97 protein-coding genes and 3 pseudogenes are annotated in these 114256 nt (G+C 72.2%); 57 read left to right on the forward strand and 43 right to left on the reverse strand.

Annotation, left to right across the window (positions count from 1 at the left end; translation table 11 throughout):
- Nucleotides 1–304: 304 nt before the first annotated feature.
- Nucleotides 305–1927 (reverse strand): MFS transporter, encoded by a 1623-nt coding sequence (locus ACFVYF_RS03525; RefSeq protein WP_389450072.1) that lies wholly within the window; start codon nt 1925–1927, stop codon nt 305–307.
- Nucleotides 1928–2038: 111 nt separating this feature from the next.
- Between ACFVYF_RS03525 and ACFVYF_RS03530 the strand changes: the two genes are divergently transcribed.
- The 3 genes from ACFVYF_RS03530 to ACFVYF_RS03540 all read left to right on the forward strand — a co-directional run bounded on the left by ACFVYF_RS03530 (nt 2039) and on the right by ACFVYF_RS03540 (nt 5076).
- The gene (locus ACFVYF_RS03530; RefSeq protein WP_389450075.1) at nt 2039–2683 is read left to right on the forward strand and encodes a TetR family transcriptional regulator; all 645 of its coding nucleotides are present in this window, start codon (nt 2039–2041) and stop codon (nt 2681–2683) included.
- 253 nt (nt 2684–2936) lie between these two features.
- Nucleotides 2937–4154: an alpha/beta hydrolase gene (locus ACFVYF_RS03535; RefSeq protein ID WP_389450078.1), complete on the forward strand. Its 1218-nt coding sequence runs from the start codon at nt 2937–2939 to the stop codon at nt 4152–4154.
- A 67-nt stretch (nt 4155–4221) separates the two neighbouring features.
- A complete protein-coding gene (locus tag ACFVYF_RS03540) occupies nt 4222–5076 on the forward strand; it encodes a DUF4429 domain-containing protein (protein WP_389450081.1) in 855 nt (284 codons plus the stop codon).
- 118 nt (nt 5077–5194) lie between these two features.
- Here ACFVYF_RS03540 and ACFVYF_RS03545 read toward each other — a convergent pair whose 3' ends face one another.
- The gene (locus tag ACFVYF_RS03545) at nt 5195–6211 is read right to left on the reverse strand and encodes an aldo/keto reductase (protein ID WP_389450084.1); all 1017 of its coding nucleotides are present in this window, start codon (nt 6209–6211) and stop codon (nt 5195–5197) included.
- Nucleotides 6208–6690 carry a MerR family transcriptional regulator gene (locus tag ACFVYF_RS03550; RefSeq protein ID WP_389450087.1) on the reverse strand — a complete coding sequence of 161 codons (483 nt, stop codon included), beginning with the start codon at nt 6688–6690 and terminating at the stop codon, nt 6208–6210. The genes ACFVYF_RS03545 and ACFVYF_RS03550 overlap by 4 nt, the downstream gene beginning before the upstream one ends.
- Before the next feature lie 96 nt (nt 6691–6786).
- On the opposite strand from ACFVYF_RS03550, the gene ACFVYF_RS03555 reads away from it, so the two are divergent.
- Together ACFVYF_RS03555 and ACFVYF_RS03560 are read left to right on the forward strand one after the other, a co-directional pair.
- Complete coding sequence (locus ACFVYF_RS03555) at nt 6787–7266, forward strand: GNAT family N-acetyltransferase (RefSeq protein ID WP_389450090.1); 480 nt, start codon at nt 6787–6789, stop codon at nt 7264–7266.
- A 10-nt stretch (nt 7267–7276) separates the two neighbouring features.
- Nucleotides 7277–8113, forward strand: coding sequence for a serine hydrolase domain-containing protein (locus tag ACFVYF_RS03560; protein ID WP_389450093.1), 837 nt, complete (start codon nt 7277–7279; stop codon nt 8111–8113).
- Nucleotides 8114–8159: 46 nt separating this feature from the next.
- Here the strand turns inward: ACFVYF_RS03560 and ACFVYF_RS03565 are convergent, their stop codons facing one another.
- A complete protein-coding gene (locus ACFVYF_RS03565) occupies nt 8160–8819 on the reverse strand; it encodes a pirin family protein (RefSeq protein ID WP_389450641.1) in 660 nt (219 codons plus the stop codon).
- 83 nt (nt 8820–8902) lie between these two features.
- On the opposite strand from ACFVYF_RS03565, the gene ACFVYF_RS03570 reads away from it, so the two are divergent.
- From ACFVYF_RS03570 to fabF, 5 genes are all read left to right on the forward strand, one after another.
- Nucleotides 8903–10108, forward strand: coding sequence for a PucR family transcriptional regulator (locus ACFVYF_RS03570; protein WP_389450096.1), 1206 nt, complete (start codon nt 8903–8905; stop codon nt 10106–10108).
- A gap of 89 nt (nt 10109–10197) precedes the next feature.
- Nucleotides 10198–11115 (forward strand): ACP S-malonyltransferase, encoded by a 918-nt coding sequence (locus ACFVYF_RS03575; protein ID WP_389450099.1) that lies wholly within the window; start codon nt 10198–10200, stop codon nt 11113–11115.
- A 14-nt stretch (nt 11116–11129) separates the two neighbouring features.
- On the forward strand, nt 11130–12161 hold the full coding sequence (locus ACFVYF_RS03580) for a ketoacyl-ACP synthase III (RefSeq protein ID WP_389450101.1): 1032 nt from the start codon (nt 11130–11132) through the stop codon (nt 12159–12161).
- 72 nt (nt 12162–12233) lie between these two features.
- A complete protein-coding gene (locus ACFVYF_RS03585; protein ID WP_355788632.1) occupies nt 12234–12482 on the forward strand; it encodes an acyl carrier protein in 249 nt (82 codons plus the stop codon).
- An 83-nt stretch (nt 12483–12565) separates the two neighbouring features.
- Nucleotides 12566–13837 carry a beta-ketoacyl-ACP synthase II gene (gene fabF, locus ACFVYF_RS03590; RefSeq protein ID WP_389450104.1) on the forward strand — a complete coding sequence of 424 codons (1272 nt, stop codon included), beginning with the start codon at nt 12566–12568 and terminating at the stop codon, nt 13835–13837.
- A gap of 99 nt (nt 13838–13936) precedes the next feature.
- On the opposite strand, the gene ACFVYF_RS03595 is transcribed toward fabF, so the two are convergent.
- On the reverse strand, nt 13937–14431 hold the full coding sequence (locus ACFVYF_RS03595; RefSeq protein ID WP_389450107.1) for a DUF3145 domain-containing protein: 495 nt from the start codon (nt 14429–14431) through the stop codon (nt 13937–13939).
- 250 nt (nt 14432–14681) lie between these two features.
- On the opposite strand from ACFVYF_RS03595, the gene ACFVYF_RS03600 reads away from it, so the two are divergent.
- Together ACFVYF_RS03600 and ACFVYF_RS03605 are read left to right on the forward strand one after the other, a co-directional pair.
- Entirely contained in the window at nt 14682–15584 is a 903-nt protein-coding gene (locus tag ACFVYF_RS03600) for an SGNH/GDSL hydrolase family protein (RefSeq protein ID WP_389450110.1), read from the forward strand.
- 54 nt (nt 15585–15638) lie between these two features.
- Complete coding sequence (locus tag ACFVYF_RS03605) at nt 15639–16661, forward strand: aldose epimerase family protein (protein WP_389450113.1); 1023 nt, start codon at nt 15639–15641, stop codon at nt 16659–16661.
- Between the two features lie 138 nt (nt 16662–16799).
- Here the strand turns inward: ACFVYF_RS03605 and ACFVYF_RS03610 are convergent, their stop codons facing one another.
- The 3 genes and pseudogenes from ACFVYF_RS03610 to ACFVYF_RS03620 all read right to left on the reverse strand — a co-directional run.
- A complete protein-coding gene (locus tag ACFVYF_RS03610) occupies nt 16800–17207 on the reverse strand; it encodes a fibronectin type III-like domain-contianing protein (RefSeq protein ID WP_389450644.1) in 408 nt (135 codons plus the stop codon).
- A pseudogene (locus ACFVYF_RS03615) lies at nt 17193–18404 on the reverse strand (glycoside hydrolase family 3 C-terminal domain-containing protein); the annotation flags it as partial. The pseudogene ACFVYF_RS03615 and the gene ACFVYF_RS03610, both read right to left, overlap by 15 nt.
- Nucleotides 18405–18428: 24 nt before the next feature.
- Nucleotides 18429–19337: pseudogene (locus ACFVYF_RS03620) on the reverse strand (glycoside hydrolase family 3 protein); the annotation flags it as partial.
- Between the two features lie 65 nt (nt 19338–19402).
- Here ACFVYF_RS03620 and ACFVYF_RS03625 point away from each other — a divergent pair.
- Nucleotides 19403–19996, forward strand: a complete 594-nt coding sequence (locus tag ACFVYF_RS03625) for a TetR/AcrR family transcriptional regulator (RefSeq protein WP_389450116.1) — start codon at nt 19403–19405, stop codon at nt 19994–19996.
- Nucleotides 19997–20313: 317 nt separating this feature from the next.
- Here the strand turns inward: ACFVYF_RS03625 and ACFVYF_RS03630 are convergent, their stop codons facing one another.
- On the reverse strand, nt 20314–21165 hold the full coding sequence (locus ACFVYF_RS03630) for an NAD(P)-dependent oxidoreductase (protein ID WP_389450118.1): 852 nt from the start codon (nt 21163–21165) through the stop codon (nt 20314–20316).
- A 190-nt stretch (nt 21166–21355) separates the two neighbouring features.
- On the opposite strand from ACFVYF_RS03630, the gene ACFVYF_RS03635 reads away from it, so the two are divergent.
- Together ACFVYF_RS03635 and ACFVYF_RS03640 are read left to right on the forward strand one after the other, a co-directional pair.
- Entirely contained in the window at nt 21356–22288 is a 933-nt protein-coding gene (locus tag ACFVYF_RS03635; RefSeq protein ID WP_389450121.1) for a LysR family transcriptional regulator, read from the forward strand.
- Between the two features lie 182 nt (nt 22289–22470).
- Nucleotides 22471–23742: a pyroglutamyl peptidase gene (locus ACFVYF_RS03640; protein WP_389450124.1), complete on the forward strand. Its 1272-nt coding sequence runs from the start codon at nt 22471–22473 to the stop codon at nt 23740–23742.
- A 19-nt stretch (nt 23743–23761) separates the two neighbouring features.
- On the opposite strand, the gene ACFVYF_RS03645 is transcribed toward ACFVYF_RS03640, so the two are convergent.
- Nucleotides 23762–24568 carry an EI24 domain-containing protein gene (locus ACFVYF_RS03645; protein WP_389450127.1) on the reverse strand — a complete coding sequence of 269 codons (807 nt, stop codon included), beginning with the start codon at nt 24566–24568 and terminating at the stop codon, nt 23762–23764.
- A gap of 238 nt (nt 24569–24806) precedes the next feature.
- Here ACFVYF_RS03645 and ACFVYF_RS03650 point away from each other — a divergent pair, with 238 nt between their 5' ends.
- Nucleotides 24807–27332 carry a M14 family zinc carboxypeptidase gene (locus ACFVYF_RS03650; RefSeq protein ID WP_389450130.1) on the forward strand — a complete coding sequence of 842 codons (2526 nt, stop codon included), beginning with the start codon at nt 24807–24809 and terminating at the stop codon, nt 27330–27332.
- 101 nt (nt 27333–27433) lie between these two features.
- Here ACFVYF_RS03650 and ACFVYF_RS03655 read toward each other — a convergent pair whose 3' ends face one another.
- Nucleotides 27434–27853 carry an organic hydroperoxide resistance protein gene (locus ACFVYF_RS03655; RefSeq protein WP_389450133.1) on the reverse strand — a complete coding sequence of 140 codons (420 nt, stop codon included), beginning with the start codon at nt 27851–27853 and terminating at the stop codon, nt 27434–27436.
- 105 nt (nt 27854–27958) lie between these two features.
- A complete protein-coding gene (locus ACFVYF_RS03660) occupies nt 27959–28981 on the reverse strand; it encodes an NADP-dependent oxidoreductase (RefSeq protein WP_389450136.1) in 1023 nt (340 codons plus the stop codon).
- A 126-nt stretch (nt 28982–29107) separates the two neighbouring features.
- Here ACFVYF_RS03660 and ACFVYF_RS03665 point away from each other — a divergent pair, with 126 nt between their 5' ends.
- On the forward strand, nt 29108–29539 hold the full coding sequence (locus tag ACFVYF_RS03665) for a MarR family winged helix-turn-helix transcriptional regulator (RefSeq protein WP_389450139.1): 432 nt from the start codon (nt 29108–29110) through the stop codon (nt 29537–29539).
- A gap of 108 nt (nt 29540–29647) precedes the next feature.
- Nucleotides 29648–30439, forward strand: a complete 792-nt coding sequence (locus tag ACFVYF_RS03670; RefSeq protein ID WP_389450142.1) for a hypothetical protein — start codon at nt 29648–29650, stop codon at nt 30437–30439.
- Between the two features lie 68 nt (nt 30440–30507).
- Here ACFVYF_RS03670 and ACFVYF_RS03675 read toward each other — a convergent pair whose 3' ends face one another.
- The gene (locus tag ACFVYF_RS03675; protein ID WP_389450145.1) at nt 30508–31221 is read right to left on the reverse strand and encodes a hypothetical protein; all 714 of its coding nucleotides are present in this window, start codon (nt 31219–31221) and stop codon (nt 30508–30510) included.
- Nucleotides 31222–31484: 263 nt separating this feature from the next.
- Here ACFVYF_RS03675 and ACFVYF_RS03680 point away from each other — a divergent pair, with 263 nt between their 5' ends.
- The 10 genes from ACFVYF_RS03680 (at nt 31485) to ACFVYF_RS03725 (ending at nt 46185) form a co-directional block, all read left to right on the forward strand.
- Nucleotides 31485–32642 carry a mandelate racemase/muconate lactonizing enzyme family protein gene (locus ACFVYF_RS03680; RefSeq protein WP_389450148.1) on the forward strand — a complete coding sequence of 386 codons (1158 nt, stop codon included), beginning with the start codon at nt 31485–31487 and terminating at the stop codon, nt 32640–32642.
- Nucleotides 32639–33646 (forward strand): zinc-binding dehydrogenase, encoded by a 1008-nt coding sequence (locus tag ACFVYF_RS03685; protein WP_389450151.1) that lies wholly within the window; start codon nt 32639–32641, stop codon nt 33644–33646. Before ACFVYF_RS03680 ends, ACFVYF_RS03685 begins: the two co-directional genes overlap by 4 nt.
- 333 nt (nt 33647–33979) lie before the next feature.
- A complete protein-coding gene (locus ACFVYF_RS03690; RefSeq protein WP_389450154.1) occupies nt 33980–35014 on the forward strand; it encodes a hypothetical protein in 1035 nt (344 codons plus the stop codon).
- A gap of 5 nt (nt 35015–35019) precedes the next feature.
- Nucleotides 35020–36132 (forward strand): multiple monosaccharide ABC transporter substrate-binding protein, encoded by a 1113-nt coding sequence (chvE, locus tag ACFVYF_RS03695; protein ID WP_389450157.1) that lies wholly within the window; start codon nt 35020–35022, stop codon nt 36130–36132.
- A gap of 32 nt (nt 36133–36164) precedes the next feature.
- Nucleotides 36165–37706, forward strand: coding sequence for a multiple monosaccharide ABC transporter ATP-binding protein (gene mmsA / locus ACFVYF_RS03700; protein ID WP_389450160.1), 1542 nt, complete (start codon nt 36165–36167; stop codon nt 37704–37706).
- A gap of 5 nt (nt 37707–37711) precedes the next feature.
- A complete protein-coding gene (gene mmsB, locus ACFVYF_RS03705; protein ID WP_389450162.1) occupies nt 37712–38956 on the forward strand; it encodes a multiple monosaccharide ABC transporter permease in 1245 nt (414 codons plus the stop codon).
- A 52-nt stretch (nt 38957–39008) separates the two neighbouring features.
- Complete coding sequence (locus tag ACFVYF_RS03710) at nt 39009–40154, forward strand: aldose epimerase family protein (protein WP_389450165.1); 1146 nt, start codon at nt 39009–39011, stop codon at nt 40152–40154.
- A 173-nt stretch (nt 40155–40327) separates the two neighbouring features.
- Nucleotides 40328–41923 (forward strand): pyridoxal phosphate-dependent aminotransferase, encoded by a 1596-nt coding sequence (locus tag ACFVYF_RS03715; RefSeq protein ID WP_389450168.1) that lies wholly within the window; start codon nt 40328–40330, stop codon nt 41921–41923.
- A gap of 296 nt (nt 41924–42219) precedes the next feature.
- The gene (locus ACFVYF_RS03720) at nt 42220–43014 is read left to right on the forward strand and encodes an alpha/beta fold hydrolase (protein WP_389450171.1); all 795 of its coding nucleotides are present in this window, start codon (nt 42220–42222) and stop codon (nt 43012–43014) included.
- A gap of 147 nt (nt 43015–43161) precedes the next feature.
- The gene (locus tag ACFVYF_RS03725; protein ID WP_389450647.1) at nt 43162–46185 is read left to right on the forward strand and encodes a beta-galactosidase; all 3024 of its coding nucleotides are present in this window, start codon (nt 43162–43164) and stop codon (nt 46183–46185) included.
- Nucleotides 46186–46256: 71 nt separating this feature from the next.
- Here the strand turns inward: ACFVYF_RS03725 and ACFVYF_RS03730 are convergent, their stop codons facing one another.
- The 4 genes from ACFVYF_RS03730 to ACFVYF_RS03745 form a co-directional block, all read right to left on the reverse strand.
- The gene (locus ACFVYF_RS03730) at nt 46257–47105 is read right to left on the reverse strand and encodes an SMP-30/gluconolactonase/LRE family protein (protein WP_389450174.1); all 849 of its coding nucleotides are present in this window, start codon (nt 47103–47105) and stop codon (nt 46257–46259) included.
- The gene (locus ACFVYF_RS03735; RefSeq protein WP_389450177.1) at nt 47102–47875 is read right to left on the reverse strand and encodes an IclR family transcriptional regulator; all 774 of its coding nucleotides are present in this window, start codon (nt 47873–47875) and stop codon (nt 47102–47104) included. Before ACFVYF_RS03735 ends, ACFVYF_RS03730 begins: the two co-directional genes overlap by 4 nt.
- 233 nt (nt 47876–48108) lie before the next feature.
- Nucleotides 48109–49329, reverse strand: coding sequence for a helix-turn-helix domain-containing protein (locus tag ACFVYF_RS03740; RefSeq protein ID WP_389450650.1), 1221 nt, complete (start codon nt 49327–49329; stop codon nt 48109–48111).
- Between the two features lie 20 nt (nt 49330–49349).
- Nucleotides 49350–49502 (reverse strand): hypothetical protein, encoded by a 153-nt coding sequence (locus ACFVYF_RS03745; RefSeq protein WP_389450180.1) that lies wholly within the window; start codon nt 49500–49502, stop codon nt 49350–49352.
- A 261-nt stretch (nt 49503–49763) separates the two neighbouring features.
- Here ACFVYF_RS03745 and ACFVYF_RS03750 point away from each other — a divergent pair, with 261 nt between their 5' ends.
- The 10 genes from ACFVYF_RS03750 (at nt 49764) to ACFVYF_RS03795 (ending at nt 62134) form a co-directional block, all read left to right on the forward strand.
- Nucleotides 49764–50741 carry a DUF3068 domain-containing protein gene (locus ACFVYF_RS03750; RefSeq protein WP_389450183.1) on the forward strand — a complete coding sequence of 326 codons (978 nt, stop codon included), beginning with the start codon at nt 49764–49766 and terminating at the stop codon, nt 50739–50741.
- Between the two features lie 241 nt (nt 50742–50982).
- Nucleotides 50983–52134: a glycosyltransferase family 4 protein gene (locus ACFVYF_RS03755; RefSeq protein ID WP_389450186.1), complete on the forward strand. Its 1152-nt coding sequence runs from the start codon at nt 50983–50985 to the stop codon at nt 52132–52134.
- On the forward strand, nt 52131–52931 hold the full coding sequence (locus ACFVYF_RS03760) for a class I SAM-dependent methyltransferase (RefSeq protein WP_389450189.1): 801 nt from the start codon (nt 52131–52133) through the stop codon (nt 52929–52931). Before ACFVYF_RS03755 ends, ACFVYF_RS03760 begins: the two co-directional genes overlap by 4 nt.
- Nucleotides 52928–57538: an alpha-(1->3)-arabinofuranosyltransferase family protein gene (locus tag ACFVYF_RS03765; protein WP_389450653.1), complete on the forward strand. Its 4611-nt coding sequence runs from the start codon at nt 52928–52930 to the stop codon at nt 57536–57538. The genes ACFVYF_RS03760 and ACFVYF_RS03765 overlap by 4 nt, the downstream gene beginning before the upstream one ends.
- A complete protein-coding gene (locus tag ACFVYF_RS03770; protein WP_389450192.1) occupies nt 57535–58851 on the forward strand; it encodes a condensation protein in 1317 nt (438 codons plus the stop codon). Before ACFVYF_RS03765 ends, ACFVYF_RS03770 begins: the two co-directional genes overlap by 4 nt.
- Entirely contained in the window at nt 58848–59585 is a 738-nt protein-coding gene (locus ACFVYF_RS03775) for a class I SAM-dependent methyltransferase (protein WP_389450195.1), read from the forward strand. The genes ACFVYF_RS03770 and ACFVYF_RS03775 overlap by 4 nt, the downstream gene beginning before the upstream one ends.
- Before the next feature lie 15 nt (nt 59586–59600).
- Entirely contained in the window at nt 59601–60506 is a 906-nt protein-coding gene (locus ACFVYF_RS03780; protein ID WP_389450656.1) for a hypothetical protein, read from the forward strand.
- Nucleotides 60503–60736 carry a Trm112 family protein gene (locus ACFVYF_RS03785; protein WP_383283135.1) on the forward strand — a complete coding sequence of 78 codons (234 nt, stop codon included), beginning with the start codon at nt 60503–60505 and terminating at the stop codon, nt 60734–60736. The genes ACFVYF_RS03780 and ACFVYF_RS03785 overlap by 4 nt, the downstream gene beginning before the upstream one ends.
- Entirely contained in the window at nt 60733–61611 is an 879-nt protein-coding gene (locus ACFVYF_RS03790) for an FkbM family methyltransferase (RefSeq protein ID WP_389450198.1), read from the forward strand. The genes ACFVYF_RS03785 and ACFVYF_RS03790 overlap by 4 nt, the downstream gene beginning before the upstream one ends.
- Complete coding sequence (locus tag ACFVYF_RS03795; RefSeq protein ID WP_389450200.1) at nt 61517–62134, forward strand: hypothetical protein; 618 nt, start codon at nt 61517–61519, stop codon at nt 62132–62134. The genes ACFVYF_RS03790 and ACFVYF_RS03795 overlap by 95 nt, the downstream gene beginning before the upstream one ends.
- On the opposite strand, the gene ACFVYF_RS03800 is transcribed toward ACFVYF_RS03795, so the two are convergent.
- Nucleotides 62103–62987: a RimK family alpha-L-glutamate ligase gene (locus tag ACFVYF_RS03800; protein WP_389450659.1), complete on the reverse strand. Its 885-nt coding sequence runs from the start codon at nt 62985–62987 to the stop codon at nt 62103–62105. The genes ACFVYF_RS03795 and ACFVYF_RS03800 overlap by 32 nt on opposite strands.
- 149 nt (nt 62988–63136) lie before the next feature.
- Here ACFVYF_RS03800 and ACFVYF_RS03805 point away from each other — a divergent pair, with 149 nt between their 5' ends.
- Complete coding sequence (locus ACFVYF_RS03805; RefSeq protein WP_389450202.1) at nt 63137–64213, forward strand: MerR family transcriptional regulator; 1077 nt, start codon at nt 63137–63139, stop codon at nt 64211–64213.
- Nucleotides 64214–64261: 48 nt separating this feature from the next.
- Here ACFVYF_RS03805 and ACFVYF_RS03810 read toward each other — a convergent pair whose 3' ends face one another.
- Nucleotides 64262–65506: an MAB_1171c family putative transporter gene (locus tag ACFVYF_RS03810; RefSeq protein ID WP_389450204.1), complete on the reverse strand. Its 1245-nt coding sequence runs from the start codon at nt 65504–65506 to the stop codon at nt 64262–64264.
- Nucleotides 65503–66651 (reverse strand): hypothetical protein, encoded by a 1149-nt coding sequence (locus ACFVYF_RS03815; protein ID WP_389450206.1) that lies wholly within the window; start codon nt 66649–66651, stop codon nt 65503–65505. The genes ACFVYF_RS03810 and ACFVYF_RS03815 overlap by 4 nt, the downstream gene beginning before the upstream one ends.
- Nucleotides 66652–66955: 304 nt before the next feature.
- On the opposite strand from ACFVYF_RS03815, the gene ACFVYF_RS03820 reads away from it, so the two are divergent.
- The 3 genes from ACFVYF_RS03820 to ACFVYF_RS03830 all read left to right on the forward strand — a co-directional run bounded on the left by ACFVYF_RS03820 (nt 66956) and on the right by ACFVYF_RS03830 (nt 71413).
- Complete coding sequence (locus ACFVYF_RS03820; protein WP_389450208.1) at nt 66956–68041, forward strand: S1 RNA-binding domain-containing protein; 1086 nt, start codon at nt 66956–66958, stop codon at nt 68039–68041.
- A gap of 146 nt (nt 68042–68187) precedes the next feature.
- On the forward strand, nt 68188–69669 hold the full coding sequence (locus ACFVYF_RS03825) for an acyl-CoA synthetase (RefSeq protein WP_389450211.1): 1482 nt from the start codon (nt 68188–68190) through the stop codon (nt 69667–69669).
- Nucleotides 69662–71413: a carboxyl transferase domain-containing protein gene (locus ACFVYF_RS03830; protein ID WP_389450214.1), complete on the forward strand. Its 1752-nt coding sequence runs from the start codon at nt 69662–69664 to the stop codon at nt 71411–71413. Before ACFVYF_RS03825 ends, ACFVYF_RS03830 begins: the two co-directional genes overlap by 8 nt.
- On the opposite strand, the gene ACFVYF_RS03835 is transcribed toward ACFVYF_RS03830, so the two are convergent.
- Nucleotides 71388–75038, reverse strand: a complete 3651-nt coding sequence (locus ACFVYF_RS03835) for a S8 family serine peptidase (RefSeq protein WP_389450217.1) — start codon at nt 75036–75038, stop codon at nt 71388–71390. The two genes, ACFVYF_RS03830 and ACFVYF_RS03835, sit on opposite strands and share 26 nt — an antisense overlap.
- A gap of 288 nt (nt 75039–75326) precedes the next feature.
- On the opposite strand from ACFVYF_RS03835, the gene ACFVYF_RS03840 reads away from it, so the two are divergent.
- The 3 genes from ACFVYF_RS03840 to ACFVYF_RS03850 all read left to right on the forward strand — a co-directional run bounded on the left by ACFVYF_RS03840 (nt 75327) and on the right by ACFVYF_RS03850 (nt 78756).
- A complete protein-coding gene (locus tag ACFVYF_RS03840) occupies nt 75327–76364 on the forward strand; it encodes a rod shape-determining protein (RefSeq protein ID WP_389450220.1) in 1038 nt (345 codons plus the stop codon).
- Nucleotides 76365–76390: 26 nt separating this feature from the next.
- A complete protein-coding gene (locus tag ACFVYF_RS03845; RefSeq protein WP_389450223.1) occupies nt 76391–77821 on the forward strand; it encodes a GAF domain-containing protein in 1431 nt (476 codons plus the stop codon).
- A 185-nt stretch (nt 77822–78006) separates the two neighbouring features.
- Entirely contained in the window at nt 78007–78756 is a 750-nt protein-coding gene (locus tag ACFVYF_RS03850; protein WP_389450226.1) for an SDR family NAD(P)-dependent oxidoreductase, read from the forward strand.
- A 10-nt stretch (nt 78757–78766) separates the two neighbouring features.
- Here the strand turns inward: ACFVYF_RS03850 and ACFVYF_RS03855 are convergent, their stop codons facing one another.
- The 3 genes from ACFVYF_RS03855 to ACFVYF_RS03865 all read right to left on the reverse strand — a co-directional run bounded on the left by ACFVYF_RS03855 (nt 78767) and on the right by ACFVYF_RS03865 (nt 82056).
- Nucleotides 78767–79885 carry an HTTM domain-containing protein gene (locus tag ACFVYF_RS03855; protein ID WP_389450229.1) on the reverse strand — a complete coding sequence of 373 codons (1119 nt, stop codon included), beginning with the start codon at nt 79883–79885 and terminating at the stop codon, nt 78767–78769.
- On the reverse strand, nt 79875–80468 hold the full coding sequence (locus ACFVYF_RS03860; RefSeq protein WP_389450232.1) for a DUF5819 family protein: 594 nt from the start codon (nt 80466–80468) through the stop codon (nt 79875–79877). The genes ACFVYF_RS03855 and ACFVYF_RS03860 overlap by 11 nt, the downstream gene beginning before the upstream one ends.
- A gap of 277 nt (nt 80469–80745) precedes the next feature.
- Nucleotides 80746–82056, reverse strand: a complete 1311-nt coding sequence (locus ACFVYF_RS03865) for an ice-binding family protein (RefSeq protein WP_389450235.1) — start codon at nt 82054–82056, stop codon at nt 80746–80748.
- A gap of 868 nt (nt 82057–82924) precedes the next feature.
- On the opposite strand from ACFVYF_RS03865, the gene ACFVYF_RS03870 reads away from it, so the two are divergent.
- Nucleotides 82925–83824, forward strand: a complete 900-nt coding sequence (locus tag ACFVYF_RS03870; protein ID WP_389450238.1) for a helix-turn-helix domain-containing protein — start codon at nt 82925–82927, stop codon at nt 83822–83824.
- A 12-nt stretch (nt 83825–83836) separates the two neighbouring features.
- Here ACFVYF_RS03870 and ACFVYF_RS03875 read toward each other — a convergent pair whose 3' ends face one another.
- Both ACFVYF_RS03875 and ACFVYF_RS03880 read right to left on the reverse strand, forming a co-directional pair.
- Entirely contained in the window at nt 83837–84037 is a 201-nt protein-coding gene (locus tag ACFVYF_RS03875; protein ID WP_389450241.1) for a hypothetical protein, read from the reverse strand.
- A gap of 194 nt (nt 84038–84231) precedes the next feature.
- Nucleotides 84232–84753, reverse strand: a complete 522-nt coding sequence (locus ACFVYF_RS03880; RefSeq protein ID WP_389450244.1) for an Asp23/Gls24 family envelope stress response protein — start codon at nt 84751–84753, stop codon at nt 84232–84234.
- 611 nt (nt 84754–85364) lie between these two features.
- On the opposite strand from ACFVYF_RS03880, the gene ACFVYF_RS03885 reads away from it, so the two are divergent.
- From ACFVYF_RS03885 to ACFVYF_RS03895, 3 genes are all read left to right on the forward strand, one after another.
- Nucleotides 85365–86030, forward strand: a complete 666-nt coding sequence (locus ACFVYF_RS03885; protein ID WP_389450247.1) for a hypothetical protein — start codon at nt 85365–85367, stop codon at nt 86028–86030.
- Nucleotides 86027–86788, forward strand: coding sequence for an ANTAR domain-containing protein (locus ACFVYF_RS03890; protein ID WP_389450250.1), 762 nt, complete (start codon nt 86027–86029; stop codon nt 86786–86788). The genes ACFVYF_RS03885 and ACFVYF_RS03890 overlap by 4 nt, the downstream gene beginning before the upstream one ends.
- A 77-nt stretch (nt 86789–86865) precedes the next feature.
- Nucleotides 86866–87582, forward strand: a complete 717-nt coding sequence (locus tag ACFVYF_RS03895; RefSeq protein WP_389450253.1) for a GAF and ANTAR domain-containing protein — start codon at nt 86866–86868, stop codon at nt 87580–87582.
- Between the two features lie 331 nt (nt 87583–87913).
- Here the strand turns inward: ACFVYF_RS03895 and ACFVYF_RS03900 are convergent, their stop codons facing one another.
- Nucleotides 87914–88783 (reverse strand): UbiA family prenyltransferase, encoded by an 870-nt coding sequence (locus tag ACFVYF_RS03900; protein WP_389450256.1) that lies wholly within the window; start codon nt 88781–88783, stop codon nt 87914–87916.
- Between the two features lie 150 nt (nt 88784–88933).
- On the opposite strand from ACFVYF_RS03900, the gene ACFVYF_RS03905 reads away from it, so the two are divergent.
- The 4 genes from ACFVYF_RS03905 to ACFVYF_RS03920 all read left to right on the forward strand — a co-directional run bounded on the left by ACFVYF_RS03905 (nt 88934) and on the right by ACFVYF_RS03920 (nt 94991).
- Complete coding sequence (locus ACFVYF_RS03905; protein ID WP_389450259.1) at nt 88934–90001, forward strand: type III polyketide synthase; 1068 nt, start codon at nt 88934–88936, stop codon at nt 89999–90001.
- 44 nt (nt 90002–90045) lie between these two features.
- Nucleotides 90046–90576 (forward strand): isoprenylcysteine carboxyl methyltransferase family protein, encoded by a 531-nt coding sequence (locus ACFVYF_RS03910; protein WP_389450262.1) that lies wholly within the window; start codon nt 90046–90048, stop codon nt 90574–90576.
- Nucleotides 90573–91586 (forward strand): NAD(P)/FAD-dependent oxidoreductase, encoded by a 1014-nt coding sequence (locus ACFVYF_RS03915; protein ID WP_389450265.1) that lies wholly within the window; start codon nt 90573–90575, stop codon nt 91584–91586. The genes ACFVYF_RS03910 and ACFVYF_RS03915 overlap by 4 nt, the downstream gene beginning before the upstream one ends.
- A gap of 357 nt (nt 91587–91943) precedes the next feature.
- Nucleotides 91944–94991, forward strand: coding sequence for a BTAD domain-containing putative transcriptional regulator (locus ACFVYF_RS03920; RefSeq protein WP_389450268.1), 3048 nt, complete (start codon nt 91944–91946; stop codon nt 94989–94991).
- A gap of 402 nt (nt 94992–95393) precedes the next feature.
- Here the strand turns inward: ACFVYF_RS03920 and ACFVYF_RS03925 are convergent, their stop codons facing one another.
- The 12 genes and pseudogenes from ACFVYF_RS03925 to ACFVYF_RS03980 all read right to left on the reverse strand — a co-directional run bounded on the left by ACFVYF_RS03925 (nt 95394) and on the right by ACFVYF_RS03980 (nt 107212).
- The gene (locus ACFVYF_RS03925; protein WP_389450271.1) at nt 95394–96056 is read right to left on the reverse strand and encodes a thioesterase domain-containing protein; all 663 of its coding nucleotides are present in this window, start codon (nt 96054–96056) and stop codon (nt 95394–95396) included.
- A gap of 40 nt (nt 96057–96096) precedes the next feature.
- Nucleotides 96097–96243, reverse strand: a complete 147-nt coding sequence (locus ACFVYF_RS03930; protein WP_389450274.1) for a hypothetical protein — start codon at nt 96241–96243, stop codon at nt 96097–96099.
- A 122-nt stretch (nt 96244–96365) separates the two neighbouring features.
- A complete protein-coding gene (locus tag ACFVYF_RS03935; RefSeq protein ID WP_389450277.1) occupies nt 96366–96821 on the reverse strand; it encodes a luciferase family protein in 456 nt (151 codons plus the stop codon).
- 6 nt (nt 96822–96827) lie between these two features.
- Entirely contained in the window at nt 96828–97319 is a 492-nt protein-coding gene (locus tag ACFVYF_RS03940; RefSeq protein ID WP_389450280.1) for a dCMP deaminase, read from the reverse strand.
- 52 nt (nt 97320–97371) lie between these two features.
- Nucleotides 97372–98397 (reverse strand): formylglycine-generating enzyme family protein, encoded by a 1026-nt coding sequence (locus ACFVYF_RS03945; RefSeq protein ID WP_389450283.1) that lies wholly within the window; start codon nt 98395–98397, stop codon nt 97372–97374.
- Nucleotides 98394–100103 (reverse strand): WD40 repeat domain-containing protein, encoded by a 1710-nt coding sequence (locus ACFVYF_RS03950; RefSeq protein ID WP_389450285.1) that lies wholly within the window; start codon nt 100101–100103, stop codon nt 98394–98396. The genes ACFVYF_RS03945 and ACFVYF_RS03950 overlap by 4 nt, the downstream gene beginning before the upstream one ends.
- The gene (gene ribA, locus ACFVYF_RS03955) at nt 100100–100804 is read right to left on the reverse strand and encodes a GTP cyclohydrolase II (RefSeq protein WP_389450287.1); all 705 of its coding nucleotides are present in this window, start codon (nt 100802–100804) and stop codon (nt 100100–100102) included. The genes ACFVYF_RS03950 and ribA overlap by 4 nt, the downstream gene beginning before the upstream one ends.
- Before the next feature lie 11 nt (nt 100805–100815).
- The gene (locus ACFVYF_RS03960; protein WP_389450289.1) at nt 100816–102090 is read right to left on the reverse strand and encodes an MFS transporter; all 1275 of its coding nucleotides are present in this window, start codon (nt 102088–102090) and stop codon (nt 100816–100818) included.
- The gene (locus tag ACFVYF_RS03965) at nt 102087–103997 is read right to left on the reverse strand and encodes a WD40 repeat domain-containing protein (RefSeq protein ID WP_389450292.1); all 1911 of its coding nucleotides are present in this window, start codon (nt 103995–103997) and stop codon (nt 102087–102089) included. The genes ACFVYF_RS03960 and ACFVYF_RS03965 overlap by 4 nt, the downstream gene beginning before the upstream one ends.
- A 637-nt stretch (nt 103998–104634) precedes the next feature.
- Complete coding sequence (locus ACFVYF_RS03970) at nt 104635–105249, reverse strand: NADPH-dependent FMN reductase (RefSeq protein ID WP_389450295.1); 615 nt, start codon at nt 105247–105249, stop codon at nt 104635–104637.
- Between the two features lie 245 nt (nt 105250–105494).
- Nucleotides 105495–106037, reverse strand: a pseudogene (locus ACFVYF_RS03975) (carbohydrate binding domain-containing protein); the annotation flags it as partial.
- 767 nt (nt 106038–106804) lie between these two features.
- The gene (locus ACFVYF_RS03980) at nt 106805–107212 is read right to left on the reverse strand and encodes a hypothetical protein (RefSeq protein ID WP_389450298.1); all 408 of its coding nucleotides are present in this window, start codon (nt 107210–107212) and stop codon (nt 106805–106807) included.
- Between the two features lie 389 nt (nt 107213–107601).
- Here ACFVYF_RS03980 and ACFVYF_RS03985 point away from each other — a divergent pair, with 389 nt between their 5' ends.
- On the forward strand, nt 107602–108159 hold the full coding sequence (locus tag ACFVYF_RS03985; RefSeq protein WP_389450301.1) for a DUF3291 domain-containing protein: 558 nt from the start codon (nt 107602–107604) through the stop codon (nt 108157–108159).
- 43 nt (nt 108160–108202) lie between these two features.
- On the opposite strand, the gene ACFVYF_RS03990 is transcribed toward ACFVYF_RS03985, so the two are convergent.
- The 4 genes from ACFVYF_RS03990 to ACFVYF_RS04005 form a co-directional block, all read right to left on the reverse strand.
- The gene (locus ACFVYF_RS03990; RefSeq protein WP_389450304.1) at nt 108203–108523 is read right to left on the reverse strand and encodes a hypothetical protein; all 321 of its coding nucleotides are present in this window, start codon (nt 108521–108523) and stop codon (nt 108203–108205) included.
- 21 nt (nt 108524–108544) lie between these two features.
- Nucleotides 108545–108979 (reverse strand): hypothetical protein, encoded by a 435-nt coding sequence (locus tag ACFVYF_RS03995; RefSeq protein ID WP_389450307.1) that lies wholly within the window; start codon nt 108977–108979, stop codon nt 108545–108547.
- A gap of 527 nt (nt 108980–109506) precedes the next feature.
- Nucleotides 109507–109845: a thioredoxin family protein gene (locus ACFVYF_RS04000; protein WP_389450310.1), complete on the reverse strand. Its 339-nt coding sequence runs from the start codon at nt 109843–109845 to the stop codon at nt 109507–109509.
- A 559-nt stretch (nt 109846–110404) separates the two neighbouring features.
- Complete coding sequence (locus ACFVYF_RS04005) at nt 110405–111544, reverse strand: helix-turn-helix domain-containing protein (RefSeq protein ID WP_389450313.1); 1140 nt, start codon at nt 111542–111544, stop codon at nt 110405–110407.
- Between the two features lie 86 nt (nt 111545–111630).
- Between ACFVYF_RS04005 and ACFVYF_RS04010 the strand changes: the two genes are divergently transcribed.
- From ACFVYF_RS04010 to ACFVYF_RS04020, 3 genes are all read left to right on the forward strand, one after another.
- A complete protein-coding gene (locus ACFVYF_RS04010; protein ID WP_389450316.1) occupies nt 111631–112686 on the forward strand; it encodes a ferredoxin reductase in 1056 nt (351 codons plus the stop codon).
- 7 nt (nt 112687–112693) lie between these two features.
- Nucleotides 112694–113812 carry a fatty acid desaturase family protein gene (locus tag ACFVYF_RS04015; protein ID WP_389450319.1) on the forward strand — a complete coding sequence of 373 codons (1119 nt, stop codon included), beginning with the start codon at nt 112694–112696 and terminating at the stop codon, nt 113810–113812.
- Between the two features lie 213 nt (nt 113813–114025).
- Nucleotides 114026–114226 (forward strand): hypothetical protein, encoded by a 201-nt coding sequence (locus ACFVYF_RS04020; protein ID WP_389450322.1) that lies wholly within the window; start codon nt 114026–114028, stop codon nt 114224–114226.
- Nucleotides 114227–114256 lie beyond the last annotated feature (30 nt).

Genomic DNA, 114256 nt, shown 5'->3' on the forward strand with positions numbered 1-114256 from the left:
CAGCCCTCTGGGTTTTTTTCTTTGGGTTTTTGTGGGGGGTCCCCCCCCCACCCCCCCCACCCTCCGGGGCGCGGCGCGGCCCCCCTCCGGCAGCCCCCCGACATGTCCGGCGTCCTCCATGTCGTGCGGAGGACTTGACCCACTGTGACCTGTGCCGCCGACTCCACGGGAGGGATCTTCGGCGTTGTCACCCTGATAGGCGAAACGGGGCGCCGGAACGGCCCGGAAGCCGTCCCGATCGCCCCTGAATCGCCTCTGAACCGCGCCTTGTTCGGGCTTGTCGCGCCCGCGCGGCGGACAGGTCCTAGATGTGTCCGGCACCCGCCCCCGCGGCGTCCGCGTTGACACCGCGCTTGGTGAGCAGCGCGACGAACACGGCCACCACGGCGACCCCGGCGGCCACGAGGCACGCCAGGCTCATCCCGGAGATGAACGTGTCGTGGGCGACGCCCGTGATCCTCTCGGCGATCGCGGCCGGCGTGCCCTTCGGCACCGGTGCCACACCGCCCTGCACCGCCTCCGAGGCCTGGTCGAGCTGGGCCGGGGTGAGCGGCGGGAGCTTGGCGTCGGCCCAGTTGCCCGCGAGGTCGTTGTCGACCTTGGAGGCCATCACGGCGCCGAGCACCGCCGTACCGAGGCTGCCGCCGATCTGCATGGCCGCCTGCTGGAGGCCGCCGGCGACTCCGGAGAGCTCCATCGGCGCGTTGCCCACGATGACCTCGGTGGCGCCGACCATGACCGGCGCGAGGCCGAGGCCGAGGCCCGCGAACCAGATCGACATGACCAGGCTGCTGGTGCCGGTGTCCAGCGTGGACATCCCGAACATGGAGACCGCGGTGAGCGCCATGCCGCCGGCCAGCGGGATGCGCGGGCCCACCTTGGTGATGAGGGCGCCGGCCAGCGGCGAGCCCACGATCATCATTCCGGTCAGCGGCAGCAGGTGCAGGCCCGCGTCGACGGGGCTCATGCCGTGCACGTTCTGGAGATAGAAGGTGACGAAGAACAGTCCGCCGAGGAAGGCGATGGCCATCAGGACCATCAGCACCACACCGGCCGACAGCGGCAGGGAGCGGAAGAGCGCGAGCGGGATGAGCGGCTCCTTGACCTTCGTCTCCCATACGGCGAAGAGCGCGAAGGCGAGCACCGACGCGGCCAGGAACGTCCACGTCAGTCCGTCGCCCCAGCCCCAGGCCGGGGCCTTGATGAGCGCCCAGACCAGACAGAACATGGCGGCGGACAGCAGCGCGATGCCGAGGAGGTCGAAGGAGCGCGGGGCGTTGGCGGCGCGGTGGTCGGTGAGGATGAGCACGCCCATCACCAGCGCCAGGACGCCGACCGGGATGTTGATGAAGAAGACGGACTGCCAGCTGACGTGCTGGACCAGCAGGCCGCCGAGGATCGGGCCGCCCGCGGTGGAGGCGCCGATGACCATGCCCCAGATGCCGATCGCCATGTTGAGCTTCTCGGCGGGGAAGGTGGCCCGCAGCAGACCGAGCGCGGCCGGCATCAGGAGCGCGCCGAACAGACCCTGGAACACCCGGAAGGTGACCACCAGGGCGATGCTGTCGGACAGTCCGATGGCCCCCGAGGCCGCGGCGAAGCCGGTCACGCCGATGAGGAACGTCTGGCGGTGTCCGAACCGGTCACCGATCTTGCCCGCGGTGATCAGGGTGACCGCGAGGGCGAGGAAGTACCCGTTGGTGATCCACTGGACGTCGCCGAAGCTCGCGCCCAGGTCCGCCTTGATGGTCGGGTTGGCGATCGCCACGATGGTGCCGTCGAGGGCGACCATCATCACGCCGACCGCGACGGTTATCAGGGTGAACCACGGATGGCCGCGCAGTCCCTTGGCCGGGGCCGGCCCCGGGGTGGCGGCCGGGGCCTTGTCGGCCGGGCCCGTCGCGTCGACGGTGGTCTGACTAGTCATGCTTTCGAGGCTAGTGACAGTCGCTGACAGTTGACAATTGAAATCACAAGTCGGTAACTGTCACGTTACTCGGCCGTACGCTGAGCTCGGCGGAAGGCGGAAGAGGTCCCCATGAACACAGCGTCACGACCGGGGCTGCGCGAGCGCAAGAAGCAGCGCACCCGGGATGCGCTGCTTCGCGCCGCCCTGGAACTCTTCACGACCAAGGGGTACGAGCAGACGACCGTCGACGAGATCGCCGAGGCCGTCGACGTCTCGCAGCGCACGTTCTTCCGCTATTTCGCGGGCAAGGAGGAGGCGGCCTTCGCCGTCCAGGACATGACGGAGGCGCACTTCGTCCAGGCCCTGCGCGAACGCCCACCGCACGAGGCACCGCTCGAGGCCCTGCGCCGGGCCGTACTGGAGGGCTGGGACACCATCGGCGAGGCGATCGAGGAGGTCGTCCCGATCGAGCTGTACATGCGCGCCTTCCAGATGATCGAGTCGACGCCCGTGCTGCTCGCCGCGTATCTGCGCCGTTCCGCCGATGTGGAGGGCGAGCTCGCCCGGCTGATCGCGGCGCGGGAGGGGCTCGACGTGGACACGGACCCGCGCCCGCGCGTCGCGGTGGCCGCGTTCGGCGGGGTGATGCGGGTGACGGGCCGGCAGTGGGGCGCCGGGGAGGATTTCAGCGTCGAGGCGATCCGCGAGCTGACCGCCGCCTACCTCGACCATCTGGGGCCGGCACTGGCCGAGAAGTGGCGCCCGGAGGGCTGAACCGGGCCGGCCCGTCCCCGGCAACACGGGATACGGAGAGTGAGATTCGCAGCGTCGGGCGAAGCCACCCCACACGGTGACTTCCGCCTCACGCACCGTCACGCATCCCGCACAGCAAGGGTGGGTTTATGGGTATAGAGCGTTACCATTTACCTTAAATTGAGCCCCCTGTGACCCAATTACCCCAACAGAAACGTGATCCGCCTCACTCGGTTAACGCGAGACACTTTCGTTCTTCTAGTGTGTCCTCTCAGTGACTTCCTTCGACTCCTCCCCCCCACTGAACGTCTGGCGCGCACTGCTCGCGCTGGCCGTGGTGTTCGTGATGCTGGCGACCACCGGCTGGACCGCCCTGCACAGCCACGGGGAGGACACGCCCCTCGATGCCTCCCTCTCGAAGTGGGAGCACGGGACCATGGGCGGACACCGGCTGCCGGACCCCGACTCCGCGCCGTCTCGTCTCGCCCGCTTCTTCGCCACGCTCGACGCCCACCAGCGCTCGAGTCTCGTCCACCGCTATCCGCTCGCGGTCGGCAACATGAACGGCGCCCCGCTGAAGCTGCGCTACCAGGCGAACCGCATCGCGCTCGGCGAGCAGCGCAAGGTCGAGCTCGCACGCATGCACGACAACGGCCTCTCGTCCGCCGGACAGGCCCAGGCGGGCCGCCGTATGCACCGCTACGAAGCCCTGATGCGCACCAAGCGGCAGATCCTGGCCTTCGACCCCGAGGGCTCGGGCCGGGTCGCGGAGGTCTACGGCGATCTGAGCAAGGCCGAGCGGGTCTCGGTGGTCGTACCGGGCGTCGACAGCGACCTGTTGACCTTTCAGCGCACCTACCGCGCGTACTCGGCGCCGGTCGGCATGGCGCGTGCCCTGTACAAGGCCGAGCGGACGGCGAGTCCGGGGACCCGTACCGCCGTGATCGCCTGGGCCGACTACACGGCGCCCAGCGGGCTCGGCATCGACTCGGCCACGGCCATGCGCGCCGTGGACGGCGCGGTCCGGCTGAACGCGCTGGTGCGCGCGCTGCCGGGCCGGGCACCGATCGCGCTGTACTGCCACAGCTACGGCTCCGTGGTGTGCGGGGTCGCCGCTGACGACCTGCCGGAGCGGGTCTCCGACATCGCGGTCGCGGGCAGCCCCGGCATGCGGGCCGCCAACGCCGCGCATCTGCACACCTCGGCCCGGGTCTGGGCCATGCGGGACGCCACCGACTGGATCCAGGACGTACCGCATCTGGAGGTCGGCGGGCTCGGGCACGGCGCCGACCCGGTGTCCTCCGGGTTCGGGGCACGGGTCCTGTCGGCGGACGGTGCGAGCGGACACGCGGGATATTTCGAACCGGGCACCGAGAGCCTGCTCAACTTCGCCGAGATCGGAGTTGGCGCATACCGCGCGGTGCACTGCGCCCACAAGGACGACACATGCCGGAAGGGTTTGTCCGCCGGCACGGCGGCCGGACGCGCGTAGAGAACGAAAGAACCGCGGTCTGCTCAGGGAGGCGACGGAGGGACGCGTGCCGCATACGATGAGCCGCATGGGTGACGTACTGGCCGGATTTCATGCCGCCTGGGAGTTCGAGTCCGACTCCGTGCTCATCCGCTTCGAGCGGGGGATCCGCACGCCCAAGCTCTTCCAGGCGCTCGGCGAACGCCGGGTTCCCCTGGAGGCGATCGCGGCGGTGACCCTGACTCAGGGGAAGCGGGGGACGGTCGTGCTGCACGCGCTGCCGCGACCGGGCGCCGATCCGCTGATGGAGGCGGCAGCGGGACAGCTCAAGGAAGGGTGCGACCCCTACCGGCTGGTGCTGCCGGCCGAGCGCGAGACCCTCGCCGAGTACTACGCGGACGAGCTGCGCAGCCGGCTCTCCGCGGACGGCTCGCCCGCCGAGCGGTATCTCGTGGCGCCGCCCGAGGCGCCCCAGCAGTTCAAGGCGTACGACGCGAAGGCGTCCTTCGACGGCAAGCGGGTGTCCTTCCGCTGGTTCTGGACCGGGGCCTCCTCCGCCAAGTGGAAGGCCGGCGACCAGAGTTTCCCGGTCGCCGGACTCAGCGGGGTCGAGTGGCGCTCCCCCGAGGTCTTCGAGGGCCATCTGCGGCTGCTGCACCGCGAGCCGGCCGCGCCGCAGCCCGCCCAGGCCGACCAGGATCCCGCGGCCGTCGTCTTCGGGCTCGGCTACGGCCCGGTCCACGAGTCGCTGCCGTTCGCCGCGTCGGTGCTGGCCGCCGTCCGCGCCGCCGGCCCGCCGGCCGTGGTCTCCGCATCCGCACCGCGCCGCGACCCCGCCGACATCGCCGACCGCATCCGCCACCTCGGCGAGCTGCACAAGGCGGGCCTGGTGACGGACGACGAGTTCGCGATGAAGAAGGCGGAGCTGCTGGCGGAGCTCTGAGGCTCCGCCGGCAACTCCCCCGGCAACCGGGCCGAGCGCTCAAGCCGCGGCGCGAGGCGTCGGGGGCCGCGCACCGGCCGGGCGGCGCGGCTCCTGGTGCCCCTGCCCGACGGTGGGGCTACTCCCGGCCCGCCGAGGAGAACCTCATGTCCGCGTACCGGTCGCCCGCCACCTGGCCGGCGATGGGCTCAAGGAGCGCCAGCTCGTCGTCGGTGAGGACGATGCGGGTGGCCGCGGTGTTCTCCTCGGCGCGGGTGCGCTTGCGGGTGCCCGGGATCGGGACGACGGCGAGACCGTGCACGGCGGCCCGCTGCTGCACCCAGGCCAGCGCGATCTGCCCGAGCGAGGCGCCGTGGGCGGCGGCGACGGTGCGCACCGGCTCCAGGAGCGCCGCGTTGACGGCCGCGTTGTCACCTGTGAAGCGCGGCTGCTGGCGCCGGAAGTCGTCCGCCGTCAGGTCCTTGTCGGCGTTCGCGAAGGAGCCCGTGAGGAAGCCCCGGCCGAGCGGCGAGTACGGGACGAGGCCCACCCCGAGCTCCTTGGCCGCCGGCACCACACCGGTCTCGATGTCCCGGCTGAAGAGCGACCACTCCGACTGCAGGGCCGCGATCGGGTGCACGGCCTGTGCGGCCCGCAGCTCGCCCGCGGTGACCTCGCTGAGCCCCAGGTGCTTGACCTTGCCCTCGCGCACCAGGTCCGCCATGACGCCGACGGTGTCCTCGATCGGGATGTTCACATCGCGCCGGTGCATGTAGTAGAGGTCGATCACGTCGACGTCCAGGCGCTTGAGGCTCGCCTCGACGGCCTGGCGGATGTACGGCGCGTCGTTGCGGATGACCCGCTTCGTCGGGTCCTCCGGCGGGATCGACAGGGCGAACTTCGTGGCGATGACGAGCTCGTCGCGGTGCGCCTTGAAGAACGGCGACAGGAACTCCTCGTTGTCGCCGTTGCCGTAGGCGTCCGCGGTGTCGTACAGCGTGACGCCGAGCTCCAGCGCGCGCTCCAGGGTGGCCCGGGCCTCGCCGGCGTCCGTCGGGCCGTACGCGAAGCTCATGCCCATGCAGCCGAGGCCCTGTACGCCGACCTCCGGGCCTCCGGTGCCGAGCTCCGCCGTCGCGATCCTGCTGTCCGTCATCGGGACCCCTCCGACGCCGGGGCACGCCCGGCGTCCGCATAGAAAGTGATCTTGTGGTCGAGCACGGCGAGCGTGTCCTGGAGCTCGGCGATCCGGGCCCGGACGTCCCGGCGGGTCGCCTCCAGCAGCTCGAACCGCTCGCCGTAGGTGTGATCGCCCTCGCGCACCAGCTCCGCGTACCGCACCATGTCGGCGACCGGCATGCCGGTGAGCCGCAGCTTGCCGACGAGGTTGAGCCAGTCCAGGTCGCGGTTGCTGTAGCGGCGCTGGCCGGTGTGCGAGCGGTCGATGTGGGACATCAGCCCGATCCGCTCGTACCAGCGCAGGGTGTGCGCGGTCAGGCCGGTGAAGGCGACGACCTCGCTGATCGTGTAGTTGTCCCGGCCGTCCGGGCGCGGATGCCGCTGTGGCGCCGCGGCGCAGACGTCCGTCCTGGTGCCGGTCTCGGCGTCCGTGGCCGTGGTCTCCATCACCGTCATGACCACCACGCTAAAACCTTGGAGTGCACTCCAAGCAAGCGGAATCGGCCGAAATTCCGACGACATCACGAGGTCGGGGTGGTTACGGTGCGGATCATGAGCCTCGTACGCCGTGCCGTGCCCGCCGACGCGGGGGAATTGCTGCGCCTGCGCCAGGTGATGATCGACTCGATGTCCGGGCAGGACACCTCCGCCGAATGGCACACGCAGTCCTTGCCGACGGTACGCCGCAGACTCGCCGATCCGGACGGCGGCTTCGTCGCGTTCGTCGTCGACCATCCGCAGCGGCCGGGCGCGCTCGCGGCCCTGGTCGCCGGGACGGTCGAGTACCGGATCGGACGCGCGGGCAACCCGCACGGCGCGGTCGGGTACGTGTTCAGCGTCGCCACCGATCCGGACGCGCGGCGCCGCGGCTACGCCCGCGCGTGCATGGAGGAACTGCTCGGCTGGTTCCGCGAGCAGGGCGTCGCACAGGTCGACCTGAACGCGTCCGCCGAGGCCGAGCCGCTGTATGCCTCGCTCGGCTTCGTCCGCAAGCCGGACCCCTCGATGCGGCTGAGCCTGCGTGCCACTTAGGCTCATACGCATGTCCCTGCAGAGCCTGGCGTTGATCGACAACTGGCCCGTACCCACGGCCGCCGCGGCCGTCGTCCGCGCGGACGGCACCGTGCTGGGGGCCCACGGCCCCGGCGGGCAGCGGTTCCCGCTCGCCTCCGTCACCAAGCCGCTCGCCGCGTACGCCGTCCTCGTCGCGTACGAGGAGGGGGCGGTGGAGCTCGACGAGCCGGCCGGGCCCACCGGTTCGACCGTCCGTCATCTCCTCGCGCACACCTCCGGGCTCGCCTTCGACGAGCACCGGGTGACGTCCGCGCCCGGGGAACGGCGGCTGTACTCCAACGCCGGGTTCGAGGTCCTCGGGGACCATGTCGCCAAGGCGACGGAGATCCCCTTCGGGGAGTATCTGCGGCAGGCGGTGCTCGAACCGCTGGGCATGTCCTCGACCGTCCTCGACGGGTCGCCCGCCAGGGACGGGGTGTCCAGCGTGGACGACCTCGTGCGGTTCGCGGCGGAGGTGCAGGCGCCTCGGCTGCTCGATCCGCGGACGGTCGCCGAGGCCATGACCGTCCAGTTCCCCGGTACGAAGGGGGTGCTGCCGGGGTACGGCCACCAGAACCCCAACGACTGGGGGCTCGGCTTCGAGATCCGCGACTCCAAGTCGCCGCACTGGACCGGGGGTTCGTCCTCGCCGCGGACCTTCGGGCACTTCGGTCAGTCGGGTACGTTCCTGTGGGTCGACCCCGTGGCCGGCGTCGCGTGCGTCGCCCTCACGGACCGGGCGTTCGGGCCCTGGGCCGCGGAGGCGTGGCCCGTTCTCACGGACTCGGTGCTGGCGGAGCTGAGAAATAGCCCCTCCGGCGTTTGAGGAGCGGGGTCCGGGGCGGAGCCCCAGGTCGGGACGGGCAGGGGCGTCACGTCTCGGTCGTCATCTCCCACAGGAGGAGTTCGGCCGGGGAACCCGCTATGGCTTCGAGGTCCTTCGCCTCGGTGATGCGGGCCGCGTCGCCGGTCTCCAGTTCCTCGCCGTCGAGGCGGACCTCACCGCGCACGACGTGGACGTACACGAAGGCCGCGTCGGGGATCGCGGTGCGTTCGCCCGCGGTCAGCCGGCGCACGTGGAGCATCGCGCCGGCCTCCGGGACGGCGTACGGCGTGGAGTCCGCGATGCCGTGCACGACCTCGTGGAGGGGATCGCCGCCGGGCTCCAGCGGGGCGAGCCACATCTGCACGAACACGAGCGGCTCCACGCCGTCGTTCCGCTCGACGTGGCGGACCCCGGACGCGGCGCTGAGGCGCTGGACGTCACCGGCACGGACCAGCGTCTCGTGGCCCGTGGAGTCACGGTGGGTGAGCTCGCCCTCGATGACCCAGGTGACGATCTCGGTGTGGCTGTGCGGGTGTTCGTCGAAACCGGCGCCGGGCGCGAGCCGTTCCTCGTTGCACGCGATGACCGCGCCGAAGCGGAGGTTGTCGGGGTCGTAGTGCGGGCCGAAGGAGAAGGCGTGCAGGGATTCGATCCCGGCCGCCGGGTCCCCTCCGCGGTAGCGCTCGTCGGCGCGCCGTACGTCCATCACGGACCCACCGTAGCCCCGTGGGCGCGGGGCTCCGGGACCCGGCGCGGCACGGTCCCGTCCGGATAAGGCAGTCTTGTCCCGTGCCCGAACCCGAAGCCAGCAACACCGCATCCCACGCGCACGACCTCCACGCGCACTCCGCGACCCTGAAGCGACTGGAGAAGTCGGCCGGAAGCCTCTCCGCGCAGGCCATCACGCGCATGGACGAGACGCTGCCGTGGTACCGGGCCATGCCACCGGAGAACCGGTCGTGGATCGGGCTGGTGGCCCAGGCGGGCATCGCCGCGTTCACCGAGTGGTTCCGGCACCCCGACGCGCCCCAGGCGATCTCCACCGATGTCTTCGGCACCGCTCCCCGCGAGCTGACCCGGGCGATCACCCTGCGGCAGACCGTCGAGATGGTGCGGACGACCATCGAGGTCATGGAGAGCGCGATCGACGAGGTCGCGGCACCGGGAGACGAATCCGTTCTGCGCGAGGCCCTGCTCGTGTACGCCCGCGAGATCGCCTTCGCCACCGCCCAGGTGTATGCCCAGGCGGCGGAGGCACGGGGTGCCTGGGACGCCCGGCTGGAGTCGCTCGTGGTGAACGCCGTGCTCTCCGGCGAGGCCGACGAGGGCGCCGTCAGCCGGGCCGCGGCCCTCGGCTGGAATGCGCCGGAGCATGTCTGCGTGGTGCTCGGTACGGCCCCCGACGGGGACAGCGAGCTGACGGTGGAGGCGATCCGCCGGGCCGCCCGGCACGCCAAGCTCCAGGTCCTCACCGGCGTACTCGGTGACCGGCTCGTCGTCATCGCCGGCGGCAGCGACAATCCGCTCGCCGTCGCCAAGTCGCTGATCGGGCCGTATGCCGCCGGAGCGGTCGTCGCCGGGCCGATCGTGCCCGATCTGCTCGCCGCGACCCGGTCCGCGCAGGCCGCCGCGGCCGGCCTGAAGGCGTGTTTCGCCTGGCAGGACGCTCCCCGCCCGGTTCTGGCGGACGATCTGCTGCCGGAGCGCGCGATCGCCGGAGACCCGTCCGCGCGCGAGCAGTTGGTGGAGGAGATCTACAGACCGCTGGAGGAGGCCGGGTCCGCGCTCCTGGAGACCCTGAGCGTGTATCTGGAACAGGCGAGCAGTCTCGAAGGCGCGGCCCGGATGCTCTTCGTCCACCCGAACACCGTGCGCTACCGGCTCCGACGTGTGACAGACGTCACCGGCTGGTCACCCTCGGATGTACGCTCCGCCTTCACGCTGCGGATCGCGCTGATCCTGGGGCGTCTGGCCGATGGGGATCCCCAGGCCTAGGCTTTTGTCGGGGGTCTACAATTCCCCCTCCTGTTCTTCGTCCCTGTCCCCACGGGCGGTCGTGGCCGTCCACAAGAGAGAGTGTGAGAGTGCTCGTACTCGTCGCTCCCGGCCAGGGCGCTCAGACGCCCGGCTTCCTGACTCCTTGGCTCGACCTCCCCGGTGCCGCCGACCGCGTCGCCGCGTGGTCGGACGCCATCGGGCTCGACCTTGCCCACTACGGCACGCAGGCCGACGCGGACGCGATCCGCGACACGGCGGTCGCCCAGCCCCTCCTGGTCGCGGCCGGACTGCTGTCCGCGACCGCGCTCGGCGAGGTGGCACCCGGTGCCGTCGCCGGCCACAGCGTCGGTGAGATCACCGCCGCCACGTTCGCCGGTGTGCTCGCCGAGACGGACGCGCTGCGTCTGGTGCGCGGGCGGGGCCTGGCGATGGCCGAGGCCGCCGCCGTCACGCAGACCGGTATGTCGGCGCTGCTCGGCGGGGACCCCGCGACGACCGTGCCGCACCTGGAGAAGCTCGGCCTGACCCCGGCGAACGTCAACGGCGCGGGCCAGATCGTGGCCGCCGGTACCCTGGAGGAGCTGGCCGCCCTGGAGGCGGACAAGCCCGAGGGCGTACGCCGTGTCGTGCCCCTGAAGGTCGCCGGCGCGTTCCACACCCGGCACATGGCTCCCGCCGTCGAGGCGCTGGCCAAGGCAGCCGAGGAGCTGACGCCCGGTGACCCGAGGGTCACGTACGTCTCGAACAAGGATGGACAGGCCGTCGCCACCGGTGCCGATGTCCTGGCGCGTCTCGTGGGCCAGGTCGCCAACCCGGTCCGCTGGGACCTGTGCATGGAGACCTTCAAGGAGCTCGGCGTGACCGCGCTGGTCGAGGTGTGCCCCGGCGGCACCCTGACCGGTCTGGCCAAGCGGGCGCTGCCCGGCGTCAAGACGCTGGCGCTGAAGACCCCCGACGACCTCGGCGCGGCTCGCGAGCTCATCGCCGAGCACAGCGCGGCATAAGGAGCTCGGACAGCATGTCGAAGATCAAGGCAAGGAAGGGCGCCCCGTACGCGCGCATCCTGGGCGTGGGCGGCTACCGCCCGGTCCGGGTCGTGCCGAACGAGGTGATCCTCGAGCGGATCGACTCGTCCGACGAGTGGATCCGCTCGCGCTCCGGCATCGAGACCCGCCACTGGGCGAACGACGAGGAGACCGTCGCCGCGATGTCCATCGAGGCGTCCGGAAAGGCCATCGCGGACGCCGGGATCTCCGCCGAGCAGATCGGCGCCGTGGTGGTCTCCACCGTGTCGCACTTCAGCCAGACCCCGGCCATCGCCACCGAGATCGCCGGCAAGCTCGGCACCAACAAGGCCGCGGCCTTCGACATCTCGGCGGGCTGCGCGGGCTTCGGCTACGGCCTCACCCTCGCCAAGGGCATCATCGTCGAGGGTTCGGCCGAGTACGTGCTGGTCATCGGCGTGGAGCGGCTGTCCGACCTGACCGACCTGGAGGACCGCGCGACGGCCTTCCTGTTCGGTGACGGCGCGGGCGCGGTCGTGGTGGGCCCGTCCGACGAGCCGCACATCGGCCCGACCGTCTGGGGTTCCGAGGGCGACAAGGCCGGCACCATCAAGCAGACCGTCCCCTGGGACCGTTTCCGGATCGGCGACGTCTCCCAGCTGCCCCTGGACTCCAAGGGCGAGATCAAGTTTCCCGCCATCACGCAGGAGGGCCAGGCGGTGTTCCGCTGGGCCGTCTTCGAGATGGCGAAGGTCGCGAAGGAGGCGCTGGACGCCGCCGGACTGACCGCGAACGACTTGGACGTCTTCATTCCCCACCAGGCCAACGAGCGGATCATCGACTCGATGGTGAAGACTCTGAAACTGCCGGAGCACGTCACGGTCGCCCGTGACGTGCGCACCACCGGCAACACCTCGGCCGCCTCGATTCCGCTCGCTATGGAGCGGCTTCTGGCGACCGGTGAGGCGAAGAGCGGCGACACCGCGCTCGTCATCGGCTTCGGGGCGGGTCTCGTGTACGCCGCCACGGTCGTTACCCTCCCCTAGGCACACCGTCCGGATCATCTCCGGCCGGAGTACCGCCACACCCTCTGGATACATACCGAAGGAGCGCCTGACATGGCCGCCACTCAGGAAGAGATCGTCGAAGGTCTCGCCGAGATCGTGAACGAGATCGCCGGGATCCCCACCGAGGACGTCCAGCTGGACAAGTCCTTCACCGACGACCTGGACGTCGACTCGCTGTCCATGGTCGAGGTCGTCGTCGCCGCCGAAGAGCGCTTCGACGTCAAGATCCCCGACGACGACGTCAAGAACCTCAAGACCGTCGGCGACGCGACCTCCTACATCCTCAAGCACCAGGCCTGATCGCCCCCGATCACCTGGGCTGACTGCCCCGCCACCCGGCGGTGGCGCCGCTGAATCCTCGTATCGTTGGAGAAAGAATTCCCGTGAGCCCGACCAATCGCACCGTGGTCGTCACCGGTATCGGCGCAACCACACCGCTGGGTGGCGACGCAGCCTCGACCTGGGAGGGCCTGGTCGCCGGTCGTTCCGGCGTCGGTCCCCTGGAGCAGGAGTGGGCCGCCGACCAGGCGGTCCGTATCGCTGCGCAGATCGCCGTGGAACCGGGCGAGGTCATCCCCCGCCCCCAGGCCCGCCGCCTCGACCGCTCGGCGCAGTTCGCGCTGATCGCGGCCAAGGAGGCCTGGGCCGACGCAGGCTTCACCGACAAGGCCGGTGAGGACCCGAGCATCGACCCCGACCGGCTCGGCGCGGTCATCGCCTCCGGCATCGGCGGCGTGACCACCCTGCTCGACCAGTACGACGTACTCAAGGAGAAGGGCGTACGCCGCGTCTCCCCGCACACCGTGCCGATGCTGATGCCCAACGGCCCGTCCGCCAATGTGGGCCTCGCCGTGGGCGCCCGCGCCGGTGTGCACACCCCGGTCTCCGCCTGCGCGTCGGGCGCCGAGGCCATCGGCTATGCGATCGAGATGATCCGTACCGGCCGCGCCGACGTCGTCGTCGCCGGTGGCACCGAGGCGGCCATCCACCCGCTGCCCATCGCCGCGTTCGGCAACATGATGGCGATGTCCAAGAACAACGACGACCCGCAGGGTGCCTCGCGCCCCTACGACGTCGCACGCGACGGCTTCGTCCTCGGCGAGGGCGCCGGCGTGATCGTCCTGGAATCCGCCGAGCACGCCGCCAAGCGTGGCGCGCGGGTGTATGCCGAGGCGGTCGGCCAGGGCATCTCCGCCGACAGTCACGACATCGTGCAGCCGGAGCCCGAGGGCCGCGGCATCTCGCACGCCCTGCAGAACCTGCTCGACAACACCGATCTGAACCCGGCCGAGATCGTGCACGTCAATGCGCACGCCACCTCGACCCCGGCCGGTGACGTGGCCGAACTGAAGGCGCTGCGCAAGGTGTTCGGCGACGACGCCGACCACATGGCGGTCTCCGCGACCAAGTCGATGACCGGCCACCTGCTCGGCGGCGCCGGCGGTATCGAGTCCGTCGCGTGCGTCCTCGCCCTGTACCACCGGGTCGCGCCGCCGACCATCAACGTGGACAACCTCGACCCCGAGGCCGAGGCGGCTGCCGACATCGTGCGCGGCGAGGCGCGGAAGCTTCCTGTCGAGGGCCGCATCGCCGCGCTGAACGACTCGTTCGGCTTCGGCGGCCACAACGTGGTGCTGGCGTTCCGGAGCGTCTAGATCCGGACGTACGCGGTCGAGTTCCGGCCGTAACCGCGATACGCGCACGAAGGGCCCCCGCCATCAGGCGGGGGCCCTTCGGCTGTCTTTGACGGCGTGTCAGACGACCTGGTGGAGCCAGCGGACGGGGGCGCCCTCGCCGGCGTAGCGGAAGGGCTCCAGCTCGTCGTCCCAGGGCTTGCCCAGCAGTTTGGCGAGTTCGGCTTCCAGGTCGGTCTCACCGTGCTGGGAGCGGACCAGCGCGGCGCGCAGCCGGTCCTCGGGGATCAGGATGTCGCCGTGAATGCCGGTGACGGCGTGGAAGATGCCCAGGTCAGGAGTGCAGCTGTAGCGCTCGCCCTCGGCGGTGGGGCAGGGCTCGGCGGTGACTTCGAAGCGCAGCAGATGCCAGCCGCGCAGCGCCGAGGCGAGCTGGGAGGCGGTGCCCGCCTCGCCCTTGAAGGAGAACTCGGAGCGCCAGGTGCCCGGCGCGGCCGGCTGCCGGATCCAGTCGAGGCTGACGCGCGTACCGAGTACGCCCGCGACTGCCCACTCGACGTGCGGGCACAGCGCGCGCGGCGCGGAGTGCACGTACAGAACTCCACGTGTCGTCACCGGGACCTCCGGGCAGAGCGGGACATCTTGTAACTTAGCGGAACGGCAGTGGCAGGGCAGCCACGGGGCGAGGCTACCGTGCGGCGGCGCAAGGAGTGTGACGTACCGTCGGTCCCAGCGCGGAGAAACACCGAGGTTTCACCCGGCGGGACGCGTGCAGGACCCCCGGCCGGGGTCCTGCGGGGCGACCCGGCCACTCATGGGGACGCGGTGATGACCGAGCGTGTACGACGAACGAGGGGAACTGGGGATGCGGAAGCGGAGCCACCGTTCACGGACCGTCCTCGCCATCGCGGCGGCGACCGTCCTGGGCCTCGCGGGGTGCGATGCCTCCGGTGGCAACGCTGCGGCCCCCCGGGACGCCGCCGCCAAGGCGCGCCCGTCCCCGAAGCCGACGCCCGCCTGGGACCGCAGCCCGCAGTCACTGGTCGCGGTGGGCGACTCCATCACCCGCGGGTTCGACGCGTGCGCGGTGCTGTCCGACTGCCCGGAGGTCTCGTGGGCGACCGGCAGCGACGCGCAGGTCGACAGCCTCGCGGTGCGGCTGCTCGGGGCGAGCGGGGCCGCCGAGCGCAGTTGGAACTACGCGGTGACCGGCGCGCGGATGGCGGACCTGCCGGCCCAGATGACACAGGCGGTGAGCCGGGAGCCGGATCTGGTGACGGTGATGGTGGGCGCCAACGACGCCTGCCGCTCCACCGTTTCGGCGATGACCTCCGTGACGGCCTTCCGCACCGGGTTCGAGGAGGCGATGGACACGCTGCGCGAGTCCCTGCCCAAGACCCAGGTGTATGTGTCGAGCGTGCCGGATCTGAAGCGGCTGTGGTCGCAGGGCCGCACCAACGCCCTGGGCAAGCAGGTGTGGAAGCTGGGCATCTGCCCCTCGATGCTGGGTGACCCGGACGTCCTGACCTCGGCGGCGACGCTGCGGCGCGCCAAGGTGCAGAACCGCGTGGAGGCGTACAACAAGGTCCTGGAGGAGGTCTGCGCCAAGGACCGTCGGTGCCGCTTCGACGGGGGCGCGGTCTTCGACTACCGCTTCGGTACGGAGCAGTTGAGTCACTGGGACTGGTTCCACCCGAGCCGCAACGGCCAGGCTCGGCTCGCCGAGATCGCGTACCGGATGGTGACGGCCAAGAAGCCGGCCGCGTGAACGGCGGCGTGCGCGCGCGGCTCCCGGGCCGGTGCGCCGCGTAGGGTCTCGATCATGCGCAGCGAACTCTTCGGCAGCCTCCCCGACGGCACCCCGGTCCACCGCTGGACGCTGGAACGTTCCGGCGTACGGGTGCGGGTGCTGACGTACGGCGGGATCGTGCAGTCGGTCGAGATCCCGCAGCGATGGGGGTCCGCGGGTCCGAGCGACACCGTGGACGCGGGCACCGTGGGCGTGGTGCTGGGCTGCCCGGACCTGGCGGGCTATCTCGCGCATCCGGAGCCGTACTTCGGCGCGCTGGTCGGGCGGTACGCGAACCGGATCGGGGGCGGCCGCTTCCCGCTGGACGGCCGCACGTACCACCTGGCGCAGAACAACGGGGCCAACTCCCTGCACGGTGGCGAGCGCGGCTTCGACAAGCGGGTGTGGGACGCGGAGCCGGTCGAGCACGGGGTGCGCCTGACCCGGGTGAGCCCGCACGGCGAGGAGGGCTTCCCGGGCCGCCTCCGGGTCACCGCGACCTACACGCTGGACGCGGGCGGCGCGCTGCGGATCGCGTACGAGGCGGTGACGGACGCGCCGACGGTGGTGAACCTGACGAACCACACGTACTGGAACCTCGGCGGTTCCGGGAACGCGGGCGGGCACGAACTGCGGATCGCCGCGGCGCGGCTGACCCCGGTGGACGTGGAGCAGATCCCGACCGGGGGGTTCGACGAGGTGGCGGGCACGCGCTTCGACTTCCGGACGGCGCGCAAGGTCGGTGCCGGCTACGACCACAACTTCGTGCTCGACAAGGGGGTGACGGCGAGCCCCGTCGAGGTCGCCGAGCTGTCCGACCCCGCGTCCGGGCGGGTGCTGTCCGTGGCGACCACCGAGCCCGGCCTCCAGCTGTACACCGCCGATCACCTCGACGAGACGGGCCCCTTCGCCCCCGGCGACGGCATCGCGCTGGAGACGCAGCACTTCCCCGACTCCCCGAACCGGCCGGAGTTCCCGAGCACGGAGCTGCGGCCGGGCGCGGTGTACAGGTCGCAGACGGTGTACGCCCTCTCCGTACGGGGCTTCGCGGTCTAGGAACTCCCCGGTGCGGCCCGGGACTTGCGTCAGGCGTCCTCGCGCCGCGCGGCCCAGGACGGACGTGGCTCCCGGGAAACCGAGCCCCGGCCCGGTTGTCAGGTTCCGGGCCGGGGCTGTCACGAGAGCGTGTGCCGGTTACGCCTCGATGATCGTGCGCAGCCTGCCGTCGGCAAGGGAACGGCCTGCCTGAACCTCGTACGAACCCTTCACATACGTCCACGACTTGGCCGTCTCGTCCCAGACCTCGAAGGCGCGGCGCGGCAGTTCGACGACGGCCTCGACGCTCTCGCCCGGAGCGGCCTCGACGCCCGCGAAGCCGGCGAGACCACGGGCCGGGCGTTCGGTGCCGGCCTCGGTGGGCGCCAGATAGACCTGGACGACCTCGCGTCCGGCGCGCGCACCGGAGTTGCGCAGGCGGACCGTGACCGTCGTACCGCTGACCTCGATGGACTCGTACGTCCAGTCGGTGTAGCCGAGGCCGTGCCCGAAGGGGTACGAGGGAGTCCTGCCCTGCTGCTGCCAGGCGCGGTAGCCGATGAACACGCCTTCCGTGTAGGCGAGTTCGCCGTCGGTCGGGGCTACTTCGGTGACCGGGGCGTCCGCCAGGGAGCCCCAGGTCGTGGGCAGGCGGCCGCCCGGCTCGTGGGCGCCGGTGAGGACGTCGGCGAGAGCCGCGCCGCCCTCCTGGCCGGGGAACCAGCTCAGCAGGACCGCGGCGACCTCGTCGCGCCACGGGAGTTCCACCGGGGAGCCGGAGTTGACGACCACCAAGGTCCTGGGGTTCGCGGCGGCGACCGCGCGGACCAAGTCGTCCTGACGGCCGGGGAGTTCGAGGCCGCGGCGGTCGAAGCCCTCGGACTCGACGCGGTCGGTGGTGGCGACCACGACGACGGCGGTGTCGGCCGCGCGGGCGGCCTCGACGGCCTCGGCGATCAGTTCGTCGGGGTCGCGCCGCGGCTCCTGGTGGGCGAGCGAAAAGCCGACGACCTTCAGCGGAGCACCCGCGGGGAACTCGACCAGGTGGCGCAGCGACACCTCGTACGTCTCACCGGCCGTGAGGTCCACCCGGGCGCGCTCGACGGGGGCGCCGAAGAACGAGACGAACGGGTCGTCCTTCTCGACGCGTTCCACGTCGTCGTAGCGGACCTCGCCGTCGACCGAGAGCGTGAACGCGCCGAGGCCCTTGATGCCGAAGGTGTGCGGGCCGCTCTCGCGCGGGGTGAAGGTGCCGGTCAGTTCGACGCTGTGCAGGGTGTCGTGGGTGACGCCAGCGGGGAGGTCGGAGCCCATCCACTGGATCTGGCCGTTGGGCGCGGTGGTGGTTCCGATGACCGTGCCGCGCGCGTCGCGGCAGACCGCGCGCAGCTCGAACCCCTTGTCGGCGACGGCGAGTTCCTCGTTCGGGTCGGCTCCCACGGCGTACGTCAACCGGCCCTCGGGGAGGGCGGCGGTGAGGCCGTCGAGGGGCGAGACGACCCGGGCGGGGAAGACGGTGGCGGAGCCGCCGCCGAGGACGCGGGCGTCGCGGGCGGCGGCGCCGATGAGGGCGACCGTGTGCCCCTCGGGCAGGGGCAGCGCGCCCTCGTTGCGCACGAGGACGAAGGAGCGGCGGGCGATCTCGCGGGCCAGCGCCTCGCCGTCGACGGGGGCGGGCGGGTCGGTGACGACCGGCTCGGCGCCCTCCAGGATGCCGACGCGGGCGGCGAGGCGCAGGACCCGGCGTACGGCGTCGTCGACCACGGACTCCTCGACCCGGCCGTCCCGTACGGCCTGCGCGAGCGGCTCGCCGTAGACGGTCCGGGGGCCGGGCATCGCGACGTCCAGGCCGCCCTCGATCGCGGCGGTGGTGGAGCGGGCGGCCATCCAGTCGGAGACGTTGAAGCCGTCGAAGCCCCATTCGCCGCGCAGGACCTCGTTCACGAGGTGGTGGTGCTCGGTCATCGTGGTGCCGTTGACCGTGTTGTACGCGGTCATGATGCCCCAGGGGCGGGCGCCTTCGACGATGGCCTCGAAGGGGGCCAGGTAGAGCTCGCGCAGGGCGCGTGCGGAGACCAGGTTGTTCACGGTGAAGCGGTCGGTCTCGGCGTCGTTGGCGACGAAGTGCTTGACGGTGGTGCCGACGCCACCGGACTGGACCCCGTCGACGTAGCCCGTGCCGATCCGGCCGGTCAGGAACGGGTCCTCGCTGTACGCCTCGAAGTGCCGGCCGCCGAGCGGGGAGCGGTGCAGGTTGACGGTGGGCGCGAGGAGGACGTGGACTCCCTTGCGGCGGGCCTCCTGGGCGAGGAGGACGCCGGCGCGGCGGGCGAGGGCCGGGTCCCAGGTGGCGGCGAGCGCGGTCGGGGACGGCAGGGCGACCGAGGGGTCGTCGGAGGTCCAGCGGACGCCACGGACGCCGATCGGGCCGTCGGACATGACCAGGGACTCCAGTCCGATCCCGGGGAGCGCGGGCAGGGTCCACATGTCCTGCCCGGACAGCAGGCGCGCCTTGTCGTCCAGGCCGAGCCGGCCGAGGGCCGCCTCGACGACCGCCTCGCGGGCCCGGTCCGCGGCGCCGGTACCGCCGGCCGCGTTTCCGGTCGCGCTCCCGGCCTGCGTCTCCGCTGTCTCCGCTGTCTCCGCTGTCTCCGCCACGGCGGCACCTCCTCGTTGAAGTCCAGGGACGGCATCCATCCTGCACCCGTTCACCTGTTGAGCGGTAGGTTTTGTTATCCCGGCGTTACATTTGGGAGGGGCGGGTGTCGTACGGTGACGCCATGACGATCAGGACCAGGAGCGAGGAGCGGCGCGCGGAGATCGTGCGGGCGGCCCTGGAGGTGATCGCCGAGCGCGGCTACCGGGGCGCGAGTCTGGCGGCGGTCGCCGAGCGGGTGGGCCTGACCCAGCAGGGGCTGCTGCACCACTTCCCGACCAAGGAAGCGCTGCTGGTCGCCGTCCTCAAGGAACGCGACCAGTGGGACGCGGTGCCGGGCAGCCGCTGGCGGCTCGATCTGCTGGGCTCACTCGTGGAGTACAACGCCATGCGGCCCGGGATCGTGCAGACCTTCTCCGCGCTGCTCGGGGAGAGCGTCACGGAGGGCCACCCGGCGCGTGAGTTCTTCACGCGGCGCTATGGCTCGGTACGCGCGAGCATGGCGGCCGTACTGCGGGCCGAGTACGGGGAGCGGCTGCCGAGCGGGCTCTCGCCGGAGCGTGCCGCTCCGCTGCTCGTGGCGGTGATGGACGGGCTCCAGTACCAGTGGCTGCTGGATCCCGAGTCGGTGGACATGCCCGGCGCGTTCCGGGACTTCCTCACGCTGCTGGGCGAACAGCCGGGCCCGGACGAGGACTGAACTTCCCCCGCCCGGGCCCGGAAGAGGCTCGGATGAGGCCGGGGATCAGGGGCGGGGATCAGGCCGGGGATCAGGCCGGGGATCAGGCCGGGGATCAGGCCGGGGATCAGGCCTGAGGTGCCGGCGCAGTCGGAGGCCACGACCTCGATCTCGACTCCTCGGGCCCGGATCTCCGCCGGGCTCGGATCTCCGGCGGGATCGGTTGTCCGGCGGGCATGCTTGCCCGCGGTCCCGGATCTCCGCCGGGCTCGGTTGTCCGCGGTCCCGGATCTCTGCGGTCCCCGATCTCCGCCGGGCTCGGTTGTCGTGGGCCGGGGTCAGGCCGAGCGGCGGATGTGGGCGGCGGCCTTCGCGATGTCCTCGTGGGCCACGGCCGGGTCGGCGGCGGCGCTCCGGTACTGCTCCCGTACCGCCTCCATGACCGGGAGCCGGGCGGACCGGGTCGCCAGGTCGGCGTCCTTCACGGCGAGCGAGGTGTCGAAGTGCACGCCCTCCGCGAAGGCGCGGTGGACGGCGCCACCGAGCGGGCCGTTCGCCAGCGTGGTGCGCGCGGTGTCCTCGTCGATGCCGAGGGCGTCCGCGAGGGCCATCGCCTCCGCGACGAGGGCGACCCCACCGACCACGGCGGTGTTGACGACGACCTTGAGCGCGGCGCCGGAGCCGAGCGGGCCGGTGCGGGTGACCTTGCCGAAGCGGGCCAGCACATGTTCGACGCCGGCCACGTCACCGCCCGCCAGGATGCCGAGCTCGCCGGCCGCGGCCTTGTCCGTGCTGCCCGCCACGGGCGCGTCCACGAGTGTCACGCCGTCCTTGAGCCGGGTGGCGAGCTCCTTGACCGCGTCCGGGCCGACGGTCGACATCTCCACCCAGGTGGTGCCCGGGCGCAGCTCCCCGACGATGGCGTCCGCGACTGCGGCGACGGCGGCCGGGTCGGCCAGCATCGTGATCACCACGTCCGCGTCCCGCACCGCCTCGGCCGGGGAGGCGGCGAGCGTGGCGCCCTCGGCGACCAGCTGTTCCGCCTTCGCGGGCGTACGGTTCCAGACCGTCAACGGATGCGCTGTGCCGATGAGTTGGCGGGCCATCGCAGCACCCATGTGTCCGAGTCCGAGGAAGGCGATCTTCTCTGTACCGGGCTTGCCCGACCGTGCCGCGTCGATCTTTTCCATACCGTCGACGCTAAGTCCGCCGTGGGAATGCGGCAAGCGAATGTCTAGCATCGGAGCCATGCAGGGTTCGCATGACAATCCGACGAACGGCACGACAGCACCTCCGGACGGCGCGGCTGCGCTCCTGGGTCGCGCGGCTGGGGCAGCGGGCGCTGGGGGTGGCGCGACACGGGGTGCGCGTGGCGGAGGGGTGGCCGGGGGCTCGGCCGCCGGGGGCGTGCCCGACCTCGCGACCGCGTGGCTGCGGGTGTTCCTGGACGTCGCCCGGCACGGCTCGTTCACCGTGGCCGCGCGGACGCTCGGCTGGACCCAGTCGGCGGTGTCGCGGCAGATCGCCTCGCTGGAGTCGGCCCTCGGCGGGGCCCCGCTCTTCGACCGGCTGCCCCGGGGCGTACGGCTGACGGAGGCGGGCCGGGTTCTCGTGCCGCACGCCGAGGCGGTCGTCGAGCGGCTGAGCGGCGCGCACCGGGAACTGGCCGCCCTGCGCCAGGCGACGGGCGGCCAGTTGCGCGTCGGGGCCTTCGCGACCGCCGACGCGGCCCTCGTACCGCGGGCGATCTCCGCGTTCCGCGACCGTCATCCCGGCGTCCGGCTCACCCGCGAGGAGGGGCTCACCCCGGCCCTCCTGAAGCGGCTGGCCGCCGACCACCTCGATCTGGCGATCGTCTCGACGACGAGCGGCGCACCGCTGGACGACTGCACCCTGCACCACCTGCTCGACGAATCCCTGTACGTGGCCGTACCGCTCGGCCATCCGCTGGCCGCCGAACCCTTCGTCCGGTTCCCCCAACTCGCCGACGCCGACTGGATATCCGGCGGCCTCCGCCCCGAGGGCACGCTGCTCGACGCGGTGCTGCGGCACGGTCTGCGGCCGCGCGTCGCGCATGTCGTCGCCGAGTGGACCGCCAAGCAGGGGTACGTCGCCGCCGGGCTCGGGGTGACCCTGGTCCCGACGCTCGCCGCCGACTCCGTACGACCGGACATCGCGCTGGTCCGGGTACTCGACGAGGGAGCGCCGGCGCGGGCGGTGTACGCGGCGACGCTGCGCGGGCGTGGCCTGACGCCGACGGCCCGGGCGTTCCTGGGGGCGCTGCGGGAGGCCGCCGCCAGGATCCCCACGTAGGGGCCCGTCACCGGTCCCGCGCAAGGAAGACGCGTTCCCCGCGCAAGGAAGACGCGTTCGCCGCGCAAGGAACACGTCCCCCGTCCGCACCACAGGTCACGCACCATGGCGTGTGTCCCGTCCGTCACGCGATACTTCGGCCGTCCGGCAGCACCCCACGGCGACGGAAGGCCCGAACTCCCTTGACTCACCTACGTGCTCGCATCGGCGTCCTCGGACTGGCCCTGGTGGCGGGCCTCGCGACCGCGCCCGCGGCGTCGGCGCGGCCGGCCGCCCCGGTCGCCGGGACCGCCACCGTGGAGGAACAGCGACTCGACAAGGCGGCGCCCCAGGAGATCCTGCGGCGCTCCGGATTCGACACCGTGGCACCCGAGTTCGCGCGGGCGCTCGGCTCGGCGCACTCGTACGCGCAGGCCGAGCGCGTCGTCGTACGCCAGGGTGCGCAGCTGTGGCGCCGGGCGGTGGACAGGGCGCAGGGCCGCGGCCCCGCGGGCGGTGACCTGAGCCGCGACGACGACCGTCCGCTGTACTGGGCGCGGCTCGGGATGACGCGGGAAGTACGCGCGTGGGAGCCGCGGTTCGGCCTCACGGACGGGCAGCGGAAGGCCCTGCTGACCGCACTGGAGGCGAACTCCCGCGGGCAGAACGCCATCGATTATCCGCACGACAAGAGCGTGAAGCGGATCCTGGTCACCGGCTTCGATCCCTTCACGCTGGACCGCGACGTGCGCATATCGAACCCGTCGGGGGCCACCGCGCTCGCCCTCGACGGCACGACGATCCGGACCGCGGACGGTCCCGCCCGCATCGAGACCGCGGTCTTCCCGGTCCGCTGGCAGGACTTCGCCGAGGGCACGGTGGAGCGGACGCTGCGTCCGCAGCTGGGGCGCGTGGACCTGTTCACGACGGTCAGCCAGGGCCGGGTCGGCCGGTTCGACGTGGAGCGGACCAACGGAGCCTGGCGGGGCGGCTTCCCCGACAACGAGAACCTGTCACGCACGGAGACCGTCCCGGTCGCCGATCCGGCCTCGCAGCCGCAGTGGACGTCGACAACCCTCCCGTACCAGGCGATCGTCGCCGCGCAGACGGGCCGCTTCCCGGTGTACGACCACACCTCCGTGACCGAGATCCCGGCGGGCGGCACGACCGCGGTGGTCCGCCCCGACGGCCCGACACCCGGGTCGACCGCGCGGGCCGGAGGCGGCGGGGACTACCTCTCCAACGAGATCGCCTACCGGGCCACGCTGCTGCGCGACCGGCTCGGTCTGCAGTCCTCGCTGCCGGGCGGGCATGTCCACACGCCGGTGCTGGAGTTCGGCACCGGCAACACGGATCCGGCGACCGGAGCGGTCACCGACCCGCAGTTCGTGCGGAACCGGCTGGACATCATCGCCCAGGTCCGGTCGATCCTGACGGTGGCGGTGAACGCCGCACTCGGGTCCGGTCGATCCTGACGGTGGCGGTGAACGCCGGTCAGTCGGCGGGCACTTCCTCCTGATCGTCCGCGCCGGCCCGCTCCCCGTCGGGTTCCCCCGTCTCCTCGCCGAGCAGGTCGCGGGCCATCAGCGTGGCGCCCGCGACCGCGCCGGGCATCAGGAAGACGGCGACGAACGGCACCAGGAAGGCGACGGCCAGCGGGGTGCCGAAACCCCAGACGAGGGTCTTGCGGGAGCGCAACAGGGTGAGGCGGTCGCGGAGTTCGACGCGGCGGCGTTGCAGCGCCACCGCCGTCAGCTCCTCCGTGAGGAAGAAGCCGGTGACGAAGAAGCCGATCACCGGTACGGCGGTCTGGCCGGCCACCGGGACGAAGCCGAGGGCGAAGAGCAGGACGCCCCACAGGGCGGCCCGGACGAGGACGCGGAGGCTGTCCCGCGCCGAGATCCACAGCTCCCGCCAGAGGGGGAGGCCCGATTCGGGGGCCGTGCCGTCCGGGGAGACGTCCCGGTCGACCTTCTCCGAGAGGGACTCGTAGAAGGGCTGGCCGACGAGGAGGGTGACCGCGGTGAAGGTGACCACGGAGAGGAGGAGGGCGAGGGCGAAGAGGACGACGGTCAGCAGGCCGCGGAAGAGGCCCTGCCAGGGGCTGGTCCAGTGGTCGGCGAAGGGGGTCGCCCAGGCTGTGAAGTCCTGGCCGTAGAGGGCCAGGGCGACGAGTGCCGCCGCGTACAGGACCAGGGTGATCAGGCCCGGGAGCAGGCCGAAGCCGTACTGCTTTCCGTGGCGGACCACCCATCGCTGGCCCTGCATCAAGTAGCCGAAGCCCGCCCCAAGATCGCGCATGGGCTGCACTTTACCGGGGTGTCCGGGGGCGGGGTCCTACGGGGTTTTCGCCCCCGCCGCCCCTGCCCTTCCCGTACCTGGGGGCTTCGCCCCCCAGACCCCTTTTCGCGCTTCGCCCTCGTCCTCAAACGCCGGACCGGCTGAAACTGCCCCGCAGGGGCTGGGACGCCCCCTTGTTGCGGGAGTGGTGAACCGGTACACCTCGCGTACCGCTCCAGGAATCTCAGAGGAGGTACGGGTGCGTTTGTCGAGACCTGTCCTGGTCGCCACCGTCACTGCCGCCGTGGCGGGTTCGCTTCTGCTCGCCCCGCACAGCGCCACCGCCGACCGCAAGCCACCGGTCCGTGAAGGTTCGGCGACCCCGGACCGGGCCGCGAAGACCCCCGCGAGCGCCGCCGCGCGGGCCCTGGCGGCTCCTGTCACGGATCTCGCCGACGACACCCGCGGCTATCCCCGCGAACAGGTCCTCGAACCGGATCCGGTGAACGCCGCCGACAAGTCCATCAAGCTGGGCCTGACCCCGTACCACGGCATCGCGCCGAAGCTGAACTCCCTGCAGAAGCTGGGGAATCGCGTCAGTGTGGAGATCGCGGGGCGCTCGGCCGGCGGTCACCGGCTCTATCTGGTCACCGTCACCGCACCCGAGTCGGCCCGGCAGGCGCGCGCCCAGGAGCGGATGCGCGAGCTGATCGAGAACGCGCCCCGGTCGGCGGCCAAGGACCCGGCGATCAGGAAGACGTACAAGGTCCCCGTCTTCTTCAACAACAACATCCACGGCAACGAGTGGGAGGGAACGGACGCCTCCCTCGAGCTCATCGAGCACCTCGCCACCGCCGGGGACGCGAAGACCGCCGATCTGCTCGCCCACCACCGCGTCTACTTCAACATCACGGCGAACCCGGACGGCCGGATCGCCGGCACCCGCGCCAACGCCAACGGCTTCGACCTCAACCGGGACATCGTCACCGCCTCGCAGCCCGAGACCCGCGCCATCCGCCAGATCGCCATCGACAAACAGCCCGCGGTCATGCTCGACCTGCACGGCTACGTCAACGGCACCCTGATCGAGCCCACCACTCCCCCGCACGGCGAGAACTACGAGTACGACCTCTTCCTCAAGCACACCTACGCCAACGCCCTCGGCATGGAGGCCGCCGTCAACGGCCTCGGCTACACGCCGGAGAAGGACCAGGTCGACCCGGCGGTCATCCCGTTCCGGGACCAGGAGGAGGGCTGGGACGACTGGCCGCCGATCTTCGCGCCCCAGTACCTGCCCTTCCACGGCACGGTCGCCGCGCACACGATCGAGATCCCGCTGCGGGTGAACAACGACGCCTACGAGGAGTTCCCGCAGAGCGAGCTCAGGCGCCGCTCCGCCATCAACGTCGACGTCGCGGGCGCGGCGATGAGCGCGACGCTCGACTACGCGCGGGAGCACCGGGCGTCGCTGGTCGCCGACCAGATCGAGGTCTTCCGGCGGGGCGCGGCGGGCGCCGCCCAGGTTCCCGTCTCCGCCGAGACCGTGCCGGGTGTGCCGGGCATCGGTCCCGAGGACGTCTACACGACCGACTTCCCGCGTGCGTACGTCATTCCGGCGGGCGGCGCGCAGCGCTCCGCCACGGCCGCCGCGCGCCTGGTCGACCATCTGCTCGCCAATGACGTACGGGTGACCCGCGCGACCCACGGCTTCCGGCTCGGGGGCCGGTCGTACGAGAAGGGCTCTTACGTCGTCGACATGCACCAGTCCAAGCGCGGTCTCGCCAACGTGCTGCTGGCGGACGGCAGGGACATCAGCGGCAAGGTGTCGACGATGTACGACATCTCCGGCTGGAGTCTCGGGCGGCTGTGGGGTGCGAGTGTCTCGCCGGTGCGCGACGGCCGGCTGTCCGGTGTGCAGGTGCGTACGGTGCACGCGGCCACGCGGGTCGGGTACGTCGCCCCGCGCGGTGATCTGCGGCTGCGCCTGGACGACCCGCGGGAGCTCGCGGCCCTCAACTCCCTGCTGACGGACGGGGTGGCGGTGCGCCGGGCGGACGACGGCGGCGCGATCGTGCCGTCGTCGGCGCGGAAGCGGGCGGCGGCGCTCGCCGAGGAGTACGACGTGGCCTTCGACGCCACCAGGGCCACCGGCGGTGCGGTGCTGCACCGGGTGCGGGTCGCGGCGGCCGTGACGCCCGGGGAGCTGTTCGCCCTGCGGGAGATGAACTTCGACGTGGTCCCGGTGTCCACGGACATCCTCAACGCGGGCTTCGACTGGTCCGGGGCGGACGTCCTGTTCGTGTCGGCCGGTCTCGACCGCCAGGACCTGACGGGGGCCGCCTGGGCGGCCCTCGACCGGTTCCTGGGCACCCACGGTCTCGTCGGCCGCGGTATCGCGGGAGCCACGCTCAACGCGGCGGCGGGGCAGCTCGCCGTGAAGCCCGTCGAGGGCAACTGGGACGCCAACGGTGTGGTGCGGGTGGTGAACGCGGGCGGCCCGGTCACCGGCGGCGCCCCCGACCACGGCTTCGTGTACGCCCCCGTCTGGTTCACCGATCTCGGCCCCGGGGTCCGCGTCGAGCAGTCGTACGCGGCCGGCAATCCGCTGGTCTCCGGGCACTGGCGGCCGTTCGAGGACGGTTCCGGCGGGCCGACGGCGGCCGGCGGCCAGGCCTCCGTGGTGAGCGGACCGCGCACGGTCCTGTTCGGCACCGAGCCCCTCTTCCGCGATCACCCGAAGGGTGAATTCCCGCAGCTGGGAAGGGCGTTGCTGCAGGTGTCCTGAGCCGCGTACGGGAGCGGGAGCCGCACGAGAGGACACGTAGACGGAAGGAGGCCGCACCCCACGTCCAAGGGTGCGGCCTCCGCCGTACGCAACGAGCGTCGTCAGACGAGCGTCACGGTGATGTTGCCCCGGGTCGCCTTCGAGTAGGGGCACACCTGGTGGGCCTGTTCGAGGAGGGCCTTCGCCGTGACCGCGTCGACGTTCGGGATGTCGGCGGAGATCTCGACGATGATGCCGAACCCGTCCTCGTTCTTGCCTATGCCGACCTTCGCGGTGACGGTCGAGCCGGTGATGTCGGCCTTCTGCTGACGGGCCACGACACCGAGAGCACCCTGGAAGCAGGCGCTGTAGCCGGCGGCGAAGAGCTGCTCCGGGTTGGTGCCGGCGCCGCTGCCGCCCATCTCCTTGGGCGGATTCACCACGACGTCGAGCTGGCCGTCATCGGTGGCGACCCGGCCGTCGCGCCCGCCCTCGGCGGTGGCGGCGGCGGTGTACAGGACCTCGGACTGCTGGATGGACATACGGTGCGTTCCTCCTTGGTCCGTCGCGACTCGCGCCCACGATCGCGACGACTTCGGAAAGAAGTTACCGCATGCCGGAAGTCCAGCGACAGCCTCCCCGTAGGGTCAGAGCTTGACGATCATCTTTCCGGTGTTGTCGCCGCGCAGCACACCGAGGAAGGCCTCCAGGTTGTTCTCGATGCCCTCGACGACCGTCTCGCGGTACTTGAGCTCACCGGAGCGGACCCAGGCGCCGACCTCTTCCACGAACTGCGACTGCATGTCGTAGTGGTCGGCGACGAGGAAGCCCTCGATCCGGCCACGGGTCTGGATGAGCCGGGCGAGGTTGCGCGGGCCCGGCGTCGGCTCGGTGTCGTTGTAGACGGAGATCATGCCGCAGACCGCGATCCGGCCGCCCTGGTTGAGGGACCCGATCGCGGCCTCGAGGTGGTCCCCGCCGACGTTGTCGAAGTAGACGTCGACGCCGTCCGGAGCGGCCTCACGCAGCTGGCGGCTCACCGGGCCGTTCTTGTAGTTGAAGGCGGCGTCGAAGCCGTACTCCTCCACGAGCAGCTTGACCTTCTCGTCGGAGCCGGCCGAGCCGATGACGCGCGAGGCGCCCTTGAGCCTGGCGATCTGGCCGACCTGGCTGCCGACGGCACCCGCGGCGCCCGAGACGAAGACGGAGTCGCCCTCCTTGAAGGACGCGGTCCGCAGGAGTCCGGCGTAGGCGGTCAGGCCGGTCATGCCGAGCACACCGAGGTACGTGCTCAGCGGCGCCGCGTCCGGGTCCACCTTGACGGCCTGCTTGGCGTCGACGACGGCGAACTCGCGCCAGCCGAAGAAGTGCAGCACGTGGTCACCGACGGCGATGCCCTCGGCGTTCGAGGCGACGACCTCGCCGACCGCACCGCCCTGCATGACCTTGCCCAGCTCGAAGGGGGCGGCGTACGACTTGGCGTCGCTCATGCGGCCGCGCATGTACGGGTCCACGGAGACGAACTTGTTCCGCACGAGGACCTGCCCGTCCGCCGGCTGCCGGATCTCGGCCTCGACCAGGGCGAAGTCCTCGGGCTTGGGCCATCCCACCGGGCGGCTGGCCAGGTGCCATTCGCGGCTGACGGCGGGGAGCTGGGGCGTGACGGACATGGGGGTCGCCTCTCTGGGGACGGGAGCTCGGGCACCGGCTCGACGACCGGCTCAATACTTCACTAACTGAAACAACAATGCTCCTGAATATTTCATCATGTCAAGTAACCGGGTAACCTGGAGCGCATGTCCCCGCAGAAGCCCCGCCCCGACTCCCTGACCCTCGAGGTCGTCGAACTCATCGGCAGCGTGGTGGCCCGCTATCACGAGGAGTACGAGGAGGCGGCCGCCGAACACGCGCTCACGGGCGCGCAGGCGCGCCTGCTCAGCCTTCTCTCCCTGGAGCCGCTTCCCATGCGGCGGCTCGCCCAGCAGCTGAAGTGCGAGCCGTCGAACGTGACGGGGATCGTGGACCGGCTGGAGGCCCGGGGCCTGGTCGAGCGGCGCCCCGACCCCGCCGACCGCCGGGTCAAGCTCGCCGCCCCCACCCAGGAGGGCCGCCGCATCGCCCACGGGCTGCGCGACTCGCTGAACTTCGCCCGCGAGCCGCTGGCCGGCCTCTCCCGGGAGGAGCGGCTGTCCTTGCGGGACCTCTTGCAGCGGATGCTCGACGCGTAGCGGGGCACGGCTGGGGACGGCGCCGGAGCCCTCCGTCGGCGGCGAGGGTGCGCACGGGACGCCCGGGCCGCGAGGGAACGCGATCCAGGGCTCAGGCGTCACAGGTGTGTGAACGACTCCACAGGAATCCGTCCGGTCCGCGCGGCCGCCGTCCTGGCCGCCCTCGCCCTGGCCGCGACAGCCTGCGGCACCTCGACGAGCGGACCGTCGGCCGGTACGTCCGCCACGCCCACTCCGTCCGCGTCGAAGGACGCCGAGCCGGTGCTCCAGATCCGCGACGGAGGCGGTCTCCTCCCCGCGTCCCCGGCGAGGACCCCGCGCCTCTCGCTCTACGAGGACGGCACCTTGATCACCTCGGAGGGGCAGTCCCAGCTGCCCGCACCCCGGGTCGCCCACCTCTCCCGCGCCGAGGTGCGCAGCGTCGTACAGGCGGCCCGTGACGCGGAGCTCACGCGCGGCGGCACCCTGGGCCCGAACCCGCCGCCGGACGGGCCGACCACGTCGTACGTGTTCGACGGGACGCTCACGACGACGCGGGCGCCGGAACTGCGCGACTGTTCGTCACTGCGGAAGCTGTGCGCTCTGGACACGCGTCTCGACGCGCTCGCCGAGCCCTCCGAGCCGTACGCGTACACGGTCCTCGCGGCCGTCTTCCGCGAGAGCGCCCCGGGCCGGTCCTCCGACGCCGCCGACTGGCCGCTGGGGAAGCTCTCCGGCGCGGGTGACTCGACCCGGGCCGGCCGGTGCCTGCTGACGCGCGGCAAGGACAGGGAACGGGTCGAGGAGGCGGCCCGTACGGCGAAGTCGGGCGCCTGGACCGACGGCACGGCGACCTACCAGGTGACGCTGCGCCCGCTGCTGCCCGGCGAGCGGGACTGCGCGGACGTCGTGACGTCGTAGCCGGCGGCGCCCCGCGCCCGGTGCGCAACCGCCCTCAGGTGCACCGCCACAGAAGTGGGCGCACGACCTCAGGAGCACCACCACAGAAAGCGGTCGCAGGACCTGGTGGACGACGGGGTGGGGGTGGGGTCCGCCGAGGTCGGTTCCGCGGTCGGGGGCTGGGACGTCTGGGGCGGCGGCGCAGTGGCGACGGGCGCCGAGGTCGCGGCGCCGGGAGTCGTGCCCGGGGACGCCGACTGCTCGTCGGTGTCCTTCTTCTTGCCGTCCTTCTTCTTGCCCTTGCCGGACTTGGAGGCCGAGGGGGACGCGGAGGCGTCCGGCGACGCGGAGGCCGAGGACCCGTCGGCGCCCGCCGTACCACCACCCGGCGAGGACGTCCTGTCCGCGGAGTCCGCGCCGCCGTCGGCCGACTCGTTGTCGGCCGTGGCCGCGTTGGGCGTGAAGCCGGGCGCGTCGATACCCAGCTCGGCGAGGCTCAGCCCGCCGGCCGCGAGCAGCAGCCCGGCACCGACCAGCAGGACCCGGCGACGGCGGCGCCGGTGCGCGGCCGCCTTGCGGTCGCGCCGGCTCGACCTCCCGCCGCGTCCGCCCCGGCCGTTCCTGCGGGCCGCGGCGCGTCCCGGGCGCTCGTCCTCGTCCTCGTACGGCTCCTCGGCCGCGTCCGGCGGCGGACGCGTCGCGGGGTCGTCGGAGTGCGCTCGGCTCTCGTCGGCCGGCGCACCGCACCCTGGGCAGGCGAGGGCGCCATTGAGGTGCCTGCGGCACGGGTGGCAGTAGTCCATGACGCGGGAAGACTAGGTTCAGCACAGGTCACGTTCCTAGTCACAGCTGTGAAAGTTGTGTGGGGAAGCACGCGTTCCGGCCCGCTCCCCCGCGCTGTCACTCGCCTGTGAGCATGACGAGCACGGCATACCGCCGAAATCCGTCGCCCGTCATCGTGTGCGGCCCATTGACACCCCCGGGGCCACCTCCTTACTGTCACGCCAAGATTTCGAACGAGTGACGAAATTTCGAACAGAACCGAAGAGCACAGGGGGCAACTGCCGTGCGCATCACGGGAATCAGCACGTATGTGGTCGGAACGCCGTGGCGGAATCTGACGTACGTCCAGGTGCACACCGACGAAGGGGTCACGGGAGTCGGCGAGACCCGGATGCTGGGGCACACCGACGCACTGCTCGGCTACCTGCGCGAGGCCGAGGCCAACCACATCCTCGGCTCCGACCCCTTCGCCGTCGAGGACCTCGTGCGGCGCATGAAGTACGGCGACTACGGGCGGGCCGGCGAGATCGTGATGTCCGGGATCGCCGTGATCGAAATGGCGTGCTGGGACATCAAGGGCAAGGCGCTGGGCGTGCCGGTGTGGCAACTGCTGGGCGGCAAGGTCACCGACCGGGTCAAGGCGTATGCCAACGGCTGGTACACCACCGAGCGCACCCCGGAGGCGTACCACAAGGCCGCTCAGGAGGTCGTCGCCCGCGGTTACCGGGCACTGAAGATCGACCCCTTCGGGACCGGCCACTTCGAACTCGACCACGAGCAGAGCCGGTACGCGGTCTCGCTCATCGAGGCCGTGCGCGACGCCATCGGCCCCGGGACCGAGCTGATGCTGGAGATGCACGGCCGCTTCTCGCCCGCCACCGCCGTCCGCCTCGCCCGTGAGCTGGCGCCCTTCGAGCCGGCCTGGCTGGAGGAGCCGGTCCCGCCGGAGAACCTGAAGGCGCTGGAGAAGGTGGCCGCCAAGGTCGACATCCCGCTCGCGACCGGTGAACGCATCCACGACCGCATCGAGTTCCGCGAGCTGTTCGAGAACCAGGCCGTCGACATCATCCAGCCCGACGTGGGCCACATCGGCGGCATCTGGGAGACCCGGAAGCTGGCGGCGACCGCCGAGACCCACTACATGCTGGTCGCCCCGCACAACGTGGGCGGCCCGGTGCTGACCGCCGCCTCCCTCCAAGTGGGCTTCACCGCACCGAACTTCAAGATCCTGGAGCACTTCAACGACTTCGCGGACGCGGAGATCAAGAAGGTCGTGAAGGGTGCGCCCGAGGTCGTCGACGGCTACTTCCACTTGTCGGACGCACCCGGTCTCGGCGTCGAGCTGGACGTCGACGCGGCGGCCGAATTCCCGCAGCAGCAGGCCCGGTTCGACCTGTGGGCGGACGGCTGGGAGCGGCGCAGGCCCAAGGGGGCGCGGTGAGCACGGCGGTCGTCGTCGAGGCGCCCGGCGAGCATCGGATCGTCCCGCACACGCCGGTCCCGCCGGCCGCCGGTGAGGCACTGGTCCGGGTCCACGCGGCCGGCATCTGCGGCAGCGACCGCGAGGTCTACCAGGGCAACCGGCCCGAGGGGTACGTCCGTTACCCCCTCATCCCCGGCCACGAGTGGTCCGGGACCGTCGAGGCCCTCGGCACGGGCGTCCCCGCCCAGCTCCTCGGCCGCAAGGTCGTCGGCGAGGGCTTCCGCAACTGCCAGGTCTGCGACCGCTGCCACGCGGGCGAGACCACGCTGTGCACCGCGGGGTACGAGGAGACGGGGTTCACCCGGCCGGGCGCGATGGCCGCGACCCTGACGCTGCCGGCCCGGCTGCTCCATGTCCTGCCGGACGACGCCGACCTGACGGCCGCGGCCCTGCTCGAACCCGCCGCGTGCGTCGCGGCCGCCGCGCTCAAGGCGAACGCCCGCCCCGGTGAGCGGGTGGCCGTGGTGGGCACGGGGACGCTCGGGATGTTCGCGGTGCAGTTCTTCGCGGCGGGCTCCCCGGCCGAGCTGCTCGTGGTCGGCACCCGACCTGAACGCGCCGCTCTGGCAAGGGAGTTCGGCGCCACCGGCTTCCACACCCTCTCCTCCCCCGGCCTCCCCGCCGACTTCGACGTGGTCGTCGAGGCCGCCGGCTCCGTGTCCGCCGCGCGCACCGGCGCCGCCCTGCTCCGGCGCGGCGGGCGGCTGGTCCTCACGGGCATCCCGGCGCCGGGCGCCGAGGGTCTCGACCCCACTGGTCTCGTCGTACGGCAGCTGGAGGTGCACACCGTGTTCGGGGCGCCGCCGGACGCCTGGGCGCACACGGTGCGGATGTTCGGCGCCGGGCTGCTCGATCCGCTGCCGCTGGTCACGCACGAGCTGCCGCTCGACGGGTTCGCGGCGGCCATCGAGCTGGTCGGATCCGGTGACCCGAAGGTCGGGAAGGTTCTGCTGCGCCCCTAGCGGTACGCCGGTACGCGGCGCCCGACGCCTCGGTCCCCGGCGGTACGCCGGTACGCGGCGCCTGATGCCTCGGCCCCTGGCGGTACGCCGGTACGCGGCTCCTGACCCCTCGTACCGGCGTACACCCAAACACCCGAACTCGGTTCGAGATACCGAACCCACCGAACCCATCGAACCCGCCGAACTCACCGAGCCAACCGAGCCCGCCGAACTCACCGAGCCAACCGAGCCAACCGAGCTACTCGAACCTCGTTCGGTATATCGAACGAACCTCACCGCTCGTACCCCTCGAACCGATCCGACCGCACCACCGACGAACGCGAAGGACAGCTCGTGACCGACGCCTCCCCTACGGCGCCCCGTCGACCCGGTGAGCAGGCGCTCGCCGCGCTCGGCCTGGGCGCGCCCGCTCTCTCCCCCGCCGACGCCTCGCCGCACACCTTCCCGGGAGGCGGCCGCTGGCGCACCGAGGTGCCGTCCGTCGAAGGCCCCGAAGCCCTTGCCGTGGTCCTCAAGGAGTCCGCACGGCTCGATGTACCGATCCACCGGATCAGCCAGGGCAGCGGCGTCTGGATGCTGACCGACGCCGAGATCACCGAGATGGTCGAGGCCACCGGTGAACGCGGCATCGAGCTGTGCCTGTTCACCGGTCCGCGCGGCACCTGGGACATCGGCGCCTCCGTGCGCACCGACTCGCGCGGCGGCGGACTGCGCGCCCGGGGCCACGACGCGGTCGCCGGCTGTGTCGAAGACGCCGTGCGCGCCACGGAGTTGGGCGTCCAGTGCCTGCTGGTCGCCGACGAGGGCGTGCTGTGGACGCTGCACCGGGCCCGCGCCGCCGGGATCATCCCGGCCGGCACGACCCTCAAGGTCTCGGCGCTGATCGGGCCGGTCAACCCGGCCGCGTACGCCGTGTACGAGTGCCTGGGCGCCGACTCCCTCAACGTGCCGAGCGATCTGACGCTCGATCACCTCACCGAGATCCGGCGGGTGTCGGCCGCCCCCATGGACATGTACATCGAGGCCCCCGACGATCTCGGCGGCTATGTGCGGATGTACGAGGTCGCCGAGCTGATCAGGCGTGGCGCACCGCTCTATCTCAAGTTCGGCCTGTCCAGGGCCCCCGGGATCTATCCGTACGGCAGCCATCTGCGGGACCTGGCCCTGGACACCGCCCGGGAGCGGGTGCGGCGCGGCCGGCTCGCCCTGGACCTGCTCGCCCGGCACGGCGCGGACGACGGCATGGCGCCGCTCGGCTCCCGGCTGCCCGGACCGCTGCGCCGCTTCTCCGCCGAGGCCGTGCCTCTTGCCCCGATCACCTCTCAAGCCCCGCTCGCCTCTCCCAACGACGAGAAGAACAAGGACTGATGACCATGCGCAACCGCAGAGCCGCCCTCGCCGCCACCGCCGCGGCCGCCTCCCTCGCCCTCACCCTGTCCGCCTGCGGGCAGAACAGCGAGGGCGGCAGCAAGAACGACAAGAAGGACCCCAAGGGCGCCACGGTCGGCATCGCCATGCCCACCAAGTCCTCCGAGCGCTGGATCGCCGACGGTGCCAACGTCGTGAAGGACCTCGGGGCGGCCGGCTACAAGACGAAGCTCGTCTACGGCGAGGACGACCCCGACACCCAGGTCTCGCAGATCGAGAACATGATCACCCAGGGGGTCGACGCCCTGGTCGTCGCCGCCATCGACAACAAGTCCCTGGACAACGTGCTCCAGCAGGCCGCCGACGCCGACATCCCGGTGATCTCCTACGACCGGCTCATCCTCGGCACGAAGAACGTCGACTACTACGCCTCCTTCGACAACGAGAAGGTCGGCGAGCTCCAGGGCACCTACATCCTGGACAAGCTCGGCCTCAAGGACGGCAGCGAGAAGGGCCCGTTCAACATCGAGCTGTTCGCCGGCTCCAACGACGACAACAACACGAAGTACTTCTTCGGCGGCGCGATGAAGGTCCTCCAGCCCTACATCGACGACAAGAAGCTCGTCGTCAAGTCCGGCCAGACCAAGATGAACCAGGTCACCACGCTGCGCTGGGACGGCGGCACCGCGCAGAAGCGCATGGACGACCTGCTGACCTCGACGTACTCCAAGGAGCGGGTCGACGCGGTGCTCTCGCCGTACGACGGCATCTCCATCGGCATCCTCTCGGCGCTGAAGTCGGACGACTACGGCGCCAAGAGCAAGCCGCTGCCGATCGTCACCGGGCAGGACGCCGAGGTCGCCTCGGTGAAGTCGATCATCGCGGGCGAGCAGACCCAGACCGTCTACAAGGACATCCGCAAGCTCGCCGAGGTCGCCACCGACATGGTCGACGCCTCACTCAAGGGCAAGAAGCCGCAGATCAACGACACCAGGACGTACGACAACGGCGAGAAGGTCGTCCCCGCCTATCTGCTCCAGCCGGTGAGCGTCGACAAGAGCAACTACCAGAAGGAACTCGTCGACTCCGGATACCTCAAGGCGAGCGACCTCAACTGACCGCCGGTTAACGGAGATTGGAAGGCACGACCATGGCGGGACCCGTCCTGGAAATGCGCTCGATCGTCAAGACCTTTCCCGGCGTCAAGGCGCTGTCGGACGTCTCCCTGAGCGTCCGCCCGGGCGAGGTCCACGCCGTCTGCGGGGAGAACGGCGCCGGGAAGTCGACCCTCATGAAGGTCCTCTCCGGCGTCCACCCGCACGGCAGTTACGAGGGGGAGGTCCTCTTCGAGGGGGAGACCTGCCGCTTCAAGGACATCAGGGCGAGCGAGCAGCACGGCATCGTGATCATTCACCAGGAGCTGGCGCTGGTGCCGTATCTGTCCATCGCGGAGAACATCTTCCTCGGCAACGAGCACGCCACGCGCGGGCTCATCAACTGGCACGACACACTGCGGCACGCCGCCGAACTGCTGCGCCGCGTCGGCCTCGACGAGCATCCGGGGACCCGGGTCGCCGACATCGGCGTGGGCAAGCAGCAGCTCGTCGAGATCGCCAAGGCCCTGTCGAAGTCGGTGAAGCTGCTGATCCTCGACGAGCCGACGGCCGCGCTGAACGACGAGGACAGCGGCAAACTCCTCGATCTCATCCTGGAGTTGAAGGGCCAGGGCATCACCTCGATCATCATCTCCCACAAGCTGAACGAGATCGAGCGGGTCGCGGACTCGGTGACGATCCTGCGCGACGGGCGCTCCATCGAGACGCTCGACGTGCGCGCCCCGGGGACCACCGAGGAGCGGATCATCAACGGCATGGTCGGGCGTGACCTCGACCACCGCTTCCCCGAACGCACCCCGCACCGGCCCGAGGAGGGCGCGGCGCCCGCCCTGGAGATCCGCGGCTGGACGGTGCACCACCCGATCGACCAGCAGCGCAAGGTGGTCGACGACGTGTCGCTCCAGGTGCGGCGCGGGGAGATCGTCGGCATCGCCGGGCTGATGGGCGCCGGCCGCACCGAGCTCGCGATGAGCGTCTTCGGGCGCTCCTACGGCCGGTACGCGGGCGGCACGGTCCTCAAGGGCGGCCGGGAGATCCGTACGAAGACCGTGCCGGAGGCGGTCGCGCACGGGATCGCGTACGTCACCGAGGACCGCAAGCACTACGGCCTCAACCTCATCGACACCATCGGCCGCAATATCTCCCTCAGCGCGCTGGGGAAGGTCGCCCGGCGCGGCATCGTCGACGAGCACGAGGAGCGCAGGGTCGCCGAGCGCTTCCGCAGGTCGATGAACATCAAGGCGCCGACCGTCTTCGAAGCGGTGGGCCGGCTGTCGGGCGGCAACCAGCAGAAGGTCGTCCTCAGCAAGTGGATCTTCGCGGGCCCCGATGTGCTGATCCTCGACGAGCCGACCCGCGGGATCGACGTGGGCGCCAAGTTCGAGATCTACACCGTCATCGGCCAACTGGCCGCCGAGGGCAAGGCGGTCGTCTTCATCTCCTCCGAGCTGCCGGAGCTGCTCGGTATGTGCGACCGCATCTACACGATGGCCGCCGGCCGGCTCACCGGTGAGGTCCCGCGCTCCGAGGCGACGCAGGAAGTGCTGATGCGGCACATGACCAAGGACAAGAGGTAGGACCCATGAGCGCCAACGTCACGGCCAAGACCCCGGCCGAAGCAACGCCCGGGGGCGGTCCCTCCGGATCCGGCCCCGGCCTGCTCGCCCTGCTGCTCGACGGCATGCGCCGCAACATGCGCCAGTACGGCATGCTGATCGCCCTCGGGGTGATCGTCGCCCTGTTCGCGGTGTGGACCGGCGGCGACCTGCTGCTGCCGCGCAACGTGTCCAACCTCGTGCTGCAGAACAGCTACATCCTGATTCTGGCGATCGGCATGATGATCGTCATCATCGCGGGCCACATCGACCTGTCGGTCGGCTCGATCACCGCGTTCGTGGGCGGGGTGGCCGCGGTGCTGATGGTCCAGCACCATGTGCCCTGGCCGCTCGCGGTGGTGCTGTGCCTGGCCATGGGCGCTGCCGCGGGTGCGGCCCAGGGCTTCATGGTCGCCTATCTGGGCATGCCGTCGTTCATCGTGACGCTGGCCGGCATGCTGATCTTCCGCGGGCTGACCGAGGTGTTCCTGAAGGGCCAGACCCTCGGCCCGTTCCCCAAGGGCCTGCAGAAGGCGGCCAACGGCTTCTTGCCCGAGGTCGGCCCGGCCACCAACTACCACAACCTCACCCTGCTGCTCGGCCTCGCCCTGATCGGGTTCGTGATCCGGCGGGAGGTGCGGGACCGCGGGCGGCAGTCGGAGTACGCCCTCGAGGTGCTGCCCGCCAACCTGTTCGCGGTGAAGCTGGCCCTGCTGTGCGCGGCGATCATCGCCCTCACCATGGAGCTCGGCAGCTACAAGGGTGCCCCCGTCGTCCTGCTGATCCTGGCCGTGCTGCTCGTCGGGTTCGGCTACGTCATGCGCAACGTGGTCGTCGGGCGCCATGTGTACGCGATCGGCGGCAACCTGCCCGCCGCCCGGCTGTCGGGCATCCGGGACAGGAAGGTCACGTTCCTGGTCTTCCTCAACATGGGGATGATGGCCGCCCTCGCGGGCCTGGTCTTCGCGGCCCGGTTCAACGGGGCCTCGCCGAAGGCGGGCGTCAACTTCGAACTCGAGGCCATCGCCGCGTCGTTCATCGGCGGCGCCTCGATGAGCGGCGGCGTCGGCACGATCCTCGGCGCCATCATCGGCGGCCTGGTCCTCGGCGTGCTCAACAACGGTATGAACCTCGTCGGCGTCGGCACCGACTGGCAAGGGGTCATCAAGGGCCTCGTGCTGCTGGCGGCGGTCGGCTTCGACGTGTGGAACAAGCGCAAGGTCGGTTCGTAAGTCCTCCGTGCGGGGGCCGTCCGGGCCTCCGCACCCGTCCCAGGAGCCGCACATGGAAACGAGCAGACGCAGTGTGATCACGGCGGCCGCCGCAGCGGGGCTCAGCGCCGCCACGGCCGGCACCGCCCGCGCCACGGACCGGCGGGCGCCCGTCAGGGAACTCTTCGGCCGGCTCGCCGACGGCACGAAGGTCCATCGCTGGTCGCTGGAGAACGGCGGCACCCGCCTGAAGGTCCTGTCGTACGGCGGTATCGTCCAGTCCCTGGAGATCCCCGACCGGCACGGCCGCCACCGGAACGTCTCCCTCGGCTTCGCCACCCTCGAGGAGTACGTCGCCGCCAGCCCGTACTTCGGCGCGCTCATCGGCCGGTACGGCAACCGCATAGGAAAGGGCAGGTTCACGCTCGACGGGAAGGCGTACCAGCTCTCCGTGAACGACGGGGAGAACAGCCTGCACGGCGGCGCCCGGGGGTTCGACAAGCGCGTCTGGGACGTCGAGGGCTTCACCGCGGGGCCCGACGTGGGTCTCGTCCTGCACTACACCGCCGCCGACGGCGAGATGGGCTACCCCGGCACGCTCAGGATGAAGGTCACCTACACCCTCACCCGGCGCGGGGACTGGCGCGTCGACTACGCGGCCACCACCGACAGGGCGACCGTCGTCAACCTCACCAGCCACGTCTACTGGAACCTGGCGGGCGAGGGCAGCGGCTCGGTGTACGACCACGAGCTGCGGATCGCCGCGTCCCGCTACACGCCGGTCGACGCGGGCCTGATCCCCACGGGTGAACTGGCCGCGGTCGCGGGCACACCCTTCGACTTCCGGCGCGCGAAGACCGTCGGCGCCGACATCCGGGAGGCGAACCAGCAACTCCTGTACGGCAAGGGCATCGACCACAACTGGGCCCTGGACAAGGGCATCACGGCGCGGCCCGAACCCGTCGCGGCCCTGCGCGACCCGTCCTCCGGCCGCACCCTGAGGATCGCGACGACCGAGCCGGGACTGCAGTTCTACTCCGGTAACTTCCTGGACGGCACGCTCGTGGGCACAGGCGGTCACATCTACCGGCAGGGCGACGCGCTCTGCCTGGAGACCCAGCACTTCCCGGACTCGCCGAACCAGCCGTCGTTCCCGTCGACGGTGCTGCGGCCCGGTGCGACATACCGGACGACGACGGTGCATTCGTTCGGCGCCTGACGCCTCCGGAGCCGCACGGGTTGCCTCGGGTGCCGAACTCTCACCTCCTTCACACGAGTTGAACAGCGCCACCTCCGTAGCCGTATGTAAGGGCGGCCCGTGCTCCCCCGCACGGGCCACCCACAGCCGGCGGACCCGCCCCTGCCAGGCGGGCCCACGCATACGGAGGTTCCATGGCCGACAACGTCACCTCGCTGTTTCGCGGTACGGCGGCGCACAGCCCCTCGATGGCTGCGCTGACGCGTGAGAGCGACGGGGCCGGCCCGGTCGACTTCTGTATTCCGTGCAACCCGTACTTCCCCACGCCGGCCATGTTCGACGATCTGGCCGGCCGGCTGCGCGAGATCATCACGTACTACCCGAGCAGCGCCGACACCATCACGGCCGAGTTGTGCAGCCTGCTCCAACTCCCCCCGCAGTGCGTGGCGATGGGCAACGGCTCGACCGAGCTCATCACCTGGATCGACCACCTGCTGGTCCGGGAGTCGCTCGCCATTCCCGTGCCCACGTTCGGCCGCTGGACCGACCAGCCGATGGAGACCGGCAAGCGGGTCGACATGTTCCCGCTCCAGGAGTCCAGCGGTTTCGCCCTGGACCCGGCGCAGTACATCCAGTTCATCCGTGCCCGCGGCACCCGAGTCGCCGTCATCTGCAACCCGAACAACCCGGACGGCGGCTTCCTCAGCCGGCGGACCCTCGTCTCCTTCATGGACTCGCTCCAGGACGTGGACCTGATCGTCATCGACGAGTCGTTCCTGGAGTTCGCCGACGCGGAGAGCGAGCCGAGCGTCGTCGAGGAGGCGATCCTGCGTCCGAACGTCATCGTGCTGCGCAGTCTCGGCAAGAACTTCGGGCTGCACGGGATCCGCTTCGGGTACCTCGTCGCCAACCCGAGCCTGGCGGGCAAAATACGGGCCGCGCTGCCCAAGTGGAACCTCAACTCCTTCGCGGAGACCGTGGTGTTCATGCTCAAGGAGCACGGCGCGGAGTACCTGCAGAGCCTGCAGCAGGTCCGCCGCGACCGGCTCGACATGGCCGGCCAGCTCGCCCAGCTGCCCGGCCTTACGGTCTACCCGTCGCAGGGGAACTTCCTCTTCGTGCGCCTCCCCGTGGGCGCCGAGGGCACCGTGGTCCGGGACCGGCTCCTCACCGAGCACCGGATCCTGGTCCGCGAGTGCGGCAACAAGATCGGTTCGTCCAGCCGCTTCCTGCGGCTCGTGGTGCGCCCCCAGGTCGACGTGCGTCGCCTGGTGTCCGGCCTGGAACAGGTGCTCTACGGGACCAGGAGGGGAGCCGCCGTGCCCGAGCTGGGCACCGGGACCAGCTACAGCTCGGGTACGGCGGCGGTGGACCGGCTGGTCAGCGCCACGAACGGCGCGGGGATCGCGGGACTGGCGGCGCAGGCGGGTGCGTGGCCCGGTCCGGCCCCCGTCCCGGCCCCGGCTCCCGTCCCGGCCCAGATTCCGGCCCCGGCCGCGGCCCAGGCGTTCCCGCCGCAGGCGCCCCCGGCCTACCCGGCCCAGACCCCGGCGACATACCCGGCCCCCGCGGCGGCGTTCCCGGCTCCGGCCGCGGCGGCCTTCCCGACCACGGCCGCGGCGCGAGCCGCCAACGGGGCCATGAACGGGCTGACCGCGGCCCAGGCGAGAGGGCTCGTACCGGCCCCCTCGCCCGTCCAGGCGGCCGAGTCCCAGCCGATGCCCCAGCCGCAGCCCCAGGTCGTGGGCTGGCCGGCCGCGGGGGCGGGGCGCTACAACCAGGTCGGCTAGGTCCCGCCGGCCCGGGCAGCCCCCGACGGGGGCTGCCCCGAACGGCAGGCCGGACAGTGGCGTGCGGCAAGCGGTGGCCGGGCAGTGGCGTGCAGTGGGCCGGCCAGGCAGTGGCGTGCGGGGAGCGGTGGCCCGGCCGGGCAGGCCGGACGCGCACCCGCACCCGCACTCGTGCCCGCACCCGCACCCGCACCCGCACCCGCACCCCAGGACCGGTCGCCGGAACCGATGAGTTCTCGGCGCCCGGGCGGTCGTAGTGGTGTCAGCGCATCGGACGACCGGACGGACACCACACCATGAACCACACGGGCGCCACTTCACCGGGTGAGACCGGTTACGCGAAGGTCAACGGCCTCGAGATGTACTACGAGGTGCACGCGGGCCCGGAGGCCGGAGCCGAGCGCCCGCTGGTGCTGCTGCACGGCGGGGTGCTCACCATCGACCTGTCCTTCTCCGCCGTCCTGCCCGCCCTGGCCCGCTCCCGGCGCGTCGTGGCCGTCGAGTTCCAGGCGCACGGTCGCACCGCCGACATCGACCGCGACATCTCCGTGGAGGGTCTGGCCTCGGACGTGGTGGCGCTGCTCGACGAACTCGGCATCCAGCAGGCCGACCTCTTCGGTTTCAGCCTGGGCGGTCTCACCGCGCTGGAGGTGGCGGTGCGCCACCCCGAGCGCGTCGGACGGCTGGTCCTGGGCTCCACCCCGTTCACCCAGGACGGCTACCACGACGAGATCCGCACGCCCGACTTCACCTCGCCACGCATGCCCGGCCAGGCGGACTTCGAGCAGATGTCCGAGGCGTACGCCCGTACCGCCCCGCACCCGGAGCGCTTCCAGGAGCTCCTCGCCAAGTCCACGGCAGCGGCCACGGCCGCCCTGCCGTGGACCCCGGACGATCTGCGCGGTCTGACGGCCCCCACGCTCCTCGTCATCGGCGACACCGACTTCGTCCGCATCGAGCACGCCGCCGAGATGCACCGGCTCATCCCCGGGTCGGAGCTGGCCGTGCTGCCCGCCACCACTCATATGCAGCTGACGCGGCGCACCTCCCTCCTCCTGCCGCTGCTGGACGAGTTCCTCGACGCCGGCTGAACGCGCCGGGGAGCGGCGGCCGTGCTGCCGTGAGCGAGCCCGGAGCGCCCGTACCGCGTAATCCGTCCGTGGCGGGGTCCGCATCGGGCGTGGTCGGGGGTTCCGCTGTGGACAATGGCCGCACCCGCGCCCCCCGAGGAGATTCCGTTGGTGTTGAGCAGACGTACCTTCAGCGCGATCGCCGGAACCAGCGCGCTCGGCCTCTCGCTCGGCGGCAGCGGAGGCGGAGGCGGCGCGGTGTACGCGGCCGGCACCGCGCCCACCGGACCCGCGCCCGGCCCGCCGGCGGCGGACGGGCGGACCCACACCATCGGCTTCGACCAGTACTCCCTGCTCGTCGACGGCAGACGCCTGGTGCTGTGGTCCGGCGAGGTGCATCCCTTCCGGTTGCCGAGCCCCTCGCTGTGGCGGGACGTCCTGCAGAAGCTGCGCGCCCACGGCTACAACGCCATCAGCATCTACGTGTCCTGGAACTTCCACTCCCCCGCGCCCGGCGCCTACGACTTCACGGGCGTGCGCGACCTGGACCTGTTCCTGCGCACGGCCGCCGAGACCGGGCTGTACGTCATCCTGCGGCCGGGCCCGTACATCAACGCGGAGATCGACGCGGGCGGCTTCCCGGGCTGGCTGACCGTCACCAAGGGCACCGCCCGGACCGCCGACCCCACCTATCTGAAGTACGCCGACGAGTGGCTGACGGAGGTCGACCGGATCGCCACCCGTCACCTCTACACCCACGGCGACGGCACGATCGTCCTCTACCAACTGGAGAACGAGTACGCGGACCACGTCACCTCGCCCGCCGGACGCGACTACATGGCGCATCTGTACGCGAAGGTCCGCGCCGACGGCATCGACGTCCCGCTCTTCCACAACGACAAGGGCCGGAACGGCTACTGGGCCCCCGGGACCTTCGACACGGGCCGGGAGAAGGGGGGTTACCTGTACGGCTTCGACGGCTACCCGTCACCGTCCGCGCCCCCGCCCGACTGGGGCTACTTCGGCGTCGGCGGCACGAAGGGCGGCTCGACCGCCAGCCCCGGAACGCCGGGGCTGCTGGCCGAGTTCGGGGGCGGCTGGTTCGATCCGTGGGGCGGGGCGGAGTTCGGCGGCAAGGGGTACACGGAGTCGGCCAGGACCCGCGACGCGGCGTACGAGCGGCGCTTCTACCTCACCAACCTCGCCAATGGCATCAAGATCCACAACGTCTACATGACCTTCGGCGGCACCTCCTGGGGCTGGCTGCCCGCGCCGGTCGTCTACACGTCGTACGACTACGGAGCCGCCCTCGACGAGGCACGGCAGCCGACCCCGAAACTGGTCCCGATGCACCAGCTCGGGCAGCTCCTGCACTGCCTGCCCGACCTGGCGAAACTGGACCGGGCCGAGGACATCACGGTCGGCGGAGTGGACAGCGAGGCGGGCGAAGAGGCGGGCGGCGGCGCCGGGATCAAGGCGTACCACCTGGTCAACCCGGACACCAAGGCGCACTTCTACGTGCTGCGCAACGACACGCCCGACGAGATCACGGCCTCGGTCCCGCTGGCGGGGGCGGGCGAGCCGGTCCCCGTCTCCGTCCCCGGCCTCGACGCGCGGCTGCTCGCCGCCGGCTTCACCTTCGGGCGGCGCACGGTGCGGTACTCCACCGCGCAGCCCATGCTGTGGCTCACCGCCGGGCGCCGGGACATCGCGGTGTTCACGGGCCGGCCGGGAGACCCGACGGAGACGGTGCTGGAGTACGCGAGCGAGCCGGTGGTCACGGTCCTGGACGGGGACGTGGAATACGACTACGACGATGGCGTCCTGCGCGTGGCGGCCGAACTCGACGGTCTCGTACGGGTGTTGGTGGAGGGCGGCGGTACGTCCACGCCGCTGCTGCTGCTCCTCGCCGACGACGAGGAGTCCGCCCGGCTGTGGCGTGACGACACCCCGTCCGGTCCTGTCCTGGTGCACGGGCCCGCGCTGCTGCGCACCGCCGCCCTGCGGGGCTCGGCCGTCCATCTCACCGGGGACACCGTCGAGGACACGGACCTGGAGGTCTGGGCACCGCGCGGGGTGCGCGACGTCGTGTGGAACCACGGCACGTCGAGATGCCGGTCCACCACCTCCGGAAGCCTGCGCACCGAGCAGCGGCTGCCCGGCGTCGGACCGGTGGCGCTGCCCGCCCTCACCCACTGGCGCCACCGGCTCGAGAACCCGGAGTCGGAGCCCGGCTTCGACGACTCGTCCTGGCCGGCCGCGGAGAAGACGGCGTCCCACAGCACGACCCCGGTGCCGGCCGGACAGCCGGTGCTCTTCAGCGACGACTACGGCTTCCACTACGGGGACGTCTGGTACCGGGGCCGCTTCGAGGAGGCGGCCGGTGCGACAGCGGTGTCCCTCGCGTATGTCGCCGGTACGCAGGGGCTGTTGATGGCGTGGCTGGACGGCCGGCCGCTCGGCACGCACCGGATGCCGGTGCCGGACACCAAGACCGTCCGGCAGGGCACCTGGACGGCGACGGCGACCTTCCCCGTGGAGGTGCGCGCGCCGGGACCGCATGTGCTCTCCGTGCTCGTCCGCCGGATGCAGCACGACCAGGACGGCAAGGCGAACGACACCCACAAGGCGGCCCGGGGCCTGACCGCCGTCACCTTCAACGGGGCCTCACCCGACCTGAGTTGGCGCCTCCAGGGCGAGACGGGCGCCGACCCGGTGCGCGGCCCCCTCAACAACGGGGGCCTGTACGGGGAGCGCAACGGCTGGCATCTGCCGGGCTTCACGGACCGCGACTGGGATCTGGTCGACTTCCCGCGCGCGGACCGGCGGCAGGGTGTCTCCTGGTACCGGACGGGCTTCCGGCTGGATGTCGACCCGGGAGTGGACGCCTCGATCGGGCTCGCCTTCGCGGACGACCCGGCCCGCGCGTACCGCGTCCAGATCTTCCTCAACGGCTGGAACATGGGGCAGTACATCAACGACGTCGGCCCCCAGCACACCTTCGTCCTGCCGAACGGGGTGCTGCGCACCCGGGGTGCCAACACCCTCGCCCTGGCCGTCCTGTCCGACGGCACCACACCGTCGGGGCCGGGCGAGGTGACGCTGACCCTGCTGGGCAGCGCGGCCGGAGGTGTTGCGGTGACCCCGGTGGACTCCCCGGGGCGGGCGTCCAAACGCGGGGGTGCGTCCTGAGCCTCGCCATGGCCGTGCGCGAGCCTCGTCGTGGCCGTCGCGCACCGGGGTAAGCCCGGTGCGGTCGGCCGCTATCCGGCGAAGGGAGGCTGAGGCAGTCCCTTTCCGGCGCCGGGCACCACGAGCAGCGAGCCCGACAGCGGGTGCGGCGCGTCAAGTCCCGTACGGGCCGTGGTGATGTACAGGTCGGTGAGGTCGGCGCCGCCGAACGCGCAGGCCGTGGGGCGGCGCACCGGGAGCTCGATCACGCGGTCGAGGTCGCCGTCCGGGGTGTAGCGGCGGACCGCTCCCCCGTCCCACAGCGCCACCCAGACACAGCCGTCGGCGTCGACGGTGAGCCCGTCGGGGAAGCCGGCGTCGACGACCGCCAACGGCCTTCGCCCGGAGGGCTGTTGGCCGTCGAAGTCGAACACGTCGATTCGCCGGGTCGGCGAGTCGACGTAGTACAGGAGCCGTCCGTCCGGGCTCCAGCCCGTGCCGTTGCTGACGGCGACGCCGTCGAGGACCGTGCGGATCCCGCCGTCCGGTGCGATCCGGGACAGCGTGCCGCCGCCCGGCGCCTCGTCGTAGCGCATGGTGCCGGCCCACAGCGTGCCGTCGGGTGCGACGGCCGCGTCGTTGCCCCGGCGGCCGGGGACGGGCTCGCGGTGCAGCCACCGGAAGCCCTCGGCCGCGCCCGGTGGACCGTAAAGCCCCACGCCGTCACGGAGGTTGACGACCAGGCCGCCGCCCGCCCGGGGTTTCGCCGCGCCCACGTGCTGCTCGGTGACCATGACCGTGCGGCGCCCGGAGACCGGGGCGTAGGTGTGGACCCGGGAGCCGAGGATGTCCACCCAGATCAGCCGCCGCCCGGCCGCGTCCCAGGTGGGCCCCTCCCCGAGCGACGCGCGGGCGTGGACCGCGACCTCGAAGCCCGTCATCCCACGCTCCGGTGCCCGAGCCGCTCGGACAGCTCGGCCGCGCCCTTGACGGCGAGCTGCTCCAGCTCGGCCCGGCGCTCGTCGCTCCAGCGGATCATCGGTACGGAGATGGAGAGGGCGGCGACGACCTGTCCCGTGCGGTCGCGGACCGGGGCCGCGACACAGCTGACGTCCGGGTTGGACTCACGGCTCTCCACGGCGAGGCCGCGTTGGCGGATCTCGGTGAGGGCCTCGCGCAGGGCGGCCGGCTCGGTGATGCTGTTGGGCGTCATCGCGGCCAGCCGGGCGTTGTCGGGGATGCGGGAGGCCAGCTCCGGCTCGGGGAGCGAGGCGAGCAGCATCTTGCCGACGGAGGTGCAGTGCGCGGGCAGCCGGCGCCCGGCGGCGGACACCATCCGCACGGCGTGCGTGGAGTCCACCTTGGCGATGTAGATGACGTCGGTGCCTTCGAGGATGGCCACGTGCACGGTCTCGTCGCACGTCTCGGCGACCGAGCGGGCGACCTGCTGGCCCTCGGCGGCGAGGTCCAGCTGCTCGGCGTACCGGCTGCCGAGCTGGTAGGGCCGCACCCCGAGCCGGTAGCGTCCGGGCTGGCCCGGCACCTGCACGATGTACGACCGCGCGGCGAGTGTGGTGACCAGCTCGTGCACGGTGGTGCGCGGGAGCTGGAGCCGGCGCACGATGTCGGGAGCGGAGAGCGTGCCGTCCCCGTCGAGGAAGAGTTCCAGTATGTCGAGAGCGCGGGTCACGGCAGGTACGAGGCGTCCCACGAGCGGCCCCTCCCTTTGTTCGAAATTTCAACAGACGATCGGGATGACGAACACAGGCTAGTCATAGTGGGCTTGGCCGGGCAATGGGCGGACGCTCGCCGGCCCGCCCGCCGAGCCGAGTGGGCGGCTGGAAACCGACGGGTGGGCAGGGTCGGATGCCTGGTGGCCAAGATGCCTGATGGGCGGGAAACCGACGGTGGGCAGGGACCTGCACACAAGGCCCCGGCCGGACGTCAGCGGCGGGGGCGCGGGTCGCCGAGCTCACCGCGGAGGCGCTGCGCCCGCAGTACCAGCTCCAGCTCGAAGCGCCGGTCCGGATCGTCGACCTCGTCGCCCCACAGCTCCCGGATCTGCCGGAGGCGGTAGCGGACGGTCTGCGGGTGGACCCCGAGCCGGGCGGCGACCTCGGGCGCGCCCCCGCGCGTTTCCAGCCACGCGAGCAGGGTCTCCGCGAGGCGGCGCCCGTGGGTGGGCCCGCAGTGGGCGAGGGGCTCGAGGCAGCGCAGCGCGAGGTCGTCGATCAGTTCCTCGGGCTGGAGCAGGACCAGCGCCTCCGTGTGTTCCGTGCAGTGCAGCACCTCGCCGCCCGGCAGCAGCCGGCGCTCCATGAGCCGTAGCGCCGCCTCCGCCCAGCGCAGCGACTTCGCCGCGTCGGCCAGCGGCACCGGCGGTCCGATCGCCCCGGCCCAGCCGGTGAGCGCGCGGTGCAGCAGCTCGGGACGGCCGGCCGCGTCCGGGTCGGGCACGACCATGCGGGGCTGCTCGTACTCCATGTCGAGCAGCACGCTCTGGCCGACGGCGGGGGCGACGGCCTCGCGGGCCGGGCGCAGCAGCACCCCGACGGCGACCTTGTCGGGCAGCGGCCAGCCGACCCGGGCGGCGCGTTCGGCCAGCGCTTCGGTGGCGTCCCCCCGGGTGCGCTCGGACAGGAGCAACTCCATCAGGCGCCGTTGGAGGCGCAGGCGCTCCCCTGCCTGCCGGGCGGCGGCCTCGGCATAGCCGCGCACGGACTGGTCGACCAGCCAGTCGAGATACTCGTAGCCCACGTCGACCAGCTCGTACATCGCCGGTGGCGGGATGTCGACGCGCTGTCCGATCTCGGCGAAGCGGCGCCAGGCGAGCCGGACCCCCAGCCGGTAGATCGCCTGGAGCGAGTTCAGACTGCGGCCGTTGAGGCCCTCGCCCCGGCCGAACTCCTGGAAGACCTCGGGGTGGACGCGCGGGCCGTCGGCGGTCTCCAGATGCTGGATGAAGACCTCGATCGCCCGGCGGATCCCGACCAGCGCCATCGGCTCGCCGGAGTCGTCCAGCACGACGGGCAGCTGCGGGTACTCCCGGCGGATCTCGTGCAGGATCTCCTCGGCCAGCACCGGCGCCTCGGTCATCGCGAGCGCCGCGAACTGCCGTAACTGGAGCGGCGGGACGTCACGCCATGCCGAGCGCACGGAGACCATTCCCGGGCGGGAGGCCACGGTCAGCGCCCCTGAGCGGCATGCTCGTAGGTGATCAGCGGTGTGTTCGGCTGGTCCGGGGTCGCGTCGAGCAGCGCGACGATGCCGAGTGCGGCACCGACCGCGAGTACGGCGGCGGCCGTGACCGTCAGTGCGGCAGCGAGCAGTCTGGACATGCGCAGGGTCAGCCTCTCTGTCGGAGGTCGTCCCCACCCCGGTCGCCCGCACCGGCGAACCCGTGCGGTCTGTCCCACGCCGGCCCCGCCCGGCAAGTCCCCAGTCTCGACAATGCATTGACACCCCGTCAAGGGTGCGCCTACGGTTCCCGGCCCATACCGCACGTGCACTTTCCCTCCTGGTGTCGAGGCACGCGTATCACCACGTATCACCCGGTATCACGCGTCCGCCGAGCCGCCTCAAGCCTCTGGAGTGCCCGGATGCGCCGGAAAGCATCACCCGTCTCCCTGGTCCTGCTGGGCCTGGGCACCTTCCTGCTGGTACTGGCCCCGTTGCTCGCCTGGTACGTGCAGCCACGTGCCGCCGTGAACCCCGTCGACATCGACACCACCGCCGTCTACACCGGTTCGGGCAGCGTCTTCGACGTGGACAAGGTCAAGACCGTGCCCGACCAGAAGATCACCGTGACCCAGCAGGTGCGCGGCGATGTCGCCGACAGCGAACGCAGCGGGAAGGCGGTCTGGGACGTGACGACGACGGTCGACACGGACAAGTCGCTGCCCGCGGCCGATCCCCACGACGCGCTGGAGTTCACACCCCACCGGTGGGTCACCGACCGGAGGACCAACGCACCGGTGCACTGCTGCCAGGAGAAGCCGTACATCGAGGGCGAGGCCTACCTCAAGTTCCCCTTCGACGTGCAGAAACGCGCCTACCGCTGGTGGGACAACTCCCTTGGCGCGACGGTGACGTTGAACTACCGCGGCACCAAGAAGATCCGCGGGTACGAGGGCTACCGCTTCACCGGCACCGTGCCCGCGACCAGGACCGGGACCCGTCTGGTGCCGGGCGCCATCGTCGGACAGCCCGAGCGCAGCCAGGTGCTCGCCGAGGAGTGGTACGCCAACCACCTCATCGAGCTCGTCGTGGACCAGCGCACCGGCCGGGTGATCTACGCCCAGGTCGGCCCGCGCAAGACCCTGCGCGCCCCGGACGGTAAGAAGGACGCGGCGGTGCTCCTGGACAGCCGGAAGCTCTCGTTCACCGCGGACACCCAGAAGTTCGCGGTGGACCAGGCGAAGAAGGAGAGCGGTCAACTGCGCATGGTGGGGCAGACGTTGCCCGTGGGGGCCGCTGTGCTCGGGTTCCTGCTCGCCGTCGCGGGTGTCGTTTTGGTGGTACGCGGGCGGCCACATCCCGAAACGTCCGAGTCCTCCCAGCCTCCGCTCACGATGTGATGTGGTGTCAGCTCCACAAACCCCGGAAATTGTCACTTCGGTGAGTAGCAGCATCGAACCACTGGGCGAAAACTGTCCACCCCCACCCAGCACAGCCCCCGCACAACCCCGCCACAGCCGGCACCCGCGTCCCCCACAGACCGGCAGATCCGAGAACCCACCCGAAGACCGAGGATCCGCGCGCGCTCCACTTCCGGCCCCCCACACTGAGTTCCGCACCCTGAGACGAGTTGGAGCACCAATGCCCCAGCACGTACCTTCCTCGCTGCGTGAGGCGTTCCCGCGCTCCGCGCAGTACCCTCCGGCGCTCCCCCCACACCCGCGCCGAATCGTTTTCCTCGCCCGCCGGGACCTCGACAACCCCGCGGCGGGCGGCTCAGAACTCCTGGTCGACCGGCTCGCCGACGGCCTGACCCAGCTCGGCCACCAGGTCACGCTGCTCTGCGGAGGTCCCACGGCCTACCGCGACTACCGGGTCGTCTCGGCAGGCGGAGACCTGGGGCACTATCTGCGCGCCCGCCCCGCCTTCCACCGGGAGGTCGGGGACTGCGACCTGCTGGTCGAGGTGTGCAACGGGATGCCGTATCTGGCCCCGCTGTGGCACCGCGGCCCCACGCTCTGCCTGGTCAACCACGTCCACACCGATCTGTGGCGGATGCGCTTCGGCGGCGCGCTGGCGCCCGCCGCACGGCTCGGCCGAAGACTCGAGCATTGGGCGCTGACCGGCGCCCGGCGCCGCAACCTGGTGGTCGCCGTCTCCCCGTCGACGGCCCACGCCCTGCGCGCGATCGGGGTCGAGCGGGACCGGATCCGGGTCGTGCACAACGGGGTCGAGGAGCCGGGGCCGCGTGCCGCGCGCTCGCCGGAGCCGCTGTTCCTGGCGATGGGGCGGCTCGTCGAGTACAAGCGGATCGATCTGCTGCTGCGGCTGTGGGAGCGGGTGCGCCCGGTCACCGGAGGCCGGCTGGTGATCATCGGCGACGGTCCGGAACGCGAACGGCTGGCACAACTCGCGGGCCCCGGTGTGGAGTTCGCGGGTCATGTCTCCGAGGCCGAGAAGCACCGGCTGCTGTGCGCCGCCTGGCTGCTGCTGCATCCTTCCGCGGTCGAGGGCTGGGGCCTGGTGGTCACGGAGGCGGCGGCCCGGGAGACCCCGGCGATCGCCTTCGACGTACCCGGTCTGCGCGACTCCGTGGTGGACGGCGAGACGGGCGTGCTGGCCCGCGGCGAGTCCTCCTTCGCGGCGGCCTGGTGCACCCTCGCGCTCAGCGGCCACCGCCGCACGCTGATGGGCAAGGCGGCCCGCGACCGCGCCGCCCAGTTCCGCTGGAACCACACGGTCCGCCAGTTCGGAGCCGTGGCCGCGGAGGCGGTGAGGGGCTGGACGCCATGAGGACCCCGAGCAGCGCGGGCCGGACCAATCGGCCGGGCGCGGGCACCGGGCGGGGCAGGGGTGCGGGCACCGGCCTCAAGGACCCCTCCATACGCCGGTCCCTCGCCCTCTTCCGCGCCTTTCTGCACGAGCAGGAGGATCCCGAGGCCTGCTACTCGCTGCTGGCCCGGGACGCCGCCGACCAGGTCGAGGCGTACGGCGCGCTCCAGGGCCGGACCGTCGTGGACATCGGCGGCGGGGGCGGCTACTTCACCTCCGAGTTCCGCCGGCGCGGGGCGCACGCGTATCTCTTCGAGCCGGACGTAGGGGAGTTGGGGCCGAAGCCGCCCGAAGGTGCCGTCGTCGCGGACGGGTATCTGCTGCCGCTCGCGGACGGGGTCGCCGACGTCTGCTTCTCCTCCAACGTCCTGGAACACGTCGCCGATCCGGGGACCTTCCTCAGCGAGATGGTGCGGGTGACCCGGCCCGACGGGCTGATCTACGTGTCGTTCACCAACTGGCTGTCCCCGTGGGGCGGTCACGAGTGGGCGCCCTGGCACTACCTCGGCGCCGAGCGGGCACGGGCCCGCTACCGGCGCCGTACCGGCAAGGACGCCAAGCACACCCTCGGCGAGAACCTCCACGCCGTGCACATCGGCACCACCCTCCGGCAGGTGCGCGCCCGCGACGACGTCACGGTCGTCTCGGCGCGCTCCCGCTACTGGCCGTTCCTCGCGTCGGCCGTGGCGAAGGTGCCGGGGCTGCGCGAGTTCGCCACTTGGAACCTCCTCCTCATCCTCCGGCGGTGTCCAGCATGACGAGCACGGTCCAGGCTCCTCCCCCGGCAGCCGTCCGCCCCACCGCGACCGCCTCCGGCCCCCCGGAGGGGCCGCGGTCGAAGCGCTGGCTGCTGGGGTTCTGGGCCGTGGTGTTCGTGCTGTTCCTGGTCGTGCACCCGGGACGCACGACCTTCGACACCAAGCTCGGCGTCGCGCTCGACCCCTGGCAGTTCCTCTCCGACCTGGGCCAGTTGTGGCACGACCGGGGCGGCTTCGGCGGGATCCAGGACCAGTACGTCGGCTACGCCTGGCCGATGCTGCCGTTCTACGGCCTGTGCAAGCTGGTGCATCTCCCGGTGTGGCTGGCGGAGCGGCTGTGGCTGTCGCTCGTGGTGTCCGTCGCGTTCTGGGGTGCGCTGCGGCTGGCGGAGCGGCTCCGCATAGGCAGCGGCGGCTCCCGGCTGCTCGCCGCGGTGGCGTACGCGCTGTGGCCGGTGTTCACCATCGTCGTCGGCTCGACCTCGGCCGCCGCGCTCCCGGGCGCCTTCCTCCCCTGGGTGCTGCTGCCGCTGACCAACGAGCGGTACACGGCCCGCGTCGCGGCGCTGCGCTCGGCCCTGTTCATCCCCTTCATGGGCGGGGTGAACGCCGCCGCGACCCTGGCGTCCCTGCTCCCCGTCGGCCTCTATCTCCTCTCGCGTCCGCGCGGGCCCCGGCAGCGCAAGCTGATCGCCTGGTGGGTGCCGGGGGTGATCCTGGCGACGGCCTGGTGGATCGTCCCGCTGCTGCTGCTCGGTATCTACGGCGAGAACTTCCTTCCGTACGTGGAGACTTCCCAGACCACGACCGCCACCATGTCCGCGACCGAGACCCTGCGCGGAGCCGGCAACTGGGTCGCGTATCTGCACTTCGGTGAGGCCTGGCTGCCGGCCGGCTGGACCGTCGTCTCCTCGGTGCTGGTGGTCCTCTGCTCGGCGCTCGCGGCCGGGCTCGGTCTCGCGGGTCTCGCCCGGCGGGACATGCCCGAGCGGCGATGGCTGGTCCTGACCGTGCTCACGGTCGCGCTCATCACCCTGGCCGGGTACGGCGGTTCGTTCGGCGCGCCCTTCCACGGCGTCGTGCAGGACTGGCTGAACGGCGGTCTCGTCCCCTTCCGGAACATCTACAAGTTCCAGACCGGGCTGGCACTCGCCCTCGTGTTCGGACTGGCCCATCTGGTGGGGGTCGCCTCCTCGGAGCGCGGGGCCCGCCGGGTCCGCGGCCGCCGGTTCGCCCCGCTGATCGCCGCCGTACTCATCGTGCCGGGGCTCGCCCTGCCGTATCTCAACGGGTCGATCCTGAACCCGGGTTCGTTCCAGGAGCTTCCCAAGTACTGGCAGACCACGGCCGACTGGCTGGAGAAGTACTCCCCGGACTCCCGCGCCCTCGTCGTCCCCGGCACCGCGCACGGCATCTACACCTGGGGTTCCCCCATCGACCAGCCCCTCGACGTCCTCGCCGACTCCCGCTGGGCGCAGCGCGACTACGTCCCCTTCGGCACCGCGGGCAACCGGCGGGCCATGGACGCGGTCGAGCAGGCGCTGGCGACCGGTGCCGAAGTCCCGGGTCTCGCGGACTACTTGAGCCGTGCGGGCCTCTACTACGTCGTCGTCCGCAACGATCTCGACCCCGATCAGCTCGGCTACGTCCCGACGCCGACCGTGAAGCGGACCCTGGAGCAGTCCGGGTACCGGCGGGTGACCGGGTTCGGGCCCGTGATGACCGGCGGGCGCATAGCGAATGGCACTCCCCTGCAGGTCGAGGGGCTGTATCCGCGGCAGCGCGCGGTCGAGGTCTACGAGCCGGTGAGCCAGGACGTGCCACGGCCCGGGCAGGCGGGGCTCACCGCGGTCGCCGACACCGCCGTCGTCTCGGGCGGTCCCGAGGCGCTGCTGCCGCTGTCCGCCGACCCGGCGCTGCGCGGCCGGGCCACCGTGCTGACCGGTGACAATCACCCCGGGCTCGGTACGCCCGAGATACAGATATCCGGCGACGGACTGCGGCGGGCCGACACCCGTTTCGGCCTGGTCAACGCCAACACCTCGTACACGTACACCCGCGACCAGCGCAATGACAGCGACGCCGTGCAGGATCCGGGTGAGGGACCGCACCAGATCCTGCCGGTGAAGGGCACCGGCCATCAGACGGTGGCCGAGCTGCGCGGCGCCCGTTCGGTGACCGCCTCCTCGACCGGTAACTGGCTGTTCTACCTGCCGCAGTACGACCCGGTGAACGCCTTCGACGGCAATCCGGACACCGCGTGGGCGGAGGGTGCGGCGGGCTCGGCGGACGGGCAGTGGCTGCGGATCGGGTTCAGCGGCTCGGTGGACGTGCCGTCGTCCTTCAAGGTGACCCCGCTGCCGCAGGACGGGGTGCGCTCGGCGCCGACCCGGGTACGGGTGGAGACGGAGAAGGGCTCCGTCACCAGCTATCTCCAGCCCAACGGCCAGAGCCAGCGCATCAAGGCCCGTGCGGGATCGTCCAGTTGGCTGAAGATCACGATCGTCGACTCCACCGAGCGGCACTCCGGCCTGACCGGTGCGGGCTTCTCCGAGATCGACCTGCCGGACGTGCAGGTGACCCGTCTGCTGCGGCTCCCGACGGACGTCGCGGACTCGGACGCCGCCGCCGGCATCGTCTCGCTGCACCGCACCGCCGACCCCACCGGACTCTCCCCGACGGGCACCGAGGCGGGCCTGCACCGCCGCTTCACGACCTCGGCGGCGGGGGCGTACGAGGTGCAGGCGAGCGCGGTCCCGGTGCCCGGTGAGGAACTCGACAAGCTGCTCTACGAGGTCGCGCCCGAGCAGCAGAGCCGGATCGTCGCGACGGCGGACTCCACGGCGAAGCTCGGCGCCGGCCTGTCGGCGCGCAATCTCACGGACGGCGACCTGACGACGGCCTGGATCGCCGGGGACCGGCCGACGATCCATCTGAGCTGGCCGGACAAACAGCCGGTCGGCTCGATCGTGCTGGCCCCGGCCGGCGGCCTCTCCACCCGGCCGACGAAGATCAGCGTCAGCTCCCCGGACGGCGCGGCGATCGTCGGGGTCGACGAGAACGGCTGGGCACGCTTCGACCCCATCACCACCGACCACCTCGACATCACCGTCACACAGACCGCGCCCCTGACGGTCCACAACCCGGTCGCGGACGACGATCTGCAGCTGCCGGTCGGGCTGACGGAGGCGTACATCCCGGCCCTCGACCAGTACCGCACCCCGCAGCCCTCGCCGTCGCGGACGTTCTCGCTCCCGTGCGGAAAGGGACCGGCCATCGCGGTCGACGGCAAGCTCTACGAGACCAGCGCGAAGGGGACCGTGGAGGATCTGGTGGACCGCCGGGCGATCGACCTGACGCTCTGCCAGAAGGGCGCCGACAACGCCTCCTTGGGCCTGGCGACCGGCTCGCACCGGGTGGAGGCCGGTGACGCGGGGCCGCTGACGGTGACGGACGTGACGCTGACGCACGGCACGGTCGCGGAGCCCGCCACCGCGGGACGCGACCTCAAGATCCAGGACTGGCTGGGCGACCGCCGGGAGGTGAGCGTCGGCTCGGGCGCGGCCTCCTACCTGACGACGTACGAGAACTTCAACGACGGCTGGCAGGCCACGCTGGACGGCAAGAAGCTCACGCCGGTCCGGCTCGACGGCTGGCAGCAGGGCTGGCGGATCCCGTCCGGCGCGGGCGGCACGGTCAAGCTGTCGTACGCACCCTCGACCACGTACGAGGCCGGGCTGATCGGCGGCGGGGTCGGGGTCGCGGCCCTGGTGGCACTCGTGGTGTGGCGGCGCCGTGCGCCCAGCACCGACGAGCCGCAGCCGGTGCCGCCGAACCCGGGCCTGTGGCTGGGCCTGGTGGCGCTCACCCTGGTGGGCGTCGTCATCGCCGGGTTCTTCGCGCTGCTGGTCCCGCTACTGGCGCTGCTGGCACGCAAGCGGCACACCCTGCTCGTGCCGATCGCCTTCCTCGCCCTCGCGGGGGCGGGCATCGCGGCGGCGACCGGGGCCGGGGCGCCGGCCGCCGAGGACTCGGGCGCGTTCGGACCGGTTGCCCAACTCCTCGCGCTGATCGGCCTGTTCGCGGCTCTGGTGAGCGTGCATGAGCCCACGCCCGGCGCTGCGGGGTCGACCCTGCGGTGGCGGACGGCGCCCGGTGCGTCGGCGCCCCCGGGAGCGGAGGCCCCGACGGCACCACTGCCGCGCCGGCGCAGGGGCGAGAGCGGCGGTCCCGGGGCAGGCCCGGCCACTGGACCGGAGGCGGCCGGAGCGGATTCGGGCAGCAGGGCGGAGGCGGCTTCTGCCTCCCCGGGCGCACCACCGCGACCGGAGAGCCCCGCGCCTCCACCCCCGGGTGTGCCGCCGCACGCGGGCTCGGACACCTCTCCACCCCCGGGTGCCTCGCCGCATCCGGACTCCGAGGCGTCCTCCGGGGTCCCGCCGCGAGTGGAGGCCGGGCCGACCGTCTCCGCCCGGGGGCCCGCATCGGCGCAGCCCGACCCCGACCCGCCCACCACACGGTTCGGACTGCGCAAGCCGAAGTTCCGGGCGACGGATCCCGAGGACACGGTCCGCCCGGACGACACGGGGAAGGACGGCGCCACATGACCGCGGTGGAGCACCCGGCGCGGGACGGCACGGACGGGCCCCCGCGGACTCCCGTACGCGTTCCGTTCCCGGTGGTCGACGAGGTCTCCCGGCACTGCCTCCAGGAGGAGGAGCCCGAGACCGTCCACATCGAGGTCCATCTGCCGGGCCGCCTCGCCCCGGACCGGCTGACCACGGCCTTCACCGAGGCGCTGCACCGCCACCCGCGCATCCTGATGCGCGAGGCGGCGGGCCCCTGGTACCGGCGCCGCTACGAGTGGGAGCTGACCCCGGACCCGGACGTGGAGGTGGTGGCGTTCCCGCCGCCGGACCGCGACGCGCTCAAGCACGCACGGGCGCGGGCGCTGGACGACGCCCCACCCCTGTCCGCGTCACCGCCGATCCGGCTCGAAGTGGTCGACGAGGACGACAAGTCCGAGGGCACCGTCCTCTTCCTCACCATCAACCACACGGCACTGGACGGGCCGGCCTGTCTCCGCATTCTGGCCACCGCGGCCGAGCTGTACGGCGGCCGGGACAACTCCCCCGCCGCCCCGCCGGTGCGCGCCCCCGACACCTCGCCCGCCGTCCAGGTGGAGACCCCCTCCACCTGGACCCCGCCCGCCCGGGTCGCCCAGGGTGCGCCCGAGCCCTCCCCCGGCAACGGCATGCTCGTCACCGAGCTCGCCGTCCCGCACCGCCCCAAGGGCTCGCCCTACACGGTGAACGACCAGCTGATGGCGGCCACCGCCCTGATGATCGCCCACTGGAACCGGGAGCACGGCGCCCGCCCCCGCCCCCTGCGCATCACCATGCCGGTCGACGACCGCCCCCGGGGCACGGACATGCCCATCGGAAACGGCACCCGGCTCGTCGAAGTCCCCTTCGCGCCCGAGGAGTTGGACGCGCACCGGATGGGCGAGCTGCTGCGCCGCACGGCGGACCGCACCCGGGCGCTGAAGTCCCTGCCGCGCCCCCAACTGGGCCACGGAGCGGCGCTGTTGACGGCCCCCGTGGTCCCGGTGGCCTGGCGGGCGGCCGCCACCCGGGGCCTGCGCCGGGCGGCCGCGCCCTGGACGTCGACCACGCTGCTGAGCAACATCGGCCGCATCCCGTACTCCCTGGACTTCGGGGAGGAGGCCGGCCGCGCCCACGCCGTCTGGTTCTCCGCCCCGGCCCGGATGCCCCGCGGTCTGACCGTCACGACCGCGTCCACCGCGGGCCGCCTCCACTGCGCCCTGCGCTGGTCGCGCAGTCTGCTCAGCCACGGCGACGGCGCCCACCTCCGCGACCTGTTCGAGCACTATCTGCACGCGACGGAGGAGGGCACATGACGACGTCCGCCCCGGTGAGACGACCCGGCCTGCGCGACTTCTACGAGGACCCGGCCGTCCCCGTCGCCTCCGGTACCCCCCGCAGTCTGCGCCAGGCGCGGATGCTGGCCGCAGCCCTCGGCCCGGCCACCGAGGGCGCGAAGACCGTCCTGGACATCGGCTGCGGCGACGGCACCGCCGCGGCCACCGCGGCACCCCTCCTCGCCGGCCACCGGCTCGTCGGCGTCGACTGGTCGCAGGACGCCCTCAGACGCGCCCACGCCCGGCTGCCGTACGCCGTCCGCGGTGAACTCTCCGACGGCGGGCTGCCGTTCGCGGCCGAGTCGGCCGACGCCGTCCTGTTCAGCGAGGTGATCGAGCATCTCGTGGACCCGGACAGCGCCCTGGACGAGATCCGCCGGGTGCTGCGCCCCGGCGGCCACCTGATGCTCTCCACCCCGAACCTCGCCGCCTGGTACAACCGCGCCCTGCTGCTGGCCGGCGTCCAGCCGGTCTTCTCCGAGGTGAGCCTGCGCGCGATCCACGGCCGGCCGGGCAAGGAGGTCGTGGGTCATCTGCGGCTCTACACGGCCCGCGCGCTGCGGGAGTTCGTGGCCGCCTCCGGCTTCGAGGTCGTACAGCTGCGGGGTGCGCCCTTCCACGGCGTCCCGCGTCCGCTGCGGCCGCTGGACCGGCTGGCCTGCGCGGTCCCCTCGGCCTCCTCGATCCTCCTGCTGCACGCGCGAAGGACGTAACCCATGTGGTGGGGAGTGGCCGCGGCCCTGCTGGCGAACGTCCTCTACAGCACCGGATTCGTCCTGGAGAAACGCGCGTTGGCGGCCCTGCCCGAGGTGGACATCCGCCGCCCCGCCCGGCTGTTGCGGCTGGTTCTCGGCAGCCCGCTGTGGATCGGCGGCTCGCTGTCCCTCGCCGCCGGGTTCGGGGCACAGCTCGCCGTCTACCGCACCCTGCCGATCGCCGCCGCGCAGGGCATCTTCGTGTCCGGCCTCGTCCTGCTGGTGCTGCTCTCGTCCCGCCTGCTCGGCGAGGAGACCAGCGGCCGGGAGCGGTACGCGCTCGGTGCGATCCTGGCCGCGCTGCTGATGGTCGTGCTGTCCCTGCGCGAGGGCACGGACACGGTCAGCCGCAGCGCGCCCGCCCCGCTGATCCTGCTGGTCTGTGTGCCCTCGCTGGCGGCGGGCGTGGGGCTGTACGGCGCCGCGGAGCGCAGGTCCCGCCACCGGCACCGCATGCCCACCACCGGCGTCGAGTACGGCGTCGCCGTGGGCCTGTTGTACGGCGTGAGTTCGCTGGCCATCAAGGGCGTGTCGAGTTATCTGACGACCAGCGGTCTCGGCACGGCGGCGCTCGGGCTGCTGCGCTCCCCGTACCCGTATCTGCTGGTGTTCACCGGCGCGTTCGGGCTGGTCATGTCGCAGGCGGCGCTGCAGCGCTGCCGGGCCTCGCTCATCGTGCCGGTCTGCACGACGGTGACGAGCCTGTTCACCGCGGTGCTCGGCACCCTCGCGTTCGGCGAGGCGCTGCCGCACGAGCCGGTGCGGCTCGCGCTGCGGCTGGCCGGCACGGTGCTCGCGGTCTCGGTGCTGCTGGTCATGCCCAAGCACGACGCCGCACCCCAACCCACCCTCGGCACCAAGGAGTTGACACCCCCGTGAACCCCGACGACCCGCTGCTGAAGATCCTGGCCTGTCCGCTGGACAAGGGCCCGCTGCGGCTGCTCCGGCCGGACGAGTCGGCGGCCCCGGCGGCCGACGAGGCGCTCTACAACCCGCGCCTGCACCGCCGTTACCCGATCGTCGACGGCATCCCGCAGCTGCTGCCGTCCTCCGGGGAGCAGGTCACCGAGGACGAACACGAGGAACTCCTCAAGCGGATGGCCCCATGACCACCCTCGCCGCCCGGCTCGCCCCGCTCCTGCCCGTCCGGCTGGTCGCTGCCGCCGCCCGACTGGTCTATCCACGCTTCGAGCCCGAGCTGGGCCGGCTCGCCGACCTCTGCCCGCCGGGCTGCGGCACCGCCGTGGACGTCGGCGGCTGGTACGGCCCCTGGACGCGCCGGCTGTCCGGGCGGGCCCGCCGGGTGGTCACCGTGGAACCGGTCCCCCATCTGGCCCGGCTCCTGGCGTCGGCCACCCCCGGCAACGTCCGGGTGGTCAGGGCCGCCGCCTCCGACCGCCCCGGCACCGCCCGGCTGTGGCTGCCCACCGGCGACGCGGGCGACCGGGGGGTGTCCTCCCTGGTCCGCCGGGACATCCACGGCCGCGCCCTGGAGGTCCCCTGCGTCACCCTCGACGGCCTGGACCTGCACGACGTCGGCTTCATCAAGATCGACGTGGACGGCAACGAACTGGCCGTGCTGCGCGGCGCGGACGCCCTGCTGGCCCGCGACCGGCCCGCCCTCTTCGTCGAGCTGGAGTCCCGTATCCAGCCGGTCGCCCCGGTGGTCTCCCATCTCGCCGAGCGGGGGTACGCCGGCTGGGTGCTGCCCGGCGACACCTGGCTGCCCCTGGCGTCCTTCCCGCTGGAGGCCCACCAGGCCCGCACGTCACACGTCGTCTCCCAGGGCCTGCTGCGCCGCGTACTGCCGCTGCGCGGTCCCCGGTACGTCAACTCGGTGCTGTTCCTGCCGGACGGCCGCCGTCCGGGCGCGTACCGGATGGGCGACCATGGAACGCATGCCGGCCAAACGACCCGCCACCCCGTTCACCCCTCTCGACTTCCAGCTGGTCCTGCTGCGCCGCATGGCCGACCACAATCCTGATCTGGTCGAGGACGCCCGCCACGAGCTGGGCGTCTCCCTCGCGGACATGCGGGAGGCCAACCGCCGCTGGCAGGCGATGCTGCACGCCCCGCGCTCCCGCGCGGCGACCTCCCGCTACCGCTCGGTCCTCGGCACCCCGGAGTCGGTGGAGCCACGCCGGATCGGCGACCTCGACTGCGAGGCCCTGCGCTGGCCGGTCCCGCTCTGGCCCGACCTCCGCTTCGAGGTGCTCGTCGCCCCGAACGGCGTGGCCTGGAACGAGTGGCTGGTCCGGGCCCCGGGCGCGGCCGGACCCGACCTGCGCACGGTGGACGACCTGACCCCCTGGTCCTGCACGGTCGACGAGGCCGCCCGCGCGTTCGCCCCCGCCCGCCCGCTGGAGGGCACGGCGCCGACGCGCTGGGGCCTCGCCTTCTCGGCCCCGGACGCCTCGGGCGTGCGCCACGACTGCGCCGCCGAGTTCACCTGGGGGCTGCTCCAGCGGGTCGCCGTCAGCGGGCGGCCTTCAGGACCGCCTCCGTGACGACGGGCAGCGAGTCCGGGTGCAGCCAGAGGAAGAGGTTGGGCTCGACCAGTTCCAGCTCCATCACCTGCGGCTCGCCGTCGTCGCCGTCGACGAGGTCCACACGGGCGTAGAGCAGCTCGGGACGGCCGGGTACGGCGGCCAACGCGTCCTGCGCCACGGCGAGTTCGGCGGGCGTCGGCTCCCAGCGCCCGAGCCGCGGATGCGCCACCTTGGCCGCGTCGTACGGCGTGCCCGGCTCCAGGACGGCGCCCTTGCGGCTGGCGTGCAGGAAGCGCCCGCCGAAGAACATCAGCGCCCGCTCCCCCGCGGTGTCGATGCTCGACACATACGGCTGCACCATCGCCGTCAGACCCTCGGCGTGCATGCGCGCGAGCTGCCGTTCGGCCGTCTTCCGTTCCCCGGGCCCGTACCGGGCGGCGAGCCGCGCGCCCGCGCCGGCGGTCGGCTTCACGACGTACGCGTGGTCGTCCGGCAGGTCCACCGGGTCGCCGGGCGCGAGATACCGGGTCGGGACCACCGCGACTCCGGCGGCCGCCAGATCCCCTAGATACCGCTTGTCGGTGTTCCACCGCACGACACCGGCCGGATTGGCGAGCCGCGTGAGCCCCGCACAGCGCTCGGCCCACGCCACGAACTCCGGCACCCGCCAGCTGTAGTCCCACGTGGACCGGATCAACGCGAGGTCGAAAGCGGCCCAGTCGACTGCCGGATCGTCCCAGTGCGTCACGACGGCCTCCGCCCCCGCGTCGTCCAGGGCGCCCTTCAGCACCGGCAGATCACGGTCCACACTCCCCGTCCCGTCGGGCCGGTAGGTGACGAGCGCGACACGGGCGGTGGCGATACGGGCCACGACGACCCCTTCCTCGTACGACAGCTTCCGCCGCAGGCTAACAACCACCTCGCCCCCCGCAACCGGACAACCCCCCTTGACCTTCACCTTCGGTGAAGCCACAGCATCGGTGGCACACGAGGAACACGACGAGCCGACGGGGCGGGCGCATGGAAATGCAGACGATCGGGGCCTTCGCGAAGGCGTGCAGGCTCTCGCCGAAGGCACTGCGGCTGTACGACGAGCTCGCGCTGCTGCGCCCCGCCCGGGTCGATCCGGTGACCGGCTACCGGTATTACGCCATCGGCCAGTTGGAGCAGGCGCGGCTGGTGGCCTGGCTGCGCCGGCTGGGGTTGCCGCTGGCGCGTATCCGGCAGGTGTGCGCCATGACGCCCGAGTCCGCAGCGCGGGAGATCCGCGCCTACTGGGGACAGGTCGAGGCCGAGACGGCAGCGCGCCGCGATCTGGCGGAGTTCCTCGTGGACCACCTCGCAGCACAGTCGTCCAGAAAGGACACCCGCATGCTGGAACTCCGCTTCTCCGCTCTCTCCGACACCGGTCTGGTCCGCCCCGTCAACCAGGACGCGGCCCACGCCGGCGCCCGTGTCCTCGCCGTCGCCGACGGTTTCGGGCGGGGTGGGGCGCCCGCCAGTGCCGCCGCGGTTCAGGCCCTGCGGTTCCTGGACGGTGAGCCGCTGCCGGCCGGGAACGTGCTCAACCTCCTGGAGGACGCGGTCCAGGGCGCCACCCAGGCCGTACGGGACGCCGCGCCGGCCGCGGAGGCCGGCACCACCCTGACCGCCATGGTGTGGACGGGCTCCCAGCTCGCGCTGGTGCACATCGGCGACTCCCGCGCGTATCTCCTGCGCGACGGCGGGCTGTTCCTGATCACCCACGACCACACCGTGGTCCAGTCGCTGATCGACGAGGGCCGTCTCACCCCGGAGGAGGCCGTAGGCCACCCACAACGCGCCCTGCTCCTGCGGGCGTTGACCGCCGACGCGACGGCCTCCGTACCCGATCTGCGTCTGCACGACGCCCGTCCCAGCGACCGGTACCTGCTCTGCTCGGACGGTCTCTCCGCCGTCGTACCCTCCGAGGAGATCCGGCGCACGCTGGCCTCGGCTCCCGGTCCGGACGAGGCGGTCCGCGCCCTCGTGGGGGCCGCGAACGACTCCGGCGGTCCGGACAACGTCAGTTGTGTGGTGGCCGACGTGGTGGACGGTGCGGAGACCGGGAGCCGTTAGCCGGGGGAGGCCGTGGGCTCAAAGGGCCCTTGGCGGGCGGGGGTTCGGTCAGGGGGCCGGGACGCTCTCCGCCATGGCGGCGGCGCGTTCGCGGACGGCCTTGAGGTCGTCGGTCCTGCGCAGCGCCCGGGACACGGACTCGATCTCGTCCAGCAGGTCGGCGATGTCCGGTCGCCCGGGCGTGCCGCCGGCCTGGTCGCCGCCGCGGCGCCGCTTGGTCTCGACCGCGTCCTGGACCGTCACGACCTGGGCGAGTGCCCCGGCCTCGGCCGCCTCGAATCCCCGGCTGAGCGCGGCGTCGTACGCGCGCCTGCGGAGGTCTTCGTCGAGGTAGCGGGCCAGATGCAGCAGCGCGTCCCGGATGAACGTCTCCCGGCGCGTCAGGCGCAGTTCGGCATCGGCCCGCAGCCGGAAGGCGACGCTCGTGCCGGTGGCGGACCGCATCAGCAGATACAGGGGTCTCAGACGCCAGTGCCCGAGCCGGGTGCGGACGCGGCGCTGCAGGAACTGACCGACGTGCGGAAGCACGAAGCCCACGGTGATCAGGACGGCGCCGACACAGGCGGCCAGCGGCGCCACGTCCGTACTGAGCCGGTCCAGGTCGTGACCGGTCCAGCGGGCGAGTACGGCCACGAGCTTCGAGCCGTCGTAGAGCAGGTTCACGGCGTGGCCGACGGCGAGGAACCGCAGGCCGGCCCGGAGCCAGGCGTCGAGCCCGTCGGTGCGGATCCAGTTCTGGATCAGCTTGAAGGTGATCAGACAGGCCGCGGTGTGCGCGAGCAGATAGAGCAGGATCACTTCACGCATGAAGGGCGTGGTGGCGTAGTACGTGTCGAGGTCCCGCAGCCGTTCGACGGGGGCGTCGGCGAGGGCGAACAGCACCCACAGGGCGACGATCACGCTCGTGTAGGCGGTGACGACCCAGCGCGTGGCACGACGGGTCCGGCGGCTGCGGTCGGAGCGGCCGTCGCGCCAGGCGATGATCAGCAGCAGACAGGCTCCGCAGAACGCGGTGATCAGGCTGTAGACGATGGGCGCCGCGAGGTTCGGTACGCCGGTGACGCGGTTGGTCCAGGCGATCGTGGACGGCGACGCGAACACGTAGATACCGCAGCCGAGCAGCAGCAGCCCGCCGACGGCGCGCAGCAGCGGGTCCCGCCAGAGCTTGATGACGCTGGGCAGCTTGATCGCGAGGGCGACTGCCAGCACCGCCAGGGGGACCCAGAACGAGACGTACGTCCCGTCGAAGAAGTCGGGGCGGGCCGAAGTGCCGGAAGGGGCAGGGGGGTTCATTGCAGGTCGGTCCTGGGATCGCGATATCCCAGTGACGCCTGCACGGCCCTGCCGACCTGGTCGGCGGGGGGCTCGGCGCCGGAGCGGACCACCCACGAGCGGAACGCGCTGGCGAGGTGCAGCCCGAACTCCTCGGCCTCCGCCTCGGCGGCCTCGTGGGAGCCGTTGCGGGCGGCCACGGTGAGCGCGATCCGCTGCCAGTCGGGTCTCCGCGCCCCAGCGGGAACGCTCTGCCAGGCGGCCCCGGACCGGTCGGGTCCGGAGGGTCCGGAGGGTCCGGAGGGTCCGGAGGGTCCGGAGGGTCCGGAGGGTCCGGAGGGTCCGGAGGGTCCGGAGGGTCCGAAGGGTCCGACAGCCGTACGCGGCCGGTCGGGTCCGGAGGGTCCGACAGCCGTACGCGGCCGGTCGGGCCCCGGGGACCCGGCAGGCGTGCGCGGCCGGTCGGAGCCGAAAGAGCCGGCGGGGACATCCGGCCGCTCGGGTCCAGGAGTTCCCCCCGGCGTACGCAACCGATCGGGCGCCGAAGGCCTGCCGGGTGCGCTCGACCGGCCGGAGTCGGAAGACCCCGCGCGTGCGCTCGACCGGCCGGAGTCGGAAGACCCCGCGGGCGCGCTCGGCCGGCCGGAGTCGGAAGACCCCGCGGGCGCGCTCGGCCGGCCGGAGTCGGAGGACGCGGCCCCCGCGCCCTCCCAGCCCCGGTCGCCCGACAGGGCCTGCGCGGCGACGGCCGCACCCGCGCCCGCCCCCGCGCCATGGTGCTCGCGGTGCCCCTCCTTCATGTGCCACAACTCGTGCCCGAGGATCACCAGTTGCTGGAGGGTCTCGGCCCGTTCCTCGACGATGACGAGGTCGAAGTCCTGGAACTGGAGCCAGAGTCCGGTGACCTCGATCTCGTCGGGAAAGCGCTCGAAGCGCAGTTCGACGGGACGGCCGTCACGCCGCCGGCTCATCTCCGCACACAGCGCCCCGGCCAGCTCCCGCACGTCGACCGGCGGGTCGAGCCGCTTGCGCAGCGAACACGTGAGGTCCGCCGCCAGCGCCCGCATCTCGGAGTCGGCCCGCGACGGGAAGAGCCCGGCCGTGACGTCGCCGGCCAGCCGGCGCACCCGCGCGGCGAGGCCCCTTCCCTTGCGGGCGAGGTGCATCGTTGCGCCTCCTCGCTGCTCAGCGGCCCGTCGCGGGCGGCAACTTCCAGAGGGCGGAGACCCACTCACCCATGTGCTCCCGGCAGTTGATCCGTCAATTTGTCGCTGACGCCCGAGACTACGTGCCCGCGCGGGCCCGCGCCATGGTTACCGAGCGTTCGCCGCCGGGCGCGGAGCGAACGAGGCCGGCCCCTTCCCGGGGTTCCGCGGGACGGGTGGTCGTCCGGCCGCGGCGCGGGCGCTCACCACAGGTGCGGCTGCTTCGCGCGTGTACGCCGGTGCGCCCACGAGGCACGATCGCATCATGGCGATCTCAGGAACCGACGCGTACGACCGGGCCGCGGAGCCCCTTCCCCCACTCGTCCGGCGCGCGGTCGCCGCCGCCCGGCGCCACGGCTTCGCCCACTCCTGCCGTCCCGAACAGGGGCGGCTGCTCCAGCTGCTGGCGAGCGGCGCCCGGGGCCGCATCGGCGAGACGGGCACGGGGTGCGGTGTGGGGCTGGCCTGGCTCGCGTCGGGCGCGCGCGAAGGCGTACGGCTGTTCAGCGTGGAACGGAACGCCGAGCGGGCCCGGATCGCCGCCGAGGTCTTCGCCGACCGCCCCGAGGTCCGCGTCGTCCACGGCGAGTGGCAGCGGATCGGCGACCACGGCCCGTACGACCTGCTCGTCCTCGACGGCGGCGGCCACGGCAAGGCGCACGACGACGGCACGGCCGGGCTCTTCCCGCTGCTCGCTCCCGGCGGCACGGTCGTGATCGACGACTTCACCCCCGCCGCCAGCTGGCCGCCGCTGCACCACGGAGTCCCCGACCGGGCCCGGATGCACTGGCTGAACCACCCGTTGCTGCACGCGGCCGAGGTCCGGCTGGCCGACGATCTGAGCACGGTGGTCGGCACCCGCAGACCACCGTCCGCCGACCGGCTGCACGCGCTGGAGCGCGGCCAGATCTGCCGGGGCGTGGTCACCCACACCCCGCGCTTCGGCGTCTTCGTCGACCTCGACGGCATCGAGGGGTTCATCCGGGTCCCCGAGGTCACCTGGCGGCACATCGACTCGGTGGACGAGGTGGTCCGGGTCGGCCAGGAGATCACCGTCGAGGTGCTGGACATCGACGCGGAGCGGCAGCAGGCGCAGCTGTCGCTCAAGGCACTGGAACCCGACCCGATGGCGAAGTTCGCCCGGGACGGGCTCGGCCGGGTGGTGCGCGGGGCCGTCACACACGTCGCGCCCTTCGGGGTGTTCGTCGAGGTCGCCGACGGTCTGCAGGGACTCGTGCACAACGACGCACTCGCCCATCTGTCCGTCCGGCCGGCCACCGGCGACGAACTGACCGTGGAGATCGTCGGCATCAATCTCGTACTCCGGCGGATTTCCCTGGCCCTGGTGTAGGAACGGTCTCGGCGGTGTCCGTGACACAGGCCCGTACGGCACGTCCCTTCGGCACGTCCCTTCGACACGTCTCTACGACACGTCTCTACGACACGTCTCTACGACACGTCTCTACGACACGTCCCTTCGACCAAGGAGTACGCCGCGTGTCCTCCCTCTTTCCGGCCCTGACAGGTGGCTCGGCCGCACAGCGGCCCGCGCTGCGCTTCGGTGACCGTGCCCTGACGTACGGGGAACTCGCCGCCGCGGCGGGTGCGCTCGCCCCGCGCATCGGTGCCGCCGGCCGGGTCGCCGTGTGGGCGACGCCGGCCCTGGAGACCGCCGTGGCCGTCGTGGCCGCGCTGCTGGCCGGTGTGCCCGCGGTGCCGCTGAACCCCAAGTCGGGCGGGGGCGAGCTCGGGCACATCCTGTCCGACAGCGCGCCCTCCCTGGTGCTGGCCGCCGAGGGTGACCAACTCCCCGCCGCGCTGGACGGGTTGGAGCGCGTCGATGTCGACGCGCACGCCACCGGTCCGGCCGTGCCGCCCGCTGACCCGGACCCCGCCGCGCCCGCCCTCGTCGTCTACACCTCCGGCACCACAGGGCCGCCCAAGGGTGCCGTCATCCCGCGCCGGGCGATCGCCTCGACCCTGGACGCGCTCGCCGACGCCTGGCAGTGGACCGGCGACGACGTCCTGGTGCACGCGCTGCCGCTCTTCCATGTGCACGGGCTGATCCTGGGCATTCTCGGACCGCTGCGCCGCGGCGGCTGCGTACGGCATCTGGGCCGGTTCGGCACCGAGGGCGTGGCGCGCGAACTGGGCGCCGGCGCGACGATGCTGTTCGGGGTGCCGACGATGTACCACCGGATCGCGGAGACCGTGGGCGAGGATCCCGGCCTCGCCGAGGCGCTCGGCCGGGCGCGGCTGCTGGTCTCCGGTTCGGCCGCGCTGCCCGTGCACGACCACGAACGGATCGGCGCCGCCACCGGTCGCCGGGTCGTCGAGCGGTACGGCATGACGGAGACGCTGATGATCACGAGCGTGCGGGCGGACGGCGAGCCGCGCGCCGGCACCGTCGGCGTGCCGCTGCCGGGCGTCGAGGTGCGGCTCGTCGAGGAGGACGGCACCGTCATCGGCGGGTACGACGCCGACGGCACCCCGAACGGCGCGTACGGCGCGGAGCACGTGGGCGAGATCCAGGTGCGCGGGCCGAATCTGTTCACCGCGTATCTGAACCGGCCCGACGCGACCGCCGGCGCGTACACCGAGGACGGCTGGTTCCGCACCGGCGACATGGCCGTACGGGACGCCGACGGCTATGTCCGCATCGTCGGCCGCAAGGCCACCGACCTGATCAAGAGCGGCGGTTACAAGATCGGCGCGGGCGAGATCGAGAACGCGCTGCTGGAGCACCCGGAGGTGCGCGAGGCCGCCGTCACCGGTGAGCCGGACGCCGATCTGGGCGAGCGCATCGTGGCCTGGGTGGTGCCCGAGGGACCCGCCCGCCCCGGCCTCGGCCCGGAACTCGTGAACCATGTGGCCGGCCGTCTCGCCCCGCACAAACGGCCGCGTGCCGTGCACTTCCTGGACTCCCTGCCCCGCAACGACATGGGCAAGATCATGAAGCGGGCGCTGAAGCATGGCTGAGCGCCTCTCGGCCCGCGAGGCCGTCGCCCTGGTCACCGGCGGCTCCCCGTTCACCGAACTCACCGTCCCTGAAAGGGAGTTCAAGCCGGACGGCCCGCTGGAGTGGCAGGGTTACGACGCCTCGCGCGCCCGGGCCGCCGCACGCACCGGCGAGGCGGAGTCCGTCGTCTGCGGACACGCGACCGTCGGGGACACCCCCGCCGTGATCGTCTCCTTCGAGTTCGGCTTCCTGGGCGGCTCCCTCGGCGTCCGCACCGGTGACCGCCTGGAAGCCGCGTACACCCACGCCCGCGAGCACCGGCTCCCGGTCGTCTCGCTCGTCGCGACGGGCGGCAGCCGGATGCAGGAGGGCATGCTCGCACTGACCCAACTCCAGCGCGTGGCACGGCAGTCGGCGCTCACCCGGGAGGCAGGGCTGCCACAGCTCGCGGTGGTGCAGGACCCGACGACGGGTGGCGGCTGGGCGACGCTCGGCGCGGGCGCCGATGTGATCCTCGCACTGCCGGGCGCCCAGATCGGGTTCGCGGGCTCCCGGGTCCGCCCGGCCGACGCGGACCCGGCGGCCTACACCGCGGAGGCCCAGCTGGCGGCGGGCGCGGTCGACGCGGTCGTACGACCGGAGGACCTGGGCGACACGCTGGCACTGTGGCTGACCCTGCTCACGCGACCGGCGACGGCCCCGGCACCAGTACCGCCGGCCCTTCCCTCGGCCGACTCCGATGCCGGGTCCGGGCCTGCGTCCGCGTCCGCGCCCGAGCACGTCTCCGCGTCCGCGGCGGCCGAGTCCGGGTCCGGCTCCGGGCCTGCGCCCGCGTCCAAGCACGTCCCCGCGTCCGCGGCGGCCGAGTCCGGCTCCGGCTCCGGCTCCGCGTCCGGCTCCGGCTCCGCGTCCGCTGCGGCCGAGTCCGGGTCCGGGTCCGGGCCTGCGCCCGCGTCCAAGCACGTCCCCGCGTCCGCGGCGGCCGAGTCCGGGTCCGGGCCTGCGCCCGCGTCCGAGCACGTCTCCGCGTCCGCGGCGGCCGAGTCCAGGTCCGAGTCCCGCTCCGGGTCCGCGTCCGGCTCCGGCCCCGCCGCGCCCTCCCCGGCCACCCCCGACGGCCTCCCCGTAACCGGCTGGGACGCCGTCCTGCGTGCCCGTGCTCCCGAACGCCCGCGCGCGCAGGCCTACTTGGACGCGTACTTCACCCGGCGGGCCGCCCTCAGCGGGGACCGGTGCGGTGGCACCGACGAGGGGATGCTGTGCGGCTTCGGCGAGCACGAGGGGCGTACCGTCGCGTACGCCGCCCAGTGCGGGACCGCCACCCGCCCCGCCGGCTACCGCACCGCCGCCCGGCTGGTCCGCCTCGCGGGCCGGCTCGGCATCCCGGTGCTGACGCTGGTGGACACGCCCGGTGCCGCCAATGACGCGGACGCGGAGCGGCAGGGCGCGGGAGCCGCGATCGCCGACCTCTTCGGCGCGGTCGCCACCGCCCGTACCCCCGTGACCACGCTCCTCATCGGCGAGGGCGGTTCGGGCGGCGCCCTCGCGCTGGCCGCGCCCGGCAACACCTGGGCCACGCCGGACAGTTACTTCTCGGTCATCGCGCCGGAGCTCGCGGCCGCGATCCTCAAGCGCCCGGCCGACCAGGTGCGCGCCACGGCCGACCACCTCCACGTACGCCCCCAGGACCTCCTCGCCCTGGGGGTCGTCCGTGGAATCGCCGGTGGGCCGACGGGAGTTACCGCACCCCCACGGCCCGGATGATCTCCTGGCGCACGGCCCCGCCCCGGTCGTCGCGCGCCGACGCCCGCAGGGAGATGTACCGCGCGTCGCGGGGCACGGTCAGCGTGCCCCGCCAGGCGGCGTCGGCGCCGGTCAGCGGCACCGTCCGCCACGACTTCCCGTCGTCGTACGACACTTCGAGCCGGCCGCCCCCGATCGTCCCGGTGCCGGGCGCGCCGGTGACGTACTCGGCGAAGATCCCGACCGGCACCCGGCTCCCGCCGCGCACCCGGCCCGCGAGGTCGGTGTCGAGGTCGTAGCCGAGGTTGAGCAGCGGCAGGAAGGTCCAGCGGTCGTCGGGGGTGGCCGCCGAGCGGACGGTCCACTCGGAGTGGCCCTTCGTCGACAGCTGCCAGCGGTCGGGGTCCAGCGCGGTGTCCGTGACGACCTTGTACGTGTGCTCGTCGGCGGGCGCGTCCCACACGTACGCGCCCGAGCCGGTCCGCCGGTCGACGAGGGTGCCGTCCTGGTAGACCTCGGTGACCTGGGTCATGCCGTTGCCCTCGCTCCACACGTCGCCGAAGCCGGTGCGGTCGGGCCCGGAGTCGCCCCAGCCGGGCGTGTTGAACTGCAGGGTGCTGCCCGAGCGCTGCTGGCCCCAGCCGAGCCCGGTGCCGAGCCAGGGGTGCCAGACGGGCTTGAACCAGTCGAGGTCCGTGTGCGTCCCGCCCCGGTACGTGATCAGCCCGCTGCGCTCCTCCAGGGCGCCGTCGCCCACCGTCACGGACTCGTGCCACAGCTGGCCGGGGCCGGTGGAGACGTAGTCCGTCCGCTCGACCGGGTAGTCGATGCGCTCCTTGAAACCGATCCCGACCGGGAAGGCGCCGGTGAGCGAGTACCGGAACTCGCTCCCGTCGGCCGGCCGCACCGCGTGGAACTTGGTATCCAGGACGGCGAGTTGGCTCCGGCCCGGGCGGTAGGTCAGGTCGCGGTCCGGGATCCGGCCCCGGTGGCCCTCCGAAAGGTCGTACACATAAGGGGTGTTGAGGGTTCCGGTCATGTCCACCCGGCCGGCCGCCCGCAGCCGGGCCGCGTCCGCGGTGTTCACGGTGGCGATCTGCAGCGGCCGGTCCGCGTTGTCGTCGGTGCCGAACCAGGCGTTGAGGCGCCCGGCGCTGTCGTCGGTCACGAACAGCGCCGCGACGCCGGCGTCCTGGGCCGCCTGGGCGAGCGCGGCGGGCTCGACACCGTCGGTGAGCCGCGCGAGCACGGCCTTTCCTCGCACCGCCGGGGTGAAGGGCCCGTCCCCGACATCGACGAGCGGCAGTCTGCTGCGTCCCTCGATGAGCGTGCCGCCCGGCTGGGCGACCGCCTCGCCGAGCCCCTTCACCTCGATGAGCGGCTTCCCGAGCCGCCACACCGTGCGGTACTCGAAGCTGCCCTCGGTGACCTTCGGGGTGGGCGCCGCGAAGACGCTGTCGTACGTGACGGGCACCTGGACGGCGCCGAACTGGTCGGATCCGCCCGCCGCACGGTCGTACTCCATCAGCAGTTGCCGTGTCTCGGTCCGCCGGTCCACCTTCGCGGTGACCTCCCGCAGTGTCCGCCCGTCCAGGGTGACTTCGCGGTCGCGGTCGAGGCCGACCTCGGGCGCGGCGAGGAAGCCGAGGCCGAGCGAGTCGGCGCCGTGGCTGCCGCGCACGTCGAGGAAGGACGTGAGGCTGTACGTGCCCGGGGCCAGCCGCAGTTGAAGCGTCCCGGAGTCGCCGACCGACGCGGGGACGGGGTCGGTGCCCTCGGCGAGCCGCTGCACTACGAGGTCGGCGGCCGTCGCAGCTCCCGCCCGGTCCTTGACGTGGACGGTGAGCGTGTACCGCTCCTCCTCCTTGACCAGCCCGAACGCGGTGTGCGCGACCGGCGTGCCGGCCACGGACGCGACGATCCGCCCGCTGGTGCCGCCGACCGGCGCCTTCGAGCCGTCGCCGGTGACCGTGGTGGCCGCGGTGCCGTGCGCCGGCACGGTGAGCGCCGGGTCGGCGAGCTCGGCGACCCCGTCGGCGGCGCCCTGCACCGAGAGGCTCAACTCGACTGCTTTGTCCGAGGAGTTGGAGTAGGTGAGGGTCCGGGTGACGGGCTTGTTGGAGTCGTAGGGCCAGCGGTAGTAGCCGAGATCGGCGCTGCCCGTGGCGGTCACCGACGAGCCAACCGCGTCCGGCACGCTCACCCGTCCCGCGCCCAGCACATAGGCGGACGCGTCGAGTTGCTTCGAGGTGGACATCAGCGCGTCCTTGAGCCGGGCGCCGCTCCAGTCCGGGTGCCGCTCGGCGAGCAGCGCGGCCACGCCCGCGACATGCGGCGTCGCCATCGACGTACCGCTCATGCTCGTGTAGCCGCCGCTGCCGTCCACGAGCCGGGAGCGGGCGGCGAGGATGTCGACGCCCGGCGCGGAGAGGTCCGGCTTCAGGGCGTTGTCGCCGTAGCGCGGGCCCGCGCTGGTGAAGTACGCGGCCTCGTCGGCGGAGTCGACCGCGCCGATCGTCAGCGCCGAGTCGGCGGCGCCGGGCGAGCCGATGGAGGACGGGGCGCCGGTGTTCCCGGCGGCGACGACGAAGAGCGCGCCGGTCTCGCGGGACAGGCTGTCGACCGCCGCGGCCATCGGGTCGGTGCCGTCGCTCGGCTCGCTCGACCCGAGGCTCATGGACACCACCTTGGCGTGCACGTCCCGCGCGGCCCACTCCATCCCGGCGATGATCTGGGACTCGCTGCCCGAGCCCTGGTCGCTGAGCACCTTGCCGACGGCGAGCTCGGCCTCCGGTGCGACACCTCGCTCCTTGCCGTCGGAGGCGGCGCCGCTGCCGCCGACGGTCGAGGTGACATGCGTGCCGTGGCCGTTGCGGTCGGCGACGTCCTGTCCCTCGATGAAACTCCTGCTGACCGAGATCCGGCCGGCCAGATCGGGATGGCCGGCGTCGACGCCCGTGTCGAGGACCGCGACCGTGACGCCCTTGCCGGTGAGCCCGGCCTCCCAGGCGGCCGGGGTACCGATCTGCGCGTTGCTCTCGGCCAGGTCGGCCGTGACGCGGCCGTCCAGCCAGACCTTGCCGAGGCCGGCCTGCCGGGTCAGCGACCGCCAGAAGGTCCGCCCCTTGCCGGCGTCGACCGCCACCCCGTCGACGCTGTCCAGCGTGCGTGTCCGCGCGGCGCCGCGCGGTGTCACCGCCCGCGCCCCCTTGTCGTACGTCACGATCAGCGGCAGCTCGTCGGTCCTGCTGTCGGCGAGACCCTGCCGTATCAGCCCGCTCACGTCGAACAGCCGCCGGTCCAGCGTGCCGGCGCGCAGATACGGCAGCGCCTCGTCCGGTACGACGGTGACCGCGCCGTCCACGACCTGGGTGCGCACGGCGCCGGTGGCCCCCGTGGGCCGGTCGACCGTCACGGTCTTCCGGCCGCCGGCGAGGTCGGTGACGGTGACCTTGTCGCCGGTGACGAGGGTGACGGTCCGGGTGGCGCCCGCGGGCTTCGACGCCGAGGAGCCGGGTTCGCTCGCGGCCGGCTTCGGGACCGAGGCGCCGGCGTCCTGTGCGGCCGCGGGGCCCAGGGGCAGCAGGGCGAGCACGAGTCCGGCCGGCAGCAACGTCGCCCGGCGTCTGCCTGGTCCAGTGTTCATCGATGCCTCTCTTCGTCGGCACACGCTCCGGACGGGGTGGTGCGCGAGCGCTGCGAAGAGTGTCGGTGGCCTTGTGCGGCACGGGAGTTGACGGGGGCTGGCGGGAAGGTGCCCTGGCGGCTTCCCGCCAGCCCGGCGGCCGGGATCCGCCGGCCCGAAAGACCACCCGTCCAGCGGCACCCCGCCCGGCGCACCCCAGGAGGCGACGACCCGTCAGCAGCCGCACGATGCCAGAGAGGACCGTCGTCCGGCGGAGCCTCACGGTCTGTGCTCTCGGGAGGAACCGCCATGACCGGCAGTCTGGATCAGTTGCGCCGCTGTCACTTCGCCGTCGACCTCGGAGCGGCGCGGACCCGCGTGTACGTGAAGGGCGCCGGGCTGGTCGTCGACCAGCCGAGTGCCGCCGCGATCAACACCAAGACGGGCGCGCTGATCGCGGTCGGCGAGTTCGCCGAGAAGATGACGGGCCGTACCCCCCACTACATCCGTGTCGTCCGGCCGGTGTCCGGCGGCACGGTCGTCGACATCGAGATGGCCCAGCGCATGCTGCGCCAGCTGCTCGGCGACAAGATCCGCCGCACCCTGCGCCGCAAGCCCCTGCTGCGGGCCGCCGCCTGCACCCCGCACGACGCGGACCCGCTGGCGCAGCGCGCGGCGATCGAGACCCTGGTCGGGCTGGGCGCACGGCGGGTGGAGCTGGTGGACACGCTCATCGCGGCCGCCGTCGGCTGCGGCCTCCCGGTCGAGCAGCCCGAGGCCACCATGGTCATGGTCTGCGGGGCGGCCGCCACCCAGGTCGCCGTGCTGTCCCTCGGCTCGATCGTCACCGCCGAGCGCATTCCCGTCGGCGGCGAGGCCGTCGACCACGCGATCGTGCAGCACCTGCGCCACCAGCACGAACTGATGCTGCCGAGTCAGTCCGTACGACCGCTGCAGCTCGCCCTGTCCGGGAACGGGCTCACCCCGCACGGGCCCGCCTCCACCGAGATCCACGGACGGGACGTCGCCACCGGCCTCGCCCGTTCCGTACAGGTCGACACGGCCGCCGTACGCGATGCCATCCAGACCCCGCTCACCGCCGTGCTGGACGGCATCGGCAAGGTGCTGCGCGGCTGCCCGCCGGACCTGGTGGCCGACCTCGCCGACCGCGGGATCATGATGGTCGGCGGCAGCGCCCTGCTCCCCGGGCTCGACCAGATGCTGCGGCAGGCGACGGGCATGCCGGTGCACATCGCCGAGCGGCCGGACATCTGCGCGGTCCAGGGCCTCGGTTACATGCTGGAGGGCAAGATCGAGCCGCTGGTCCTCGACCCGCTGGCGGGCTGACCCGCCGGCCCGCGGGGAGCCCGCGCATGACCGACCCCGTCCCTCGTCTCCCCTCCCTGCTGGAGGCGGTCCTCAGTGTCGGCACCGACCTGGAGCTGCGCGCCACGCTCCAGCGGATCGTGGACGGCGCGGCCGAGCTGACCGGGGCCCGCAGTGCGGCGCTGGGGATGGTCGACCCGGGGCACGACGGGCTGCTGGAGATCCGTACGGCGGGTATGCCCGAGACCGACCGGAGCCTGGTCGGGCGGACGGACGACTCCCTGGGGGTGCCGATCCGGGTCGACGACGAGGTGTTCGGGAACCTCTGTCTCGCCGAGAAGCGCGGCGGCCCGTTCACGGACGAGGACGAGCAGTTGCTGCACGTCCTGGCCGCCCAGGCGGGCATCGCGATCGGCAACGCCCGGCTGTACGAGACGGCACGGCAGCGCGAGCGCTGGATCGAGGGTGCCGCGGCCGTCACCAACGCCCTGCTGAGCGGGGTGGCCGCCGCCGACGCGCTGATGACGGTCGCCGAGCGGGCCCGGCTCCTCGCCGACGCCTCCGCGGGGGTCATCCTGCAGCCCACCGACGAGGGCGGCATGGAGATCGTCACCGCCTCCACGCTCGACGACCCGGGAGACCTGGTCGGCACCATGATCGAGCCCGGCAGCCCGGTGCTGGAACAACTCCTGGGCGGCGAGCCGGTGTTCGTCGAGGACTCCGCGACGGACGCCCGGATGACCACCCGGGTACGCCACCGGTTCGGCCCGAGCATGCTGCTCCCGCTCCAGACGGCCGGCCGGCTGATCGGCACCCTCGCGCTCCCCCGCCGCCGCGGCGACCGCCCCTACACCTCGGTGGAACGGCTGCTCGCCACCCAGTTCGCCTCGCAGGCGGCGCTCGCCCTGGTGCTGGCCGACACCCAGCACGGCCGGGAGCGGCTCGCGGTCTACGAGGACCGCGACCGCATCGCCCGCGACCTGCACGACCTGGTCGTCCAGCGGCTCTTCGCGACGGGCATGATGCTGGAGTCGACCCAGCGCCGCAGCACGGACGACGACGTGAGCGAGACCCTCGGCACGGCGGTGGACGAGCTGCAGTCCACCATCCAGGAGGTCCGCACGGCGATCTTCGCCCTGCAGCAGCCGCCCGCCGACGCCCCGACCACTTTCCGCGGCAAGGTGCTGCGCGAGACGGCGGGCGCCGCCGCGGTCCTCGGCTTCCAGCCGTCCACGCGTTTCGTGGGCGCCGTGGAGAGCCGGCTGTCCGAGCCCGTCGCCGGCCATCTGCTCGCCGCTCTGCGCCGCGCGCTCGCCGCCACGTCCCGCCGTCCCGGTGTCTCCCGCATCGAGGTGACGGTCGACGCGACGGCGACGCTGCCGGACGGCCGCCCCGGGGCCCGTCTGACGGTGTACGACGACGGGGCCGCGGACGACGGGAGCCCGGCCACGACGGAGACCTGGCAGTCGCCCCTGTGAGCCGCCCGCACCCCATGGCCACCCCCCGCCCACTGCTGCACACGGCACCCGCCCGCGAGAACCCCCGCCCCGCGTCGGGCCCTTGACGGCGGATCACGCCCTCCGTAGCGTCACGCCCGATACGTACACCTGACCACAGTTCACATCCAGGAACCTGTACGAGGAAGAGGCGAGCGCGGATGCCCATGCTCCAGCGACGTGTGGTGGTGTCCGGCGGCGGCACCGGGATCGGCCTGGCGACCGCGCACGCCTTCGCCGCGGACGGCGACCGGGTAGTGCTGCTCGGCCGGCGCGAGGACGTGCTGCGCAAGGCGGCGGAGGAACTCGACGCCCGGCACGGCGAGTCGACGGCGACCTGGTACGCGGCGGACCTCTCCGTCCCCGAACAGGTCACCGCGGCCACGGAGTTCATCACCGCCGACGAGACACCCGTCGACGTGGTCGTCGCCAACGCGGGCGGCAACGTGGCCCCGTCCCACGACGGCACGCTCGCGTCCGTCGCCGACAGCTACCGCCGCAACTTCGACGCCAACGTCCTGACCGCGGTCCTGCTCACCGAGGCCCTGCTCCCCCATCTGCGCCGCCCCGGCGCCCGCATCGTCCAGGTGTCGTCCATCGCGTCCCTGCGCGGCCCCGGTTCCTACGGCGGCTCGAAGGGCTGGATCAACACCTACACGTACGACCTCGCCCAGCGCCTCGGTCCCGAGGGCATCACGGCGAACGCCGTCGCTCCGGGCTTCGTCGGCGACACGGAGTTCTTCGGCGACCGCGCCACCCCGGAGTTCATCGCCTCCCGCGTGTCCCAGTCCCTGACCGGCCGCCCCGGCAGTCCCGCGGAGATCGCCGCCGCCATCCACTACCTGGCCTCCCCCGAGGCCGGTTACATCACGGGCCAGCTCCTCCACATCAACGGGGGTGCGGCGCTGGGCCGCTGAGGCCCGTCCCTCAGCGGCTCGACGGGGTGAGCTGCGACGGCACGAGTGCCGGCTCGCCGCGGGCCGAAAGCCGCGCCGTTCCGCCGTCGGTCCCTCGGCCGGTGCGCCGCCACAGTCGTCCCGCCGCCCGGTAGAAGCGGTCCGGCAGGAACACGGCGTCCGCGATGATCATCGCGCCGGAGAACAGCGGGAGTCCCATGAGGACGGCGATGCCCACGTGCATGCCCAGCAGCATGGTCAGCACCGGGTATTTGAGCCGTCCGAACAGGACGAACGGGAACGCGACCTGCAACAGCACGGTCAGATAGCAGGCGACGGCGATCAGCGCGTCGTGCTCGTCCGCCATCAGGGAGAGCTCCGGCCAGGGCCGGAACAGGTCGAGGTTCAGGACGTAGTGCAGGGCGGTCCCGTTCCCCCATGAGCCGCCCTGCACCTTGTAGAGACCCGCGGACCCGTAGAGGAAGCAGACCTGGGCCGCGATGACGAACATGCCGCAGTTGTGCAGCACCGCCGTCAGGGTGCGGCGGGATTCCCGGAGCGGGGCCGCTCGCCGACTCGTCGGCGTGCGCGCCGCCCTGCCGTCCGAGGCCCGGAGCCGGATTCGGCGCGCGTCCAGGGACCAGCGGCGGCCGCAGGCGGTGAGGACCAGGTACATGGCCATGAGGAGGATGAGGTTGTCCCCTCCGTCGGTCATGAAGATCGCCCTGGCGTGGAACGACGCGACCACCACGGCGAACAGCACCGAGACCGCCCTGGTCCGCCAGCCCAGCAGGAACAGCAGGGATGTGATGAGGGCCAGCGCGTAACAGGCCTCGAAATAGACCCGGTTGTCGGACAGGGTCAGGATGCTGGCCCATCCCGTCTGGTCGAACAGCTGCCTCGCCAGCCCGGGCGTCCACGGTGAACCGGGACCCCAGATCTCGTCGCGGTGCGGAAACTCCCGCAGCAGAAAGACGAGATAGAGAAATCCGTATCCGATACGCAGGACCGCCGCGGCGTAGAGGGAGACCGGCCGCTCGGTCAGGACGGTGAGAACCGCACCGATCCGCTCCGGCACCCGGTGCGGCACGCCGGTGTCCGACCCTTCGGGGATACGACGCCGCGCTGCGAGTGGCTGCTCAGTTTCCATGGGAGTCCACCTTCCACCAGGGCAGGTTCCGCGTTTCCGCGGGCTTCGGGGCAGCGGCGCCCGGGTCGGCGCCGTACGCCGCGGCGGGTGCGGCGATGGGCACCGTGACGACCCGCAGCTGGACGCGCTCGACGGTGCCGCCCGAGCGGGCGGCGAGACGGTCCGCCGCGATGTTGGCCAGGTATTGCTGCATCATCAGCGCCCGTTGCGAGCGTGGCTGGTCGTCACCCCCGTGGGTGTCCAGATACGAGCTCCACGCGCGCCGCAGCATGTTCTGGCTCGTGTGACTCGGGAAGGGGTTGTGCCGCACCGCGGCGTTGTCGACGGCGGTCAGGTCGAACCAGCCGGTCACCCGGGTGCTGCCGTCCGGGGCGGTGTACAGGGTCCTTGCCGAGATCCGCCGGTTGACCGACTCGGGGTCCGGCGCGAAGAGCCGCCAGTTCTGCTCGAACAGGGGGTAGACCCATGCGTTGATCTGGCGGCTGTACTGCCGGGAGACCGGGTTCGGTGGTGCCACGTGCAGAAACACGAGGAGGACATGGACCAGCGCGGTCGCCAGACACACGACCACGGCGGCACGCACTCCCGCCTTCAGGAGGATGGGCGGAGGCTTCGAAGGCTCTTGGGACGCGAGGGCCCCACCCCTTCGGTCTCCTTGCGCCGCCGGCTCGGCACCGATCCGGTCCGGTTCGTCGACATCCACCGTTTCCACACCGTCCTGCACGGCCCCGCCCGGCCTGTCCGTCCTGGCTTCTCTCACTGCTTCTCCTGAGATTGCGCCAACGGCGCGCGACGGAATCGACAACGATCCGTCGCGCGCCGCTCGTCCTGCTCGCCTCGTCCTGCTCGCTCGAGGGGAGTTAGGCAGCGTTCCTGTCGTGACCTTCGTAATCGCCGCCGTAGCCCTCGGACTCGCCGGGCTTGCCTTCATCGCCGCCGTATCCGCCGTGGCCTTCGGGCTTCCCACCGTGATCGTGGCCGCCAGGCTTCCCGCCGTGATCGTGGCCGCCGGGCTTCCCGCCGTGATCGTGGCCGCCGGGCTTCCCGTCATGGTCATGGCCGCCGGGCTTGTGGCCGTGACCGGGGTGGCCGGTGCCACCTGTCTCACCGCCGGTGCCACCGCTGTTGCCACCGCCGGTGCCACCGCTGTTGCCACCACCGGTGGTTGCACCCGTGGTGCCGCTCGTAGTAGCCCCCGCGACGAGGCCGCCCAGGGCGCCACCCGTGGTTCCGCCCGAGGTCAGGACGCCGCCGAGAAGGCCGCCCAGGACACCGCCGGTTCCGCCACCCGTCGGCACACCCGCAATGGCACCGACCGTGGTGCTGCCCGTGGTGCCCGTTGTCGTACCGCCTGACGTGGCACCGGCGATCACACCGCCGGTGACCAGCCCACCGGTGGTTCCACCGGTGCCGCCGGCGGCACACGTACCCCGGTTGATCGTGTTGTTGTCCAGCGTCACGGCGCCGGTGCGGGCCAGCGCCCTGCCGTCGATGGTCGTTCCCGTGGTGACGGTGATCGACTCCTGGGCCATGATGGTGCCCACGAAGGCGCCGTTGGTGCCGAGGGTGGCCGAGCTGCCGATCTGCCAGTACACGTTGCACGGCGAGGCGCCGTTGACGAGGGACACGTTGCTGCCGGATGCCGTCGTCAGCGTCGAACCGATCTGGAAGACCCATACGGCACTGGGGTCGCCGTGCGCGTCGAGCGTGAGCGTGCCGGTGATACCCGCGGAGATGGGCGCCTTGTAGACCCCCGGGTTCAGCGTCCTGCCACCGAGCTCCACGGGGTCGGGAGCGGTGGGATACGTGACGTCAGGCGCCTGTCCGGCGGCGTTGTTGTACGCCGTGACCAGGTCGCTCTTGGCCTGGAGCGCCTCCGCGTCCGCGGAGTGCAGGGCCCCGGCCAGCGTGCCGGGCGGGAACCCGATGACGGCCGTTCCCGGATGCACTCCGAGGTTCCCGGTGATCGACGAGGGCCCGGTGTTGGTGACTTGCGAACCGGCCAGTACGGCGAAGCTGCTCGCCGTACCCAGAGGTACGGGTGTGGCAACGGCGCTGGCGCGTGTCGGCGTCAGCGCGAGTACGACAGCGGCGATCGCCACGGCCGCAACCGCCGCGAACCACACCGACATGGCGCGCCGCAGCGGCGCATCAGGGATATTCAGCGTCATCGAGGGGGCCAACTCCTGTGAGGGGGCAGTGCCATTGCGGCGGTTCTCGGTCGCAGGGAATCGCCTGTTTTGTGTCGTTGGCATATTACGCAGGAAGAGAATCCAGGAAGGATTCATCAGATGACTCCGCGGAAATCGACGAGCCAACTGCGAAGTGCATAGGAATACTTAATGGGCCGGATGGCGTCGACCCCCTGCCCCGGAAAGGAACGCGGGGAATTCGCCGGAGGGCAACTCTCCCTACGAACCGCCCGGACGCCGGCCGACGGAAGGGAAGGGGCGCCGGAGGGAGACCGCTCAGCCCACCTGCACGAGGGCGGCGAAAGCGGCCGCTTCACGGCTTTCACCAGTGGCGGATCGCTTGATGATCCAGCAAGGGACCGGGCACGGCCGACCCCGCCGAAGGGCGGCTTCAGCTGCTGTGATCACGCGGCCACGCCCACACATTCGGCGCATGGCGGCCGCAGAGGAACAAGCGGTTGGCGCCACACGCGAGCAGGCCCAAGCCGTACCCGTGACAGTAATATTGAATTCCGGGCTGATTCACTCTCGCGTGCGTTCGCCCCGACGGGTCACTCCGGCGTGTTTATGCCCGAGTCATTGCCTCATTCGCCAGGGTGCCGACGGGTGCGGAAATGACGTGTTCCGGATGCGGTCCGTCCCCCTGCGGGAAACCGCTCTCCCCGACCATGCCCCGCCAACGCCCTTGCCGAAAAGCCGAGTTCACTTCCCCATTACGCCGGACAGGTGAACTCCGGCAGACGATCGCGCACGGCCACGGCAGGGCAGTACACAATGCGCTGACTGAATCTGATCTTGGCAGGCTGCCCACCAGCAGAGGGCCCAGGGAGCCGGAGGCACAACGCCCGTGGCGGCGAACATCAACCCCACCGTCAGAAAGCGCGATCTGGGAGCCGAGCTCCGCCGGCTGCGGAAGGCCAGCGGTCTGACGAGTACACAAGTCGCAGAGCGACTCCTCGTCTCCCAGCCCAAGATCAGCCGGCTGGAGAACGGCCAGCGCGCCATCAGTCCCCGCGATGTGCGCGACCTGTGCACGATCTACGGGGTGACGGACCAGCAGGTCGTCGACTCACTGATGCGGATGGCCAAGGACTCCGGGCAGCAGGGCTGGTGGAGCGCCTACGGCGACCTCCCCTACAGCACCTACATCGGCCTGGAGACGGACGCTGTCTGCATCCACGCCTACGAGCCCACGGTGATCCCGGGCCTGCTGCAGACGCCCGCCTACGCCCACGCGGTCATCGAGAACACGATCCCGCTGGTCACCGTCGACCAGGCCACCACGCGCCTCAGGGTGCGGTTGCGCCGGCAGCACCGGATCTACCACCCGGCCCGCCCGTTGCGTCTGTGCGTCGTCCTGGACGAATCGGTACTGCACCGCGTCGTCGGCGGCCCCGACATCATGCGCGAACAACTGGAGCACCTGAACGCGCTCGGCGCCGAGCCGCACATCACCGTGCAGGTCATCCCCTACGACGTGGGGGCCCACCCGGGCCTTTCCGGGCAGTTCTCCATCCTGAAGTTCGCCGACAGTCCTGACGCGGGGGTGGTGTACCTGGAAGGGTCCACCAGCCACGTCTACCTGGAGAAACGATCCGACCTGCAGCACTACGGCACCACATACGACCGCCTGCAGGCCCTGGCCCTCGATGCGGACAGCACCCGCCACTTCATCGCCGACATCATCAAGGCCCACATCGACGCGGAGAACCCACCGCTCCGTGGCAGCGAGTCCACACGGCCATAGCCGGCCGGGCGCTCAGCCCTGGAGGAGCGCCGTGATGCCGCCCGCCAGGAGGAAGACCCCGCCGGCGATGGCGATCCCGGCGAGCGCGGTGAGGACGGCCGGCCGCAGGATCACCGACGAGGACGACGGGGCCGCGCCGAGCTGCCTACGGCGGAGACCGAGCGCCCGTCCACCGCCGAGGACACCCATCAAACCCATGATCAGGTACAGCATGCGTGTCAGCCCTCCAGGCTGTCGGGTGGCTCCGCGAGCTTGACGATCACGGAGGGCGCGTCTCCTTCGGAAAGCGGATCCGAGCCATCTCGGTCCCGAAGGCGCGCGTCCACCATAGGAGGACTCGGCACGAGGGGACGGAACACCGCACCGCCCGCCGGGCCGCCACGCCAGGCGTCGGTCGACGCGAGCCCCTAGTGCACCCGTTCCTCACCCGTCTCCGGTGTGTCCTCGTCCGGACCCGTCTCCGGTGTGTCCTCGTCCGGCAGGTGTACGTCGTTGACGGCGATGTTGACTTCGACGACCTCCAGGCCCGTCATCCGTTCCACGGCCGCGATCACGTTCTCGCGGACCTCCGCGGCGACCTCGGTGATGCTGACGCCGTAGGCGACGACGACCTGGAGGTCGATGGCGGTCTGCTTCTCGCCGACCTCGGCCTTGACGCCGCGTCCCGCGCTCGCGTGGCCGCCCGGGACCCGGTCGCGCACGGCTCCCATGGTGCGGGTGAATCCGCCGCCCAGTGCGTGGATTCCGGGGATCCCGCGTGCGGCGATCCCGGCGATCTTCTCCACCACACCGTCGGCGATCGTCGTCCGGCCGCGGGTCTCCGCAGGTTCCTGAAGACCGGGCCGTGAGACCTGCAGCGTCGTCCCCGCGTCCGTGCGGGACTCGTCAGGATCAGGGGTCGGCAGGGTCGATCCGTTCGGCTCCGTCATGCGAAGCCACCTCCTCGGGCAGTCGGCGGGACTGCCTTACCTGAGCGGCTGTTCGCCGCCGCTTTCGTACCGCAGGTCCAAGTGCCGTACAAGGCACCGGACATGATGCGCCACCACGCTGTGCCGCTGTCCACATCCTGAGATGGGGCGGCTTCGGACCGTCTGCCGCACCGCGCGAGGACTATGCTCCTGTGCAGGCGTCCCAGACCCCGGCGGCTTGTCGTTTCGCGACACAGATGGCTGCGGGGAGCGGATCTTTCGTCCGTCACCCGGCGCATCCCTGGCGAGAACCGGCCGGCTCCTCCGTCCTGGTGCACAGGGCCTCGGACCGGCAGTCGCTCCGCCTCCGCCGACCGTACGCCCCTGCCGACAGCGCGCCAAGAGGGGCCGGGAAACCCGGCGTCCCCACCTCGCTGTCGGATGTTCCTCTGAACCGAGGCGTCATGCCCCTCCCACAGCTCGCCGTCTACCGTCACGACCGACGGAACCGGGCGCTGATCACCCTGTCCGTTCTTGCTTCGCGACCTTCCGCTCGGGCGTCTGTCACCGGCTCCCGGGGAGGCGCACGCCCCGGCCGCGCCGCTGGTGGCCGTCCTGTCGAGCGATGTGCGATGACCGCCCAACCGGAGCAGAGGCAGCCGTACGCGTTGCGGGCAGGCGAGCCGGCCACCATGGAAGCGGTCCGATTGCGCCGTCTGAACCGCTGGCCGGCGCAGGGCCTGGGCGAGGAGCTGGCGGATCTGTACCTCGAATCCCACGAGGCGTCCGTCCCCGCGGCGTACCGCGCCCGCAGCCGCCAGGACTTCCTGCACCGTCTCACCGGCGACATCCGACGGCCGGGTTTCGCCATGGTGATCGCGGAGACGGACCACCTGGTGGGTGGCGCCTACGGGTTCCCGGTGGGCAGTGACGGCTTCTGGGGGCTCGGGTTCGACGGAGCAGTGCCGCAGAGCATCGAGCAGCTCACCGGCTCCGGCGGCGTCTTCGCGATCACGACCACCCTGGTCCGCCCGCATCCGCAGGACCGGGAGGTGGCCCGCCGCCTGCAGGAACGGCTGCTGAGTGACCATCAGGCGTCCCTCGGCGCCACCTTGGTGGACCAGGACGATCACCCGACCCTCGCGGCGCTCCGCTCCTGGGGATGGCTGGACATGGGAGAGGTGTGGCGGCCGACGGGCCCGACCACGTTCCGTGCTCTGGTCCTCCCCCGCGGGGAACGAACCGCGGCGCGGATGGAGGGACTGGCGCACGACGCCTGGACGCGGTGGCGCGGATGAGCTCCGGGAGCCGCTCGTCCCGTATCCAGGTGCTGGTCGCCGAGCAGGCGGCCCGACGCGGTGCCCGGGTCGGCGTGGTCGATGTGTGCACCGCGGCGGTGGCCGCGCTGCCGGTCGGCGGAGCCGGGGTGTCGGCGATGTCCAGGACCGCCACGAGCCACCCGTTGTGCAGCACCGACGACATCAGCGAACAGCTGGAGGAGCTCCAGCTCACCCTGGGTGAGGGGCCCTGTGTGGACGCCTTCGCCCACGGGTCGGCCGTCCTGACGCCCGATCTGCTGACCGGCGCGCTGCAGGAGAACTGGACTGTGTTCGCCGACGCGGCGCTGGCCGCCGGAGCACGCGCGGTCTTCGCACTCCCCCTGCAGATGGGGGCGATCAGCCCCGGAGTCCTCGACCTGTACGCCAACGTCCCCACCGTGCTGGACACCGAGGAACTGGCCGACGCGCTGGCGTTCGCCGATCTCGCCACGCTGCTCCTGCTCGACGCGCGGATCGACGGGACGCGCGCGCCGGCCGACGCGGCACTGGCACAGCGCGGTCTGGAGGACCTCGGCGGATACCGGGCGGAGATCGACCAGGCCACCGGCATCCTCACCGTCCAGCTCGCCGTCGGCCTCGACGAGGCCTTCGTCCGCCTCCGCGCCTACGCCTACACACAGGAACGCAGGCTCGCCGACGTGGCCGCCGACGTGGTGGCCCACCGGCTCCGCTTCTCGCCCGACGCCGAACTGGGACGGCCCGACGACCACACTTGACCTGCCGGCCAGGGCCGACGAACACGCCGCACCTCTCGCCCCTCCCGGCGGGACCCGTCTCAATCGAGGGTGTCACGATGAATCAGCAACTCCTGGCCAAGACCTTCGTCGAGCTGGCGGACAACCTGGTCGCCGACTTCGACCTGATCGACTTCCTGCGCCTGCTGACCGATCGCTGCGTGAGCATGCTCGACGCGAGCGCCGCCGGGGTGCTGCTCGCCGACCGGGACGGCAAACTCCGTGTGATGGCCGCCTCCGACGAACAGGTGCGCCTGCTGGAGCTCTTCCAGCTCCAGAACGACGAAGGCCCCTGCCTGGAGTGCTTCCGCACCGGGACACCGGTGATCGTCCCCGATCTGGTCCGGGAGGTCGGCCGATGGCCGCGCTTCGCCACGGCGGCTCACCGCAGTGGGTTCGGGGCCGTCCAGGCCCTGCCGATGCGGCTGCGGGACGAGACCGTCGGCGCCCTGAACCTCTTCCGCGCCACGCCCGGTCCGTTCGACCCGTCCGGCACGCCCATCGCCCAGGCGCTGGCCGACGTCGCCACCATCAGCCTGCTGCAACAGCGCTCCAGTCAGCGCAGCACCGTCCTCAACGAACAGCTGCAGACCGCGCTCAACAGCCGTGTACTGATCGAACAGGCCAAGGGCAAACTCGCCGAACGCCAGAACGTCGACATGGAACGGGCCTTCACCGCACTGCGCGGCTACGCCCGTGCCCACAACCGGCGCCTGTCCGATGTGGCCCGCGCCTTCATCGACGGCTCCGAGCCCTTCCCCGGCCTGGCCGCCTGATCAACGTCGAGGGACGGTCACTGTGCGACAGGCTCCGGCTCGACGGTGGTGGGCCGCTGCCGGGAAGATCGCCGCCGTCGCGTCAGGACACGCCCAACAGGTTTCCCTGGCATACGAGTTGGCACCACGCCGGCCCGGCTTGGGTCAACGTTTCACAGACGGCGCCGGCGGGCCGAGACGTAGAAGACCGCCCGGCCGCCGTCCCGTACGCGCGAACCCACCTTCCGCTGAGGGCCCCTGGACAGCACGGCGCGGGCACCTCGCCAGAGCGCCATGGCGGCGAAGCCGACCACCAACGCCCGCGGGTTCCGTACGATGCGAGGCGGCGCGGTCAGGCGATCCCGGTGCCGCGCAGCAGCAGCAACGCCACGTCCACCACCGCCACGGCGACCGCTGCCGCGAATGCCACCGGCTCCCAGCGGCGACCCAGCACCGTCCCCGCCACCGCGACCAGGCCGGCCACCGCGAGCGCCGTCACTCCCCACCTGCCGGGTGGTCCGGCGGGCCCCAGGGCCAGCACTGCGGACGCGGCCACCAGCGGCACCGGCAGCAGCAGTCGCGCGCCGTCCGGGCCCAGTCGGTGCGGCCATCCCCGTACGCCCGTCGCCAGGTCTCCGCGGATGTCCGGCAGCACATCGCCCAGATGGGAGCCGACTCCGAGCAACGCCCCGGCGGTGACGACCCACCAGGCCGGCCACGGCTGCCCCGGCAGCCCCAGCGCGACGAACGCCGGGAGCGCGGCGAAGCCCATCGCGTACGGCGCCCAGGACCAGGCTGTCGCCTTGAGCCGCAGGTCGTACGCCCATGCCGCGGCCACTCCGGTCAGGTGAACGGCCCCCGCCCACAGGCCACAGGCGAGCGAGAGCGGTACGCACAGCGCCAGCGCGGCGAACGCGGCCACCCAGACCTCCGTCACCCCGACCGTGCCGTCGACGACGGGTTTGCCACGGCGGCCGGCGGCGATGTCCCGGCGCGCGTCGAACGCGTCGTTGCACCAGCCGACGGACAGCTGCCCGGTCAGCACGGCGGCGGCGGTCAGGACGGCACGCGCGGTGCCCTGGCCCGCGGTGACCGCCAGGGTGGTCATCAAGGCGGTGACCGCCACGACAGGCCCGGGGTGGCACGACCCGGCCAGGCCGGCCACCCGGCCGGCCCAACTCACCTCGGGGCCGCCGGTCGTCGAGTGCTCGGGAGTGCCCACCCGGCCGATCGTAGGCGCCCGGGCCCCACCCGGCCGGAGCAGGCGTTCTCCGGGGCGAGCGGCCGGACGGGCGATTCGTGGTGCCGAAGGCCCGGTCCGGGGAACAGGTGGGAAGCAACTCATCCGAGTCGGTAACCGGACGGGACCCACATGACGCGGATCGCCGCTGTTCAAGGTGCCCTCGCACCCCACCGTCGCATCCAGTCCGAGATCACCGACATGGTGGCCCGCACCTGCCTGCCCGAAGGCACCGACCGTCGGGTCCTGGACCGGCTGCACCGCAGTGCGAAGGTCCACTCGCGCCATATGACGCTGCCGCTCGAACGGTATGCGGAACTGGACGGATTCGGCGCCTCCAACGACGTCTTCATCACCGCCGCCACCGACCTGGGCGCCAAGGCCGTCCGGGACGCCCTGCACGCGGCCGGTCTGTCCGCGGGCGACGTGGATCTGCTGATCTTCACGTCGGTCACCGGTATCGCCATCCCCTCGATCGACGCACGCCTGGTCGGCCGCCTCGGACTGCGACCGGACGTCAGACGGCTCCCCCTGTTCGGCCTGGGCTGTGCCGGTGGCGCCGCCGGCCTGTCCCGTATGCACGACTACCTGCTGGGCCGGCCCGACCACGTCGCGGTGCTGCTGTCCGTCGAGCTGTGCTCGCTCACCTTCCAGCGCGACGACGCCTCCATGGCCAACCTGGTCGCCACCGGACTGTTCGGCGACGGGGCCGCCGCGGTCGTCGCCTGCGGCGCGAACCGTCCGGGCCGCCCGGACGAGACCGCGGGCCCGACGATCGTGGACACCCGCAGCCACCTGTATCCGGACACCGGGCGCGTCATGGGCTGGGACATCAAGGACACCGGCTTCCAGGTCGTCCTCGATCCGCAGGTTCCCGATGTCGTACGCCGTTACCTCGCCGACGACGTCGAGGGATTCCTCGGCGACCACGGGATCAAGCCGAGGGACGTGACCGCCTGGGTGTGCCACCCCGGCGGCCCCAAGGTCCTCGAGGCCGTCACCGAGGCGCTCGACCTGCCCGACGACGCACTTGACGTGACGTGGCGCCACCTCGCCGACGTGGGCAACCTGTCCTCGTCGTCGGTGCTCCACGTCCTGCGCGACACGCTGGCCGAACGCCGCCCGCCGCCGGGCACCCCGGGTGTACTGCTGGCCATGGGGCCGGGCTTCGCCTGCGAACTCGTCCTGCTGCGCTGGTAGTTCGCCCCGCCGACGGACACCAAGGACATGAGGACAGTGGACACATGATCTGGTACGTACTGCTGGTGGCCGCCGTCGCCGGCGAGCGCGTCGCCGAACTCGTCGTCGCCCGCCGCAACGAACGGTGGAGCACCGCCCACGGCGCGACCGTGGCCGGGCAGGGCCACTACCCGGCGATGGTCGCCCTGCACACCGGTCTGCTGGTCGCCTGCCCTGCCGAGGTCTGGCTGGCCGGCCGGCCCTTCGTACCCGCCCTGGCCTGGCCGATGCTGGCCGTGCTGGCGGGCGCGCAGGCGCTGCGGTGGTGGTGCATCCACACCCTGGGGCCCCGTTGGAACACCCGGGTGATCGTCGTACCCGGCCTGCCACTGGTGACGCGCGGCCCCTACCGGTGGCGGTGGCTGCGGCATCCGAACTACGTGGCCGTCGTCGCCGAGGGCGTGGCCCTGCCGCTCGTCCACACCGCCTGGGTCACCGCGGCGGTGTTCACGGTGCTCAACGCCGCCCTGCTGAGCGTGCGCATCCGCTGCGAGAACCGGGCGCTCGCCGCGGCGGTCGCGCCGGCGTCGGCATGATCGACGTACTGGTGGCCGGTGGCGGACCGGCCGGGCTGGCCGCCGCCATCCACGCCGCGCTCGCCGGCCTGGAGGCCGTCGTCGTCGAGCCCCGGACCTCGCCCGTGGACAAGGCCTGCGGAGAAGGAGTCATGCCCGGTGGTGTCGCCGCGCTGCGGGCACTGGGCGTCGAGGTCACCGGCCGCGAACTGCGCGGCATCCGCTACGTGAACGGCGCCACCAGCGCCGAAGCGTCCTTCCGCGGCGGCAACGGGCTGGGAATCCGCCGTACGGCACTGCACTCCGCACTGCACCGGCGCGCGCTCGGCCTCGGCGTGCGCATGCTGCCGGGCAAGGTCGGCGAGGTGCGCCAGAGCGCCGACGCGGTCACCGCCGCGGGCACCACGGCCCGTTGGCTGATCGCCGCCGACGGCCTGCACTCCCCGGTGCGCCGCAGCCTGGGCCTGGACCTGCCGGCCCGGCCCCACGGCCGCTACGGACTGCGCCGGCACTATCGCGTCGAGCCGTGGACGGACTTCGTGGAGGTCCACTGGTCCAGGCACGGCGAGGCCTACGTGACGCCGGTCGGCGACGACCTGGTGGGCGTCGCGGTCCTCAGCCGCAGCCGTCGCGGGTACGACGAGCACCTGGCCGGCTTCCCGGGCCTCACCGCGTCACTGCGCGGCCCGGCCGCGACGGAGGTACGCGGCGCCGGACCGCTGCGCCAGCGGGTACGGCGCAGGGTCGCGGGCCGGGTCCTGCTCGTCGGCGACGCCGCGGGTTACCTGGACGCCCTCACCGGCGAGGGCGTCGCCCTCGCGCTGGCGACGGCCGGAGCCGCCGTCCGCTGCCTGGCCACCGGACAGCCGGCCGCGTACGAGCGTGCCTGGACCCGGCTGACCCGGCGCCACCGGCTCCTGACCGGGGCCCTGCTGGCCGCCGGCCGCCGCCCTGGCACCGCCCGCCTCATCGTCCCCGCGGCGTCCCGGATGCCCCCGGTGTTCTCAGCCGCGGTCCACGCGTTGCAGTAGTGCCTTGCCCATCGCCGCGCCGGAAGTGAACGGGGAGAGTCGGGCCCGGCCGCCCGGCGGTTCCCCGCCCGCGAGGGGCACTTCACCGTCCCGCGGGCGCGGCGGGCTGGTCCTCGTGGCGTGGGCGGTGCCCCCGGGCCGGAGGGCCCGGAGCGGTCGTAACCCTCGGCGCCCGCACGGCTGTTCAGGCGCGCTCAGCTGCGCCGCACGTGGCGAGAAACCGGCTCGGCGGCCGTGCATGTTCGACTACGGACGGTGGAAAGGTAGTTATGTTCAACGGACAACGAGCAGGTCACATGGGGCCGCCTGGCCTACGGGGGAATCAGCAGCGCCTCACCATGAGTTGGAGCACCGACCATGCACACCACCCCCCACGTGCATTTCCACGTCCTCGGCCCCCTGGAGATCTGGGACGGCGAGAGGCGGATCAAGCCAGGTGGTCCTGTCAACGAACGCGTTCTGGCCATGCTGCTGCTGGAAGCGGGACGGGTCGTCCCCGTCTCGCGGCTGATCCAGGCGGCCTGGGACGAGGAGCCTCCGTACACGGCGGTGCACCAGATCCGCAAGGCGATCGCCGGACTGCGTCGGCGCCTGCCGTCCGGGCACCAGCTCATCACCACCGAGCCGCCCGGCTACCGCGCGGTGCTCGGCGACGGCCAACTGGACCTGCGGATGTTCGACATCAGGATGCGCCGGGCGCAGGACGCGCGCGCCGATGGCCTTCCCGACAACGCTGTCATGCAGCTGAAAGCCGGACTGGACCTGTGGCGGGGCCCCGTCCTCGGCGGTGCGGGCGGCCCCGTCATCGACGCCGCGGCGGCCGCATGGGAAGAGCGGCGCCTGGCCGCCACCGAACAGGTCTTTGAGCTGCGGCTCGAGCAGGGCGAGGCGAGCGGGCTCATCGGCGAACTGCGCGAGGCCGTCACCGCGCATCCCTACGGGGAGGTCCTCCGCGGCCAGTTGCTGCTCGCCCTCTACCGCGCCGGACGACAGGCGGAGGCGCTGGAGGAGTACACGCGACTGCGGATCTCGCTGGCGGAGGAGATCGGCATCGACCCCGGCCCCAAACTGGCCGCCCTGTACGAGGCGATCCTGCGCGGCGACCCGGAGCTCGACGCTCCGCCGGCCCCTCAGGACCGACAGGACACACAGGAGCCACCGTTCGCGGTCCCCGAGACCGCTCCGTGCACGCTGCCGTACGACCTGGCGGACTTCACCGGACGCCAGGAGGAGATACGCCGGCTCACCGCCGCGCCCCCCGCTCCCGGTGACCGCACCAGCCCGCACATCCTCGTCGTGGACGGAATGGGCGGAAGCGGCAAGACGGCCCTGGCCGTGCACGTGGCCCACCAGCTGGCCGACCGCTACCCCGACGGACAGCTCTACCTCGACCTGCGCGGGTTCACCGCGGACGAGGAACCGCTGTCGCCGGCGACGGCGCTCGGCGTACTGCTGCGGGCGATGGGGGTGTCCGGGAAGTCCGTGTCCGAGTACTCGCTCAGCCGCTGCGCGCAGTGGCGGGTCACCAGCGCCCACCGCCGGCTTCTGCTGATCCTGGACAACGCGGCGGACGCGGCGCAGGTCCGCCCGCTGCTGCCCGCCTCCCCCGGCAGCCTGGTCCTGATCACCAGCCGGGTCGGGCTGCCCGAACTGGAGGGCGCCCAAGGGCTCTCCCTGGGTCTGCTGACCGACGAGGACAGCGTCGAACTGATGAGCCGCATCCTGGGTGCCGACCGCGTGGCCGCCGAACCGGACGCCACCGCAAGCCTGGTCCGGTTGTGCGGCCGGCTTCCGCTGGCCCTGCGGGTCTCCGCCGCCCGGCTGCGCAAACGCCCCCACTGGACGTTGCGTCACCTGGCCGACCGGCTCGGCGACGACACCCGCATCCTGGGCGAACTGGAGTCCGGTGACCGCAGCGTCGCGACGGTCCTGGGCATGTCGTACGACGCCATGAAGCCCGAACACCGCGCCCATTTCCGGCTGCTGAGCCTGCATCCGGGGACCGACTTCACGGCGCCCGTCGCCGCCGCCCTCCTGGACACCGATCCGCACAGCACCGAGCGGATCCTGGATTACCTGCTGGACGTGCACCTGCTACTGGAGTTCGAGTTCGGCCGGTACTCCTTCCACGACCTGGTGCACAGCTTCGCCCGGACGCTGCCCGCGGACGACGCCGAGCAGCGTGGCGCCGCGGTGCTGAGACTGGCCGGGCGCATGCTGACCGACCTGGAACGGGCATGCGACGCCCTGTTCCCCGGCCGGGTGCGCTACGGCAACGCCCCGGCGGCCGACGACGACACGAAGACGCCTGCCCTGGAGCCTCAGGAGGCGCAGCGGTGGTTCGCTCAGGAGTGGCGCAACGTCGTCGCCGTGGTGCACCTCGCCGACCAGTACGGCCTGCACTGGCACGCTGCCTGGCTCAGCCGCGGCATCGGCTTCTACCTGCATACCCAGAGCTACTTCTCCGACTTCGAGCAGACGGCCCGCCTGGCGGTCGACAACGCGCGCAAGGAGGGCGACCCCGAACTGCTGTGCATTTCGCTGATCAACCAGGCGGTCGCCCAATGGCATCGCGACCTGTTCCAGGAGGGCATCGCCTCCTCCGAGGAGGCCCTGGAGATCGCCTCCGGCCTCGCCGACCCCCGCACCGAGGCGGCCTGCCTGAGCCGGCTCGGCGTGCTGTGCACCAGCGTGGGGCGGCTGGAGGACGCTGTCGAATATCTGGTACGCGCGAGTGAGGCGCACCGCGCGCTGGGCTCCGCGCGGGAGGAGGCCCAGGCCCTGGCCAACCTGTGCTTCGCCCGGGAGCGTCTGGGGCGGCTGCCCGAGGCCGTGCGGGCCGGGCAGCGGGCCTCCGCACTGGCCTGGGGCACGGGTGACGCGGGCATCGAGGTGACCGCGCTGGCCAATCTGTCACTGGCCCAACTGGGCCTGGAGCGGGTCGAGGACGCGGCCCGCTGCCTCGCCCGCGCCCGGGCACTGTGCGAACCGCTGCGAGCGCCGGCGCTGACCTCCCTGGTGCTGTGCAACCTGGCCGAGGCGGAACTGAGGGCAGGGCGGCCGCACACGGCTCACGAGCACGGGGCGGCAGCGCTCGACCTGGCCCGCGGCCACGCCTCACGGGCCCGGCAGGCCGCGGCCGAGAACACGCTGGGCCGGGTCGAGGCGGCGCGAGGAGAACACCGGCGCGCCGTGGACCGCCACCGGGCGGCGCTGGAGCAGGCCACGGCCATCGGATTACGGACAGAGACCGTCCGGGCCCACCGCGGCCTGGCCGAGTCCTTGCGGACCCTGGGGGACACGGCCGCCGCCGACTGGCACGCCCGCGCGGCCCGCGAGCACGCCGCGGCGATGGCACTGCCCACGGACACGGTGGCGGACCCGGTCGCCGCACCCGGAGCGTGACGCGGCCGGGAGCGGCGTCCGGAGCATGTTGCGGCCCGGGCGCGGCGACCGGAAAGGGACGCGGCCGGGAGCGGCGACCGGAAAGGGACGCGGCCGGGAGCGGCGACCGGAAGGGGACTGTGGGCGCCGGGAGCGGCGACCGGAAGGGGACTGTGGGCGCCGGGAGCGGATGTCAGGGCACGGAACCGGCCGCAACATCCGGCACGTGCACCCGCGCCGCCGGCGTCTCGGCCGGCCGGCCCGTCGCCGGGAGCAACCGCCCGGCGCGGCCGCATCGGGAACGCCGGTCAGCGCACGGAACCGGCCGCAACATCCGGCACGTGCACCCCCACCGCCGGTGGCCCAGCCGGCCGGCCCGTCGCCGGGAGCAACCGCCCGGCGCGGCAGCGTCGGGAGCGCTGTTCAGGGCACGGATCCGGCCGCAACATCCGGCACGTGCACCCGCGCCGCCGGCGTCCCGGCCGGCCGGCCCGTCGCCGGGAGCAGCCGTGCGGCGATCAGCCGGGACAGGGCCGACGCCCGGTCCGTTCCGAGGCCGGGCGGCAGCGTGACGAACTCCGTGCCGGACGTGGAGTGCCGGCACCACGGCCCCGGACCGTCCCCGGGACGCCCCGCGGACGCCTGACCGGTGCAGACCACCAGCCGGCTCTCGGTGACCGTGCGCCGCACGGCCTGGGTCAGCCGGCCGTGCGGTGACGGCACCGGGTCGAATCGCGCGGAAACCCGGCCGGGAGGCGCCGCGTCCGACACGAACAGGGTCGTGCACACGGCGTGCCCGGCCGCCCTCTCGAACGCCCCGGCCAGCGCCAGCCCCAGGTAGGCGCCGGCACCCCAGCCGTGCAGCGCGAACGGGCCGCTCACGCCCGCGTCCCGGACCTGGCGGACGAGCCCGTCCACCAGGTCGGGCAGGGCGCGCACCGCTTCCCAGGAGCGGGCCCCGTCGGCCGCGGGGCGCACCACGACCGGCCGGAGGGCGGCAGGCAGGGCACGCGCCAGGCGGGCCACGTCCGGGTCCGAGGTGTCCGGTCCCGGCAGCAGAACCAGCGGGAAGCGCGCTCCGCTCACCGTCCGCACGGTCGCCTCCCGGCTCGCAGCGACCTGCGCGTCAGCTGCGGGTGGGGCCGACATCGGTGGCCAGGACCTGGCTGTGCCCGTGGACGCCGTGCGCGCCGGCGGATCCCGTCGTGGAGCCCGCCCAGCCGATCAAAGCCGCCATGACCACGGCCAGTGCCGCATGTCCCAACCACCGCATGTCGTGTTCCTTTCGAGCTGTTCGAGCTGTTCGTTCTCGATCTGCGACGACAGTACGACGCAGAGATCCCGATTACGTCCCGGTGGGATACCACCCGGTCGATCCGCAGGTCAGCGGTGCCGTCAGGGGGTGCCCAGGGACAGGGCACCGCGCGCGAACCAGTACGCCCCGGCCACCAGTTGCTGGACGACGGCCCTCTCCGCCTCGTCGCGCGGGCCGTAGACGAGCAGCGAACCGCGCGGTGCGGCGGCCACGCCCCAGCCCGCCGCGACCACCGGCTCCGCCCAGCGGCAGGGCAGCATCAGGTGGACGCTCCCGTCGTACGGCGGATGTACGTGCCCGAACTCCGAGCCCGCCAGGAACGCCTCGGCCGGTCCGTGGGCCAGGACCGGGGCGAGCTGGAACGCGCAGGTCCCTCGTACGCAGACGTACGAGGGACCGGTGCGGACGCCGTCGAACGCGGCGACCGCGTCGACGAGCCGCTGTCTCAGCGCGGCCGGCGCCGGATCGGTGAGCTGCTCGACCGGAGGGCCGGTCACGACCAGCGGGGCCGGCCCCAGGCGCGGCGGCAGACGCATGCCCGCTCACCCTCTCCCCGCGCCGGGCGACAGCAGATGCCGGTTCACGGACCGGGCCTCCGCCGCCAGTTCGTCGCGGCACACCACCTCGACGCCGGCCGCCCGTAGCGTCTCCACTCCGGTGCAGTCCGCCACGAACAGCGGCGGTTCCCGCCACGCCACCACGACCCGCCCGATGCCCGCGGCCAGCACGAGCCGCGCGCACGGCGACGGGGACGAGGCCCGGCGGGTGCACGGTTCCAGGGAGGTGTACAGGGTCGCCCCGCGCAGCGCGGGCCGGGGACGGCCCAGCGAGCGCAGTGCCGCCTGCTCGGCGTGGACCCGGCTGCCGTCCTGGCGGGAGTATCCCCGGGACAGTTCCCGGCCGTCCGCGCCGACCAGGACGGCCCCGACCGAGTATGCGGTCGGCGACGGCGGGCAGCGGCGGGAGAGGTCCACCGCCCGCCGGAGCCACTCCAGTTCGGCGCCGGGCCCCGGCCCCTGGCCGCGGGCCGTCACGGCGGCACCCGCCGGCCCGCCGCCGGGGCAGGCGCGCTGTGCGGACAGCGGCTCACCGCGCCTCACCCGCCCCGGCGCCCTCCGCGAGCGGGGTCTCGGCGAGGCGGAACCCCATGGCGTACAGGTCCCGTTGGTACCAGCCGTGGCGGCGTCGGCAGCGGGCCAGGTCGACGTAGCGGGTGAAGCTCCCGCCGCGCGCCACCCGGTAGGCGACGCCGTCGTCGCCGTGCAGGTCGTCGTCCACGTACCGGCCGCCGGGGTAGGGCCGGTAGTCGTCGGCGACGTACTCCTCGACGTTGCCTGCCATGTCGTACGCGCCGAAGGGGCTGCGTCCGGCCGGGTACATGCCGACCGGGGTCGTCGCCAGCGGCCCGTACTCCACGGTGTTGGCCAGGTCCTCGCCCGGCTCCTCGCCCCACGGGTAGGCACGCCCGTCGCCGCCCGAGGCCGCGTACTCCCACTCCGCCTCGGTCGGCAGCCGGAAGGCCCGCCCGGTGCGCCGGCCGAGCCAGGCCGCGTAGGCGTCGGCGTCCTGCGGAGACACGCTCCACACGGGGTGGTTGGCCAGCTGGGGCGGATACACGCCGAACCGCCAGGACGTGGGCTGCCCGGCGCCCGGGTTCTCGGTCAGGAACAGCCGGTACTCCGCGTTCGTCACGGGATGGCGGGCGATCCGGAAGGCGGCGATTTGGGCCTCGTACTGCGGTGTCTCCTTCGCTATCCAGGCCCGGGTCACGCCCACGTGCCGCCAGGTCGCGGCGACGGCGTCGACCCGGTCCGCCGGCAGCCCCAGCCGCACCCGCGCGGCCGGGACGTCCGCCATCGCCGGGGCCAAGGGGTCGATGCGCGGGTCGCCCAGCAGGGCCAGCAACTGGCCCGCGGCCAGCCGCAGGAGCGGATCGGCCGCCGGGTCCTCCACGTGCCGGGCCAGCTCCCACGGGTCCTCGCCCGCGACCGTGCCGGTCAGCTGCCGCAACCGGTCCTGGTCGACGCGGTCCGTGAAGGCGGCGGGAAGTCCCATCGCCGACCGGTCGTCCAGCTCGTTGGGGTTGAGCGCGGTGGCCTCGGCCGTGGTCATGCCGCCGGCTCCGGATCCGGCTCCAGCGGGTACACCCGGCCGTCGTAGGACGAGGCGAGGAACCGGCCGCGGGCGGCGTCGTAGTGCAGGCTGGAGATGCCCGCCGTGGTGGGCCGCACCACGTGCGGCCAGTCCCCGGTCGTCACGTCGTGCACGGCCACCGTCCCCGCGTACGACCCCGTCGCCACCAGCCGCCCGTCCGGGGAGGCCGCCACACACTTGATGGAGTGGTCGTGCGGCGTCGGCACGGTACGGCTCGCGCGCCCGTCCCAGATCCGCAGGGTCAGGTCGCGGCTGATGCTGGCGAAACGGCCGCCCGGCAGCGGGGCGCACCCGTTGGCGATCCGCGCGTGGGCCTCGTCGACCCGGCCGGTCTCGGTGAACGTGTCCAGGGAGAACCAGGACGCCGAGGCGTCGGCGCACACGGCGAACAGCGTGTCGCCGGAGACCGCGACGCCCTTGACCGCGTTGGTGTGCAGCGGCAGCGTGGCAACGTGCTCGGGCTCCTGTCCCGCGCGGACGGCGAACACCAGGCCCTCGCCGGTGTAGGCGCCGACCACCACGTGCGGCACACCGTCACGGGTGAAGGCCGCCGCGCAGTTCAGCGGTGAGCGGTGCTGGTGCAGGACGCGGCCGTCGCGGGCGTCGAAGAGCCGGCCCAGCTGACCGCCGGTCATCACCCGGTCGCCGGCCTCCACGAGGAAGTTGCACAGGCTGCCGGTGGCGGCCTGCTGCCGGCCGTCCACCCACACCAGTCCCGCGTCGCCGGTCGTCCACACCGCGCCGTCGGCGGTGGTGACGACCGCGTTGACGCACGCGGTGGGCTCCACCCCGGTCAGATCCCACGTCCCGTCCGTGATCCGGTACACCGCGTAGGACGAGCCGAAGGTGCCGAAGACGAGCGTGGAGTCGTCGAGGAAGGCGCACGAGCGGGCCCACACCTCGGCGGGGAACTCGGCGGTGTGGACGAGCCGGAGCCCCGCCCCGGGGTCCGCCGCGTCCCACACCCGCAGGGTGCGGTCGTAGCTGAGGCTCACCAGGGACTCGGTGGCCGCGTTGTACACCAGGCGTTTGATGCCGGCCTCGTGGGCCGGGGCCTTGCCGGTGCGTCCGTCGGCGATGGTGATGATCTCGCCGTCGTCGTTGCCCGCGTACACCACGCCGGACCGGGTGATCGCGATGGTGTCCGTCTCCACACCGCCCAGATCGACCTCGCCGACCATGCCGCCGGTCGCCAGCGACCAGCGCTTGACGGTGCCGTCGTCGCTGGAGGTGAGCAGTTCGTCGCAATCGCCCAGCCAGGCAACGGAGATGACGTCCGCGGTGTGCCCCTCGAACCGGGCCACCGGCGCACCCGCGAAGTCGTAGACGCGCACCAGGTGGTCGCGCGAGGCGGTGGCGACCAGTTCCCGGGTCGGGTGGAAGACCGACATCTCGACGTCGTCCTTCTGGTCGCTCAGGACCGCCCGCAGTTTCAGGTCGGGCACCGACCACAGCCGGGCGGTGTAGTCGCTCGACGAGGTCAGCAGCAGCTTTCCGTCCGGGCTGAACGCCACCTGGTTGGCCAGATGGTCGTGGACGGCGCGGGCCAGCGGCGCCCGACGCGCCGCGTCCCACAGGATGACCTGGTTGTCGTAGCCGGCCGTGGCCACGTACGCGCCGCCGAAGGCCTCGACGCCGCTGATCGGCCCGTGATGACGTATCACGCTGACTCCTCCAGTCGAATGGTGTGAGCGGTGCGGGCGACCTTCGCCGTCAGGTAGCCGGTGTTGTGCGGGTTGACGAAGACGCCCGTGGCGACGGTGCGCCGCACCGTGATGCCGTACCGGCGCAGTTGCTCGCACTTGTTGGGGTTGTTGGTGAGCAGGTCGATCTCTTCGTGGCCGAGGGCGCGCAGCATCTGCGCGGCCGCCGCGTAGTCGCGCATGTCCTCGCCGAGCCCCAGGGCCCGGTTGGCCTCGTAGGTGTCCAGGCCCCGGTCCTGCAGCCCGTACGCGTCGAGCTTGTTGTAGAGGCCGATGCCGCGCCCTTCCTGGCGCAGGTACAGCAGCAGGCCGCCGGCGGTGTCGATCAGGCGCAGCGCCTCGCGCAGCTGGGGTCCGCAGTCGCACCGGGCGGAGCCGAACAGGTCGCCGGTCAGGCACTCGGAGTGCACGCGCACCAGCGGCACGTCGTCCCGGAGGGTGCCCAGGCGCAGCGCCAGGTGCTCGCGTCCGTCCACCAGTCCGCGGAAGGTCATGACGCCGGCCGTGATCGGGTCGCCCTTCGCCGGGTACAGGGGGATGCGTACGGTCTGGCGGACCTCCGCCCGCGGCGGTGCGTCAGCGGCGGCGTCGCTGGGGCGCAGCGCGGGCACGGAGGCGGCCGGGAGGTCGGTGGTACGGGTGTCACCGGGTGTGTGGGGCATGGTCTCTTCTCCTAGGCCGGCTCGGTTGTCACCGGGTTCGTCGAGGTCCAGGCGGTGCGGGCGCGGTGCAGGTGGACCAGCACCAACGACGACGCGACGCCGAGCACCAGGAACGTGGCGTGCGGGCCCGCGGCATGGTCGAGCGGGGGGATCACAACGGGGGACAGCAGCGCGGCGGACCCGGTCAGCAGCCACATCAGTCCCGAGGCCCGGCCCATGACGGCCTGCGGCAGGTACCGCACCCGCAGCATCACCACGGCGGCCAGCAGCGCGCCCTGAGCGACGGCTCCGACGGCCAGGGCGGCGAGGAACAGCGGCCACACCGGCACCGCCAGCAGGGCCAGGGACACCGCGCGGGCGGTCAGGGCCGCGGTCAGCAGCGTCCTGGGCCGCAGCCGCGCGCGCTGCGACACCAGCAGGTTGCCGGTCAGCAGGCTCAGGTTCACGGCCGCGACGACCCAGCCGGCCTGCTGCCCCGACAACTGCCAGGAGTGGCGCAGTTCGAAGAGGACCAGGGACGTCAGCCCGATGCCGCAGACCGCCTCCAGCACCATCTGCAGGACGAGCGTGACGACGAGGCGCCGGTCGGCGGCGATGTCGTGCCAGACGCCGCGCATCCGCACCGGGTCGCGCCGCCTCGCTCCCCCCGCGGCCCGGCGCGGCGGGCGCACGCCCGCCGCCCACACCGCCAGCGGCGCGAAGAACGTCGGCAGGTTCAGCCACAGCACGCCCAGGTAGCCCAGCAGCGGCAGGGTCGCCGCGGCCAGGACCGGCCCGGCCAGCGTGGTGGCGAGGAACAGGCTGTTGAGGGAGCCACGGGCCCGCGCCGGACAGCGCGGGAACATCACGGGCACGGCCGTCATCCAGCCGGTCCGGTAGGCGACCCCGCCGCCCGCCACCACCAGGGCGCACACGAACAGCACCCAGGGCCGCGGATCCCCTTGCCACAGCAGCAGGTTCATCGCCAGGGCCGCCGACGCCTGCGCCAGCAGCCCGTACAGGACGAGGCGGGCCGTGCCGCGCCGGTCGGCCACCGAACCGAACCAGGGGGCGAGCAGCATGCTCATCGGCACGGCCGCGGCCAGCCACGTCATCACCGTGAGCGAGCCGGTCAGCCGGTACGCGAGCAGCGGCAGCGCGGTCGCGTACAGGGCCTCGCCCACGTTGTTGACCGTGTTCCCCGCGGCGAACACCAGGAAGGAGCGCTCGGTGAACGGGGACGGCTCCACCACCTCGTCGGCGCGGGCGGCGCCCTGCCCGGCGCGCACCCTGTCGGCCGTGGTCACGGCCGGGCCGCGCCGGCCGCGGCAGGGAAGGGACGGGCACCGGAGGACCGCGGCAGCCACAGGTCGCGCAGCACGGTGAGGACCGGCCCCCCGCCGCTGCGGTCCAGGCGGTACAGCCGCAGATAGCCGCCCCGGCCGCCGACCACCACGTAGGCACGGCCGTCCGCGCCGCGCAGCGCGGTCATCCCCTTGGGGAAGTCCGGCAAGTCCTCGTGCAGGGCCAGCAGTTCACCGCTCTCGTGGTCGTACGCCGCGATCTGCATGCCGTAGGTGACCACGCAGAGCGTGCCGTCGATCAGCGCGCAGTTCTCGGCCGTGTTGTCGAGCAGTTCCACGAACTGCCGTACCGGCTTGTCCTCGCCGACGACCAGTTCCTTGACGCCTCCGCCACCGGTGACGCGCAGCCGGTCGCCGTCGGCCAGCAGCCGCTTGGGATAGCTCTCCAGCTCCGTCTCCCAGGAGACCCGGCCGGTGTCGTCGTAGGCCGCGAGCCGGCCGGTGCGGCACCCCAGCACCCTGCGTCCGTCGGGCAGATAGGCCGACGCCCACGCGCTCGCGGGCAGCCCGTCCACGTGCAGGACCTGCCGGCCGGTGTCCGCGTCGAACTCGAAGCCGCCGGCGTTGCAGGCCACCAGGACCCGGCTGTGGTCCGGCGAGACCGAGACGGTGTGGACGATGCCCGGCAGGCGGGTCTCCCATACGGTGCTGCCGCCGGGAGTGAAGCGGCGCACCGTGTCGGGCCAGAAGACCGCCACCCTGTCGTCGCCGCACGGTTCGGCCCGGCGGGCGAACCCCGGCGCGTCGTGGGACTCGTCGACCAGATCCAGCCGGGCGTGGTCGCCGCGGATGTCGAGGCGGACCACGGCGGTGCCGTCGTCGGTCGCGGCCAGGACGCTCGCGCCGTCGCCGGGCAGCGGGCGCAGGTCCCACACGCACTGCCGGGTGTGGTTCAGCCGGTGCAGCAACTCGCCTTCCGGCGACAGGGCCGTGATCTCGCCGTCCTGGGTGAGGGTGTAGACCCGCCCCTCCTCGTCGATCGTGACGTCGATGATCTGGTGGCTGAAGCCGGTGACCCGCTTGCGGACGGTCAGTTCGGGAGTGGTGTTGTCGAACAGGAGCAGCTCCCCGTCGAAGCCGCCGATGTACGCGGTGGCGAAGTCCGGGGAGAAGACGAGTCCTTCGACGTCGTTGCGGGCGAAGTGCATGCGCTCGCCGACCGTGCCGTCCAGCCCGATCGTCACCACGCCGTTGGAGACGTTGCGCGTGTCGTCGATACCGGCGTCGCCGATGGCCCAGAAGCGGCGGTGCCGCGCGTCGTAGATGACGCGGTGCACGTTGGAGGCGTCGATCCGTACGGTGGTCGGGAACGACCACTCGTCCAGCGAGCCGAGGTGGACACGGCCGTGCCGGTCGGCGACGGCGTGCACGCCGGGGGCGTCGGTGCAGAACCATTCGAGCATGTCGTAGCCGTGGGGCCACTGGACGATCCGCTCGACGGCGAACGTCTCCACGTCGAGGACGACCACCTGGAAGTACCCGTTGTCGAGGTACGCCTTGCCGTTCCACAGACCGATGCCGCGCAGCATGGTGGGCGAAGGCTGTTCACCGTCGAGGAGCAGGGAGCGGTCGGCGGTGGTGCGGGCGTCGAGGCGGTCGGCCAGGTGCAGGGTGTCGGCGTGCCAGCGGCAGATGGTGCCGGTCTTGTCACGGGTGATGATCCAGTCGCCGGCGAGGGCAACGCCGTACACCGGGTCGCCGGCCGGGTCCTGGGCCGCGGCGGGCGCGCCGGACGACTGCTGCAAAGTCAGATCGCGGTCGAGCCGGTGCAGGCCACCGCGGAGGTCACAGGCCAGGAGCCCGCTGCCGGGCAGGCTGACGATCCGTGTGATGCGTTCGGGGATCCCCATGGCGAAACTCCGCTCCTGTCGGACGGGTGAAGGGCAGCAACAAAGGTGAGCAGAAGAGGGTGAGGGGCAACGGAGAGGCAGGCCGCGTCGCCGGCCGACCCGCGAGGGTGGCGCGTGCGGCCGGGCAGGTGTGAGCGCGGACGGGCACGTACGGCGTGCGTGCGGCCGGGCAGGTGTGAGCGCGGACGGGCACGTACGGCGTGCGTGCGGCCTGGCAGGTGTGAGCGCGGACGGGCACGTACGGCGTGCGGACGTGACGTGCCCCCTGGGGCTGGGAGACCCTGCCCCAGGGGGCGAATCCTCACTGCGCTACAGGGTGAGGAGACATCAGATGGCGGGGCGGGTCACGCGGCGGATGAGCTTCGTCATGGGACTGCACCTCCTTCGCATTCCTGCTTCGCGGCAGGGGGACTGACAGGGCGCCTCAGATGGCGGGCCGGGTCACACGGCGAACCAGCTTCGTCATGAGGGACACCCCCTTCCGGGGATTCGGGCGCCACGTCGCGTGGAGCCGGACCGACGCGCCGTCCGGGGTCCGGACGGGCGTTCCTGCCGTCGGCGCATGCCTCATGGACACCGCGCGCGGGGCAAGTCTGTGGTGGGCGGCCGGGGTGCGGTCGCCGGGTGGGTACCGCTCTCAGACGGCGGCAGCGGGGCGCAGTTGGCCCTCGCCGGCCGGCGGTCCGGGCAGGTGGGCGACGGAGGCGCGCCGGGCCGCCCAGACGGCGTCGGTCAGCTCCTCCAGCAGGCCGACGACCGACGGATCGGTGAATCCCTGATCCGTGCGCGGCAGGGCCTCCGCGTCGCCGAGCGCGAGCGGCGGATGGCCGATGAGGACGGCTCCGGAGCACTCGAGGTTCACCCGCAGCCCCGGCTGGGCGTCCGCGGCACCGCGCGGCCCCGGGGAGACGCTGAGAACCGCCGTCGGCAGTCCGGTCAGCGCGCTGTCGCCCCAGGGACGGGACAACCAGTCCAGGGCGTTCTTCAGAACACCCGGAGCACCTCCGTTGTAGGAGGGGGTACTGATCACGAGGGCGTCCGCGGATCCGAGCACCCGACGCGCCTCGGCCACTGGCGCGGGACCGTCGGCGACGTCCAAGTCCTGGTCGTAGTACGGAAGATCCCGCAGATCCAGTACGGGCGTGTGCACCCGCTCGTCCCGCCGGGTCAAGAGCCGGCGGATCGTGGCGACGGCGGTGGTGTTCACCGAGTCGCGCCGCAGACTGCCGGACATCAGTACGATCCTGGTCACCCCGGCCTCCCTGTCGTTCGGGCGGTTCCCCCTTCAGGGCCCCGCCTTCGGCTGACCTGAGAGTGGCACAACGACATCCCGACGCGATCCCGATCCGGTACCGCCCCTTCCGGGGCGGCGGAGGGCGGCGGAGGGCGGCGGAGAAGAGCGCGAACCAGACCACTGGCCTTCCCCTGCCCCGTGGCCGGTTGACTCCCCGTCAGCCGGCCGACGCCGACCAGTGATCGCCCGGGCGGACCCTAGGCGCCTCCGCCGCCAGGTCCGTCCAGGCTGATGTCGTCGGCGTAGTACGTGCCCTGTGCGTACCAGCCGTGCAGGTAGATCGTCGCGCTGGTCTGGGAGGCGCCCGTGGTGAAGGAGACGGTCAGTCGGCTGTATCCGGAGGGGGAAGTGGTCCAGGTGGAGGCGCCGCCGTTCACGCCCAGGTAGACGTTGGAGCCGCGGACCCAGCCGCTGAGTGCGTAGGTGGTGTCCGGCCGTACCGCGACGGTCTGCTCGCACTGCGCGGTGTCGCTCGAACTCACCTTCCCCTGAAGGGCCTTGGAGGCCGCGTGGACGGGCGAGGAGACGACCGATCCCGGGTTGCCGGTGCAGCTCCACGGCGAGCGGCTGCCCGACTCGAAGCCGGGGTTGGTCAGCACGTCGACGATCCCGGCCGCGCCCGGGGCGGCCGACGTCGGGACGGCCGACGCGCTCGCGGAGGGTGCGGCCGGGGCGGCGTCGGTACGGCTGGGGATCAGGAGGGAGCAGCCGAAGCCGACGACGGCCGCCGCGACGACCGCGATCACCACGGCGGCCCGGCGCTGCCCGGGCCCGAGGCGCGGGCGCCCTACGGAACGCGGCGGGCCGGCATCGCCGTCGAGTGCGGGGAGTCCCTTCGTCGCGCCGCCGGGGACGGGCGGGAGCTTCTCGGTCTCGCCGCCGGGAACAGGAGGCAGTTCCTCCGTCTCGCCGCCGCCGGGGACGGGCGGGATTTTGTCGGTCTCGCTGCCGGGGGCGGGAGGGTGTTTCTCCCTCGTGTCGCCGGGGATGGGCGGAAGTTCCTCCGTCCCGCCGCCGGGAACAGGCAGGAGCTCCTCCGTCTCGCGGCCGGGAACGGGCGGAAGTTCCTCCGTCCCGCCGCCGGTCCTGGTCTGTGGGGCGGGTGCGGCCACGGTCTCGTGGCTGCGGTAGTCCTTGTCCTGGCGTATCTCGTCGAGCAGCTGGGCCAGCGCGTCGGTGCGGCGCGGGCGCAGCACGCGGATGGGCTCCAGCGCGCGACGGTCGTCCGGTGAGTCGGACGCGGGCGTTGTGGGCACGGTGCTCTCCTTCCGTCCCGTGGCAGAGACCAGACCTGAGCTGTCCCTCTGGGACTCATACGCAACGCCCGCTCCGGAGGTTCAGCCGATGCCGCGCGCTGGGAAGCCACCGGGGATGCCCGTGAGGTAAAGGGCAGCCGTACGTCGACCGGGCGTTGACACGGATCGGTCCGAAGTCCTGGACCTCATGTGCGGGACGCACCGGTCGTGCCGGCCACGTATCGCTGACGGCAGCCCTACCCGACCATGGCTACTGGTCAGCCAACGCTGCCGAACTCCACGGGGAAGTCCGGGGGCCAGGGCTGGCCGAAGTCGAACAGGGACGGATCCTCGAACACGCGGTCCGCCTCGCGCCAAGCGGGTCCGCCGGAGACGACGAAGCTGTCCCCGTCCGGTTCGATCATCCAGGTGAAGTCCGCATCGTCCGCGGGGAGGTCATGGCGCTCCTTCAGCACCGCGAACTCCGCCTCCGACGCCCGGCGGACGTGGATGCCCTTCTCGTAGATGGGTTTGAGCAGCATGAGCTCCACATGGCCGAAGTACACCTCGACGCGGGTGTCCGTTTGGTCGATCGCGGTGGGTTCGCTGCGCAGCAGCAGCATCCGATGCGACGGCGCGAAGCTGACCACCCGGAACAGACGCCCCTCTCGTACGAAATCCGGCATTCTCCGTGTTCTTCCTGTCCTTGAGGTCTTCGGGTCACTGGGCGGGACGGCCGCAGCGTTGACGGTTTGAGCCCGGGCAGGCCCGCCTGGGCGAACCGACCACACCAGCGGCGCACGGTGTCCAAATGCAGCCCCGCCCGTCACCTCCCCAGCCCCCGCAATGACCGGTGCGCGAGGCCACTTGGACAGGGAAAACGCAACTTCGACAGGGGCCCGCAGAGGCAGCTACCTTCACCTGGTCCTCGGCGGTCGCCCACGGTCGCGCAGGAGTTCCTTCAGGCTGAGCCACCCGCGACGGGATGAGTCGGTCATGCCCCAGGAACCCTCGCCCCCATGCGTAAGCCACCGAACCGGTTCCACGCCAGGCAGCCCCAACCAGGGAGAGACGCATGCCCCATCTTGCTCTGTACACATTCGGCGTCCTGAAGTCACCTCTCGCCGATCCCGCACCTCTCACGCGCGAGTTCTACGACATTGGTGAGGCCGTCTACGGGAAGATCAGCCGGCACCCCGGATACCTCTCGCATGCCGAAGCGGCAGTCGGTGACCGGGGCATGCTCTTCGGGGCGGACTGGGGTGCATGGGGAGAGTTCACCGTACCGACCTGGTACGGCAAGGGCCGTACGGTGGAAACCACCGCCCTGGCCGCGACCCTCTCCCTCTGGACCGACCTGCGCCCCGCCCTCGACGCCATCTACACCGGTCTGCACCGTGAGGCGCTGAACAGGCGTTACGACTGGTTCGAGAGGACAGGACACCCGAACTACGTGTCCTGGTGGGTATCCGATGGCCTGATACCCACCTGGCAGGACGGGGTTTCCAGGCTGGAACACCTCCACGACCACGGCTCCGCGCCGCACGCCTTCACCTTCCACCACCCCTTCGCCCCGGACGGAACTCCGACCAGGACCAAAGGCATCGGACCGAAAAGCGACGAGGTTCACTGACAAGGCAGCCTGAACGACCGGGTGCGCTGTCAAACGCCTCGATTTACGGCGCCGACCACTGAGCCACAACTCGGCGCAGTCCGCGCGGCCCGCCGTCGCACAGCGAGAGCGGGACGTCCCGCGGCTCTCCGGAGAGGGTCTCGCTCCCCCGGAGGAGACGGGGGTCGTCCTCGTGCCCCGCGAGGACCGGGAACTCACAGCCCCGGCCGTCGATCCGCCAGTAGTCCCACCAGGTCTCCACCTCCGGCTCACCGGGGGCGGGGTCGCGGTTGTAGTCGTACGGCGCCATGGCCGCGCCGATCGCCCGGTGCACGTCCTCGGGGGCGCACGGCGGCACGCACACGGTCACTCGTTCCTTGGCCACGGTCGCTCTCCGGCCCTTTCCTCACGCCATCGGCGGCGGGTCGCAGGACCCGAGCCAGCCGTCGCAGCCCCGCTGCCACGATCGCGTCGCGTCCCAGATCATGTAGAGGTCGCCGATCACCCCGAGGCCGCCCATGAGCTTACCGACCCTGCTGCCGCCGCCCGTCCTGGGTGCCGATGGCGCCTCGGGCACGGTGGGTGCCTTTCCCTGCGCCTCGCCCGGGGTGATCCGGATCGTTCCGCCGCCGATCTTGCGGACCAGCGGCTGGACCCGGTGCGTGTCGAACGAGCCGCCCAGCCAGATCACACGCACGTGTTTGTTGCCCACGAGCCTGTCCCGGATCGCCTCCGCCTCGGCCTGGCTCTTGGCGACGTAGACGACGTTCTGGGTCTGACCCTTGGCCTCTCCGTTCATCCTGCCCGAGACGGTCTTGGCGGTGTTGTCGGCGTCGACCACCTTGGCGTTGTTCTCGTTGGCGTCCCAGGTGTCGACGGTGTCGACGCTGACGATCTTGCCGTTCTTCGAGGTGACCTTGATGCAGTCCGCCGTGGCGCAGGCGACCGTCAGGGTCAGGCCGGCCCGGGTCGTATGTGGTGGTGCTGGAGCGCCCCTTCGGGTTGATCGTCTTGATCTCGGTGACCGGTCCGCCGATGTCGGCGGGCGTGTACTGGGTCTCCGTGATGCCCTTGAGCGGATCGGTGATCTTGCGCAGCCTGCCGAGCGGGGCGTAGCTGCGGCCGGTCACCACCGAGTAGCCGACGCCGGTGCCGTCGGGGTTGGCGATGCAGGTGGGCAGGCCCTTGGTGGGGGTCGCGCCCCAGGCGCCGTTGTCGTAGCCGGTGCGGGTCGCGTTCATCAGCCGGGTCGGCGTTCGTCCAGCCTTCGCAGGAGGCCGCCGTCACTCGGACCTGCTTGAGCAGTCCGATGAGGTTGGCGTCCTCGTTGTTGACGTAGTCGGTGCGGGCGCAGGTGTAATCGCTGAGCTAGAGGTGGCCGTCCAGGAACTTCCGTACCTCGGTGATGGTCATAGGCCCCGTGCCGTGCGCCACCGCCTCTCCCTCCTTCAGCAGGACCCAGGACGGGGCTCCGGTGATCCCGTATCGCTCGGTTGCGGCCGGACAACGCGTGATGTCGGCACGGACGGCCGTCAGGCGGCCCGTGTAGTCGTCGGCGATGCCACCCACGACGAGGTCCATCACCCGGCAGGGCTCGATTGCCTTGGGCCATGTCCCGGTGAAGTATGCGAGGACCGGAACTCCGCTCATCCCGACGATGAAATTGAACTCCGCGTCCTCACGGGGTCGGTGAACCCGATTCGCCATGGAAGCTCCTGACCTCACGTTCCGTCATTCCATCCCCATCATCCCTCGTACGGTGTGCCAGGCCGGCCCGGTCGGTCGTCCGGTTGACCTGTCGGAAGGGAGGCACGGGGCGGTCGCAGAACCACGGTGGTCCCGGCGCGAGCGGCCCGCCCCCCGTTCCTGGTGACCTGGCCTGGCCGCACCGCCGGTCACCGAGTGCAGCCCGCCGCGCGCCCGTGGGTCAGCTCATGCCAGGACAGCGCCCTCCACGACGACATGCAAGCCGTTTTCCAGGGCATAGCGGCCCAGATCGCTGACCAGATGCTCGATGAGTGCGTCGACAAGCGGGCCGGTGCGCATCGTCCACCGGATCCAGTCGAGCCCTATCCGCCACCGCGCTTCTCAGAGACAGCGCCCCCGACGGGCTTCCCGAGGCCTTGTCCGGCCTTCACATCAACCCCCGGTCCCAGCCGGCCGATACCGCTCTCCCCCGGGTCGCATGAGCCAGCTGATGGCACCGAGAACGAGGCACGATTCCTGGACCGCTCGCGGACGCGGTCGCGGACGGTCGAAGAACGCGTCAGCCGACCCGAAGACCGACCGCCAGCGTCAGTTCAAGGACCCGGTGCGGCGATGCGAGATCCGGAAACAACTCCCGCAGCTGCGACATCCGGTACCGGACCGTCTGGGGATGGACGAACAACGCCGCCGCCACCTCGTCCCGCCTGCCCTGGTGCAGCAGCCACTCCCGCAACGTCTCCTCCAGCCGCCGTGCGGTCGCGACAGGCAAGGTCCGCAACGGTGCGAGGGCTCGGGCACGCAGGTCTGCGAACGCGTCCGCGTCGGCGCTCAGCACCAGCTCGGGCAGGTGGTCCTCGGTGTCGCGAATCTCAGAGGAGAGGGAGCGTGCGCGTGCGGCTCGTGCGTACGAGGCGGACGCACGCGTCCATGGCCGGGCCGGGCCGACCACGGCGGTGCGGTCGGTCAGCTGCCGCAAGAGATGTGATCGATCGGCATCGGGGACGAGGAGCACACCGGTGGCGTCCGGCAGATCGTCGAGGACGAGGGTGCTCGGGTCGAGCGTGCGGTAGGCCGGCCGGGCCTGGGCGGCGGGCAGCAGGACCGCGGTCAGCGAAAGCGGAGGCTGCCACCCGGCCCGTTGAACAGAGGCCAGCAGCACGTCCGGGCTCGCGCCGGCGAGGAGGTCGCGGGCCAGGTGTTCCAGGTGGCGCTCGTGGTCCCTGCCCCGGGCGGCCAGTTCGTCGGCGTGGCCCGCGGCGCTCGCGGCGGAGAGCTCGTCGATGTAGGCGAAGGTCAGCTCGGCGAACTTGGCGACCTCGGCGGCGGGCAGACCTGCGGGTACGGCACCCGCTGCCAGGCATCGCCAGGCCACCCGGGCGCCGACGCGGTAGGCGCCGAGCAGGGCGTCCATCGAACGGCCGTCGCGCACCTCGCCGCGGCCCAGCTCGTAGGCTGCGTCACCGGCGTCGCCGCCCGTGGCGTTCCCGCTCGCGAGGTCCAGGTAGTGCCCCAGGGCAGTGCGGACGGCTCGGCGGATGCTGGCGCCCATGCGGCCCGAAAGGGCGTTGGCGTAGGGAGGGACCTCGTCGATGATCGCCTGGACGACCTCGTCGGCGGTGGTCTTCAGTGCGGCCCGAAGTGCGGTGACCGTCGTCTCATCCAGGGCCAGTTCGCCGGCCCTCCGGATTGCATGGCTCATGTTTTGTTCCCTACGAACAATTCAGCCGCCCAGATTTACGTCCTGCGGTCAGGACTTTACGCCTTGAGGCGCAGCAAGCTGGAGTCATGACGAGTACAGCCCTCCGCAGCAGGGCGTGGAAACTGCTGGAGATGGTCACGACGCCGCTGCTGCCGTCGGACTACCTCGACCTTGTCAGCCCGCTGCGTGCTGGCGCTGACCTGCGTGGGCGCATCGAGGCCGTGCACCCCGAGACGGGTGACGCCGCGACCATCGTGATCAGACCGGGACGGGGCTGGCGCGGCCACACAGCCGGTCAGTACGTGCGGATCGGAGTCGACGTCGACGGGGTGCGCCTGTGGCGTGCCTACTCCATCACCTCGCCGACAAACCGCCAGGACGGCCGCGTCACGATCACCGTGAAGGCGATCCCGGACGGCAAGGTCAGCAACCACCTGGTCCGCAGGGCCGAACCGGGCACGCTGATCCAGCTCGACCAGCCGACCGGTGACTTCGTGCTGCCGCAGACCAAGCCCGCCAAGGTGCTCTACCTGACGGCCGGCAGCGGCATCACGCCCGTGATGGGCATGCTGCGCGACATCGAGTTCGACGACGTCGTCATGGTCCACTGCGCGCCACAGCCACAAGACGTGATCTTCCGCAACGAACTGCACGACCTGGTCGCGGACAAGAAGCTGCGGCTCACCGAGGTGCACACCGACACAGATGGCATGCTCGACATCGCCCGTCTGGACGAACTCGTGCCCGACTGGGCCGAGCGCGAGACCTGGGCCTGCGGGCCCGCGGGCCTGCTCGACGCCGCCGAAGAGCACTGGAGCGAGTACGGCGTACAAGAGCGCCTGCACACCGAACGCTTCCGCCCCAGCATCGTCGTCGCCGGCGACGGTGGCGAGGTCACGTTCAGCGCCACCGGCAAGACCGTCGACGCGGACGGTGCCACGCCGTTGCTGGACATCGGCGAGCAGGCCGGCGTGCTCATGCCCTCCGGGTGCCGCATGGGCATCTGCTTCGGCTGCGTCACGCCGCTCAAGGCGGGCGCCGTCCGCGACCTGCGCACCGGCGAGATCACCGAGGCCGAGCCGGGCGTCCTCATCCAGACCTGCGTGTCCGCCGCGGCGGGCCCCTGCGACATCGAACGGTAGGAGCACCTTGACCGCCACCGACCCCACCGCCCACCTGACCGCGGAGCAGATCGAGGAGCTTGGCCGCGAGCTGGACGCGATCCGCGACGAGGTGATCGCCGACCGCGGCGAGAAGGACGCCGCCTACATCCGCAAGGTCATCTCGGCGCAGCGCATGCTCGAGCTGGTCAGCAGGGGCGTGCTGCTGTTCTCGATCTTCCCGCCCGCGTGGCTGCTCGGCACCGCCGGGCTGTCCGTGGCGAAGATCATGGACAACATGGAGATCGGCCACAACATCCTGCACGGCCAGTGGGACTGGATGCGAGACCCGAAGATCCACTCCACCACCTGGGAGTGGGATCACGTCTCGCCGGCCGACCAGTGGAAGCACTCGCACAACGAGCTGCACCACACGTACACCAACGTGATCGGCAAGGACAACGACCTCGGCTACGGCATCATGCGCGTCGACGAGGACCAGAGGTGGCACCCGTTCCACCTCGGCCAGCCGCTGTGGAACTTCATCAACGCCTGCTTCTTCGAGTACGGCATCGCAGCCTACGACCTGGAGCTCGGCAAGAACCTGCACAAGCGCCGCCGCAAGAACCCGGAGTTCCGCGCGCGGGCCAGGGCCGTGGGCCGCAAGATCCGCAAGCAGGTACTCAAGGACTACGTGATCCACCCGCTGCTGTCGGGCCCGTCGTTCCTCCCCACGCTCGCCGCCACGTTCACCGCGAACCTGGTCCGCAACATCTGGACCCACTCCGTGATCATGTGCGGGCACTTCCCCGAGGGCGTGCAGGTCTTCGAGCGCCGGTCGATCAAGGGCGAGACGCACGGCCAGTGGTACCTGCGCCAGATGATGGGCTCGGCGAACATCAGCGGCAGCAGGGCCATGCACTTCATGACCGGCAACCTGTCGCACCAGATCGAGCACCACCTGTTCCCGGACCTGCCGAGCAACCGGTACGCCGAGGTCGCGGTGAAGGTGCGCGCGCTGTTCGAGAAGTACGAGCTGGAGTACGTCACCGGCCCGCTGCCCAAGCAGGTGTTCTCCGCGTGGCACAAGGTCTTCCGGCTCTCGCTGCCGAACAAGAAGCCCAAGCTCAACACACCGGACCTCGAGCAGGAGCTCGTCGCGGCCTGATCCCGGTATTGGTTCAGATCTTTCGGCCGTACCGGCGACACCGCCGGGTTCGGTGAGATCCGTTGCGGACTTCGGATACCGCCAGGCACGTCCGCCTCGCGGCCCGTTGACCACCACCACCGGACAGCCGGCCCAGAGTTCGGCGTCCTTGCGGCAGTAGTCCAGGAGGCTGGTCCAAGTCGGCCGGGAAACAGCGGACTTGGGGGCTGGAGAATGCGCCTGCTCCTCAAGTCGAGCCGCCGGGCGGCCGCTCAGCGGTACGAGGAGCGGGGCAGCGCCGAGCGGGCAGTCGGCGAGGATGATGCGGTCGTCGACACCGTGCGCGGAATGCACCGGTACCTGGCGGCCGCCCTGCCCCCTCATGCCGGCGTCGCAGGTGCAGCAACCGGCGCCGTCGCCCTCTTCGCCCGATAGTCGCGGCCCCGCTCTCCTCCGGGAGCGCGG

This window comes from Streptomyces sp. NPDC058274, assembly GCF_042881375.1.
GTDB lineage: Bacteria > Actinomycetota > Actinomycetes > Streptomycetales > Streptomycetaceae > Streptomyces.

What these genes read in the sequence shown, in the direction of transcription:
- ACFVYF_RS03665 (WP_389450139.1), top strand. Translation starts at nt 29,108, where the DNA reads ATGTCCCCGCAGAAGCCCCGCCCCGACTCCCTGACCCTCGAGGTCGTC.
- mmsA (WP_389450160.1), top strand. Translation starts at nt 36,165, where the DNA reads ATGGCGGGACCCGTCCTGGAAATGCGCTCGATCGTCAAGACCTTTCCC.
- ACFVYF_RS03740 (WP_389450650.1), bottom strand. Translation starts at nt 49,329, where the DNA reads ATGGTCTCCGTGCGCTCGGCATGGCGTGACGTCCCGCCGCTCCAGTTA.
- ACFVYF_RS04020 (WP_389450322.1), top strand. Translation starts at nt 114,026, where the DNA reads ATGCGCCTGCTCCTCAAGTCGAGCCGCCGGGCGGCCGCTCAGCGGTAC.
- ACFVYF_RS03910 (WP_389450262.1), top strand. Translation starts at nt 90,046, where the DNA reads ATGATCTGGTACGTACTGCTGGTGGCCGCCGTCGCCGGCGAGCGCGTC.
- ACFVYF_RS03855 (WP_389450229.1), bottom strand. Translation starts at nt 79,885, where the DNA reads ATGGAAACTGAGCAGCCACTCGCAGCGCGGCGTCGTATCCCCGAAGGG.
- ACFVYF_RS03830 (WP_389450214.1), top strand. Translation starts at nt 69,662, where the DNA reads ATGGCTGAGCGCCTCTCGGCCCGCGAGGCCGTCGCCCTGGTCACCGGC.
- ACFVYF_RS03770 (WP_389450192.1), top strand. Translation starts at nt 57,535, where the DNA reads ATGACCGCGGTGGAGCACCCGGCGCGGGACGGCACGGACGGGCCCCCG.
- ACFVYF_RS03790 (WP_389450198.1), top strand. Translation starts at nt 60,733, where the DNA reads ATGACCACCCTCGCCGCCCGGCTCGCCCCGCTCCTGCCCGTCCGGCTG.
- ACFVYF_RS03585 (WP_355788632.1), top strand. Translation starts at nt 12,234, where the DNA reads ATGGCCGCCACTCAGGAAGAGATCGTCGAAGGTCTCGCCGAGATCGTG.
- ACFVYF_RS03655 (WP_389450133.1), bottom strand. Translation starts at nt 27,853, where the DNA reads ATGTCCATCCAGCAGTCCGAGGTCCTGTACACCGCCGCCGCCACCGCC.
- ACFVYF_RS03720 (WP_389450171.1), top strand. Translation starts at nt 42,220, where the DNA reads ATGAACCACACGGGCGCCACTTCACCGGGTGAGACCGGTTACGCGAAG.
- ACFVYF_RS03815 (WP_389450206.1), bottom strand. Translation starts at nt 66,651, where the DNA reads ATGCACCTCGCCCGCAAGGGAAGGGGCCTCGCCGCGCGGGTGCGCCGG.
- ACFVYF_RS03905 (WP_389450259.1), top strand. Translation starts at nt 88,934, where the DNA reads ATGACGCGGATCGCCGCTGTTCAAGGTGCCCTCGCACCCCACCGTCGC.
- ACFVYF_RS03980 (WP_389450298.1), bottom strand. Translation starts at nt 107,212, where the DNA reads ATGCCGGATTTCGTACGAGAGGGGCGTCTGTTCCGGGTGGTCAGCTTC.
- ACFVYF_RS03845 (WP_389450223.1), top strand. Translation starts at nt 76,391, where the DNA reads ATGACCGACCCCGTCCCTCGTCTCCCCTCCCTGCTGGAGGCGGTCCTC.
- ACFVYF_RS03945 (WP_389450283.1), bottom strand. Translation starts at nt 98,397, where the DNA reads ATGACCACGGCCGAGGCCACCGCGCTCAACCCCAACGAGCTGGACGAC.
- ACFVYF_RS03750 (WP_389450183.1), top strand. Translation starts at nt 49,764, where the DNA reads ATGCGCCGGAAAGCATCACCCGTCTCCCTGGTCCTGCTGGGCCTGGGC.
- ACFVYF_RS03805 (WP_389450202.1), top strand. Translation starts at nt 63,137, where the DNA reads ATGGAAATGCAGACGATCGGGGCCTTCGCGAAGGCGTGCAGGCTCTCG.
- ACFVYF_RS03660 (WP_389450136.1), bottom strand. Translation starts at nt 28,981, where the DNA reads ATGTCCGTCACGCCCCAGCTCCCCGCCGTCAGCCGCGAATGGCACCTG.
- ACFVYF_RS03875 (WP_389450241.1), bottom strand. Translation starts at nt 84,037, where the DNA reads ATGCTGTACCTGATCATGGGTTTGATGGGTGTCCTCGGCGGTGGACGG.
- ACFVYF_RS03810 (WP_389450204.1), bottom strand. Translation starts at nt 65,506, where the DNA reads ATGAACCCCCCTGCCCCTTCCGGCACTTCGGCCCGCCCCGACTTCTTC.
- ACFVYF_RS03895 (WP_389450253.1), top strand. Translation starts at nt 86,866, where the DNA reads ATGAATCAGCAACTCCTGGCCAAGACCTTCGTCGAGCTGGCGGACAAC.
- ACFVYF_RS03600 (WP_389450110.1), top strand. Translation starts at nt 14,682, where the DNA reads ATGCGGAAGCGGAGCCACCGTTCACGGACCGTCCTCGCCATCGCGGCG.
- ACFVYF_RS03820 (WP_389450208.1), top strand. Translation starts at nt 66,956, where the DNA reads ATGGCGATCTCAGGAACCGACGCGTACGACCGGGCCGCGGAGCCCCTT.
- ACFVYF_RS03890 (WP_389450250.1), top strand. Translation starts at nt 86,027, where the DNA reads ATGAGCTCCGGGAGCCGCTCGTCCCGTATCCAGGTGCTGGTCGCCGAG.
- ACFVYF_RS03560 (WP_389450093.1), top strand. Translation starts at nt 7,277, where the DNA reads ATGTCCCTGCAGAGCCTGGCGTTGATCGACAACTGGCCCGTACCCACG.
- ACFVYF_RS03580 (WP_389450101.1), top strand. Translation starts at nt 11,130, where the DNA reads ATGTCGAAGATCAAGGCAAGGAAGGGCGCCCCGTACGCGCGCATCCTG.
- ACFVYF_RS03885 (WP_389450247.1), top strand. Translation starts at nt 85,365, where the DNA reads ATGACCGCCCAACCGGAGCAGAGGCAGCCGTACGCGTTGCGGGCAGGC.
- ACFVYF_RS03920 (WP_389450268.1), top strand. Translation starts at nt 91,944, where the DNA reads ATGCACACCACCCCCCACGTGCATTTCCACGTCCTCGGCCCCCTGGAG.
- ACFVYF_RS03605 (WP_389450113.1), top strand. Translation starts at nt 15,639, where the DNA reads ATGCGCAGCGAACTCTTCGGCAGCCTCCCCGACGGCACCCCGGTCCAC.
- ACFVYF_RS03645 (WP_389450127.1), bottom strand. Translation starts at nt 24,568, where the DNA reads ATGCGCGATCTTGGGGCGGGCTTCGGCTACTTGATGCAGGGCCAGCGA.
- ACFVYF_RS03850 (WP_389450226.1), top strand. Translation starts at nt 78,007, where the DNA reads ATGCTCCAGCGACGTGTGGTGGTGTCCGGCGGCGGCACCGGGATCGGC.
- ACFVYF_RS03555 (WP_389450090.1), top strand. Translation starts at nt 6,787, where the DNA reads ATGAGCCTCGTACGCCGTGCCGTGCCCGCCGACGCGGGGGAATTGCTG.
- ACFVYF_RS03915 (WP_389450265.1), top strand. Translation starts at nt 90,573, where the DNA reads ATGATCGACGTACTGGTGGCCGGTGGCGGACCGGCCGGGCTGGCCGCC.
- ACFVYF_RS03930 (WP_389450274.1), bottom strand. Translation starts at nt 96,243, where the DNA reads ATGCGGTGGTTGGGACATGCGGCACTGGCCGTGGTCATGGCGGCTTTG.
- ACFVYF_RS03880 (WP_389450244.1), bottom strand. Translation starts at nt 84,753, where the DNA reads ATGACGGAGCCGAACGGATCGACCCTGCCGACCCCTGATCCTGACGAG.
- ACFVYF_RS03675 (WP_389450145.1), bottom strand. Translation starts at nt 31,221, where the DNA reads ATGGACTACTGCCACCCGTGCCGCAGGCACCTCAATGGCGCCCTCGCC.
- ACFVYF_RS03745 (WP_389450180.1), bottom strand. Translation starts at nt 49,502, where the DNA reads ATGTCCAGACTGCTCGCTGCCGCACTGACGGTCACGGCCGCCGCCGTA.
- ACFVYF_RS04005 (WP_389450313.1), bottom strand. Translation starts at nt 111,544, where the DNA reads ATGAGCCATGCAATCCGGAGGGCCGGCGAACTGGCCCTGGATGAGACG.
- ACFVYF_RS03715 (WP_389450168.1), top strand. Translation starts at nt 40,328, where the DNA reads ATGGCCGACAACGTCACCTCGCTGTTTCGCGGTACGGCGGCGCACAGC.
- ACFVYF_RS03630 (WP_389450118.1), bottom strand. Translation starts at nt 21,165, where the DNA reads ATGGAAAAGATCGACGCGGCACGGTCGGGCAAGCCCGGTACAGAGAAG.
- mmsB (WP_389450162.1), top strand. Translation starts at nt 37,712, where the DNA reads ATGAGCGCCAACGTCACGGCCAAGACCCCGGCCGAAGCAACGCCCGGG.
- ACFVYF_RS03540 (WP_389450081.1), top strand. Translation starts at nt 4,222, where the DNA reads ATGGGTGACGTACTGGCCGGATTTCATGCCGCCTGGGAGTTCGAGTCC.
- ACFVYF_RS03530 (WP_389450075.1), top strand. Translation starts at nt 2,039, where the DNA reads ATGAACACAGCGTCACGACCGGGGCTGCGCGAGCGCAAGAAGCAGCGC.
- ACFVYF_RS04000 (WP_389450310.1), bottom strand. Translation starts at nt 109,845, where the DNA reads ATGGCGAATCGGGTTCACCGACCCCGTGAGGACGCGGAGTTCAATTTC.
- ACFVYF_RS03565 (WP_389450641.1), bottom strand. Translation starts at nt 8,819, where the DNA reads ATGGACGTACGGCGCGCCGACGAGCGCTACCGCGGAGGGGACCCGGCG.
- chvE (WP_389450157.1), top strand. Translation starts at nt 35,020, where the DNA reads ATGCGCAACCGCAGAGCCGCCCTCGCCGCCACCGCCGCGGCCGCCTCC.
- ACFVYF_RS03835 (WP_389450217.1), bottom strand. Translation starts at nt 75,038, where the DNA reads ATGAACACTGGACCAGGCAGACGCCGGGCGACGTTGCTGCCGGCCGGA.
- ACFVYF_RS03935 (WP_389450277.1), bottom strand. Translation starts at nt 96,821, where the DNA reads ATGCGTCTGCCGCCGCGCCTGGGGCCGGCCCCGCTGGTCGTGACCGGC.
- ACFVYF_RS03525 (WP_389450072.1), bottom strand. Translation starts at nt 1,927, where the DNA reads ATGACTAGTCAGACCACCGTCGACGCGACGGGCCCGGCCGACAAGGCC.
- ACFVYF_RS03865 (WP_389450235.1), bottom strand. Translation starts at nt 82,056, where the DNA reads ATGACGCTGAATATCCCTGATGCGCCGCTGCGGCGCGCCATGTCGGTG.
- ACFVYF_RS03775 (WP_389450195.1), top strand. Translation starts at nt 58,848, where the DNA reads ATGACGACGTCCGCCCCGGTGAGACGACCCGGCCTGCGCGACTTCTAC.
- ACFVYF_RS03985 (WP_389450301.1), top strand. Translation starts at nt 107,602, where the DNA reads ATGCCCCATCTTGCTCTGTACACATTCGGCGTCCTGAAGTCACCTCTC.
- ACFVYF_RS03755 (WP_389450186.1), top strand. Translation starts at nt 50,983, where the DNA reads ATGCCCCAGCACGTACCTTCCTCGCTGCGTGAGGCGTTCCCGCGCTCC.
- ACFVYF_RS04010 (WP_389450316.1), top strand. Translation starts at nt 111,631, where the DNA reads ATGACGAGTACAGCCCTCCGCAGCAGGGCGTGGAAACTGCTGGAGATG.
- ACFVYF_RS03965 (WP_389450292.1), bottom strand. Translation starts at nt 103,997, where the DNA reads ATGGGGATCCCCGAACGCATCACACGGATCGTCAGCCTGCCCGGCAGC.
- ACFVYF_RS03545 (WP_389450084.1), bottom strand. Translation starts at nt 6,211, where the DNA reads ATGACGGACAGCAGGATCGCGACGGCGGAGCTCGGCACCGGAGGCCCG.
- ACFVYF_RS03765 (WP_389450653.1), top strand. Translation starts at nt 52,928, where the DNA reads ATGACGAGCACGGTCCAGGCTCCTCCCCCGGCAGCCGTCCGCCCCACC.
- ACFVYF_RS03710 (WP_389450165.1), top strand. Translation starts at nt 39,009, where the DNA reads ATGGAAACGAGCAGACGCAGTGTGATCACGGCGGCCGCCGCAGCGGGG.
- ribA (WP_389450287.1), bottom strand. Translation starts at nt 100,804, where the DNA reads ATGCCCCACACACCCGGTGACACCCGTACCACCGACCTCCCGGCCGCC.
- ACFVYF_RS03550 (WP_389450087.1), bottom strand. Translation starts at nt 6,690, where the DNA reads ATGACGGTGATGGAGACCACGGCCACGGACGCCGAGACCGGCACCAGG.
- ACFVYF_RS03795 (WP_389450200.1), top strand. Translation starts at nt 61,517, where the DNA reads ATGGAACGCATGCCGGCCAAACGACCCGCCACCCCGTTCACCCCTCTC.
- ACFVYF_RS03760 (WP_389450189.1), top strand. Translation starts at nt 52,131, where the DNA reads ATGAGGACCCCGAGCAGCGCGGGCCGGACCAATCGGCCGGGCGCGGGC.
- ACFVYF_RS03840 (WP_389450220.1), top strand. Translation starts at nt 75,327, where the DNA reads ATGACCGGCAGTCTGGATCAGTTGCGCCGCTGTCACTTCGCCGTCGAC.
- ACFVYF_RS03730 (WP_389450174.1), bottom strand. Translation starts at nt 47,105, where the DNA reads ATGACGGGCTTCGAGGTCGCGGTCCACGCCCGCGCGTCGCTCGGGGAG.